Here is a 115,343-nt window from a genome sequence, read left to right as displayed (position 1 = left end):
CTGGACGCGGAACATGTCCGGGCCATCGCTCTGACCTGGGTCGACAACGCGGGTATCGTCCGGACGAAAACCGTGCCGACCGCCCGGCTGGCGCCCGCCGTCCAGCGCGGCGTCGGCATGTCACCGGTCTTCGACGTCTTCACCGCCGACGACGCCATCACCGCCTCCGCCCACCTCGGCGGCCCCGACGGCGATCTGCGGCTCTTCCCCGACCTGGAGCGGATCACCGTGCTCGCCGCGCAGCCCGGCTGGGCCTGGGCACCGGTCGACCGCTACGACCAGCTCGGTACGCCGCACCCCGCCTGCCAGCGCCAGTTCGCCCGCCGCATGGTCGAGCGCGCCGCCGACGCGGGACTCGTCCTGCGGATGGGCTTCGAGACCGAATGGGTCGTCAGCCGGGCGCCGGTGCACGGCCGGTGGCCGGACGGGGCGGCGGGCGGCGGGCGCCTCGACGGGGCCGTGGGCACCGGCGAGCCCCTGGAATACCCGTGCGTCGGCCCCGCCTACGGCATGACCCGCGTCGTCGAACTCTCCGACTACCTCCGCGACGTGGCCGAGGCGCTGGCCCTCCAGGGCGTGGAAGTGCTCCAGCTCCATCCCGAATACGCGCCCGGCCAGTTCGAGGTGTCCACCGCGCCGTCCGACCCGCTGCGCGCCGCCGACGACCTGGTCCTCGTCCGCGAGACCGTACGGGCGGTGTCGCTGCGGCACGGCCTGCGGGCCGGCTTCGCGCCGTCGGTCGTCGCCGGGCAGGTCGGCAACGGCTGCCACCTCCACCTCAGCCTGCACCGCGGCGAACGCAGCCTGCACCGCGACCCGGACGCCCGGTGGGGCCTGGACCCGGACGCCGTACGCTTCCTCGGCGGCATCCTGGAGGCGCTGCCCGCCCTGCTCGCCATCGGCTGCCCCTCGCCCGCGAGTTATCTGCGGCTGGCGCCCTCCATGTGGGTCGGCGCCTACCAGTGCTGGGGCGTGGAGAACCGGGAGGCGGCGCTGCGGCTGGTCACCGGCGCGCCCGGCGACCCGGACGGCGGACACGCCGAGGTCAAGCCGTTCGACGCCGCCGCCAACCCGTACCTGGCCGTCGGCACGGTGATCGCCGCCGGGCTGCACGGCCTGTCGGCGGGCGCCGAACTGCCGCCGCCGGTCACCGGCGACCCGGGCGTCCTGGGCGTCCGCGAACGCGCCCGGCGCGGCATCGTCCGCCTGCCCGCCTCGCTCACCGAGTCCACCGACCGGCTGGCCCGCTCCACCATCCTGGCCGAGGCCATGGGCGAGGTGCTGCACGGGGCCGTGATCGCGGTGCGCCGCGCCGAGGCCGCGCACTTCGCCGAGATGGAGCCCGCGGACATCGCCGCCGCGACCCGCTGGAGGTACTGATGACCACGGCCGCACCCGGCGGCACCGGGACCCTGGACCTGCCGCCGCTCGTCGACCAGCACTGCCACGGCGTGCTGCGCGGCGACCTGTCGGCCGCCGAATTCGAGTCGTACCTCACCGAGTCCGACCGGCCCGCCGCCGCGGGCACCACCTTCTTCGACACCCAGACGGGCTTCGCCGTACGCCGCTGGTGCCCGCCGCTGCTCGGCCTCGCGCCGCACTGCACACCCGGCGAGTACCTCGCCCGGCGGCGCGAACTGGGCACGGCCGAGGTCCGGCGCCTGCTGCTGGGCGGCACCGGCATCGGCACGTACCTGGTCGACACCGGTCTGCCCGGCGACCTCACCGGAGCCCACGAGACGGCCGAGGCGGGCGGCGGCACCGGTCACGAGATCGTCCGCCTGGAGACGCTGGCGGAACGGGTCGCCGCGGGCGTACGGGCGGCGGGGGAGCCGGGCGCGGCTGCCGAGGTGTTCACGGCCGGGCTCGCCGACGCCGTACGGGACGCGGCGCGCACCGCCGCGGGCTTCAAGTCCATCGCCGCCTACCGCCACGGCCTGGCCCTGGCCCCCGAACCGCCCACCACCGCCGACGTGGCGACCGCCGCCCGCGACTGGCTCGCCACCGGCACCCACCGGCTCACCGACCCCGTCCTCCTGCGCCACCTGCTGTGGCTCGCCACCGGCACCGGCCGCCCCCTCCAGCTCCACACCGGCTTCGGCGACCCCGACCTGCGCCTGCACCACAGCGACCCGGCCCTGCTCACCGACTTCGCCCACGCCACCGCGGGCACCGGCACCGACCTGGTGCTGCTGCACTGCTACCCGTACCACCGCCAGGCCGGCTACCTGGCCCACGCCTTCCCGCACGTGTACGCCGACGTCGGCCTGTCCCTCGGCCACACCGGCCCGCGCGCGACAGCCGTCCTGGCCGAATTCTTCGAACTCGCCCCCTTCGGCAAACTCCTCTTCTCCACCGACGCCTACGCCTTGCCGGAGCTGTACACGGTCGGCAGCGCCGCCTTCCGCACGGCACTGGAGGAGGTGCTGACCGGCTGGGTCCGCTCCGGCGCCTGGTCGGAGGCGGACGCGTGCCGGGTCGCGGCGCTGGTGGGGGAGGGCAACGCGCGGCGGGTCTACGGGCTTTCGGGAGGGTGAGGCGGGGCCCGGCGGCCGTCCGGAGCGGTGTGGAACACATCACGCAGGTAAGTGTCACACCCACGTACCGTGCTTTACTGCCCCGTGACTCCTGCCATGTCCCCCTCCATCACGAAGCCCCGTCCACCCCTGCGCTCCCGGCTCTTCGCCGACATCACGCCGCTGCGCACCTCGGTCCACTACCGCCGGCTGTGGTTCGGCAACACCGTCTCCTGGGTCGGCCAGCAGATGACCGCTCTGGCGGTCTCCCTCCAGGTGTACGACCTGACCGGCTCCACCTTCGCCGTCGGCGCGGTCGGCCTGTGCTCCCTGGTCCCGCTGATCGTCTTCGGGCTGTACGGCGGTGCCATCGCGGACACCGTCGACCGCCGCAAGCTGGGGATGTACACCGCGGTGGGCGCCACCGTGCTGTCCGTGGCGCTGGCCGCCGCCGCGCTGCTGGACGTGCGGCAGGTCTGGGTGCTCTACACGGTCGTCGCCCTCCAGGCGGTGTGCTTCGCGATGAACTCGCCCGCCCGCTCGTCGATGATCCCGCGCCTGCTGCCGCCCGAGCAGCTGCCCGCCGCCAACGCCCTCAACTCGCTGACCAGCAACCTCGGGCTGATGGGCGGGCCGATGCTGGGCGGCGTCTTCGTCGGTCTGTGGGGTTACCAGGCCGCGTACCTGATCGACGTGGTGACCTTCACCGCCGCCCTGTACGCGATGTGGCGGCTGCCCGCCATGCGCCCCGACCACGGAGACGAGGACGCGCCGCGCCGGCCCTCCGTCCTGGAGGGGCTGCGGTTCCTGGCCACCCGGCCCAACCTGCGCATGACCTTCTTCGCCGATCTCGCGGCCATGGTGCTGGCGCAGCCCCGCGCGCTGTTCCCCGCGGTCGCCGTGCTCTGGTTCGGCGGCGACGCCAAGACGGTGGGGCTGCTGGTCGCCGCGCCCGCGGTCGGCGCGGTGCTCGGCGCGCTGTTCTCCGGCTGGCTCGGTACGGTCCGCCGGCACGGCCTGGCCATCCTGGTCGCGGTCGTCGCCTGGGGAGCGGCCATCGCCTGCTTCGGCCTCACCCGCCACCTGTGGCTCGGCCTGTTCTTCCTCGCCGTGGCCGGCTGCGCCGACACCGTATCGATGGTCTTCCGCGGCACCATGCTCCAGGCCGCCGCGCCGGACCGGATGCGCGGCCGCCTCCAGGGCGTGTTCATCGTCGTGGTCGCGGGCGGCCCCCGGCTCGGCGACTTCCTGACCGGTTCGGCGGCCGACCTCACCTCACCCGCCGTGGCGGTCGTCGGCGGCGGTCTCGCCTGTGTGGTGGCGGTGCTGCTCCTGGGCCTGTGGCGGCGCGACTTCGCCCGCTACGACGCCCGCGACCCGCAGCCCTGACGAAGGTTCCGGTGCGCCGGCGGGGCGGCGCAGTATCGCGGTGGCGAGGCCCACGAAGTCCCGTATCAGGCCCGTGCAGTTGCCCTCCGGTGCCGCCAGGCAGGTGCCGACGGGCAGGGCGTCGGTGACGGTCAGGTACACGAGGTCGGGCCGGGAGTACGAGCCCGCGATGCTGAGGGGCACGAGCGCGATGCCCTGACCGGACGCGATGAGCTCGAACTTCTCCTCCAGGGAGGACGTCCGCCGCGTCCTGACGTCGAGCAGCGGCTCGCCGTCCAGATCGGCCGAGGTGAGAGCGGGACGGGCGGCCAGCGGGTGGGTCACGGGCAGGCACGCGACCTTGGTCTCGTGGCCGATGGGGACGGTGCGCAACCCGGTGTCGTCGAACGGGTGCCGGAGATAGCCGACGTGCGCGCGGCCGTCGCGCAGCGGCGCGTCCCGCTCCCACCAGCGCAGCGGGAAGACATCGATCGCGACGTGCGGGTGGCGCGCCGTGAACGCCCGGATCGCGTCCGCCACATGGAGGCCGGGCGAGAAGGCGACGACGAGCCGCTGCTCGCCCCGCCCGGCCTCGTGGACGCGCCGCAGCGCCGTGTCCACCACGGTGGTGATCCGCGGTGCCTCGTCGTACAACCGCTGCCCCGCGGGGGTCAGTTCGACGCTGCGCGTGCTCCGCGTGAACAGCGCGCAGCCCAGCTCCTGTTCGAACGCGCGGATCTGTCGGCTGAGGACCGGCTGGGCGATGAACAGCGCCTGTGCCGCCCGGCCGAAGTGCCGGTGCTCGGCCACCGCGAGGAAGTAGCGGAGCTTGCGCAGATCGAGGTCCATGCCGTGACGGTATCAATGCGGACGGAAAGGGTATTGGACGCCCGGACGGACCGTCCGAAGACTGGGTTTCCTGCTCGTCGTGCCGTACGACGCCGCTGGACCACGAACAGGAACCCCATGACCGACACCCGCAAGACCGCCCTCATCGTCGGCGCCTCCCGGACCCTGGGCCTGGGGCTCGCCGCCGCATACCTCCGCCGCGGCTGGGACGTCATCGGCACGGTCCGCGGCAGCGGGCGCACCGGCCTGCACGACCTCGCCGACACGGCCGAGGGGCGGCTGACCGTCGAGTCGCTGGAGATGACCGCTCCCGAACAGATCTCGGCCCTGCGCGACCGGCTGGCACCGCGCTCCCTCGACCTGCTCTTCGTCAACGCCGCCATCACCCGCGGCGACATACCGGTCGGCGAGGTCCCGGCGGAGATGTTCACCGAGGTCATGCTCACCAACGCGCTCGCCCCGATGCGGATCGTGGAGTGGCTGCGCCCCCTGGTCGCGCCGGACGGGACCATCGGCGTCATGTCCTCCGACCAGGGGAGCATCAGCCTGAACACGGACGGCCGACAGGACCTGTACCGGGCCAGCAAGTCCGCGCTGAACCAGCTGATGCGCTGCTACGCCGCCCGCCACGCCGGGGACCCGCGGACGCTGCTGCTCATGGACCCGGGCTGGGTGCGCACCGAACTCGGCGGCGCCGAGGCCGAACTCAGCGTGGAGGAGAGCGTTCCCGGGGTGGCGGAGACGATGGAGAGCCACCGGGGGAAGCCCGGACTCCACTTCGTGGACCACCAGGGGCAGGTCGTGCCCTGGTAGACGCGGCAGCCGCTCCGTGCCTTCGGAGCGCGGAGCGGCCGCCGGTCCGTCACCGTCCGCCGTCCGGCCAGCTCCATTCCTCGACCTCCGGCAGGTCCGTACCGTGCTCGCGGATCCAGCCGTGGTGGCGCTGCCGTACGTCCGCCATCGCCTGCCGCACCCCGGCGGCCCGCACGGCCAGCCCCGGCACCCGGTCGACCACGTCCATCACCAGCCGGTAGCGGTCCAGGTCGTTGGTGACCACCATGTCGAACGGCGTGGTCGTGGTGCCCATCTCCTTGTAGCCGCGCACGTGCAGGTTGGGGTGGACGGCGCGGCGGTAGGTGAGGCGGTGCACCAGCCACGGGTAGCCGTGGTACGCGAACACCACCGGCACGTCGTGCGGCAGCAGCGCCTCGAACTCCCGCTCCGTCAGCCCGTGCGGATGCTCCTCGTTCGGCTGGAGCCGGGTCATGTCGACCACGTTGAGGACCCGTACCGACAGCTCCGGCAGGTGGGTGCGGAGCAGTGAGGCGGCGGCCAGCGTCTCCTGCGTCGGTACGTCTCCGGCGCAGGCGAGCACCACGTCGGGCCGGGTGCCGGGCTGTTCGGTGCCCGCCCACTCCCAGATGCCCACGCCGCGCGCGCAGTGCGCCCGCGCCTGCTCGATGTCCAGCCAGTCGAAGCACGGCTGCTTGCCCGCGACCACCACATTGAGCACGTCCCGGGTACGCAGCACATGGTCGGCCACGCACAGCAGGCTGTTGGCGTCCGGCGGCAGGTAGACCCGTACGGTGTGCGGGTCCTTGTTGAGGATGTGGTCCACGAAGCCGGGGTCCTGGTGCGAGAAGCCGTTGTGGTCCTGGCGCCAGACGTGCGAGGTCAGCAGGTAGTTCAGGCCCGCGACGGGGCGCCGCCAGGGGATGGAGCGCGCCGACTGGAGCCACTTGACGTGCTGGGAGGCCATGCTCGACACGATGTGCGCGAACGCCTCGTACGAGGAGAACAGGCCGTGCCGCCCGGAGAGCACATACCCCTCCAGCCAGCCCTGGCACAGATGCTCCGAGAGCACCTCCATCACGCGTCCGTGCCGCCCCAGGTGCTCGTCGGTGGACTCGGTCCTGGCCTGCCATGTCTTGTCGGTGGCGGTGTACACGTCCTGGAGCCGGTTGGAGGCCGTCTCGTCCGGGCCGAAGAGCCGGAAGTCGCGGCGGTCGGCGGTCCGCTCCATCAGGTCGCGCAGCAGACCGCCGAGGACACGGGTCGGCTCGTGCATCTGGGTGCCGGGCTTGTCGACCGGCACCGCGTACTTCTCGGGGTCGGGCAGCGGCAGCGTACGGACGAGCCGGCCGCCGTTGGCGTGCGGGGAGGCGCCGAGCCGCCGGTCACCGCTCGGCACGCAGGCCAGCACCCGGTCCACCGGCCGGCCGTCGCCGTCGAAGAGTTCGTCCGGCGCGTACGACCGCAGCCAGCCCTCCAGCTGGCGCAGGTGGTCCGGGTTGTCCCGCACCCCGGACAGCGGCACCTGATGGGCGCGCCAGGTGCCCTCGACGGGGTTGCCGTCCACCTCGCCGGGACCGGTCCAGCCCTTGGGGGTGCGCAGCACGATCGCGGGCCAGCGGGGCCGTTCCCGGTCGCCCTCGCCGCGGGCGGCGTGCTGCGCCTGGTGGATGCGGTGCAGCGCGGTGTCCATGGCCGCGGCCATGTCCCGGTGCACCTGCGCGGGGTCCGAGCCGGTGACGAACAGCGGCTCGTGGCCGTAGCCGCGCAGCAGCGCCTCCAGCTCGTCCTCGTCCAGCCGGGCGAGGACCGTCGGGTTGGCGATCTTGTAGCCGTTCAGGTGGAGGATCGGCAGCACCGCGCCGTCGTGCCGCGGGTCCAGGAACTTGTTCGCGTGCCAGGAGGCGGCCAGCGGCCCGGTCTCCGCCTCACCGTCCCCGATCACGCAGGCCACCAGCAGGTCCGGGTTGTCCAGCGCGGCGCCGTACGCGTGCGAGAGGGAGTAGCCCAGTTCGCCGCCCTCGTGGAACGAGCCCGGCACGTTCGGCGCGGCGTGGCTGGGCACCCCGCCGGGGAACGAGAACTGCTTGAACAGCCGCGCCATCCCGGCCGCGTCCCGTCCGACGTCCGGGTTCAGCTCCCCGTACGTGCCCTCCAGCCAGGCCCCGGCGAACACCGAGGGCCCGCCGTGCCCCGGGCCCCACACGCACACCGCGTCCTGGCCGTGCGTGGCGATGAGCCGGTTGAGGTGGGTGTAGACGAGATTCAGGCCGGGGCAGGTGCCCCAGTGGCCGAGCAGCCGCGGCTTGATGTGCTCGGGCCGCAGGTCCTCGGTGAGCAGCGGGTTGCCGGTCAGATAGATCTGGCCGGCCGCGAGGTAGTTCAGCGCCCGCCAGTGGGCGTCGAGATCGAGCAGGTCGCTCTCGGTGAGCGGGGTCGGCGACTCCATCGGGGCCCTCCGTCGGGGAAAGGTGATCAGGGAGCGCCTCTCCACCGTACGGGCGGTCATGCACCGGCGCCGCCCCTACCGGCCGTACTGGCCGGTTCGGCCGTTTTCGTTACACCGAAGGGCCCCCGGTGCCGGTCCGAAGGTCCCCGGTGCCGGTCAGAGCAGGACCGGTGTCAGATCCGGGTCCTCGAAGCCCGCGTCGTCGAACGGGTAGAGCGGACGGGCGACCCGGCGATGACCCAGACGGGGCAGGTCCTGGTCCACACCGCCGGGGGTGAGGGCGAGCAGCCAGTCGGCGGCCATCTCGTACAGCTCCGGCTCCAGGTAGCCGATCTTCACCACGACGATGTCGTACGCCGCCGGGTCCAGCGGGCCGAAGTCGGCGCGGGTGTGGAACGGCGTGCGCCGCTCGGTGAGGACGGCGGTCACCCCGCCGCAGGTCACGGCGGCGCTGCGGCCGCCACCGTCGTACGCAGGGTTGCCGCGCGGGGCCCCGGGGGCGGGCGCGGCGGGGTCCCGCAGAGCGGTGACCGTGCCGGTCAGCCCGTACGGCTCGGCGTGCGGCCCGGTGCCCGCGCTGATGTGGCCGCCGACCTTCAGCGTCACCCGCGCGCCGGCCCCGGCCTCGAAGCACGCGGACACCGCCGCCGGGTCCGTGATACCGGGGTGCAACGCGGTGACCCGCCCGCTCGCCAGGTCCTCGTGCGCCAGCAGACGGCCCAGCATGTACGGGAGGTCGCCCGCGCCGCCCGCGGTCGGGTTGTCGCCGGAGTCGCTGATCAGGAACGGGCGGGCGGGGGACGCCACGGCGCGCGCTATGCAGGTGTCGGCGTCGCCGGTCGGGCCGACGAAGACGAAGTCGCGGCGCACGTCCCAGTACTCCTGGGCGAGGCTGCGGGCCTGTGCGAGCGCCAGGTCCGGGTCGTCGCCGGTCACCACCACCGCGGCCCGGCAGCGCTCCTCGTCGGCCCAGGCGTACCCCACCCACACCGCCGCGTCCACGATGCCGTCCAGCGCCTCGACCGCGGCGAGCCGCCCGTAGAGGGACTTGGCCGGCTCCAGGCGGGTGCTGGTCTTCTCGCCGGGCAGCAGCACCGGGACCTGCACCCAGGCGCGGTACGGGCGGCCCTTGCCGGACGCCAGCCGCCCGACCAGCTTGCGGGCGGCCCGCTCGCGGGTCTCCCAGGCGTCCTCGTGCGGGGCCAGCCGGTGCGCGGTGAGCAGGTCGAGGCGGTCGGCGAAGCGGCGCGAGACGTTGCCGTGCAGGTCCATGGCGGCCGAGATCAGCGCGTCGGGGCCGAGCGCGTCCCGTACGGCCTCGGTGAGATCCGCCTCGGCGTCGTCCAGGCCGGTGACGCTCATGGCGCCGTGGATGTCGAAGACCAGGCCGTCCAGCGGCCCGGCCTCCCGGATGCGCGTGACCAGTTCGGACTTGATCCGGTTGTACGTGTCCCGCTCGACGGGCCCGCCGGGCAGCGCCACCGCGTGCACCAGCGGCACCCATTCCACGTCCGTACCGAAGCCGCCCGGTCGCGTCCACGCGTAGCGGCCGAGCAGGTCGGCGCCACGGGTGACGCGGAAATCGTCGTAGACGGATCGGTGCGGGCAGAACTGGCTGGACTCGATGGCCATGCCGCCGATCGCGATGCGCATGTCGGTGGTGCACCTTTCTTCGGGGGTTACCCATGGGCTGCGGGCAGGACCGGCAGCCCGCCTTCGGTGGCCAGTTCGCGCAGTGCGGCGTGCCCGGCGCCGAGCAGGCCCGCGTCCGGGCCGCGGCTCGCGGCCACGATGGACAGCTCGCTCGTCGCCATCGGCAGACAGCGTTCGTACAGCACCCCGCGCACGGCCGCGACCAGCGGTTCCGCGGCGGAGAGCGCGCCGCCCAGCACCACGGCCTGCGGGTTGAAGAAGTTCACCACCACCCCCAGCACCGCGCCGATGTGCCGCCCGGCCTGCCGCACCAGGGTCGTGGCGTGCGGCTCGCCGTCCTCGACGAGCCGCAGGATGTCGGTGGTGGAGTCCGCCCCGATGCCCCGCTCGCGCAGCGCGGCGGCGATGGCGGCGCCGCTGGCCACGGTCTCCAGGCAGCCGATGTTCCCGCAGGAGCAGGGGCGTTCGGCGGCGGCGTCCACGCGTACGTGGCTGATGTCGCCGGCGCAGCCGCGGGCGCCCCGGTAGAGCCGGCCATGGCTGATCACGCCGGAGCCGATGCCGCGGCCCGCCTTGACCACGACCAGGTGCCGCAGGTCCGGGTGGGCGGCGCGGTGCTCGCCCAGGGCCAGGACGTTGGCGTCGTTGTCGACCAGGACCGGCAGGCCGACCCGCTCGGCGAGCCGGTCGCGCAGCTCGTAGAGATGCCAGCCGGGCATCCGGGACGGGGCGATGATCCGGCCGGACGCGGGATCGACGGGCCCGGGGAAGCCGACGCCCACCCCGCACACGGCGCGGCCCGCCGCGCGCTGCCGGGCGGCCAGCGCGGTCAGCCGCTCGGCGAGCAGACCGACGGCCGGTTCCGGGCCGGCCGTCAGGTCGAAGGCGCACTCGTCGATGTCGTAGCCGGTGCCGGTCAGGCCCACCGCGCCGGTACGGATGTGGTGACTGCCCAGGTCGGCGGCGAGCGCGACGGTGCCGCCGTCCGGGACGCGCAGCAGCCGCGGGCGGCGCCCGCCGCGCGAGGCGCCCTCGCCGGACTCGGTCAGCAGCCCGGCGTCGACCAGTTCCTGGACGCGGGCGGAGACGGTGGAGGCGGCGAGCCCCAGTTCCCGTACGAGGTCGGCGCGCGAGCGGGCGGTGCCGGCCGCGACGAGTTCGAGGACGTGCGCGGCGGAGCCGGGCTCGGTGCCGGTCATGGCGGGATCTCGGCGGTGGTCATGGCGGCGTCCTTCGCTGGGAACGTCGGATTACGGTCCCGGTCTTTCTTCGGTGGCCGAATGAAGTCGGGGAACCAAGTGGGGCCCAGTCCACACCAGTTGGCGATGTTCCGCCAGGCCCTTGACTTCTTTTCTCGGCCGTCCGTACTTTTCTCGCACTCTTCGACCGGCCGACCTCCCGGAGGCAGCATGGGCCCGCGCAGCACCTGCCGACGCGGCCCCGCCCACGCCCTGCTCGCCGCCCTGGTCGCGCTGTTGCTCGGCGCGGCCACCCTCACCGGATGCGGTCCCAAGGGCGGCGCCGTCACCAGCCTCGGCGCCACCGGCGGCATCCGCGCCGAGGGCGGTACGGCCACCATGGCGCTGCCGCCCGCCGCCACCCCCAACTGGATCTTCCCGATCGGCACGGCCGGCTACCTGGCCTCGTACAACAACGCCGTACAGGACCTGCTCTACCCGCCCCTCTACACGGCCGGGAAGAAGGGCGCGGGCCTGACCATGGACAGCCCGCGCAACCTCGCCGAGCAGCCGCGCTACAGCGACGGCAACACCACCGTCACCATCGCGCTCAAGCGGGGGTACCGCTGGTCCGACGGCACGCCCGTCACCAGCCGCGACGTGGAGTTCTGGTACGACCTGATCAAACACGACAAGGAGGAGTGGGCGGGCTATTCGCCGGGTCTGCTGCCCGACAACGTCAAGAAGTTCGAGGTGCTGGACGACCACACCTTCCGGCTGCGCCTGGACCGCGCGTACAACCCCGCCTGGTTCACCGGCAATCAGCTCCAGAATTTCACCCCGCTGCCCAAACACGCCTGGGACCCGCACGACGAGAATCCGAAAAAGGTCTTCGCGCGCCTGCTGGAACACGCCAGGAAACTCTCGGAGTTCGCCACCGACCCGCTCTGGAAAACCGTCAGCGGACCCTGGCGCATCGAGAAGTGGACCACCTCAGGGCAGGTGTCGCTGATTCCCAACCAGCAGTACAGCGGCCCGGACAAACCCCATCTCGACCGTGTCGTCCTCAAGCCCTTCACCACCGCGGACTCCGAATTCAACGTGCTGCGCGCGGGCGGCGTGGACTACGGCTACATTCCGCCGTCCGTGATGGCCCGCTCCGCGACCTTCGAAGAACTCGGCTACCGCATCGACCCGTGGGAAGGCTGGGCGATCACCTACATCGTCCTGAACTTCAACCACCCCACCGCGGGCCCGCTGCTCCGCCAGACCTATCTGCGCCGCGCCCTCCAGCACCTCATCGACCAGCGGACGATCTCCGACGTGGTCTGGCACGGCAGCGCCGAGCCCACCCGCGGCCCGGTGCCCGCCGGACAGCTCGACCGGGACCCCTTCCCGTACGACCCGAAGAAGGCGGAAGCGCTGCTCGCCGCGCACGGCTGGCAGCGCACCGGCGGACAACTGCGCTGCGCACGCCCCGGCACCGGGCCGGACCAGTGCGGCAAGGACATCCCCGCAGGTCGGCCCCTGCGTCTGGAACTGCTCTCGCAGTCCGGCTCCACCGAGACGTCCAACACCATGCAGGAGATCAAGTCCGCCATGGACAAGGCGGGCATCACCCTGGACATCCGGCAGCAGCCGCTGAACACCGTCCTGGGCACCACCGTGCCCTGCAAGAAGACGGAACCGGTGTGCTCCGCCTGGCAGCTGGGCTTCTTCGGGACGCAGGGCAGCTGGTACTTCCCGACCGTGGCCAGCGGCGAATCCCTCTTCGCCACCGGCGCGCCCTCCAACATGGGCAACTGGTCCGACCCGAAGGCCGACGAGCTGATCAAGAAGACCGAGTACTCCGACGACCCGACCGCGCTGCGCGACTACGCCCGCTACACCGCGGACCAGGTGCCCGTCCTGTGGACGCCCAACCCGGCGTACCAGGTCTCCGTCATCCGCAACGACCTGCGCGGCATCGACCAGAACCCCACGCTCAGCCTCGCGCCGCAGGACTGGTACTACGTCAAGAAGGGCGGTGCGGGCCGGTGATCCGCTTCCTGGCCAAGCGCCTCGCCCAGGCCGCCGTCGTCCTGCTGCTGGTCTCCGTCATCGTCTTCGTGCTGCTGCACCTGCTGCCCGGCGGCCCGGCCCGCGCCATCCTCGGCGTCAAGGCCACCCCCGAGGCCATCGCCCACTTCGACCACCGGCAGGGCTACGACCGTTCCCTGCCGCAGCAGTACGTGATGTACCTCGGACGGCTGCTCACCGGCGACCTCGGCGAGTCGTACAAGCTCAACCAGTCCGTCACTTCGCTGCTCGGCGAACGCCTCCCGAAGACCGCACTGCTGGCCGGACTGTCGATCGCACTCGCCGCCGTACTGGCCGTACCCCTCGGCATCCTCCAGGCCGTACGCCGCGGCAGGGCCGCCGACTACCTCCTCACCGGCGCCGCCTTCCTCGCCTACGCCACCCCGGTCTTCTTCCTCGGCCTGGTCCTCATCCTCGTCTTCAGCCAGCAGCTCCAGATCTTCCCGGCCGAGGCACCGCAGGCCGACACCGTCGGCGGCCTGCTCGCCGACGCGCCCGCGCTGGTCCTGCCGGTGGTGACCACCGCGCTCGGCATCATCGCCGCGTTCAGCCGCTACATGCGCTCGGCCGTCCTGGACAATCTCGAAGAGGACTACGTACGCACCGCGCGCGCCAAAGGCCAGTCGAACGCCCGCGTCATGGCCCGGCACGTGCTGCGCAACGCGCTGATCCCCCTCGCCACCCTCCTCGGGCTCTACCTCCCCACCCTCTTCAGCGGCCTCCTCGTCGTCGAGTCGATGTTCAACTACCCGGGCATGGGGCTGCTGTTCTGGAACGCCGCCCAGGGCTCGGACTTCCCCGTCCTGCTCGGCGTCACCCTGATCGTCGGCGTGGCCACCGTGCTCGGCTCACTGATCACCGACATCGCGTACGCCGTACTGGACCCCCGCATCAGGAGCGTGTCGTGACCGCACCCTTCATGGACGCGCCCAGCAGCAGCGGGACCGCACCGGCCGTCGATCCCGCACCCGCCGCCCCCGGACCGCTGCGCCGCACCCTCGCCGTCTTCACCCGCAACAAACTCGCCCTCACCGGCGCCGTCGTCCTGCTCGGCCTGCTGGCCCTGTGCTACCTCGGCCCGCTGCTGCACCCCACCGACCAGACGCACACCGACCTCTCGCAGGCCGGCCTGCCGCCCGGCAGCCCCGGCCACCTCCTCGGCACCACCGACCTCGGCTACGACATGCTCGGCCGGCTGATGTACGGCGGGCAGACCTCCCTCGAAGTCGGCCTCGCCGCCGGGCTGCTGGCCACCCTCTTCGGGACCGTCTACGGCGCGGTCGCGGGCTACTTCGGCGGCTGGGCGGACGCGGCCATGATGCGCGTCACCGACGCCGCGCTCGCCATCCCCGCGCTGTTCCTGCTGGTCGTGGTCGCCACCATCGTCACCCCCAGCAAGCCCGTGCTCATCCTGATCATCGCCTCGGTCGCCTGGCTGTCCCCGGCCCGCCTCATCCGCGGCGAGGCGCTCGCCCTGCGCAGCCGCGACTACGTCCACGCCATGCGCCTGATGGGCGGCGGCGGGACCCGGGCCGTCTTCCGGCACATCCTGCCCGGCGCCGTGGGCACCGTCATCGTCAACGCCACCTTCCAGGTCGCCGACGCCATCCTCTACGTCGCCTACCTCTCCTTCCTGGGCCTGTCCGTCCCACCGCCCGCCGCCGACTGGGGCTCGATGCTCTCCGCCGGCATCACCTACACCCAGGTCGGCCACTGGTGGCTGATCTTCCCGCCGGGCCTGGCCGTCGTCCTCGTCGTCGCCGCGTTCAACTTCATCGGGGACGGCCTGCGGGACGCCTTCGACGTGCGCCTCCGGAAGAGCTGAGGAAGGGCCCATGACCGCCGACCCCCTGTCCGCGACCACCCGCTCCGCGCCCGGCACCGCCGCACCGCTGCTGGCCGTCGAGGACCTGCACGTCGAGATCACCGGCCGCGGCCGCACCGTGCACGCCCTGGACGGCGTCAGCCTCGGCCTCGCCCCCGGAGAAGCCCTCGGCATCGTGGGCGAATCCGGCTGCGGCAAGACCATGACGGCGCTGTCCGTCCTCGGCCTGCTGCCGAAAGGCGGCCGGATCACCGCAGGGCGCGTCCTCTTCCAGGACGGCACCGGCAGCCCGACGGACCTCGCCGCCGCCCCCGAAGCGGTCCTGCGGCACGTACGCGGCAACACCATCGGCATGGTCTTCCAGGACCCGCTGACCTCCCTCAACCCGACCATGACCATCGGTGCCCAGGTCGCCGAACCGCTGCTGCTGCACCGGGAGACGACCCGGCGGGACGCCTGGGCGAAGGCCGAGGAGACGCTGCGGCTGGTCGGCATGCCGCAGCCCGCCGAGCGGATGAAGAACTACCCGCACCAGCTCAGCGGCGGTATGCGCCAGCGCGTCGCGATCGCCATGGCCCTGGTGTGCGAGCCCCGGCTGCTGATCGCCGACGAGCCGACCACCGCCCTCGACGTGACCACCCAGCACCAGATCCTGGAACTCGTCGACGACCTGCGCGCCCGCCTCGGCATGGCGATGATCCTGGTCACCCACGACCTCGGCGTCATCGCCAAGCGGGTGGACCGGGTCGCGGTGATGTACGGCGGCAAGGTCGCCGAAAGCGCCGGCGTACGCAGCCTGTTCGCCGCGCCGCGCCACCGGTACACCGAGGCCCTGTTCGCCGCCCTGCCCGAACGCGCCGCGGCCGAAGGCACCACCCTCGCCACCATCCCCGGCCTGCCGCCCGCCCTCCTCACCCGCCCCGCCGGCTGCCGCTTCGCGCCGCGCTGCGCTCACGCGACCGCCGAGTGCCGCACGGAGGAACCCGCCCTGGTGGGGGACTCGGACCAGCTGTACGCGTGCTTCCACCCGGCCGCCGCCGAGCCCGTGGCCGTAGCGGAGCCCGCAGCCGTCGTGAAATCCCCGCCCGACGAGCGCCCCACCGACCCCGACATCCTCCTCGACCTCGACAACGTAACCAAGCGATACACCCTGCACGCGGGGCCCTTCGCCCGCCGCAAGGGCGCGAGGGAAGTCGGCGCCGTCGCCGGGGTCAGCCTCACCGTCACCCGCGGCGAGACCTTCGGCATCGTGGGGGAGTCCGGCTGCGGCAAGTCCACCCTCGGGCGGCTGGTCGTCGGCCTGGAGCCGCCGACGGACGGCACGATCCGCTTCGCGGGCCGCGACATCGGCGCCCTGTCCCGCCGCGAACTGCGCGCTCACCGCCGCGACGTCCAGCTGATGTTCCAGGACTCCTACGCGTCCATGGACCCCCGGATGCGTGTCGGCACCATCCTGCGCGAGCCGCTGGCCATCCAGGGCATCGGCGACCGCGCCGCGCAGCAGCGGCGGGTCGCCGCCCTCCTCGACGACGTGGGCCTGCCGCGCGGCGCCGTGGACCGCTACCCGCACGAATTCTCCGGCGGCCAGCGCCAGCGCCTCGGCCTGGCCCGCGCGCTCGCCCTCTCCCCGTCCCTCGTCGTCGCCGACGAACCGGTCTCCGCGCTCGACGTGTCCGTACAGGCGCAGATCCTCAACCTCATGCGCGACCTCCGGCGCGACCGCGGGCTGACGTACCTGTTCATCTCCCACGACCTGGCGGTGGTCCGGCACCTCGCGGACACCGTCGGCGTCATGTACCTGGGAAAACTGGTGGAGACCGGCCCGGCCCGCGAGGTCTTCGAGCGGCCCCTGCACCCGTACACCCGCGGCCTGCTCGACACGGTCAACGCGCCCGATCCGACGGCCCCCGCCGCGGGCACCCCGCTGACCGGCGAGACGCCCTCGGCCGCCGCGCCGCCCTCCGGCTGCCGCTTCCGTACCCGCTGTCCGGCGGCCCGCGCCCGCTGCGCGGAGAGCGAGCCGGCACCCACCGGGCCGGCCGGGCCGGGGCACCGCGTCGCCTGCCACTTCCCCCTCGTGGCGAGCCCCGGCCCGGTCAGTAGCGGGTGATCGCCGTAGGTCCTGAGTCCGTGCCGATCGCGAGGTGCGGACGGGCCGCGGGCTTGATCCAGGACACGATGCGGGCCATCGCGCGGGCCGGTACGGACACACAGCCCGCCGTCGCCCCGCGGCCGTTGACGTGCAGGAAGATGCCCGCGCCGCGGCCGCGCACCGGACGGTGGTAGTTGAAGCCGACGACCAGCGCCCGGCTGTACTGCGTCGGATAGCCGGCCAGCCGCTCGGCCTCGTCCGCCGCGCAGTCCGACGGCCGGGGGTCCACCCACCGGTTGTACGAGGCCGAGGCGTTGTCCTGGCACCACCAGGAAGAGGCGCGCACGGGGCGGTACGGGACCGTCGTACCGGCCGGTGCCTTCGCGAGGCCGAAGGCGAACGGCAGGTCGTACAGGCCGGTGGGGGTGGTCGAGGTCCCCTGCTCGCGGGTACGGCCCTCGGCCAGCCCGTTCGCCCCGAACCGCGCGGGCGCCGTACCGACCCGGTGCCAGCGCTTGCCGTACCGCTGCCACCAGCTGACCGTGCCGGTCGTGGAGCGCAGGTCAGGGGCGCGGGCCGTGATCAGCTGACTGCCGCCGCCGGTGTCCGCCATACGGGCGGGCAGCGGACGCCAGGCCGGTGCGGAGGCGGGGGAGCGGGGTGCGGCCAGGGCGGAGGCGGGCACGGTCAGGGCGAGCGCGGTGGCGCAGACCGCGGACGCCAGGGTCCTCGCGGAGGTCATGCACGCAATGTAGGGCCACCGGGTGTGCGGGGCGCCGACCGAACCGGCCAGGCTCCCCGAAGGAACCACGGTGCGGGCGACCGGTGCGTAATCCACCGGGCGCGGGGGAGATAGACCGGCGAAACCCGGGTACCGGGGCCGGAGAACCACGTGTCGACCGACCCAGGAGGTCTGCTGTGGAGCGGCAACCGACACCGCACCGTACGCACGAACCCGGCCGGGAGCGGGAGCCCGTACCACCGACGCCCACACCGTCCCCCGGGCCCGGCGGACCCGAGCCGGGGCCCACGCCGGGCCCCGCGCCCGGACCGACGCCGGGACCGCCGGTGCCGGGCCCGCCCGACCCCGTACCGCCGCCGCCCGCGCCGCAGCCGCCGACGCCCAGCCCCGACCCCGTGCCGCGCCCGCCGGGCCCCGACCCGGTGCCGGAGCCGTCACCGGCGCCCGGACCGATTACGTAGTACCCGCCCACCACCCCACGGGAGGTGCATCCACATGGCCATCGCCACGGTCAACCCGGCCACCGGCGAGACGCTCCAGACCTTCGACGCGCTCGACGCGGACGGGATCGAGGAACGGCTCGCCCGCGCCGCGCAGACGTTCCGCAGCTACCGGACGACGTCGTTCGAGGAGCGCGGCGAACTGCTGCGCAACGCCGCCGGCCTGCTGGAGGCGGGCCAGGACGGCATCGCCCGCACCATGACCACCGAGATGGGCAAGCCGCTCGCGGCGGCCCGCGCGGAGGTCGCCAAGTGCGCGAAGGCGATGCGCTGGTACGCCGGGCACGCCGAGGAACTCCTCGCCGACGAGGTGCCCGACCCCGGCGACGTCAAGGACGCGGGCGCCACCCGCGCCTACGTCCGCTACCGGCCGCTGGGCACCGTCCTCGCCGTCATGCCGTGGAACTTCCCCCTCTGGCAGGTCGTCCGCTTCGCCGCGCCCGCGCTGATGGCCGGCAACACCTGTCTGCTCAAGCACGCCTCGAACGTGCCGCAGACCGCGCTGTACGTGGAGGACCTGCTGCGCAGGGCGGGCTTCCCCGAGGGCTGCTTCCAGACCCTGCTGGTCGGCTCCGGCGCGATCGAGGACATCCTGCGCGACCGCCGGGTCGCCGCCGCGACCCTCACCGGCAGCGAACCGGCCGGCCGCTCGGTGGCGTCGATCGCCGGCGACGAGATCAAGAAGACCGTGCTGGAGCTGGGCGGCAGCGACCCGTACATCGTGCTGCCGTCCGCCGACCTGGACGCGGCCGTACGGACCGCCGTCACCGCCCGCGTGCAGAACAACGGCCAGTCCTGCATCGCCGCCAAGCGCTTCATCGTCCACACCGACGTGTACGACGAGTTCGCGGTCCGCTTCACCGAGCGGATGGCCGGGCTGACCGTGGGCGACCCGATGGAGGAGACGACCGACGTCGGCCCGCTCTCCAGCGAACAGGGCCGCTTTGACCTGGAGGAACTGGTCGACGACGCGGTGCAGCGGGGCGCAGCCGCCCTGTGCGGCGGCAAACGCCCGGAGAAGCTGACCGCGGGCTGGTTCTACGAGCCGACCGTCCTGGCCGGAATCACCCCCGAGATGCGCATCCACCGGGAGGAGGCGTTCGGCCCGGTCGCCACGCTCTACCGCGTCAACGACCTGGACGAGGCGATCACCACCGCCAACGACACCTCGTTCGGCCTCAGCTCCAACGCCTGGACCCGCGACGAGGCCGAACAGCAACGCCTCATCCGCGACATCGAGGCAGGCGGCCTCTTCTTCAACGGCATGACCGCCTCCCATCCCGCCCTTCCCTTCGGCGGGGTCAAGCGATCCGGGTACGGCCGGGAACTCGCCGGGCACGGGATTCGGGAGTTCTGCAATGCGACGACGGTTTGGTATGGGGCGTAGCGCCTCCGAGGCAGGGGCCCGGGGCGCGGACCCGGGCCCTGCTGTGTGCGTCCCTAGCGCTTCGGCACATCCTTGATGAACACCAGACCATCACTCTCCGTCAGATGCTCCAGCCCCAGCGGCGCATACCCGAACCAGGGCGACTCGCGGGGAACGGGCGGTGTGTCGCCGAGGGCGGTGGACAGCCGGGCGAGGTTGACGAGGCAGCGGTCCTCCGGCAGCGCGTACAGCAGGCCCTCGACCGTGTCCGGCGGTGGGGCGCCCACTCCCCGGTGGTGGATGGTGCCGAGGGCCGTGGCCACGAAGGCGTAGTCCTCGCCCAGGCGGGCGTTCACGAGCGCGCCGGCGCTCCACCACTCCAGCAGCGGATGGTCCCACATGCGCATCGAGCTCTTGTGCCGCTGGAAATGGCTGTTGTGGGCGAAGGCCAGGACCGGGGCCCGCTCGGCGAGGGCGAGGAGGTTCTCGGCCATCATCGCATCCCGTATGCCCAGCAGCCGCGTCATGCGGTTCGGCGTGGTGTCGGCCATCCGGTAGTGGTAGCGCAGCAGGCCGGTGGCGGTGCGGCCGTACAGCCGCGCCCGGTCCCGGTCCTCGCGTGAGGTCGCCGCGATCAGGTGCGGCGTCTGCTCGTCCAGCACCGCCACCAGATCGTCGGCCAGCAGCCGCAGCTCCCTGGCCTCGGCCGACCGCCCCGCTGACCGGGCCGGGTCCATCATCGCGGCGGGTTCGGTCCACTGCTCGTCGGTGCCGAGCAGGCGGTCGAGGGTGTCCGCGGTGCAGGGCAGCAGGTCCTTGTCCCCGTGGGCGGCGAGGTAGCCGTGGAGGGCGAGGAGGGCCTGGCGGGGGCTCTCGGCGTGGGTGATCTCCAGCGGGCCGTCGAAACCGGCGAAGCGCAGCCGTTCGGACTGGGGGCGGCCGTCGTTGTAGTCGCGCATCCAGCGCACGAGTTCGCGGTTGGCGGTGGACGCGCCGAAGCCGTGGCTGAATCCGCGCTGCATGACCTCGTCGAGGGTGCCGGTGCCGTGGACTACGTAGTCGTCCACGATCAGGCCCAGCAAACAGTCGCTCTCGATGGTGATCGTGCGGTAGCCCTCCTGCTCGACGAGCTGCCGGAAGAGCGCGTTGCGCACTTCGAGCAGCGTGTCCTCGCCGTGGGTGGGCTCGCCCAGGGCGAGCACCCGCGGCCGGGACGGGAGCAGTCCCAGAACGGCGGCGGCGTCGAGCGGGTGAGTGGTGTCCTTGATGTCGGTGCCCGTGTCGGTTTCCATGCCCTCAACGCTATCGTTGAACCTTCGGTGGAAACTTTGCGGAGCTTCCCCCGCGATATCGTCGGCTCCATGGGACGCAACCTTCAAACGGACGATCGGCTCAGGCCGGTTGACCTGGCACGCGGGCATGGCCTGTCCACGCAGGCCGTCAGGAATTACGAGGAGGCCGGCATCCTCCCGGCCGCCGGACGCACGCCCAGCGGCTACCGCACCTACACCCCGCTGCACGCGCGGGCCCTGCGCGCGTTCCTCGCCCTGGTGCCCGGCCACGGCCACCCGACGGCGACAGCGATCATGCAGGCGGTGAACGCGGACGCGCCCGAAGAGGCGCTCCGCCTCATCGACGAGAGCCACGCCCAGCTCCTCGAAGACCGCCGCACCCTCCGGGCCGTGGAAAACGCCCTCCGCGATCTGGCACCCGCCACGGCACCCGAGCCGGCCACGGATTCAAGGACGGGCGGCACATTCGTCGGACAGCTGGCGGCCCAGCTCGGCATCCGCCCCGCCACGCTGCGCAAATGGGAGCGAGCGGGCCTGGTACGCCCGCGCCGCGACCCCCTCACCGGATACCGCGTCTACGACGAGGCCGACGTACGGGACGCCCGCCTCGCCCACCAGCTCAGACGAGGGGGCTACCTCCTGGAACAGATCGCCCCGCTGCTGGCCCAGGTACGGGCGGCCGGCGGCCTCGAACCCCTTGAAGCCACCCTGCACGACTGGCACGGCCGCCTGTCCGCCCGCGGCCGGGCGATGCTGACCGGGGCCGCCGAGCTGGACGCGTACCTGCGCGAGCGCGAATGAGCCGTCCGAGGGCCGCGCCCCTGCCCCTATTCCTCTCCCGGCAGCGCGAACTCGCACCACAACGCCTTGCCGCTGCCCCTCGGTTCCGCTCCCCAGGCATCCGAGAGGGCCTCGACCATCATCAGGCCGCGGCCCGAGGTGGCGGTTTCGCCGGGGGTGCGGCGGCGGGGCCAGCGGCTGGAGCGGTCCTCGACCTCCAGGCGGATACGGCGGCGGGCGCCGCCCGGCACACCAGGGCGGGCGGGCAGCAGCTCCACCGTGATCAGCGCCCCGCTGTCCGTGTGCGTCAGCGCGTTCGTGATGAGCTCGGTGGCGGCCACCTCGACGTCGTACGCCAGTGAGCCCGCCCGCCACTGGTCCATCGTGCGCCGCAGCATCGCCCGTACCTCCGAGGCGCCCGAAGGGTCCGCCTGGTGGACGTGCAGCCGAAAGCGCGGGGTGGTGGGGGTGGCACCGGCGGAGGGATGGCGGTGCAGGAGGACGAGGGCCATGTCGTCGGCGGACCCGGACCGTGCCCACAGCTGGTCCGAGAGCCGGTCGGCCAGGGCCTCCAGTTCGGCGGGCCCCTCCCGTACGGCGGCGGCCAGCGCGTCGATCCCGGCGGTGATGTCCTCACCGGGCGTCTCCACCAGGCCGTCCGTGCACAGCAGGAGCCGAGAGCCGGGCTCCAGGAACAGCTGCGTCTCGGGGAAGTGGTCCTGCCCGAACGCGGTCGCCAGCCCGAGCGGCAGCCCGCCGCGCACCGGGTGCCAGTTGGTGTGCCCGGCCGCGTCCCAGATCAGCGGGCCGAGATGGCCCGCCCGGGCCACGTGCAGTGCCCCCGACTCCAGGTCCGCCTGGACGTAGGTGCATGTCGCGAACCGTTCGGTCTCCAGCTCGGCGAGGAAGCGGGAGGCCCGTACGAGCACCGTCTCCGGCGCGTGCCCCTCGGTGGCGTAGGCGCGCAGGGCGATACGGAGCTGGCCCATGACCGCCGCCGCGTGCGTGTCGTGCCCCTGGACGTCACCGACCACCAGCCCGGTCCGCCCCTGGGGCAGCGGTATCACGTCGTACCAGTCGCCGCCGATGTCCCGGCCGGTGCTCGCCGCGTGGTAGCGGACGGCGACCTCGCCCCCGGCGATGTCCGGGACCAGCCGCGGCAGCATCGTGGCCTGCAAACCGGTCGCGAACTCGCGTTCCTGGTCGAAGAGCGTGGCCCGCTGGAGCGACTGGGCCACCACACCGGCCAGCGCCAGCGCCAGGTTCCGGTCCTCCGCCGTGTGCTGCTTCGGCTCGGCGTTGAACAGGCCGAGCGCCCCGACCACCCGGTCCTGCGCCACCAGCGGCAGGAAGACGGCGCTGCCGGTCGGTATGCGGTCCAGGTACGGGCGCAGCCGCGGATAGCGGGCGATCAGTTCGCCGCGCGACGACAGGAACGTGGCCCGGCGCGAGAGGGCGGCGTCCGACATCGGCAGCGTGTCGTCCAGCCGGGAGGCCATCATGTCCTCGGGGGTGGCGCCGGGCAGGCCGGTGATCGCGATCACCTCGAAGCGGTCGTTGTCGACCAGGCCGAGGATCAGCGCGTCCGCGCCGAAGCGCCGCGCCCCGCCGGTCCCGGTCAGCACCCGCGTCACGTCCGCGACCGACAGAGCCCGGGAGAGCGCTGCGGTGGTCTGCTGCACCATCACGGTCTGCCGCTGCCGGTTCTCCTGGAGGGACCGCAGCAGCACGGAGTCGGCCAGCTCCGCACCCGCCTCCCGTACGAGCCCGACGATCCGGTACAGCCGCCCGTCCTCGTCGCGCAGGAGGTGGCCCTGGGTGTGCGTCCACCGGGGCGTGCCGTCGCGGCAGTGCACGCGGAAGTACACGCCGTACGAGGGCGCCCCGTCCTGCACGGCCTGCGACACCGCCGCGTCGAGCCGGTAGCCCTCCTCGGGCGGGATACGGGCGGCCAGTGACGCGGGCCGCCCGTCGTACTCGTCCGGCCGCAGGTCGAAGACCTCCAGCCCGCACGCGTCCAGCTCCAGCGTCTCGCGGTCCAGGTCCCAGTCGAAGGTGCCGGTCTTGTTGAGGGCGAGGCGGTCGCCGAGGCCGATCGGGTCGAGAGGCGGGGGAAGACCGGCGCCGTCGGCATCCGGGCCGATATCAGTGGCCCGGAACAGCCCGCCGCCGCGGCGCGGGTCGTACCGGCTCAGGTCGTACCGCCCCGCAGAAGAAGGCGCGTCGTGGTCTCCCGTCATGCCCCGCCCCACCCCTGTGCCACCTCCGCCGACCGGAACCCGGCCACCGAAGGCGCGCCGGCCCCGGCCACCCACCGGGCAGCCAGGACCGGCGGCGCCGGGGCCACCACGCCCGCCGCTCCCGTCCGCGGCCCGCCGAAGCGGAACCATCGCAACCGGGAAGCGGCCATGGGCTCACATTAGGACGAGGGGCGGGGTTGTGCATTTTGAGGGGGGTGGTGGGGGTATGCGGAAGTGAACGGGGCGGCCGTCCGCACACCGCGCCCGCCCCGGTCTCCGGCTAGCGCGCCCCCGCAGGAGCCCCCACCGGCACCCCCGCCGTCACCGGCCGCGTGGTTCGCGTGCGGTGGGCGAGTTGTGCCTTCTTCGTTGCCACGTCGACCGTGTAGGCGTCGATCGTCATCGCGCCGGCCGACACCTTCAGCAGCATGAACCCGTGCCGGGTGAAGTCCTGCCAGGCGGCCGGGTGGGTGAAGTGGGCCTTGCCGTCGCCGGTCTTGGAGGCGGCGCCGCACACGAGCTGCCGGGTGCCGCGGGTGTGGTCGGTGGGCTCCAGGATCTGGAGGGTGTGGTCGTGGCCGGACATGATCACGTCGGCGCGGCCGCACACCACCTCCTCGTAGAGCTCCTTGAGGTGGATGCCGCTGGTGTAGTGCCCGATGACGAAGCCGTCGTAGGAACCGGCGCTGCCGTGCTTGCCGTTGTTCAGGTACGGGTGGTGGCCGAGGACGACCTTCCAGCGGGCGCGTGAGGCGCGCAGCGCGGTGTCCAGCCAGCGCCGCTGTTCGCGCATGTACGGGCCGTTCCACCGGTAGTGCGGGTCGAGCTGTACGACGGAGGAGGCGACCGGGTTGGTGTCGAGCGCGAAGAACTCGATGAGCGGGTCCTGCCGGCCGTTGCCCGCTGGGAGCGTGACGTTGTAGTAGCGGCTCGGCATGTACCAGCGGCGGGACGTGGCGGCGTAGGCGACTTCCCGGTCGCCGCGCGACGGGTCGCCGCCGCTGCCGGGCACCAGCCCGGAGCAGTCGTGGTTGCCCAGCACCATCAGCCACGGAACGTCGATGCCGGTGTTGGGCCGCTCGAACTTCTCGTCGAACTCCGAGTCGTGGTCGGACTCCGGGCCGTTCTCGTAGATGTTGTCGCCGAGGCCGACCGCCAGGCCGACGCCTTCGGCGCGGCAGATCTCCTTGGCCGCCGCGGCGACCGCGTACTGCTCCGCCTTGCCGGTGCCGGCGTCACCGGTGATCAGGACGGCGTACTCGCCGGACGGGCCGGGCGCGGACGGCAGCGGGAAGCGGTCCGGAGCGTCCGGCCGCGCTGCGGCGACCGCGCGCTGCTGCGCCCCGAAGGGCAGCGCGGCGAGCGCCGCTCCCGCCACCGCGCCGCCCAGCAGCGTCCGCCGGTGCACACCGGGTGCCGGGGCCGCGGCGTCCGGTGTGTCGTCCGGTACGGCAGCGTCGGCGAGGCCGGGCCCCGCCGTTTGCAGCCACTGGTCCTCGGTCAGGTCCGCCCGCGGCGGGATCAGCTCGCACATGGCTGGCTTTCTCTCATGGGCGGCGGGGCAACTGGTGACGGAGTGATGAACGCCGTGTGGACGTATGGAGGATGGAGGGAAGGGTAGGGCGGAGTGTGGTTCTGCGGTCGGACTTCGGGGTGGCGGTGCGGCGACCGGTCAGCGGTTCCGCCGCGCCAGTCGGCGCAGGGTCCGGCCGCAGTGGCGCGCGTACAGGCGCTGGAACATGGGGACCAGCGGTCCCGCCAGCCGCGTGTACCAGCGGCCCGGCATGCTGAAGGCCGTCATCGTGAACCACACCGCGCCGTCGGCCCGCATCTCCACCACAAACGATTCCTCACCGCGCTGCGGATGACCGGCCAGCGTGCCGTACGCGAAGCCGATGCGCTCGCTCTCGTACTCGCTCCACACCACCCGGCACGGCGCCCACAGCCGCAGCGGCCCGAGGCCCAGGGCGCATTCCACCCGGACGCCGGGCGCGGCCTCCGGGGCCGAGGCCCGCACCCGTACGCCCGCGGCGCGGTGCATCCGGAAGCCGGTGACCGCGTGCCCCGCCGCTTCGAGGACCGCGCGGCCGTGGCCGAGGTAGGTCGCCTCGTGCAGATGGCGGTATCCGCGGGGCAGCGGGTGGCGGCGGGTGGCGCCTTCCTCGGGGTAGTTGAAGGGGGCGGGGGCGGGAGTGCCGGTGGTCATGCCGGGGCCTGCTTCCTCTGGTGTGGTGGCGTTCCGGGAATGGTCATACGGGTACGGGGGCGGTCCGGTGGGACGTGGCGGGCTCGTTGCGGAGGCGGTGCCAGGCGAGCAGCGCGCACAGGGCGAAGCCCAGCGCGTTGCCGAGGCCGTGGGTGGCCGCCATCCATGCCAGTGTGGGGTGCGGGACGCCGGTTGCCTCGCCGAGCGCCCAGCTCAGGGCGAGCAGCATGGTCGCGACGAGTACGGCGGCCGAGCCGCCGAGCAGCGCCCGGGTGGTCCGGTCCGGCGCGGTCGTACGGACGTCCCGCCAGGTGACCAGGGCGACCAGCCACATGCCCGCGGTCAGGACCACCGCGCCGGCCAGTTCGGCCCAGTCGTCGATGAAGTAGCCCGCCAGGACGAGCAGGGTTCCCACCGGCACGCTGAGCGCGGCGAGCGGCCCGGCCCTGCCGGGGCGGGCGGCGCGGCAGACCAGCCCGGCCACCAGCGCGGCGGCGAACCCGGCGAAGTGGAAGTGCGGCACGGTCAGCGACAGGATCTCCAGGTCGAAGCCGAGCAGTTGGTGGCCGGAGCGCTCGGCGACCAGGGCGGTTCCGGCGACGGCGGGGGTGACGAGCGCTGTCAGTACGGCGATCTCGCCCGGGGCGAGGCTGCGGGTACGGGCCAGCCGGCGCGGCGCGTACAGGGCGAGGGTGAGGGTGGCGAGCGCGTAGGCGGCGGCGAGCACGGTGGCGGCGGCGCCGCGCGGCAGCCACAGGGAGGCGGCGCCCGCCGCCGCGGCCAGTGGCCAGCGGCGCCGCAGCCACCGCGTACCGGGTTCGCGGAGCAGCGCGAGCCCCGTCGGGACCACGACGAACATGCCCAGCATGACGATGAGGTCGACCAGTGCGGTCACGATGCCCCCAGGTGCGTTGCGGTGCGGCTCGGACCGGGTCCTTGAACGCGTTCAACCCGGCACGTAGGACAGTACGTGACGGGTTGAACGCGTTCAACAGAGGGGGTGCCGGCGGGTGCTCAGCGCACCCTGCCGTCCCACTGCCACGCCGTACGCCGCGGCAGGCCGGGGAGCGCGGTCCGGCCCGTGCACCAGAGCAGCACGTCGAACGGGCCGTGCCCGAACGGCGCTTGCGGCGCCTCGGGGAAGAGCCGGGTCAGTACGGCGGCGCACAGGGCGTCGTCCGGTGTCCAGGACGAGTTCGGGTCCAGCGCGCGGGTGACGTCGTAGGTGTGGAGGAGCAGTTCCGTGATGCCCATGGCCGCGAAACCGGCGGCGTCGGAGTGTCCCCACAGATGCCAGGCCCGCACATCGGACGGTGTGTCGCGGACCGTGGACCCGAGGAGAGAGGCCGCGATGCGCAGCCCCTCCAGGCAGGCGGGGAGGGGCGCCTGCGGGTCGAGGGAGGCGAAGAGGGTGATGTAGCGGTCGGTGGGGCGGGCGATCAGCAGGCCCGCGTATCCGGTCAGCCCGAGGGCGAGGTGGTCGAGGGTTTCCCGGCAGGTCCAATCCAGGCCGTGGGCGGGACGCGACCAGTCCTGGCCTGCCCGTTCGAGGAGGGCGTCAAGGCAGGTGTCGGTGGCGGTGGCCAGCAGGCCGGGCCAGGTGGCGGGCGGTGTGGCGACGGTGACCGGCGCCGGATCGGTCGTGGTCGTCATCGGGCGCCCGACGCCTTCCTGAGGGTTTCGATGACGCTCGCGTAGCTGCTGGAGCCGTGGCCGGCGGCGCGGGTCCGCTCCATGGCGGCCTTGAGCAGTTCGGGCAGCGCGTTGTCGACGCCGCGCGCCGCCGCGGCGTGGATCAGGTGGTCGATCGCGGCGATCTGGACGTCCACGGTGGCGTCGTCGCCCGGGTAGTGGCGGGCGTCCACCTGGGGCGCGTACGTGGTGAGGAAGCCGGTCACCGCGCTCAGCCAGCGGATGGCGACCGGGGTGAAGGCGGTGGCGGGGGTGCCCTCCGCGCCGACCAGCGCGGTGCCGTGCAGCCACCCGGTCATGGTGGCCCACATCAGGCCGAGCAGGGCCGCGTCGTACAGGGATGCCAGTCCCGGGTCGGTACCCAGGTACAGCGGGTCGCCCAGGGAGGCGAGGACCGGGCGGTGGGTGTCGAGGACCGTGCGCTCACCGCTGTAGAGGAACATCATCTCCGGGCTGCCGACGCCCGGGGGAGTGGTCATGATCGCCCCGTCGAGGTAGTGCGCGCCGTGCGACCGCGCCCACGCGGCGGCCTCCGCGGCCTGCTCCGGGGAGCCGGAGGTGAGGTTGACCAGCGTCTTGCCCGCGAGCGAGTCCGCCACCGGGTCGAGGACGGCGTGCAGGGCCGCGTAGTCCAGTACGCAGGCGATGACGAGGGGGCTCGCCGCGACCGCCTCCTCGGGCGTCGCCGCCACCGTGGCCCCGCGCTCCGCCGGCGGTCCGGCCCTGTGCGGTGAACGGTTCCACACCGTCGTCGCGTGGCCGCCCTTCAGCAGCGCGCCGGCCAGCGCCGTTCCCATCGAGCCCAGCCCCAGCACCGTCACGGCCGCGGGTTCGCTTCGCATGTGCTTCTCCTTGTACGTCCGCCGGTGTCCGCGGACCCGGCGGTTGATCACGTACGGACCACGCTCGCAGCGCGGGGCGCCCGCGACCAGTGACAGTGGTGACGGCCGGCACCAAATTCCTGCCACACCGCTGAGGTGCCTATCCTTCCGGGATGAGCGCTGGTTCCGTCGCGGTCGTCGTGACCGAGGAGATCGGGGTCCCGTCGTGGGACCTGTACGAACTGAGCATCCCCTGCACCGTCTTCGGCAAGCCGCAGCCCGATCTGGCCGACCCCTGGTACGACCTGCGGCTGTGCGGAACCGGGGAGCGGGGCGGCGCGGACGGGCCCGCGGGCGCGGCCGGGCTGGCGCTGCGCACGCCGTACGGACTCGACGATCTGGCGGGCGCGGACACGGTCATCGTCCCGTCGGTGCCCGATCCCTGCGTGGAGGAGGGCGCCCCGCTGCCGCCGGGGCTGACCGAGGCACTGCGCCGTGCCCACGACGCCGGTGCCCGCATGGTGTCCCTGTGCACCGGCGCCTTCGCGCTCGCCGAGGCCGGGCTCCTCGACGGGCGCCGCGCCACCGCCCACTGGATGCACACCGCCCAGCTCGCCGAGCGCTACCCGAAGGTGCGGGTCGACGACTCGGTGCTGTACGTGGACGACGGCGACGTGCTCACCAGCGCCGGGCTCACCGCGGGGCTCGACCTCTGCCTCCACCTGGTGCGGCGCGACCTGGGCGCGCACGTCGCCAACCAGCTGGCCCGCCGTATGGTCGTACCCGCCCACCGGCCCGGCGGCCAGGCCCAGTTCATCGACCTGTCCGTGCCCGCCGCCGACGACCAGGGCCTGGCCCCGGTCCTGGCCTGGGCCCGCGCGCACCTGGACCGGCCGCTGACCGTCGAGGACCTGGCGGAGCGGGCCGTGCTCAGCCCTCGGACGTTCTACCGGCGGCTCCAGGCCGCCACCGGCACGACCCCGCTGCAATGGCTTCTCGACCAGCGCCTGGCGCGCGCCCAGAGCCTGCTGGAGTCGACGGACCTGCCGGTCGAAAAAATCGGCGAACTCAGCGGCCTGGGCACGGCGAACAACCTGCGCCACCACTTCCTCAAGCGCGTCGGGGTCTCGCCGTCCGACTACCGGCGGGCATTTCCCCGTACGGCACCGGACGTACCGCTCGCGGGGTGAGGCGCGGGCAAGGGACCGGTGCCCCTCACGTCTCCATCGCCCCGTGCCGCCCCGCCCCCGAAGCGAAGCGCGCCGCGCCGGTCATCGCCTCTGCCAGGACGCCCTGCCCGTAACGGAGTTCCTGCGCCATGGCGGCCTCCTCGGACAGGCCCTCCTGCGCCAGGACGGAGGCGCGGTCGCTGCGCAGGCACGCCTGGGGGAAGCGGGCGACGGCGGCTGCCAGTTCCTCGGCCTCGGCTCGGGCGCGTCCCGGTGGTACCACCCGGTTGGCCAGGCCCATGTCCAGCGCCTCGGCCGCGCCCACCGGCCGCCCGGTCAGCACCATGTCCAGGGCACGGCCGGTGCCGACGATCCGGGGCAGGCGCACCGTACCGCCGTCGATCAGCGGTACGCCCCAGCGGCGGCAGAACACCCCGAAGACCGCGTCCTCCTCCACCACCCGCAGATCGCACCACAGGGCCAGCTCCAGGCCGCCCGCCACCGCGTGCCCCGCGACCGCCGCGACCACCGGTTTGTCCAGGCGCATCCGGGTGGGGCCCATCGGCCCGTCGCCGTCCGCGGCGACCCGGTTGCCGCGTTCGGTGCCGATCGCCTTGAGGTCGGCGCCCGCGCAGAACGTGCCGCCCTCGCCCCACAGGACGGCGGCGTGCGCCGTGTCGTCCGCCGCGAAGGCGCGGAAGGCGTCGGCCAGCGCGGCGGCCGTGGCGCCGTCCACCGCGTTGCGCGCCTGCGGCCGGGACAGGATGACAGTGGTCACCGGGCCGGAGCGCTCGACGCGTACGGGCCGCGTCGCCGGGGTGCCGCCGCTCATCCGGCCTCCTCCGCAGACGTCCGCCCCAGGATGGCCGTCAGGTCGGCCGCGGCGGGCAGGGTCCCGAAGGCGTGCCCCCACTCGCCGTCGAGTCGGGAGGCGCAGAACGCATCCGCGACCGCCGGGTCACTGTGCTGTACGAGCAGGGCGCCCTGGAGAGCGAGCGCCATCCGCTCCGCCAGCGAGCGGGCCGCGCGCTGCGCCTGGTCGGGGTCGCCGAGCGTGCCGAGCATCTTGCGTACCCCCGCGACGGCCGCGTCCAGCCGCCGGTCGGCGCCCGCCGCCGCGTCCACCTCCGCGAAGTACGCGTCCAGCGAGGCCGGTTCCTTGGCGAGCGCGCGCAGCACGTCCAGTGCGGCGACGTTGCCCGAGCCCTCCCAGATCGACAGCAGGGGGGCCTCGCGGTAGATGCGCGGCATGCCCGACTCCTCCACGTAGCCGTTGCCGCCCAGGCACTCCAGCGCCTCTGCCGCGTGCACGCTGCCGCGCTTGCACACCCAGTACTTGCCGACGGCCAGCGCGAGCCGGCGCAGCGCGGCCTCGCCCGCGTCCCCGGCCTGCGCCCCGTCCACGGCGGTCGCCAGCCGCATCGCCAGCGTCGTCGCCGCCTCCGACTCGATCGCCAGGTCCGCCAGCACCGCCCGCATCAGCGGCTGTTCGGCCAGCGCGCGGCCGAACGCGTGCCGGTGCGCGGTGTGGTGCAACGCCTGCCGCAGCCCGGCCCGCATTCCGGCTGCCGAGCCGATCACACAGTCCAGCCGCGTCATGTTCACCATCTCGACGATGGTGCGCACGCCGCGCCCCGGCTCACCGACCGGCCAGGCCACCGCGTCCTCGTACTCGATCTCGGAGGAGGCGTTGGAACGGTTGCCGAGCTTGTCCTTCAGACGCATCAGCCGCATACCGTTGCGGGTGCCGTCGGGCAGGACGCGTGGCAGCAGGAAGCAGCTCAGCCCCTCCGCCGTCTGCGCGAGCACCAGGAACACATCGCTCATCGGCGCGGACGTGAACCACTTGTGGCCGGTGATGCGGTACGTGCCGTCGCCCGCCGGCACCGCCCGCGTCGTATTGGCCCGGACGTCCGAGCCGCCCTGCTTCTCCGTCATCGACATGCCCGCGATCAGGCCCGACTTGGCCAGCGGGGGCCGCAGCCCGTAGTCGTACGTACGGGACGCCAGCAGCGGTTCGTACTGCGCCGCCAGGTCCGGCTGGGCGCGCAGGGCCGGTACGGCGGCGTACGTCATGGAGACGGGGCAGCCGTGCCCCGGCTCGGCCTGCGACCAGACGTAGAACTTGGCCGCGCGCACGAGATGGGCGCCGGGGCGGTCGTCCGCCCAAGGCGCGGCGTGCAGCCCGCGCTCCACCGCCACGGTCATCAGCTGGTGCCAGGCGGGGTGGAACTCCACCTCGTCGATCCGGTGCCCGAAGCGGTCGTGGGTGCGCAGCCGGGGCGGCTGCTCCTCCACCATCCGCGACTGCTCCTGCACCGCCTGCGTCCCGGCGAGCGCGCCCAGCTCCCGGACCTCCGGCTCGCCCCACCCGGCACCCGCGCGGCGCAGCGCCGCCAGGAGGGCCGGGTCGTCCGCCGCACTGAATCCGGTCAGGGGCGGGGCCTGGTTCACGACTTCATGGGTGAGGGTCATACCGGCGACGTTACAGAAGCGGAACAGGCGTGGGAAGACTGTAATGGAACGGGCTGTCATAGAGTCGGGGTCCGTGGCGGCCCGACCGGGCGCCGGACTTCGAGGGGGACACAACGTGCGGGGACGGGACCGGGCCATAGCGGCGCGCGGTGGGGACGGCGAGGCGGGTGCCGCGAGCGGACGGCGGGTGCCGCTGCTCCTGGCGGTGGCGGGCGCCGCGTATCTGCTCGACCTGGGCAGCAAGGTGGCCGTGGTCGCGGAGCTGGAGAACGGCGCCCCCGTCAAGGTGCTCGGCGACTGGCTGGAGCTGCTGGTGGAGCGCAATCCCGGCGCGGCGTTCGGCATCGGCGAGGCGGCCACCCTCCTGTTCACGGTCATCGCCGCGGCCGTCGTGGTGGTGATCGTCCGTATGGCGCGCAAGCTCTACAGCGTCCCCTGGGCGATCGCACTCGGCCTGCTGCTGGGCGGCGGACTCGGCAACCTGACCGACCGTCTCTTCCGCACCCCGGGCGACTTCCGGGGCGCGGTGGTCGACTTCCTCCACGTACGCGGCTTCAGCATCATGAACCTCGCCGACTGCGCGATCGTCTGCGGCGGCATCCTGATCGTGCTGTTCTCCTTCCTGGGGTGGGAAGTGGACAACCGGGAGAAGGCGGCGAAGGGAGAGCGCGCCGGGGCCCCGGACGGGGCGGTACGCGGCGACGCGGCCCGGTGAGGCAGGCGGCCCGTACCGGCCCGCGGGGCACCTCCTAGGATTTCGCCCGATGGACCACGACACCCCCGTACGCGACGCCGCGGCGCGGCTCGGCCTGCGGCCGCTCACCGCCCGCTCCATCGTGCTCAGCACTCTCCTCGGCCACCATCCGCCCCGCCTTCCGGCGCGTGCCCTGGTGCGGGTCGGTGAGCTGTTCGGCGTTGCCGAGGGGACGGTTCGCGTGGCGCTGTCCCGGATGGTGGCCGCGGGCGATCTTCAGCTGGGGGAGGGGACGTACGGACTCACCGCGCGGCTGCTGGAGCGTCAGGCGCGGCAGGACGAGAGCCGTGCGCCGCGCACCCGGCGCTGGGACGGTGCCTGGGAGATCGCCGTGGTCACGGCCGAAGCGCGCCCGGCGGCGGAGCGGACCGCGCTGCGCCAGGCCATGGCCGAACTGCGGCTCGCCGAACTGCGCGAAGGGACCTGGCTGCGCCCGGCCAACCTGGAGCGCACCCGTCCGGCCGTGGCCGCCCGGCAGTGCACCTGGCTCACCGGCGCCCCGGACGGCGACCCGGCGGAGCTGGTACGCGACCTGTGGGACCTGGACGGCTGGGCGGCGCGGGCGCGCGCCCTGCTGGCGGCGCTGTCCGACGCCACGTCACCGGCCGGACGCTTCACCGTCTCCGCCGCCGTACTGCGCCACCTCCTGACCGACCCGCTGCTGCCGGACACCCTGCTGCCCGCCGGCTGGCCGGGCGCCGAGCTGCGCAGCCGTTACGACGCCTTCGAGGCGGAGCTGCGCGATCTGCTGCGGCAGTACGTCACGCCCGGCAGCGCGGCCTGAGCCCGTACGCAGGTGCTCAGCGGCCCTCGAACAGGAAGTCCAGGAACAGGGTCGCCGACAGGAGCGCGGCGCTGCCCCCGGCCGTGAGCCCGTTGCGGGTCATCCGCGCGTCCAGCCGGACGAAAGCCTTGCGTCCGCGCGGGGTGCCGAAACCGCCCGACGACAGGACGTCGCGCGCGTCCATCTGCACCGACAGCAGGCCCTGCGAACCGCCCCGTTGCAGCAGGGTCGTGTCGTCGAGGGTGGACAGCAGCGCCAGCAGCGCGTCCATACGGGCCGTCACTTCGGAGGCGCCCGCCGCGCGCGACTGGCGCAGCGCGGGCAGCGCCACGCCCAGGACGTTCGGGAAGCCGGAGCGGGCCTGGCCGACGGCGCCGGGAACGCCGTAGTACTGCCGGGCACGGCCGCCCGGGGACCGGCTGGCGGCGGGGGCGCCACCGTCCGGCAGGCGCGCCAGGGTGGCCGCCGCCTCACAGGTTTCCACGTCGGAGCGGCAGTTCGTGGCGGCGGCGCCCGCCACCAGCAGGCCCACGGACCACAGCGCGCCGCGCTTGCCGGGCGCGCCCGGGCCCGCCTGGAGCGCGCGCTGCTCGCCCGCCCGGCCCAGCCGTCCGAGCTGTTCGCGCAGCCGCCGGTCCAGCGGCCGGCCCATGGCGGCCTCGGCCATGGAGGCGAAGGGGGCGTGCAGCAGCTCGGCGGCGTGCAGCGCGAGCGGGTCCGGCTTGGGGGCGAGCACCGTCTGCGCGGTGCAGGCGGCGACGGCGAGGTCGGCGAGGCGCAGCGGAAGGGGGCGGTCCGGGGAGGGGTGCGGGACCGTGTGCAGGACGGGGCGCTCATGCGCCGGCGGCACGGCGTCGCGCGCGGCCTCCGGCCGCAGCCTCCTCATGATCGACCGGCTGCGGACCGCCGAGCGGGCTGAAGAAGTAGGAGTACCCATCGGGTCGCGCTCCCTCCGTGTTACGCCATGCCCTCCCAAATCCCTCCCAAAAGAGTACGGCTTCGTCCACACGTCCGATGCTCCGCCCCCTGGTCTGTCCGGTCCGCGCCCCCGCGCCACGGACCCGGCCCACCCCGGGGCCCCTTCGGCGCCCCGCGCCCGTACTTGGCGCATCCTCCAACCCGGCTCGCATCTGCCAGGTGCATTCCCACGGAGTAATTGCAGATGAGACAGCATCTGCCATACGGTGCCGCACATGCAGTCCTACACGATCGGCCAGGCCGCACGCCTGCTCGGCGTCAGCCCCGACACGGCCCGCCGCTGGGCCGACGCCGGCCGGGTCCCCACCCACCGGGACGAAACCGGCCGCCGGCTGATCGACGGCCGCGACCTGGCCGCGTTCTCCACCGAACTCGCCAAGAACGGCGCCTCGGAGGACGACACCTCCCACACCTCGGTCCGCAACGCCTTCCCCGGCATCGTCACGGCGATCAAGCTGGGCGACGTCGCGGCGCAGGTGGAGATCCAGGCCGGCCCGCACCGGCTGGTCTCCCTCCTGACACGGGAAGCGGTGGAGGAACTCGGACTGGAGGTCGGCATGCGGGCCACCGCACGCGTGAAATCGACCAACGTCCACATCGACCGCGCCTGACGCCCGCCGCTGCCCCGCGTCACCGCCCCGCGTCCCCAAGGAGTCGATTCCGATGTCCCGCACCTCCGGCGTCACCCGGCGCCGTGCCCTCGCCGCCGCCCTGACCGTCGCCGTACTCGCCCCGCTCACCGCCGCCTGCGGGGGCGGCGACGACTCGTCCGCCGCGGACGGCGGCAAGACCACGATCAAGGTGCTCGCCGCCGCGTCCCTGACCGACGTGTTCGCCAAGGCCGCCGACGCGTACCACAAGGAACACCCCGGCACCACGGTGAAGTTCTCCTTCGCCGGCTCGCAGCAGCTCGCCGCCCAGGTCAACCAGGACTTCCCGGCCGACGCCCTGGTCACGGCGGACACCCGGACCATGGACGGCCTGAAGGGCAAGACCGCCGAGCCGCAGATCATCGCCAAGAACCGGCTGGTGATCGCCACCGCCGAGGGCAACCCCAAGCACGTCAAGGGCCTGGCCGACCTGGCCACCGCCAAGAAGCTCAAGGTCGTGCTCGCCGCGCCTGCCGTGCCCGTCGGCCGCTACAGCAAGAAGGTCCTGGACCGGCAGCACATCACGGTCCAGCCGGTCTCCCAGGAACAGGACGTACGCGGCGTCCTGAGCAAGGTCGAGCTGGGCGAGGCGGACGCCGGCATCGTCTACGCCACCGACGCGATGACCGCGCCGGACAAGGTGGACGCCGTACAGATCCCGGACGAGCAGAACGCGATCGCCGAGTACCCGGCCGCCACGCTCAAGGTCTCCCGGCACACCAAGGAGGCGGACGCCTTCGTGAAGTGGCTCGGCGGCGCCGAGGCGCAGAAGATCCTGCGCGACGCGGGCTTCCAGCAGCCGTAACGCGGCACGGACCGGCCACGCCATGATCCCCTCGAAGCCATGAAGCGCGATGTCATGAAGCGCGACGCCGTGAAGCGCGACCGGATGCCCGGCGCCGGACGCGACCGGACGCCCGCCGACGGCCGGGGCCGCACCCCCGGCACGGAGCCCGGCCGGGGACCCGGCGCCGGGCGTGCCCTCCTCCCCGGGCGCGTCCGCAAGCCCGTCCCCGGCCGGCGCGCCCCGCTGGCCCTGGCCGTGCCCGCTGTCCTGGCGGTGGCGTTCCTGCTGGTGCCCATGGCCGGCATCCTGGCCCGTACCTCCTGGGGCGAACTCGGCACCCACCTGACCTCCGACGGGGTCGTCGAAGCCCTGCGGATCTCGCTGGTCGTCTCCTGCTGGGCGCTGGGCCTGTCCCTGCTGCTCGGCGTGCCGCTCGCCTGGCTGCTGGCGCGCGTCGACTTCCCCGGCAAGGCGCTGGTGCGCTCCCTGGTGCTGCTGCCGATGGTGCTGCCGCCGACCGTCGGCGGTGTGGCGCTGCTCCTCGGGTTCGGGCGGCGGGGCCTGCTCGGCGGATGGCTGGAGAGCTGGTTCGGCGTACAGCTGCCGTTCCACACGGCGGGCGCGGTGGTCGCCGCCACCTTCGTCTCGATGCCGTTCCTGGTCATCAGCCTCGAAGGCGCGCTGGCCGGGCTGCACGCGCGGTACGAGGAGACGGCCGCCTCGCTCGGCGCCGGGCCGCTGCGCGTCTTCACCACCGTCACGCTGCCCATGGTCGCTCCCGGGCTCGCCGCCGGCGCCGCCCTGACCTGGGCGCGGGCGCTCGGCGAGTTCGGCGCGACGATCACCTTCGCGGGCAATCTGCCGGGCGTCACCCAGACCCTGCCCCTCCAGGTCTACCTGCTCCTCCAGGACAGCCCCGAGGCCGCCACCTCCGTCTCCCTGCTGCTGCTCGTCGTCGCGATGGCCGTCCTGGTCGCACTGCGCGGCCGGTGGGCGGGCGGGGGCGGCCCGGTGCGGGGGCGCACGAGCGGCGCGGTGACGCGCACGGACGCGGAGGGCGGCGGGGCGCCGGATGCCGACGGCACATGGCCGGACCACGTGACCGGCGCATCCGCGGCACCCGGCCCGTCCGCCCCCGCGGACCCGTCCGCCGCCACCACCGCGCACAACGGGGCCGCCGACGCGGACCCCACCGCCACCGACGGCCCCGGCGGCGGCGCCAGCACCGGGCGATGGCCGCTGCACGCGGACGTCACGGGCTTCAACCGGCTCACCCTCGAAGCCGCCCCAGGCACCACCATCGCCGTCGTCGGCCCCAACGGCGCGGGCAAAACCACGCTGTTGCGCGCCCTGCTCGGCCTCACGCCCCGGGCGCACGCCACGCTGACGCTCGGCGAGCGCGAGGTGACCACGCTGCCGCCGCACCGCCGCGACGTCGCCTGGGTCCCGCAGGACGGGGCGCTCTTCCCGCACCTGACGGCCCTCGGCAACACCGCGTACGGGCTGCGCGCCCACGGCACCGCCCGTGCCGAGGCCCGCCGCGAGGCCCAGCGGTGGCTGGACCGGCTCGGCGTCGGCCACCTCGCGCACCGCCGCCCCGCCCAGCTCTCCGGCGGCCAGGCCGGACGCGTCGCGCTGGCCCGCGCACTGGCCGCCCGTCCGCGTCTGCTGCTCCTCGACGAGCCGCTGGCCGCCCTCGACCAGAGCACCCGCGCGCACGTCCGGCACACCCTGCGCCGGCATCTGGCCGGCTTCGGCGGCGTCTGCCTGATGGTCACCCACGACCCGGTCGAGGCGGTCTCGCTGGCCGATCGCGTGCTGGTCCTGGAGGACGGCCGCGCCCTCCAGGACGCGGCCCCCGCCGAGGTCGCCCGGCACCCGCGCTCGCCGTGGGTGGCGCGGATGCTCGGCCGTAACGCCTGGTCCGGCACGGCCACCGCCGACGGTCTGCGGCTCGACGGGACCGGGCGGCTGGTGGCCGCCGATCCGCTGCCCGAGGGCACCGCCGCACTGGCGATCATCGGCCCGGAAGCGGTCTCCGTGCACCGCGAGCGCCCCTCCGGCAGCCCCCGCAACGTCTGGCCGGGACGGGTACGGGAGATCACCGCGCTCGGCAGCCGGCTGCGCGTCCTGGTCGCCTCGCCGCAGGTGCCCGACCTGGTCGGCGAGATCACCCCGCAGGCCGCGGCGGAACTGGGGCTGGCCGAGGACACCGAGGTCTGGGTGAGTGTGAAGGCGACCGAGGTCACGCTCGTACCGGTGTGACCCGGGCGGCACACCGCCGGTGCACCGAAACCCTCCCTGGGGACGGCGGTGGTGCACCGCCCCCGGGGCCCGTGCGCGGTGCGTGCGGACCCCCGCCGCGCGTGCCCCGGGCCCCCCGGTGCGCTCCGCGGCCACCCCCGGCTCGGACAAGCGCTCGATACGCCAGGGCAGGCCATGCGCGCCGCCGGTGAGGGTGCGCCCCTACCCGGCACGAGGGGGCGCCATGCGGCGCCGTCTGCCTCCACTCCGGCGGTGCGGGGGCAGGCCGCCCGGCGCGGGCGCTACCGCGCGCTCTGACAATGCGGACCGTGCCCGTGGTTGTCTCGTACTCGTCGAATTCATGACGGCCCGGAAAACGCATCGCACGGACCGGTGAAAACACGGGAGAAACTCCGCGGAAAAGCCGGGAAAGGCGTGCGCCGACGGAATGTCATGCATCCCCATGGCCGCCGGGAAACCGCGCGGTGAAGGACGGGAGCACATCGATGGAATATCCTCAGGGATCGGAAACGAGCGGACGCGGTGAAGTCCGGGGGCGCGGGGCCCGAGGGGCGACGGCGGCAGTGGTCCTGCTGGCCGCCGGCGCGTTGAACGTGGCGGCCGAAGGGCCGGCCGAAGCCCGCGGCGGTACCACGTGGGACCGCCTGGCCGGGTGCGAGAGCGGGGGCAACTGGCGGATCGACACCGGGAACGGCTTCTCGGGCGGGCTGCAGTTCGCCCACTCCACCTGGCGTTCCTTCGGGGGCGGCAGGTACGCCTCCCGGGCGTCGCGGGCCTCGAAGGCCCAGCAGATCAGGGTGGCGGAACGGGTGCTGGCGCGGCAGGGCTGGGGGGCCTGGCCGGCCTGCTCGTCCCGCCTGGGACTGCGCGGGTCCGGCACGCGGCACAGCGCTCCGCACGCGAGCGTCCCGCGGTCCGCGCCGCGCGCCGGTGCCCCGGCCCGCGAGCGGCTGCGGCAGCGGCACTACCGCCACGGCAGCGGGTACGGGCAGCACAAGCAGTACAAGGCCCGGCCGCACCGGAAATCCGGTGGCCAGGTCGTGGTGAACCGGGGGGACACGCTCAGCGGAATCGCGTACGCCCACGGCTGGGGCTGGCGGGAATTCTACCGGCTGAACCGCCAGGTGATCGGAGCGAATCCCAACCTGATCTACCCCGGAATGCGGCTGCACGTCCACCGGTAGAACGCCGGCTGAACGCGGTGGTTCCGCGGCACGCATTTCCTTCCCACCCTTCCGGGAATTCTCCGTGACACATTCCCGGAGCGGCGGTCCGGCTGGGGGCGGGCGGACCGCCGCGGGAAGCGGTGGGCACCGGCAGGCCGTCCGTGGCGCCGCGGACGGCCTGCGCGTCACGGGAGTACGGACCGGCTGCCGCACGGCGGCCGGTCCTCCCATGTATGTGACGCCGCAGCGTGGCCGTCGCGTTCGGCGCCGTCGGCTTCTCGCAGGCACAGGCACAGCCCCGGGCGCAGGGACTCGACGTGTGGGTGAACCCGGGGCACTCCTCGTCCGGCAAGAGTTACGTCTACGCCGGGCGGGCCGCGTTCCGCAGCGACGGGGACACCTTCGCGGTCCACGACGACGAGAAGGACGGCTACGGCGTACAGCTCTTCGTGCACGCGACGAAGAAGAACGGCGCAGGACGGGGGTGCGGGGGAGCCGGGTGCTCCCCCGCACCGCCGGTATTCCTCCCACCCCCTTGTTCCGCCCTTTCCGGGGAACCGTGCGGCTCCGGCGGTGACGGGGCATCCGCCCGGGGCATGGGCCCGGCAGTGAAGGTGCCGCGGGGCCCGGAGGTGGATGTGGAACGGACGGGGCGACAGCGACTGCCGTCGTTGACGGGGCTGCGGTTCTTCCTCGCCCTTCCGGTGCTGGTCTCGCACCTGCTCGTGGACGTGGCGCCGTTCGCCGACGCCGATGTGCACACGGCGCTGTATCCGTCGCAGACCCTCGCGGCCTGCGCGGTCAGCGGCTTCTTCGTGCTCTCCGGGTTCGTCCTCGCCTGGACCCACCGGCCGGGCGAACCGGTCCGCGCCTTCTGGCGCCGCCGCCTGTGGCGGATCGTCCCCGCCCATGTGCTCGGCTGGGCGGGCGGAGTGGCGTTCTTCGCCCTGACCTCGGTCTCCGCCCTGCCCGACGGCGTGCCCACGGACTGCGGGCCGCGCTTCGGCATGATCAGCCTGCTCCTGCTCCAGGGCTGGACTCCCGGGACGGCGCTGGACGCGTGCTTCAACTCGCCGTCGTGGTCCATCTCCTGCGAGATGTTCTTCTACGCGCTGTTCCCGCTGTTGGTCGCCGCCGCCCGCAAGATCCCCGCGGCGCGCCTCGGGCTGTGCTGGGCGGCCCTGGCCGCCGCCGTACTGACGCTGCCGCTCACGGCCCTGACGGTGGCCGCACCGGCACTCGGCCGGGGCGTCGACCTGGGCCGGGACAGCATGTGGCTCTGCTATTTCTTTCCGCCGATGCGGCTGGCGGAATTCATGCTCGGCATCATCACTGCCCGCCTGGTCGCCGCCGGCCGCTGGCCCCGGGTCCCGCGCGCTCTTCTCCTCGTCCTGCCGGCTTCGGCCGTCGGCCTGGCCCCGCTCTGCCCGCCGCCGCTCCGTTACGGAGCCCTCGGGGCGATTCCCCTGGCGCTGGTGATCGCCCACCTGGCGCTCGCCGACGGCTGCGAGACCCCGCGCCCCCTGGCCCGCCCGGCCTTCGTCGCCCTGGGCGAAGCCTCGTATGCCCTGTACATCATTCACTGGCCGCTGCTGCTGGCCTTCCGCTATCTGCTGGGCTACGAGCGCGCCTTCACGATCCCCACGAGCCTGGCGCTGGCCGCCGCCTGCGCCGTCCTGTCCCAGCTCACCGCCTTGATCGTGTACCGCTTCGTCGAGCGTCCGCTGAACCGGCGCTTCGCCCGCCGCCCCGCGCGCACGGCACCCGGCCCGGCCGGGGCCGTCGGCGGCCCGGCCCCGGAGCACGCGGGCCCCGCCGCCTGAGCCGGTCGGCCGGAAGGCCGGGTTCCCCGTACGTCCCGATGATGATCCGGTCCCTCTCGCGTAGGACCCGAGGCATACGGCATGACCAATCCGCGGAGGGATTCGCCGCACCCCCGTCGCCTCGTAGCTTCGTGATCAAGCACATGCGCGATCAGGAGGCCACGGAAGACATGTACGGCAAGGCATTCGCCCCGGAGTACCAAGGCGAGCTGGGCGCGGCCCTGAACGTGAACTCGTCCTACGAGGACGTGCTCGCCACGGCCGACCGCGCGCGGCGCGACGCCCGTACCGACCTGGAGCGCGCCCGGGCCTCGCTCGCCGTCGCCGAGGCCAACCGGCGCCTGGGGCGGGTGGACGACGCGCGTACGGCCTGGCACGAGAGCTACCGCAGCGCCCGCGCCGCCGGTGACAGCGGCGCGATGTCCTGGGCCCTGTGGAGCGGCGGCACGCTCGCCCGCCAGTGCGGCTCCCTCGCGCTGGCCCGCAGGCTGCTGGCCCATGCCGTCGCCCTCGCCGACGCGGGCGGCGACCGCCTGGCGCACGGCTACTCCCTCGCCGGGCTCGCCGAGACCGGCCGCATACAGGGCGACTACGAAGCCGTCGCCGACCTGCACGAGCAGCTGCTCGAACAGGCGCGCAGGCACGGCGAGGCCCGCCACATGGTGTGGGCGATGTCCGGCATAGCGCAGATGCACCGCAACACCGGCGACTACGCCAAGGCCCTGGAGCTGTTCGAGGAGTCCGCGCGGATCGCCGCAGACGGCGACGACGCGCGGGGCCGCGCCTGGTCGCTGCGCGGCGTGGCCGATGTCCTGTCCGTACAGGGCCACACGGAGCGGGCGCTGTCGCTGCTCACCGAGGCCGAGACGATCTGCCGCACCATGGACCTCGCGAGCGCCCTCGCCTACAACCGCAAGATGCGCGGCAACGTCCTGTTCCGGGCCGGCCGGTACGCCGAGGCGTGCGAGGTCTACGCCGGGGCGCTGCGCGAGTTCGAGGCGATGCGGGAGCCGCGCGGCACCGCCCTGTCCCGCCTCGGCCTGGTCAAGTCCCGTTCCCGGCTGGGCGGTTCGAAGGACGAGACGCTCGCCGAACTGGACGAGCTGGAGCGCGACTTCGGGCGGATCGGGCTGCGGCACGCCCGCGACATGGTCATCGCCTTCCGCGCCGAACTGCTCCCGTCGGCTTCAGGAAGTCCCGCAGCTCCGTACGGTGCCACCACGCACCGGTCTCCCGCCGTTCCCGCCACGTCGTGAACCGGTACTGGAACAGCCGGGCGCGCACCAGCGCGGGCGGCGCGTCCGGGAACGGATTGTGGCGCAGCAGCCGCAGCGTGTCGGGGTCGTTCGCCAGCAGGCGCTCCACGAACGGCCCGAACCAGCTGCGCGCATAGGCGGGGGAGAGCGCCGCGAACCACATCAGCCAGTCGAGCCGGAGGTGGTACGGCGCGTACTGGCGCGGCACGCGCCGTACGTCGCCCGGCTTGCCCCGGAACCCGTACTCCCGCCACACCGCGTCCGGCGAGGCCACCGGCGAGTCGGTGCCCTCGACCACGATCTCCCGGCGCACCCGGGTGACGCTGCCGAAGGCCCCGTAGGAGTTGACCAGGTGCAGCGGGTCGAAGGAGGTGTTCATCACCTGCTGCCGGGACAGCAGATTGCGTACGGGACGGTAGCTGCGGCAGGCGACGAAGACGGTGAGGAGCACGGTCAGCACGCCGAACCAGACCGGGGTGGCGGCGAACGCGGGCGCGTCGGCGATCCGGGAGGCGTCCACCGCGGACAGGGCCAGCACGATGGTCAGCCAGTTCAGCCAGGCGAAGTTGCCGGACAGCACGAGCCACAGCTGCGTGACGACGATGCCCAGCGCCGCCCAGGTCGCCACCGGCTGCGGGGTGAACAGCAGGACGGGCAGGCCGAGTTGCGCGACGTGGTTGGCGGCCGTCTCGACCCGGTGCAGCGGCTTGGGCAGCCGGTGGAAGAACCAGCTCAGCGGGCCCGGCATGGGCTGCGTCTCGTGGTGGTAGTACAGGCAGGTCAGATCGCGCCAGCAGTGGTCGCCGCGCATCTTGATCAGCCCGGCCCCGAATTCCACGCGGAACAGCAGCCACCGCAGCAGCCACATGACGAGCACCGGCGGCGCGATGTCGTCGTTGCCGAGGAAGACGGCCAGGAAGCCGGTCTCCAGCAGCAGGGACTCCCAGCCGAAGCCGTACCAGGTCTGTCCGACGTTGACGATGGACAGGTACATCGCCCACAGCACCGCCCACATCGCCATCGCGGCCCCGAGCGGCACGGCGTCCGCCGCCCCCGCCGCCACGGCAACGGCCAGCAGGGCACCGGCCCAGCACCACAGGGCGAAGAACCGGTCCGAGTAACGCCACTGGAACACCGACGGCGCCTTGCGGAACGGCACCCGGCGCACGAAGTCCGGCACCGGCGTCATACCGCGCTCGCCCATCAGCGCGCGGAACTGCCGCGCCGCCGCCACGAACGCCACCAGGTACAGCACGGCCAGCAGCCGCTGGAACACCAGCCGGCCCAGCCACACGTCGCTTTCCGTCAGCCAGTCCACACGACCTATCCCTAGCACCGCCGGGGCGCCCTGCCGCCGGTCCGGCGCGCGGCGCGCACGAGATGTACCGGACCGCCGCACCGTGCAGGCTGGAGGCATGCCCGAACTGCCGGAAGTCGAAGCCCTGCGGGAATTCCTCGACGCGCACGCCGTCGGCCACGTCCTGGAATGCGCCCAGCCGACCGCCGTCAACGTGCTCAAGACGTACGACCCGCCGCTGACCGCCCTCGAAGGCGGCACGGTCACGGCGGTGGAGCGGCACGGGAAGTTCCTGGACCTGAGCGTCGGCGGCCTGCACCTGGTCGTCCATCTGGCGCGCGCGGGCTGGCTGCGCTGGCAGGACGCGCTGCCGGAGGCCCCGCCGCGCCCCGGCAAGGGGCCGCTGGCCCTGCGCGTACGGCTGAGCGCCGACGGGGACGGCCCGGCGCCCGGCTTCGACCTCACCGAGGCCGGTACGCAAAAGCGCCTGGCCGTCTACTGCGTGACCGACCCCGCCGAGGTCCCCGGCATCGCCCGCCTCGGCCCCGACCCGCTCGCCGCGGACTTCACACGGGAGTCCCTGGCGGGCCTGCTCGAAGGGGAGCGGCGCCAGATCAAGGGATTCCTGCGCGACCAGAGCGTGCTGGCCGGAATCGGCAACGCCTATTCCGACGAGATCCTGCACGCCGCCCGCATGTCGCCGTTCAAGCCCGCGGCCCGTCTCGACGCCGAGGACACGGACCGGCTCTACACCGCCGTACGGGACACGCTCAGGGAAGCGGTGGAGCGGTCCCGGGGCGTGGCCGCCGGGCAGCTCAAGAAGGAGAAGAAGAGCGGGCTGCGGGTGCACGGCCGGACCGGCGAGCCGTGTCCGGTCTGCGGCGACACCGTCCGCGAGGTCTCCTTCAGCGATTCCTCGCTCCAGTACTGCCCCACGTGCCAGACCGGCGGCAAGCTGCTGGCCGACCGGCGGATGTCTCGGCTGCTGAAGTAGCGCCCACGGGGGCGGCGGGCCTCCGTCCGCCGGTTGCCGTACCGCTGACCGCGTCCCGTACGGCAAACGGGTGAACGCCGGTGGTGCGCCGGCCCGTGCCCGCCTTGGGATCTGGGGCTCCCTTCGCCCCGGCCCGGCGGAGGCGGGCGGCTCCCGGCGGAATCTAGGCATTACCCCCGACTTGCGGCCATTACCGGTAAATGTCGAGCGCGCGTCGGTCGCGGTCGTTAATCTGGTGGACGACGGACGACCTGTCTGGGAGATGCCAACACCCTTGGCCCGTCGCGGGAAGCGCCACGAACCCTGGCCGACGTCCCGGTTCGTGCGAAGGCGCCACCGCGTCGGAAGTGTCCCCTTGATGAAGGAGTGCGTGGTGGCATTGGAAAACGCGCAACGCAAACAGCCGCGGCCCAAGCGGAGCGAGCGCCCGGGCCGGATCGGGGAAGTCCGCAACCTGGAGGTCTGGGGCCGCTGTGTCCCGGTCAGAGTCGCGGGCTGCGACGACGACCCGGCCGAGCCCTACATCTTCCGCGGCATCGACTGACCGCGCCGGCCGGCGGACCTCCGCGGGCCCGGACGGCCCGCGGACACCGGCCGGCGTTCTCCCGGCGCCGCCGGGCCTCTCACGGCTGGCGGCCCAGCAGGCACAGCAGCCGGGTCAGGTCGTCCGCTCCGGGCGGTGGCGTCACGGGGTCGGCGAACATGGACGTGTCCGCGAGTGCGTCCGCGTACGGCTCGACCTCGCGCAGCGCCGCGCTCGCCAGCTCCGGCGGCAGCTGCTCGTCCGCGCCGATGGCCCGTGACAGGTCCCAGGAGTGGACCACCGCGTCCATCATCATCTGCGAGCAGTACGCCGCGGCCGAACTGGACCCCGAGGACAGGTGGACCGTCCGGTCCAGCGCACCCGGCTCGGAGAACGCCGCCACCGCGGCCACCGCCGCGCGGTCCCACGCCCCGGCCGGGTCGTCACCGAGCTGGTCGCCGTCGTAGTCGTCCCCCACCTCTTCGATCGTGGCGCCGTCCCGCACCAGGCGCGGCACCCACAGCTGCTCCACCGTCAGATGGCCGACCAGGTCGCGCACCGACCACTCGGCGCACGGCGTCGGGGCGTCCCACTGGCCGTCGCGCACCCGGTGGACCCGGCTGCCGAACAGGGCGATGGCCTCGCCGTGCCGGCGCAGCAGCACATCGTGATCACCCGTTCCGCCCGTATCGGAACCGTTCTTGTCCTTTTCGTGTTGGCTCATGCTCACCGAGGATAGGAGCGGGTACGGCGGCGACCGCGGCGCGACGCACGGTCGCGTTCACGACGGGTAGAGCGCGCCGCGCGGCACGATCTGCTGCTCCTGGCTCGGACTCGACCACAGCAGCTTCAGATGCGCCTCGCCGGTCCGCTCCGTGTGCTCGACGCGGACCGCGTGCCGGTGCCCGGCGGTCAGCGCCACGGCCGCCCGGTCGGTGCGCGGCCCGTGCGCGGTGCCGTCGTCGATGACGAGCCGGCCGTCCACCCACACCCGTACGGTGTCGTCGGAGACGGTGGTGAGGGTGTACGTCTCGCTGTAGCGCGGCCGGAGGGCGCCGGTCCAGCGGGTGGCGAAGTGGTCGGCGGGGATGCGGGCGGCCGGGGAACCGTCGAAGCGGTAGGACATGTTGAGCACCGGGTCGATGGTGGTCACCGCGGGCGGCCCGCCGAAGTCCTCGTTCGCCCAGCTCCGGGCCGTCAGCCCGGTGCCGTGCCCGGCGGGCGCGGCGGCCGGCGGCCGGACGGCGAGCCGGACGACGGTCGCTTCGGGGCCGGTGGGCGGGCCGGACGGCATGAGGTCGAAACCGTCGCCCGCCGGGGTGACGGTGATCTTCTGCTCGCTGCCCAGCACCCGGGCGGACGTGATGCGCAGCGGCGCCCTGGCGGTCAGGTGCAAGGGCTTCCCGGGCGTGGGCCAGGCGGTGACGGACGCGTACAGGGCGTCGCCCTTGCGGGAGACCGTGCCCCACGCGGGCTCGGCGACCAGCCCGGTGTGCCCGGCGCCGTACACCGCGTCGCCCCGCCCGTGCGCGGCCAGCCGGCGTCCGGTGGCCCGCAGCCGGTCCACGGACGCCTGCGGGATACGGCCGTGCCGGTCCGGGCCCACGTTCAGGAGGTAGTTGCCGCCGCGTCCGGCGACGGCGAGGAGGCTGCGCACGACGGTGGCGGTGGACTTCCAGTTGGTGTCGTACCGGGCGAACCCCCAGTGGTCGTTGAGCGTCATACAGCTCTCCCACAGCTGGCCGGCCACCGGCTCGCCGGGGATCTCCTGCTCGGGCGTGCCGTAGTCGCCGTCCACGACGCGCTTCTTGCCGACCCGGTTGTTGACGATCAGACCGGGGTCCAGGCGGTGCAGATACGCCTGGAGGCCGGCGCCGTCCCGTGGCGACCAGCGGTTGACGGGGTTGTCCGCGTCCCACTCGCCGTCGAACCACAGCAGCGCCGGGTCGTACCCGTCCACCAGCTCCTTGAGCTGCGCGTACATCCGCTTCTTGTAGCGCGGGAAGGTGGCCGGGTCCGCGAAGTCGGGGTCGTGCCAGTCCCAGATCGAGTAGTAGAAGCCGAGTTTGATGCCCGCCGCGTCGGCGGCCCGCTTCAGCTCGGCGAGGATGTCGCGGTGCGGGTCGAAGGCGGAGTGGTCGCGCAGGTTCCAGCGGTTCTGCTTCGTCGGCCACATCGCGTAGCCGTCGTGGTGCTTGGACGTGATCACGATGTAGCGCTGGCCCGCCTCCTTGGCCGTCCTGACCACCGCCTCGGCGTCGAACGCCGCGGGGTCGAAGGTGGCGGCCCGCCGCTCGTACACGTCGGTGGGGATGGCGCACTGGCGCTTGATCCACTCGGCGTTGCGGCACACCGTGCCGTCCGGACGGGTGTACTCGCCCTCCAGATTCGAGTACGCGCCGAAGTGGATGAACATGCCGAAACGGGCCTGGCGCCACCAGGACGTGCGCCCGGAGGTGAAGGGGTCGTCGACGGCGTGGTTCGTGCCCGGTCCGGCGGCCGCGGCGCGGGGCGCGGGGCCGGGCGTGCCGCCCGTTGCGGTGGCCTCGCCGGTCAGCAGGGCGCCGAGCAGTCCCAGCACCACGCCCAGCAACCCGAGGAGCCGGGCCGGTCTCGTACGGCTGCGCATCGCGTGCTCCTTTGCGGTCGGTCACCGGCCGGCCTCCGGACACCGGCCGGTCATGTGCATGCCGTTGTGTCCCCCGCATGGTGCGGCCACCGCACCGGCGCCGGAAGCCCTTCGGCGGGACAGACATCGGAGCACCGGAGGCGAACGGCTGGCTCAAACCGGACGGTTGGCGGCCATACGAAGGCCATACCTCGGATGTCGGCCCCCGGACGCCGGACGGCCACCGTCCTGCCCGCTCCCTCGCAGCCGCCCTGCCCCGTCCTCTTCCTGACGGGTTGTCAGTACTCTGGCGGCCGGGTGGAAGCGCCTGTTCAATGGGCGCGAGTCGCAATCGTCTGGAGGCTACATGGATGTCGCCGCCATGCCCCCTGCCATTCGTTGTGCCGGGGTCGAGCGCTCGTATCCGGCGTTTCGGCAGCGGTCCGCCCGTATCGCGTCGGGGCTGCGTGCGCTGGGTGTCGAGCCCGGGGAGCGTATCGCGATCGTGCTGCGGAACGAACCCGCGCACCTGGAGATCGCCGCCGGGGCAGCTTTGCTCGGTGCCTCGGCCGTCCCCGTCAACTGGCACTTCCGGCACGACGAGCTGAGCCATGTGCTCGGCGACAGCGACAGCAAGGTCGTCTTCGCGCACACCGACCTGCTGCCCGCGGTCGCCGCCGCGCTGCCCGGCCGGGCCCGCCTCATCGAGGTTCCGGTGCCCGACGGCATCGCCGCGGCCTGCGGATTCCCGTGTCCGCCGGTCACCGGCGACCATCCGCTCCTGGACACCTGGCTCGCCGGGCACCCGCCGCTCACCGAGGCCGCCGCCCGCCGCCCCTCCACCGTGATCTACAGCTCGGGAACCACCGGCCGCCCGAAAGGCGTGCTGCGCGATCCGGTCGGCCAGGAACAACTCGCCGAGTCGGTGGCGAAGTTCCTCGCATACTTCGCGGTGCGCCCCGGCGGCCGCACCCTGATCCCCGCGCCGCTGTACCACGCCTCACCCAGCCAGCACGCCGTCCTCGCCCTGGCCGGCGGCCTGGACATCACCCTGATGCCGCGCTTCGACGCCGAGGAGTTCCTGCGGCTGGTCGAGCGCCACCGGATCGAGCAGGCGCAGCTGGTGCCGACCATGTTCGTACGGCTGCTGCGGCTGCCCAAGGAGGTCCGCGAGCGCTACGACCTGTCCTCGCTCACCTCCGTCGTGCACGCCGCCGCGCCCTGTCCGCCGCACGTCAAGTACGCCATGATCGACTGGCTGGGGCCGGTACTGCGCGAGTACTACGGCGGCAGCGAAACCGGCGCCGTGACCTGGTGCGACAGCCAGGAGTGGCTGGCGCACCCCGGTACGGTCGGCCGCGCCGTGGAGACCTCGGCGGTGACGGTCCTCGGCCCCGACGGGGCACCGCTGCCCACCGGCCGCACCGGCGACGTCTATCTCAAGCCGTCCGACACCTGGCCGCAGTTCACCTACCTCGGTGACCCGGCCAAGCGCGCGGCGATGGAGGCCGAGCGGATGCCCGGCTACGTCACCATCGGCGACATCGGCCACCTCGACGCGGACGGCTACCTCTACCTCAGTGACCGCCGCAGCGACCTGGTCATCTCCGGCGGCGTCAACATCTACCCGGCCGAGATCGAGGGCTGCCTGCTCGGTCTCGACGGGGTGCGGGACGTGGCCGTCTTCGGCATCCCCGACGAGGAGTTCGGCGAGTCGCTCGCCGCCCACGTCCAGCCGGAGCCCGGTGCCGACCTCACCGCCGAGGACGTACGGGCCCAGGTCGCCGACCGGCTCGCCTCGTACAAGGTGCCCAAGGTGGTGGCCTTCGAGGAGAGCCTGCCGCGCGACGAGTCCGGCAAGCTGTTCAAGCGGCGGCTGCGCGAGCCCTACTGGGCCGGGCGGGACCGCGCGATCTGAGCGGCCCGCCCGCGCGCCCGCTCACAGCCCGCCGCGCCGCATCAGCTGCCGCACGATCACATCCTTCTGGATCTCGTTGGTCCCCTCGCCGACGATCATCAGCGGCGCGTCGCGGAAGTACCGCTCCACGTCGAACTCGGTGGAATAGCCGTACCCGCCGTGCACCCGCACCGCGTCCAGGGCGACACGCATCGCCGTCTCGGACGCGAACAGCTTCGCCATGCCCGCCTCCAGATCGGCCCGCTGCCCGCCGTCGTACGTCCGCGCCGCGTGCAGGACCAGCTGGCGCGCCGCCGACAGCGACGTGGCCATGTCCGCCAGCAGGTTGCCGACCGCCTGGTGCCGCCAGATCGGCTTGCCGAAGCTCTCCCGCTGCCGCGCGTACCGTACGGAATCCTCGAAGGCGGCCCGCCCGACGCCCACCGCCCGCGCGGCGACCTGGATCCGGCCGATCTCCAGCCCGCGCATCATCTGCCCGAACCCCTGCCCCTCCCGGCCGCCGAGCAGCGCGTCCCCCGGTACCCGGAAACCGTCGAACGCCAGCTCACAGCTCTCCACGCCCTTGTAGCCGAGCTTCGGCAGATCGCGTGAGACGGTCATCCCCGGGCCGTGCTCGGCCAGCAGGACGGACATGCCGCGGTGCGCGGGGTCGGCCGCCGGGTCGGTCTTCACCAGCAGCGCGATCAGGCCGGCCCGGCGGGCGTTGGTGATCCAGGTCTTGGCGCCCTGGACGACGTACGAGCCGTCGGCGGCGCGGCGCGCGGTGGTACGCAGCGCCTGGAGGTCCGAGCCGCCGCCCGGCTCGGTGAGCGCCATCGCGGCCCGTACCTCACCGGTGGCCAGCCGCGGCAGCCACCGCTCCCGCTGCTCCGGCGTGCCGTACCGGACGAGCAGGGAGCACACCACCGTATGGCCGCCCATGGCGCCGGCCAGGCTCATCCAGCCGCGCGCCAACTCCTCGGTGACCAGGGCGAAGCAGGGCGCGGAAACGGGGGCGGGGCCGTACGGGGCGGGCACCGCGAGCCCGAAGACACCGAGCTGCTTCATCCGCTCGACAAGCTGCTCCGGATAGCGGTTCGCATGCTCCAACTCGCGCGCCACCGGCCGTACATCGCGGTCCACGAAGTCCCGGACGACATCGACGACGGCGCGCTCCTCAGGAGAGAGCGGATCGTGACCGGACATGGTGCGGCCTCCTTCGACGGGCGGTGCTCGCGGACGTGCTTCACCTACCCGTACGGGAGCGGCTGTCCGCCGGGCCGGTCAGATGGTCGCGAGCCGCCGTACGGAAGGCCGCCACCAGGCGACTGCGGTCACCGGCGCGCGTCGCCAGGACGACATGGCTCGGCTCGGCGTCGCGCAACGGGATCGCGGCGATGTCCGGGCGCAGCCCGTGGGCACGCGGCCCGGCCGAAATAGCCACTGCCTGACCCGCGGCGACGACTTCGAACTTGTCCTCCAGGCCGTCGATCAGCGGGCCGGTGGGGGCCGGGCGCCCGTCGGGCCGGGGATCGATGCGCCAGAACGCCTCGAAGTGCGGATCGGCCCGGCGCAGCCGGGGCACGGGCTCGTCGGCGATGTCGTCGAAGGTGACGGATTCCCGGCCGGCGAGCCGGTGGTCGAGCGGCACCAGCAGCATCCGGGGCTCGTCGTACAGGACCGTCACGTCCAGCCGGCCGGTCGCGAACGGCAGCCGGCACACCAGCGCGTCCACCCGGCGGTCGAGCAGCGCGGCGCGTACGTCCTGGAGATCCACGTGGACGGTGCGCACCTCGGCGTCCGGATGCCGGCGGCGCAGCTCCCGCACCGCCGGAGTGACGAAGACGCCGGTCGTGTATCCGACGGTGATGCCGGTGGGTTCGGCGGCGGCGCGCGTGGCGGCCGCGGCCTGCGCGGCGGAGCGCAGCAGCGCCTTGGCACGGGGCAGGAAGATCTCCCCGGCCTCGGTGAGCCGGTTGCCCTGCGGGGTGCGGTCCAGCAGCCGGGCGCCCAGCTGCCGTTCGAGGTTGCGTATCTGGCGGCTCAGGGACGGCTGGGTGATGCGCAGGGCCTCGGCGGCGCGGCCGAAGTGCCGGTGCTCGGCCACGGCCGTGAAGTAGCGCACCAGGCGGAGGTCGAGGTCGGGTGCGGGCGGGGAACCGGACATGCCCGAAGCGTAACCCCGTCGCCCTCGCATCCGCCGTGTGCAGCCGCTCCGACCAGGGGTGATGCCCGAACCGTATGCCGCCATACGCAACAGGCTTTGGACTGCGGCCGGGCCGTCCGCAGACGATGGGACCACCGGCCCGGAGCGCCTCCACGCACCGCCCCCAAAGGCCGGTTCCGCACGCCATTTCATCCAAGGAGCGCAGCATGCGCGTATTCGTCACCGGAGCGACCGGGTTCATCGGAACCGCGGTGGTACGGGAACTCCTCGGCACCGGTCACACGGTCCTCGGCCTGGCCCGCTCGGACCGGGCCGTCGCGGCACTGACCGCCGCCGGCGCCGCGGTGCACCGCGGCACCCTCGACGACCCCGGCAGCCTGCGGGACGGCGCGGCCGCGGCGGACGGCGTCATCCACCTCGCCTACCACCACGACTTCTCGGACCAGGCGGCCTTCGCCGGCGCCGCCAAGCTGGACCTGAGCGCCGTCGAAGCGCTCGGAGCCGCACTCGAAGGCACCGGCAAGCCCCTCGTGATCACCTCGGGAACCCTGATGCTCGCGTCGCTCGCACCGGGCCGTACCGCAACCGAGGAGGACCTGCCCGCGCCCGGCGCGGACGGACCGCGGATGGCGTCGGAGAACACCGCCAGGTCGCTGGCGCGGCGCGGCGTGCGCACCTCGGTCGTACGGCTCGCACCGACCGTGCACGACGAGGGCGACCGGGGCTTCGTCCCGCACCTGATCGCCACCGCCCGCGAGAAGGGCGTCTCGGCGTACATCGGCGACGGCTCCAACCACTGGCCCGCCGTCCACCGGCGCGACGCCGCCCGCCTGTTCCGCCTGGCCCTGGAGTCCGCCCCGCCCGGCACGACCCTGCACGGAACAGCCGAGCAGGGCATCCCGTTCCGCGCCATAGCCGAAGCCATCGCCCACGGCCTCGGCCTGCCCACCACCACACTCGCCCCCGACGAGGCAACCACCCACTTCGGCTTCCTCGGCGCCCTGGTCCCGCTCGACAACCCCACGTCGAGCACCCTGACCAGGAAACAACTGGGCTGGGAGCCCGTACACCCCGGTCTTCTGGAGGATCTGGGGGCGGGGGACTACTTCGGGGAGGGGGCGCGGAGGGGCTGATGGGCGGGCGTGCTGCTTTCCTGTCGGTCAGCGAACCTGGTCGCCGTGCGGTCCGGCGCCTTTGATGCTGGTCGGAGTTGCGTCCGGGGTGAACGGGTGCCGGAAGGTGAAGGCGTGCGGCGCGGAGCCGTGGTCGTGGACGTGTTCCAGCCGGGAGACCCCCTCCTGCCAGGTGGGTATCGCGCCGTCGGAGACCCACCAGAGCACATAGCTCGGGTGCCCCGTCCTCTCGAACCAGTCGTGACGCCTGTTCAGCGCCGCACGGTGCAGGCCGGTGTAGATGGCGTCGAAGGCGGGGCGCAGGCCGGTCCAGAGCGAGAGGGTCGCGTCCAGGGCGGCGGTTTCCACCGTACGGCCCTTGCCGTACCAGGCCGGTACGGCGAACTCCCCCCACGCACCCCAGTCCAGGTCGAAGTGTGAGCCCCGGTCGCGGTCCGCCGGTACAGCACGGGCGAGGTACCCGGGGTGCCGGCTGATCGTCCGGTAGACGGCCTCGCCGCTCTCGCGGAGTTCGCGTGTGAGAGGTGTGGGATCGGTGATGGGAGACTTCAGGACGCCGAAGGTGTACAGCGCGAGATGAGGCATGCGTCTCTCCCTGGTTGGGGATGCCTGGTGTGGATCCTCGGGGGCTCAGCCCGAAGGAACTCCTGTGCGACCGTGGGTGATCGCCGGAGACCAGGTGAAGGTAGCTGCCTCCGCGGGCCCTGTCGAAGTTGCGTTTTCCCTGCGTACGTGGCTTCTTGGTTCAGCCCGCCTCCCCGTTCGGGACGATCTGGAGCTTGCGGCCCGTGCCCAGTTCGAACGTCTTCAGGGCCTCGGCGTACTGGTCGAGGCCGAAGCGGTGGGTGATCATCTTTTCGCAGTCGATGATGCCCTTGCCCAGCATCTCGACCGCCCGGCCGTAGGTGTGCAGGATGGCCATGCTGCCGACGATGCGGATCTCGTCGTTGTAGATCCGGAACGGGGAGAAGCGGGCCGTCTCCTGGTCGGGCGCGCAGCCGAACTGCTGGAACGTGCCGCCGCGGATGGGGCGGGTCAGGCCGTCCTCGATGGCCCGTACGCTGCCGGTGCAGTCGGTGACCACCTGCCAGCCCAGCGGGTGGTCGGCGGACAGCGCGTCCGCGCTGGTGGCGACCGCGTCGGCGCCCAGTTCGCGGGCGACCTTCAGCCGGTCCTTGTTGATGTCCACCACCGACACCGAGGCGGCGCCCGCACGCTGCGCGACCTGGAGGTAGAGGAGGCCCATCGTGCCCGCGCCGTAGATCAGGAAGTGGTCGCCCAGCTTGGGGCCGACGAGGTCGAAGCCGCGCAGGATGGTGGACAGCGGTTCGATCAGCGGGGCGTGGCGGAGGGCGACGGTCTCCGGAAGGCGGTAGCAGTTGCCGGCCGGGACCCGGACGTACTCGGCGGCGGCGCCGTCCATCGTGATGCCGATGGTGCCCCACTGCTCGCAGAGGTTGCCGTGGCCGATGGAACAGAAGTGGCACGTGCCGCAGTAGACGGCCGGGTCGGCGGCGACCGCGTCGCCCTCGGCGAAACCGGTCACGGCGGAGCCCACCGCCACCACCTCGCCGGAGAACTCGTGCCCGGGAACGACCGGGTACCGCGTCGGCCCGAACTCGCCCGCCAGCATGTGCACATCGGTGCCGCACAGCCCGGCGGCGGTGACCTTGAGAACCACGTCGCCGGGACCGGGCACCGGGTCGGGAACCTGGCTGACGGACAGTTTGTTCGGCTCCTCGATGAGGACTGCGCGCATGGTCGTGACCACCTTTCGGAGGGGAGGGGGGAGGGACGGGGCGGACGGGGTCAGGCCGTGGGCACGCCGGGGGACGTCAGGTTGCGCGACTCGACCTGCTTGATCTTCTCCACCTTGGGCGCGGAGCCGCCCCCGGCGAAGTCGGAGACCAGCCAGTGTTCCAGGCACACCAGCGCGGCCTCGACGCCCATGGTGCGGCTGCCGAAGCAGGCGATCTGCGCGTCGTTGGACTTGCGGGCGCGCTCCGCGCTGTAGCTGTCCGGGATCTGGGCGGCCCGGATGCCGGGCACCTTGTTGGCGGCGATGGCCATGCCGATGCCGGTGCCGCAGACCAGGACCGCGCGTTCGTGCTCGCCGCGCGCGACGCCGCGCGCCACCCGCTCGGCGACGTCCGGGTAGTCCTCGCCGTCCGTGGCGCTCAGGTCGGTGACCTGGTACCCGCGTTCGGTGAGGTACGCGGCCATCGCGTCCTTCATGGCGATCGCGGCGTCGTCGGCGCCGAGGGCGATGCGGTACGTGTCCTGCACGGTGAACTCCCTAGGGGCGGAGGGGAAGCGGGGCGCTGGCCGCGGCGACTTCTTCGAGGACCTGGCGCAGGTTGCCGGTGTCGTGGGCGAGGCGGCCCAGGAACAGGCCGTCCACGCTGCCGGCCAGCCGGCCGAAGGTGCCGGGCCCGGCGGTGCCGCCGTAGATCACCCGGCCGCGTACACCGTGGTCGCGCAGGCAGGTGCCGATGGCGGTGGCCACCGTGCGTACGTGCTGCGCGGGGGCCGGTTCGCGGGCGCCGATGGCCCGGACCGGTTCGTAGGCGATGATCACCTCGCTGCCGGGTCCGGTGCCGCCGAGGGCCGCCCGTACCTGGATCAGCGTCTCCTCGACGGCCCGCTCGGTACCGGCGTCGTGGCGTTCGCCGGCGCAGATGACGGGCACCAGCCCGGCCCGGGTGACGGCCCCGGCCTTGGCGGCCACGGTCGCGTCCGTCTCGCCGAAGTGCCGGCGCCGCTCGGCGTGGCCGACCTCGACGTAACGCGCGCCCGCCTCGGCGAGCATGCCCGCGGAGACCTCGCCGGTCCACGCGCCGGTCTCGGCCCAGTGCACGTCCTGGGCGCCGTACGCGATCCCCGTACCGGCCAGCAGCTCCCGGGCGTCGGCCAGGGCGGGGAAGGCCGGCAGGACGAACAGGTCGACGGGGCGGGGGAGTTCCGCGAGCGCGTCCTGGAGCGCGGCCACGTCCGCGAGCCACTTCCGGGTCGCGGCCAGGCCGAAGTAGAGCTTCAGCGATACGCCGACGACCGGGCGGCGGCCCGCTTCCGGGGGCCCGAGGGCCCCGGAGGTGCGGACCGCCGCCGGCGTCGCGTTCTCAGGGATCACGTCGTTCATGATGCTTCAAACAAAAGCACATGTGAAGTTCTCAGATCAAGGCGTTATGTTCCCCAAGTTTGCGAGATTTCTGTGATGTGTGGGAGGTGGGGTGAGGAGCGGCGTCAGGCCAGCGGCTTGGACAGGACGGCCTTGCGGTGGCTGAACGTCTCGATCGAGTACCGGCCGTGGTAGCGGCCCATCCCGCTCTCGCCGACGCCGCCGAACGGCAGGTCGGAGACGGTCAGATGGGCCACCGGCAGACCGAAGCCGAGGCCGCCCGAAGAGGTCTCGCCGGTCAGCCGCCGCCGGGTCTCGGCGGACTCCGTGAAGGCGTACAGCGCCAGCGGCTTGTCCCGGTCGTTGATGAAGCCGATCGCCGTGTCCAGGTCCCTGACCTCGACGATGGGCAGGATCGGGCCGAAGATCTCCTCGCTCATCACCGGCGCGTCGGGCGCCACCCCGCCGAGCACGGTCGGCGCGATGTACTTGCTGTCCCGGTCGTGCGTGCCGCCCACGACGGTGCGGCCCGAGCCGAGCAGGCCGGTCAGCCGGTCGAAGTGCCGCTCGTTGATGATCCGGCCGTAGTTCGGCGCGGTGGCCGGGTCGTCGCCGTAGAGCGCGGTGACGGCGCGCGCAAGGGCGGGCTCCAGGCGGGCGGCCGTCTCCGGGTCGGTCAGGACGTAGTCCGGCGCCACGCAGGTCTGGCCCGCGTTCAGGAACTTGCCGGCCACCAGCCGGGCGGCGACCGCGTCCGGGTCGGTGCCGCGGTCCACGAAGGCGGGCGACTTGCCGCCCAGCTCCAGGGTGACCGGGGTCAGGTGCTTGGCCGCCGCGTTCATCACGATGCGGCCGACGGTGCCGTTGCCCGTGTAGAAGATGTGGTCGAAACGCTGCTCCAGCAGGGCCGTCGTCTCCGGTACGGCACCCTCCACCACGGCGACCGCGTCCGTGTCCAGGAAGCGGGGCAGCAGGCGGGCCACCGCGGCGGAGGTCGCGGGCGCCAGCTCGCTGGGCTTGGCGACCACGCAGTTGCCGGACGCCAGGGCGCCGACCATCGGGGCGAGCAGCAGCTGAAGCGGGTAGTTCCAGGGCGCGATGACCAGGGCGACGCCCAGCGGGTCGTACACCGTCCATGCCTCGGCGCCGTCCAGGTGCGGCGGCACCGGCGCGGGCTCGGGCCGCAGCCACTCCTCCAGGTGGTCCAGGGTGTGGTCGATCTCCCGCAGCGTGAAGTCGATCTCGGTGCGGTACGCCTCGGCCTCACCCTTGCCCAGGTCGGCGCGCAGAGCGGCGGCGAGGTCCGGGCCGTGCTCGGTGAGCATCGCGCGCAGCTGCCGCAGCTGGCCGGTGCGCCATTCCAGGGGCTTGGTGCGGCCGGTGCGGAACGTGGCGCGCAGCCGTGCGACCACGGCGGCCGGCTGCTCGGGGGTGCTGCTGGTCATGGTGTCTCCGATGCGTACGGGGTGGAGCGGGCGAGGCGGGGTGGCGGGCGTCCCGCCCGGAGGTGATCACTTGACAAGGTCAAGCACTCATTCCATGTAAATACCAACGATTGCTGAAGTCAAGTAACCGCTCTACCCTGACCCCGTGCCCGACACCACCCCGCCCACCCCCGACGATCTCGTGGAACCGTTCGCCCGCACGGTCCGCGGCTACTACGACGACCTCGCCGCCGCCGCGCTGCGGCACGGCCTGAGCACCGCGCAGGCCCGCGCGCTCATCGCCCTGGAGGAGCCGCTGTCGATGAGCGCGCTCGCCGGGCACCTGGTCTGCGACGCCTCGAACGCGACCCGGCTCATCGCCCGCATGCAGGAGCGCGGGCTCGTACGGCGCGAGGCCGCGCCGCGGGACCGGCGGAGCAAGGTGGTCACCGCCACCGAGGAAGGCCGGGCGCTCGCCCGCCGCGTACGCGCCGACATGCACGCCGTGCACGACGCGCTCCAGGCCCTCACGCCCGGGGAGCGCACGGCCCTGCTCCCGCTGCTGGAACGCCTCGGCGCGCTCCTGGACCGATGAGGCCGCGGCAGGACACCGGCGGTGGGCCCCGGGGCGATCCCGGGGCAGCTCCAGGACGGCCCCGGAGGGTCACGACCCGCCAGGATCCCGCTAAAGTCGGATGAATACCCGCTGGTGGATGAGCCGGAGCGGGCTGTTTCGGGCTGCGCGCCCCAGGGTTCGGGGCCGCGTGCCCCAACGGTCGGGGCGCTGCCCCAAGGAAGGTACGGGGCCGGGCGCCCCACGGGTCGGGGCCGGGGAGCCCCAGGGGAGGACGTAGATCCACATGAGTCGCCGCTCCAACGGATTAGTGGCCGTCTGGGCCGAGGCGCAGCGTCAGCAGCAGCGCCGGCAGGAGGCCCAGCGGCGGGCCGGTGAACAGGCCCGCCGCGACCAGGAGCGGCAGCAGCGCGACACCGAGCGCGCCATGGCCCGGATGCAGCGCGAACGGCAGGCCGCGTACCGCCAGCAGCGCGAGGCCGACGCCCGCCGCCGTACCGAGGAACTCGAGGCCCGCATGGCCGAGCTGTCCGGCCTGCTGGCCGACGGCTGCCGGGCGCCCGCCTTCACGCCCGCCGCGCTGCGCCGCCCCGAGCACATCGAGCCGTTCGCGCCCGGCCGGCTGGCCGTACCCGTACCGATGCCCGACCCGTCCGCCTACCAGCCGCAGGGTAGCGGCTGGGGCCTCGGCGGCGGCGGTCGTCGCGCGCAGGAGGAGGCCCGCGCGCGCTACGAGCGCGACTGGCACGCCGCGCAGGCCGCCGAGGCGCAGCGGCTGCGCCAACTGGAGGACTACCGGCGGCAGTACGACCAGTGGGCCGCCGGGCAGCTGGCGGAGGTCAGGAGCCACAACGCCGCCGTCGAGGACCTGCTGAGGGGGCTGCGCGACGGCGATCCCGAAGCGGTGGTGGAGTACTTCTCCGCCGCGCTGTACGCCACCGGCCGCCCGCAGGGCTTCCCGCGCCGCGTCCGCGCCGCCTACGACCCGGCCGCGCGCCAGCTCGTACTGGACTGGGAGCTGCCCGGCTTCGACATCGTGCCCGAGGCGAAGGCGGTCCGGTACATGTACGCGGCCGACCAGGACAAGGACGTCGCCCGGCCGGTCACCCAGCGGCGCACCGCCTACCGCGACGTGCTCGCCCAGTCCGTGCTGCTCGTGCTGCACGACCTGTTCGCGGCGGACACCTCCGGCGCGCTCGACTCGGTGGCGGTCAACGGCTTCGTGGACGACGTGGACCCGGCCACCGGCCGCCCCGCGCAGATTTTCCTGGCCACCGTCTCCGCGACCCGCGCCGCCTTCGAGCAGCTGCACCTGGCGCAGGTGAGCGCGGTGGAGTGTCTGACCGACGGGCTGCGCGGGCAGCTGTCCGCGCGCCCCGACCAGCGGGCCGCGGTGCGCCCGGTGCGCCAGCCGGGCGACGTGGGCGGCGGTGTGGTCACGCACGGCGGCGAGGACGAGCCCGACCTGTTCGCGATGGACCCGATCGCCTTCGAGGGGCTGGTCGCCGAGCTGTTCCGGGCGATGGGCATGCAGGCCGTGACGACGCAGCGGTCCGGGGACGGCGGCGTGGACGTGGACGCACTCGACCCCGACCCAATCCGCGGCGGCAAGATCATCGTGCAGGTGAAGCGCTACCGCAACACGGTGCCGCCGTCGGCCGTACGGGACCTGTTCGGCACCGTGCAGTCCGAGGGCGCCAACAAGGGCGTGCTCGTCACCACGTCCCGCTTCGGCCCCGGCGCGCACGCCTTCGCCAACGGCAAACCGCTCACCCTCGTGGGCGGCCCCGAACTGGTCGACCTGCTGGCCCGCCACGGGCTGCGCGGACGCCTGGGGGATACCGCGGTCCCGGCCCAGCGGCCGGCGCCCGCCGAGGAGCGCGCCGAGCGGACGCCCGAGCCCCCGGAGGAGGACGGCGCGGCGGGCAACATCCTCGGCATGAACTGGTCCGGCAGCGTCGCCCTGGACGTCTGCGCGCTGGTCTGCCAGGGTAACCGCGTCCTGAGCGACGACCACTTCGTCTTCTACAACAACCCGCGCACCCCGGACGGCACGGTCCGCATGCTCTCCGGCTTCGCCCCCGACCGCGCCGCGATGCAGGTGGTCTTCGAGGCCCTGCCCGCCACCGCCGACCGCCTCGTCCTCGTCGCGGCCATCGACCCGGAGGCCGACCCGCACGCCGACCTGTCCGGGTTCACCGACGCGCGGATCCGTCTGGTGGACGAATCCGGCCAGGAACAAGGCCAGTTGGAGGTCTCGGACGGCCGCCCCGGCGAAACCGCGCTGGTCCTCGGCTCGTTCCGCCGCCGCGCGAACGGCGACTGGGACTTCGTCATCGGCGGCAAGGGCTACGAAGGCGGCCTGGAGGCACTGGTGCAGGAGTACGGGATCGAGGTCGCCTGAGCCTGGGGAGGGCGTCGGCCGGCTGGGACGACGCCCCTCACACCCCCGCCAACGACGCCAGCACCTCCGCCACTTCCAGCTCCTCCGCCCCGTCCGGCACGTCGCCGTGGTCGGCGCACCACAGGGCGTTCTCCACGGTGCGGGCCGCCGCCCAGGCCGACAGGCGGGCCGGGTCCTCGCCGAGGGCGTCGGCCATCAGGGCGAAGCGGTCACGCAGGACCGGGCGCGGGTCGGGGTGCTCGAAGGGGTCGTCGATCTGTTCCAGGAGGGGCCAGGGGTCGTATCCCGGGTCGCCGACCATGGGTTTGGGGTCGATGGCCAGCCACGGGCGGCGCCGGGCGGACAGGACGTTGCCGGGGTTGAAGTCGCCGTGCACGACGACCTCGCGGGTGGCGGTGGCCGGGAGTTCGCGCAGCAGGCGGGCGCCGAGCCGGACGAGCCCGGGGTCGTAGCCGGGGCGCAGCCGCGCCATGCGTTCCTCGACCGTGACGGCCCATTCGGCGCATACGTCGGCGACCCGTTCCAGTTCGCCGTCGGGTGGCGCGGGCGCGGACCACAGGCCGCGCAGCAGACCGGCGGCCAGGAGCAGCCGTTCGGCGGGCGGGAGCGGGCTGTCGTCCAGCTGCTCGCCCGGTGTGCAGCGTTCGATCAGGAGCGCGTACCGCTCCCGGTCGTGCCGTAGCAGCCGTACGGAGCCGTCGCCGTCCCACGCGCGGAGGGCCGCGGCCTCTCCGGCGGCCTCGCGGTGCGGCCAGGTCACCTTGAGCACCGCCTCGCCGCCGTCCGGCAGCTCCACGGGGGCCACCCACGAGCAGCTGCCGCCGTGCAGGGGTGCGCCGAGCCGTAGGTCCCACTCCTCCTGGAGGGCGTGGACGGTGGCGGGCAAGGTGTCCAGCCACGCGCGCCCGGAGGCGGTGCGGCCCACGGTGGCGTACACGGGGAGGTCGGCGGGGAAGAGGTCGGCGTTCGGCGGGGCTGGTCGGGCCATCCGGGCAGCGTAGCCGCGCGACGGGGGCCGGTTCTAACGGATTGTTCGCGGGAGCCGGGAGCCGGGAGCCGGGAGCCGGTGCCGCCCGCTGGGCTCCGCGCGGCATGCGAGCCGGTGCGCCTCCGGCCGGGGGATGGTGCGGGGCCACCGGAGTCTCCCGGTCGGTTAATCAGTTTATTACGGCATTTGTGCTGTTATGCGTGGGGCATGAGCCTGCACCGACCGTACGGCGCCGCCCTCCTCCTCATAGCGATGGCCGTGGGCTGCGCCGCCCCGCAGGGCCCTGGGCGGCCCGCCGCCCGGACGCCCGGGAGCCCCGGCCCCGCCGCGCCCCAGCACTCCGGCCACCGCGCCTCCGCCGGCTTCACCCTCGCCGCCTCCGGGGACGTGATCGCCTCGTACCCCTCCGTACTGGACACGGCGCGCCGGGACGCCGGGGGCGACGGCTACGACTACCGGCCCATCCTGGACGGCGTGAAACCCGTGATCGAGGGCGCCGACCTGGCGATCTGCCACCTGGAGACGCCCTTCGGGCCGGACGGCGGACCGTTCACCGGCTACCCCGCCTTCAAGGCGCCGCCCCAGGTGGCCGACGCGCTCCGGGCCACCGGCTACGACTCCTGCTCCACGGCCTCCAACCACACCCTGGACGACGGCGCCGACGGCGTCCGGCGCACCCTCGACACACTGGACCGGGCCGGGATCAAGCACGCCGGCTCCGCCCGGGACGCCGCCGAGGCCGCCCGGCCCGCGCTGCTGAAGGCGCCCGGCGGGGCGCGCGTGGCGCAGCTGTCGTACACATACGGCACCAACGGCGTCCCGCTCCCGCAGGGCAAGCCCTGGTCGGTCGACGTCATCGACGCGGACAAGATCATCGCGGACGCGCGGGCCGCCCGCCGGGCCGGTGCCGACGTCGTCGTGGTCAGCCCGCACTGGGGCACCGAGTACCAGACCGAGCCGGACGCGCAGCAGCTGAAGGTGGCCAAGGCGCTCACCGGGTCGCGCACCGGCGGCCGCCCGGACATCGACCTCGTCATCGGCACCCACGCGCACACCCCGCAGCCGTACGAGAAGCTGGCCGGTACCTGGGTCGTCTACGGCATGGGCGACCAGATCGCCGGGATCATGGAGAAGCCGCGCGGCAACTGGGGCACCATCGCGCGCTTCCGCTTCGAGCCGCCCGCGGGGGAGGGGCAGCGCTGGCGGGTCACCAAGGCCGAGTTCATCCCCCAGCTCTCCGCGAGCGGGCCGCCGCTGCGCATGCTCAACCTCGCCGCCACCCAAGGCCACGAGGACGTCCGCGCGGGCATCCGCGAGGCGGTGCTCAGCCGGGGCGCGGCGGACGCCGGACTGACGGAGGGCAGCTGAGAGCCGGTGCCCGGCCGCGGCCGGGCCCGGGAGCGTTCCGCGATGTGAAACCCTGAGTACGGCCCGCACCGGACGTGCGCACGACGGACGCGGGCGCGCCGGGCGGACGCTCCGCCCGGCGGACGGTGACGACGTGACGACGGTGCGGGACGCGGAAGGGGCGTAACGGCGGTGGGTGAGAGTGCGGCCGTACGGCCCCGCAATCCGCGGGGGCAGGGCGAGCGCCTGCGGGAGGAGCTGCTGCGCGCCACCGAGCGCCTCCTCGAAGAGGTCGGCAGCGAGGACGCGCTGTCGCTGCGCGCGGTGGCCCGCGAGGCGGGCGTCGCGGCGCCCAGCATCTACCGGCACTTCGCCGACAAGACCGAGCTGGTGTGGGCCGCGCTGGAGGTCAGCTACGAGCGGCTGACGGCGGCGATGGCCGAGGCGTCGGCCGCGGCCGGTACCGACGACCCGCTGGACCTGCTCCGCGCCCAGCTGCACGCGTACTGCCGCTACGCCGTCGACCACCCCGCCAAGTACCGCCTCCTGTACGAGACCCGGCAGACGCCCGTCGAGCCGGAGCGCCTGGCCGGGCACCCGGCCGGGCGGCTCGTGCGGGGCCTGCACGACGCGCTCACCGCCTGCGAGGCCGCCGGGTGGCGGGTGCGGGGCGCCCGCGAGGAGGCGCCGTACGTGCTGTGGGCGTCGGTGCACGGGCGGGTGATGCTGTGGCAGGTCATGCCCAGCCGCAAGGACGCCGGGCGGCTGTACCGCTTCGTGGACGAGATCCTGCACCTGCTGATGGAGCGGGCGGGCTGAGCCGGGCCGCCGACCGGGCCGGAGCCCGACCGGCGGACAACGGGCCGCGGCCCGACCGGCTACAGTTGTCCCATGCATCGTTCGTCGTGTCTGACCTGGTGGCGCTCCTCGTAGGAGCGGCCACTGTTCAGCATGACCGGGCCGTTCGGATGGACGGCCCTTTCGCGTTCCCTGGACCGGGGTGCATCCGCCGTCCTGCCGGCGGCACTCACCCACCAGGAGAAACCGTGAACCGTACGCCGTACGCCACCGCGAGCACCGTCCGCGCGGACGCCGCCCCCGCCGACGCGCTCGGCACCTCCGCCGCCCGGACCCGCAGCGCGGAGCTGGAGAAGCTGATCCGCGACGACCCCGGACGCTTCCGGGTGCTGACCGGGGACCGCCCGACCGGCCGGCTGCACCTCGGCCACTACTTCGGCACCCTCCACAACCGGGTCCGCCTCCAGGACCTCGGCGTCGAGATGATGGTGCTGATCGCCGACTACCAGGTGCTGACCGACCGGGACGTCGCCGACCGGCTGCCCCGGCACGTCGAGGACCTGGCCCTGGACTACCTCGCCGCCGGCATCGACCCGGCCCGGGCCACCGTCTTCACGCACAGCGCGGTGCCCGCGCTGAACCAGCTGCTGCTGCCGTTCCTCAGCCTGGTCTCGGTCGCCGAGCTGAACCGCAACCCCACCGTCAAGGACGAGATCGCCCACTCGCGGCAGTCCGCCGTCAGCGGCCTGATGTTCACCTACCCCGTCCACCAGGCCGCCGACATCCTCTTCTGCAAGGCGAACCTCGTCCCCGTCGGCCAGGACCAGCTCCCCCACCTGGAGGTCACCCGGACCGTCGCCCGCCGCTTCAACGACCGCTACGGCAAGGGGACCGCCGTCTTCCCCGAGCCGGAGGCCCTGCTGTCGTCCGCGCCGCTGCTGCTCGGCACCGACGGCACGAAGATGAGCAAGAGCCGCGGCAACGCCATCGCGCTGGCCGCCGGTGCCGACGAGACGGCCCGGCTGATCAAGGGCGCCAAGACCGACTCCGAGCGGCACATCACCTACGACCCTGCCGCCCGCCCCGAGGTGTCCTCCCTCGTCCTGCTGGCCGCCCTCTGCGAGGACCGCGACCCGCGGCAGGTCGCCGACGAGATCGGCCCGGCGGGCGCCGGCGCGCTGAAGAAACGCGTCACCGAGGCGGTCAACGAGCACCTGGCGCCGATCCGCGCCCGCCGGGCCGCCTACGCCCGGGACCTCGGGTACGTCCGCCAGGTGCTGCGGGAGGGCGAGGCGCGCGCCAACGCGATCGCCGACGCCACCCTCGACGAGGTGCACCGCGCCATGAACGGCCACTGCTGACGGTGTGTCCCGCCGGTGCGGTGCCGCAGGTTCGGCGGGGAAGTCCCTTGCCGGACGCTGCGCGGGCTGCCTAACGTGACGGCCGCCGGGGGGTGCGGGCTTGCGGGCGGGAGGGCCGGATGGGGCGCAAGGAGAGGCCGCTGGACCCGGACGCGGGGCCCGTGGAACGGTTCGCCGTCGACCTGCGGGAGCTGCGCCGCAAGGCCGGTCCGCTCACCTACCGGGACATGGCCAGGCGCGTGCCCTACTCGGTGGCGACGCTGTCCCGGGCGGCCTCCGGCGAGCAGCTGCCCTCGCTCGCGGTGACCCGGGCGTATGTGGAGGCGTGCGGCGGTGACGTGGAGGAATGGGCGGCGCGCTGGCACCGCCTCGCCGAGGAGACCTTCGTCCGTACGGCACAGGGCGACACGGACCGCCCCTACCAGGGACTGGCCCGCTACGAGCCCGGCGACCGGGAGAAGTTCTTCGGGCGCGACCGTCTCACCGAGGACCTGCTGCGCCTGACGGGCGGCCACCGGCTGGTGGCCGTCCTGGGCCCGTCCGGCAGCGGCAAGTCCTCCCTGCTGCGCGCCGGGCTCATCCCGCGCCTCCAGCACGCCCCCGACGACGGCCCGCGCCCGGCCGCCATCCGGACGTTCACCCCCGGCGCCCGGCCGTCCGCCACCCACCGGCAGCTGTTCGAAGCGGCCGAAGGGCCGGGCGACACCTGGCTGGTCATCGACCAGTTCGAGGAGGTGTTCACGCTCTGCCGCGACCCGGCCGAGCGCGCCCGGTTCCTCGACCTGCTGCTCGACGCCCAGGACCCCGCGCGCCGGCTGCGCGTGGTGCTGGGCCTGCGGGCCGACTTCTACGGCCACTGCCTCCAGCACCGCACCCTGGCCGAGGCGCTGCGCCACACCAGCGTGCCGGTCACCCCCATGAGCCCCGCGGAGCTGCGCGAAGCCATCGTCAAACCCGCGGCGGCGCACGGCCTCATCGTCGAGCGCGCGCTGACCGACCGGCTCATCGAGGAGACCGCCGACCAGCCCGGCGGCCTGCCGCTGCTCTCGCACGCCCTGCTGGAGACCTGGCGCCACCGCCGCGGCCGGACACTGGCCCTGGAGGTGTACGAGGCCGTCGGCGGCGTACGGGGCGCCATCGCCCGCACCGCCGAGACCCTGTACACCCAGCTCTCCCCCGAGCAGGCCCGGCTCGCCCGCTGGGCGCTGCTGCGGCTGGTCACGCCCGGCGAGGGCGCGCACGACACCCGGCGGCCCGCCGACCGCGCCGAACTGGACGCGGCGACCTCGCCGGGCATCACCGTCGTCCTCGAACGCCTCGCCAGGGCCCGCCTGATCACCCTGGACGAGGACACCGTCGACCTGGCGCACGAGGCGCTGATCACCGCCTGGCCGCGCCTGCGGTCCTGGGTGGACGCCGACCGCGACCGGCTGCGGCTGCACCGGCAGCTGACGGAGGCGGCCCGCACCTGGGAGCGGCTGGGCCGGGACGCGGGCGCGCTGTACCGGGGCACGCAGCTGACCGCGGCTCGGGAAGCCTTCGCCGACCCGGCCGACCTGACCGCCTCGGAGCGGGACTTCCTCACCGCCGGTGCCGCCGCCCGGCGCCGCGAGGCCAGACGCCGCAAGGGCGTCGTCGGCGCGGTGGCCGTCCTGGTGACGCTGACGCTGGTGGCCGGCGTACTGGCCTGGCAGCAGAGCCGGGCCGGCCGGGCGCGGCAGGTGCAGGCCGCGGCGCGCCGGATCGCGGCGGTGGCGGAGAGCCTGCGCGCCTACGAGCCGGCCAAGGCGCGCCAGCTGTCCGTCGCCGCGTGGAAGATCGCCGAAACCGCCGAGACCCGCTCGGCCCTCACCGGCGCCTGGGCCCAGCCCCTCGCCGACAGTTTCGACGTGGCCGACCGCGACGCCCTGGCGTATCTCAGCGGCGACGGGCGCACCGTGGTCACCGCGGCCCCCGGCCACATCACCACCTGGGATGTGGCCACCCGCCGGAAGGTCAGGACGCTGCCGGGCCCCGGCGAGCGGGTCATGACGGCCATCGCCGTGAGCCCGGACGCCCGGCTGGTCCTCTACCAGCTCCCGGACCGCGTGCTGGGCCTGTGGGACATCGCCGCGCGGCGCATGACCGGGCGGCTCGTGGACGCCAGGGAACAGGCGAGCGTCGAGTTCGGCCCCAGCGGCGCCCGCCTGATGATCCAGACCCCGCGCACCGTGCAGGTGTGGGACACCCGGGAGCAGCGCCTGGTCTTCGAGCGCCCGGTGGCACCGCGGCGCGGCCGGGACCGGGAGAGCGTCGCGACCATCAGCGCCGACGACCGGCTGCTGGCGGTGTGCTCCCCGCGCGGCACGATCGAGCTGTGGGACGTACCCCGCGGGAAGCGAGTGCCCGCGCCGTGGCGGGGGGAAGGCGCGGGCGATCCGTGCAGCCCCCTGAACGCCCGCTTCAGCCCCGACAGCCGGATCTTCGCGCTGGTCACCCGTGACGGCGTCCGACGGTGGGACCTGGCGGCGGGACGGGAGCTCCCGAGGATCGCCCAGTCCCCGTTGGGGGCCATCGGCTTCAGCCGGGACGGGCGGTTCCTCGTCGGCCGCAGCCCCGGCGAGGTCCTGGTGTGGCGCACCAGCCAACCGGATCACCCGGTGTTCCGGGGCGCCCTGACCGCCGACGGCCCGGCCGAGATCGTCCTCGACGGCGGCACGCTGCGCTGCCTGGCCGCGAACCAGATGCGCACCCTCGACCTCGGCGCCGCGGCCACCTCCCGGTGGGCCCCGGCGGCAGCGCAGAACGCGGCGTTCAGCCCGGACGCCCGCCTGCTGGGCCTGGTGTGGTCCCAGGGCTCCACGGCCCGGTTCGAGACGCGTGGCACCCGGTCCGGCGCGATCGTGGACCGGCCGCCAGACATGCGGCTGCCGCCCCAACCACCGCGCCGCGAGGGCCAGTTGCGGATCGAGCCGGACGAGCTGCTGTCCTTCAGTGCCGACGGCGCGCGGCTGGCGTACGGCGTCAGCGGTGACTACGCCGAGGACGGGCGCCTGGTGCCCGGCCGGGTCGCGGTGCGGGACGTACCCGGACACCGCGACCTCGCCGCCGTCCCCGGAGGCCAGGACGACAGCCCCACCGAGGGCGCCGTCCTCAGTCCGGACGGCTCCCGGCTGATCACATCGTCGGTCCGCTCCGTCCAGGTGTGGGACATCGGCGGCGGGCGGCGCGAGAAGTCCGTGACCGTCTCCGGCGGTTCGCCCATGACCGTCCGCCCCGACGGGCGGCTGCTCGTCGTCAGAGGTGAGATCGTCCGGCTGCCCGCGGGGACCGTGGCGCCGCGCCGGCTCACCCGGCAGGACACGGCGTACGCGTTCAGCCCGGCCGGGAACGCCTTCGCGGTGGGGGAGGAGACGGGTCACGTCGCGCTGTGGGACGGCGGCATCGAGCGGCGGTTCGGCCGGCTGTCCGCCTTCACCGAGAAGCAACTGCCGCGGCACGAGGCGATTTCGGCGCTGGCCTTCTCCCCGGACGGCAGGACACTCGCCGTGGCCGGCGCCTACGGCAGCCTGCAACTGTGGGACGTACCCTCCCAACAGCCGCTCGGCTCCGCCCTGCCCACACCGGGCGACAAGATCCTGTCCCTCACCTTCAACCGTGACGGCTCGGCGCTGTACGCCGCCGGCCAGCACGTCCCACTGACGAAGTACCGCATCGCGCCGGACGCCCTCGTCGCCGAGGTGTGCCGCCGGGCCGGGGGTTCGCTGTCGCGTGCGGACTGGGAGACGTACATCCCTGAGGTGGCGTATCGGGAGGTGTGCTGAGCCGGACGCCCCGGCACCCGCGTGCCCACCCCACCCCCGGCCGTCGCACCCGTGGGTTACGCATGTAAGTTTACGGGCGTTAGGTGAACGTCCGACACCGGGCGCACGCCCCTGCCCGCGTGCGTCCAAGGAGCGACATGACCCCCTCTCCCGCTTCCCCCGCCTCCGCCGCCGCGCCGGCGCTCCCCGTGCAGCCGCCGCAGGGCTGCCCGTTCGATCCGCCCGCCGAGTTCGCGCGGCTGCGCACCGAGGCGCCGCTGTCGAAGATCTCCCTGCCGGACGGCACCGAAGCCTGGCTCGCCACCCGCTACGCCGACATCCGCGCCATCCTCGGCGACACCCGCTTCAGCTCCGACACCACCCGCCCCGGCTACCCGCTCAGCGGCATGACCGGCGGCGCCACCACCGAGCACCGCGGCTTCATCCGCATGGATCCGCCCGAGCACACCCGGCTGCGCCGCATGGTCACCCGGGAGTTCATGGTCAAGCGCGTCGAGGCGATGCGCCCGGAGATCCAGCGCCTGACCGACGAACTGTGCGACGCCATGGAAAAGCGCGCCGGCCAGGACGTGGACCTCGTCGAGGCGCTGGCCCTGCCGGTGCCGTCGCTCGTCATCAGCCTGCTGCTCGGCGTCCCGTACGACGACCACGAGCTGTTCCAGCGCCTCACCGGCACCCTGCTGTCCCGTACGGTCACCCATGAGGAGCGGGAGAGCGCGCGGGCCGAACTGCGCGCCTATCTGCACCAGTTGGTGAGTGCCAAGGAGGCCGCGCCCGGCGACGACATCCTCGGCCGCCTGATCACCGAGCAGCAGGTACCGGGCGAGATCACCCACGACGACGTGGTCGCCTTCGCCGCCCTGCTGCTCATCGCGGGCCACGAGACCACCGCCAACATGATCGGCCTGAGCGCGCTGACCCTGATGCGCGACCGGGAGACCGCGGACCGGCTGCGCGCCGAGCCCGCCCTGATCCGCGGCGCCGTCGAGGAACTGCTGCGCTTCCACAGCATCATCCGCAACGGGCCGCGCCGCGCCGCCACCGAGGACATCGAGATCGGCGGGCAGCTGATCCGGGCCGGGGAGGGCATCGTGGTGGCCGTACCGTCCGCCAACCGCGACCCGGAGGTCTTCGCGGACCCCGACGCGCTCGACGTCTGCCGCCCCAACGCCCAGCACCACGTCGCCTTCGGCTACGGCATCCACCAGTGCCTCGGCCAGGCCCTGGCCCGCGTCGAGCTCCAGGTCGTCATCGGCACCCTGCTGCGCCGCTTCCCGGAGATGCGGCCCGCGGTCCCCGTGGACGAGATCCCGTTCCGCAGCGACATGGCGATCTACGGCTGCCACACCCTGCCCGTCACCTGGTGACACCCCGCCCGACCGTTCCCCTTCCTCCTCAGGAGTCTCCTGCCATGAACATCACCCTCGACGCCGACAAGTGCTGCGCCGCAGGCCAGTGCGTCCTGATCGCCCCCGAGGTCTTCGACCAGCGGGACGAGGACGGCATCGTCGTCCTCCTGGACGCCGCTCCGCCCGCCGACCAGCACGACGCGGTCCGCGAGGCCGCCGCCATCTGCCCGGCCGCGGTCATCAAGGTGGACGAGTGAGCCCCCGCCGCATCGCCGTCGTGGGCGCCTCGGCGGCGGGCCTCGCCGCCGCCGAGGCCCTGCGCCGCTTCGGCTGGACCGGCACCCTGACCCTCGTCGGCGACGAGCCCCACCCGCCGTACGACCGTCCGCCGCTGTCCAAGCAGCTCCTCCAGGGCGCCTGGCAGCCCGACAAGCTGCACCTGCGCGCCGCCGACCAGCTCGAAGCGCTCGGCCTCGACCTGCGCCTGGGCACCCGGGCGACCGGCCTGGACACCGCGACCCGCACCCTGACCCTGGACGGTGGCGAGCGGCTGGCCTGCGACGGCGTGATCGTCGCGACCGGCGTCGCGGCCCGCACCCTCCCGGCGGCCGCCGGACTCGACGGCGTGCACACGCTGCGCACCCTGGACGACGCGCTCGCCCTCAAGGAACGGCTGTCCGGTACCGGCCATCGCCTGGTCGTCGTCGGCAACGGCGTGCTGGGCTGCGAGGCCGCGGCCGTGGCCCGCGAGCTGGGGCACGAGGTCACGCTCGTCGGGCGCGAGGCGCTGCCGATGGCCCGTACGGTCGGCACGGAGATCGGCGAGCTGCTGGCGGCCGAGCACCGGGAGCGCGGCGTCCAGCTGCGCACGGCGGCCGTCGGCGGCTTCGAGGCGGACGGGGACGGGCCCGCGCGGCACGTGACCGCCGTACGCCTGGCCGACGGCACCCGCCTGCCCGCCGACACCGTGCTCATCGCCATCGGCTCGGAGCCCGCCGTCGGCTGGCTGCACGGCGACCCGGCCCTGGACACCGCCGACGGACTGCGCTGCGACGCGTACTGCGCCGCCGCACCCGGCGTCTACGCGGCCGGTGACGTGGCCCGCTGGCAGCACCCGGTACACGGCCGCGACCTGCGCGTCGAGCACCGGATGAACGCCACCGAACAGGGCATGGCCGCCGCCCGCAACCTCCTCGCCGAACTGGAGGAGACCCTGCCGGGGGACGAAGCACTGGCCCCCGCCGCGGGCCGCGAGCGCCGCCCCTTCACGCCCGTGCCGTACTTCTGGTCCGACCAGTACGGCCTGAAGATCCAGGCGTACGGCGTGCTGACCGGCGCCGACCGGTCCGAGGCGACCGTCCTGGACCCGGACACCAGAAAGGCCGTGGCCCTCTACGGGCGCGACGGCCAGGCCACCGGCGTACTGGCGATCGGGGTGCCGCCCCGCCAGGTCCGGGGCCTGCGGGCGCTGATCGCCACGCCCGCGCCCTGGGAAGAGGCGCGCGAGGGCCTGCGCAACGCCCTCGCGTAACGGCTGCCGCGGGCCCGTCCCCGCTCCCGACCCCGACCGTGGGGGCGGGCCCGCGCGTCGCCATCACACGGTGACCGATCATGGAAGGCATGACCGACTCGTACGTCCGGGTGCGCGGCGCCCGTGAGCACAACCTCCGCAACGTCGACGTGGACATCCCGAGGGACACCGTCACGGTGTTCACCGGCGTGTCCGGCAGCGGCAAGTCCTCGCTCGCCTTCGGTACGGTCTACGCCGAGGCGCAGCGTCGCTACTTCGAGTCGGTGGCTCCCTACGCGCGCCGCCTGATCCACCAGGTCGGCGCGCCGAAGGTCGAGGACATCAGCGGGCTGCCGCCCGCCGTCGCCCTGGAACAGCGGCGCTCGGCCCCCACCTCCCGCTCCTCCGTCGGCACCGTCACCACCCTCTCCAACACCCTGCGCATGCTCTTCTCGCGCGCCGGCACGTATCCGGAGGACGTGCCGGAGCGGCTGGACTCGGACGCCTTCTCCCCGAATACCGCCGCCGGCGCCTGCCCGGAGTGCCACGGTCTGGGCCGCGTCCACCGGGTCACCGAGGAGTCGCTCGTACCGGACCCGTCGCTGTCCATCCGGGACGGCGCGATCGCCGCCTGGCCCGGCGCCTGGCAGGGCAAGAACCTGCGGGATGTGCTGGCCGCGCTCGGCTACGACATCGACAAGCCGTGGCGGGACCTGCCGGCCGCCGACCGGGACTGGATCCTGTTCACCGACGAGCAGCCCGTCGTCACCGTGCACCCCGTACGGGAAGCGGGCCGTATCCACCGCCCGTACCAGGGCCAGTACCAGAGCGCCGAGCGCTACGTCCTGCACACCTTCGCCGACTCCAAGAGCGAGACGCTGCGCAAACGCGTCCAGCGGTACCTGGTCTCCGCTCACTGCCCCGCCTGCGGCGGACGGCGGCTGCGGCCGGAGGCACTGGCCGTCACCTTCGCCGGGCACGACATCGCGGAGCTGTCCGGGCTGCCGTTGAGCGGTCTCGCGCGGCTGCTGCGGCCCACGGCCGAGGCGGACGGCGAGGGGGTGGCGCCTGCTCTGGCCCGGGATCTGGTCACCCGTATCGACGTGCTCACCGAGCTGGGCCTCGGCTACCTGAGCATGGACCGCGCGGCCCCCACCCTGTCCGCCGGGGAACTCCAGCGGCTACGGCTGGCCACCCAGCTCCGCTCCGGCCTCTTCGGCGTGGTGTACGTCCTGGACGAGCCCTCGGCGGGCCTCCACCCGGCGGACACCGAAGCGCTGCTCACCGTGCTCGGCCGCCTCAAGGAAGCGGGCAACACGCTGTTCGTCGTAGAGCACGACATGGACGTGGTGCGGCAGGCGGACTGGATCGTGGACGTCGGGCCGCGGGCGGGCGAGCACGGCGGACGGGTTCTGCACAGCGGGCCCGTCGCGGACCTCGCACAGGTCGCCGAGTCCGCGACCCGGCGCTTTCTCTTCGACGACACGCGCCCGACCGCGCGCCCGCCCCGCGAGCCCTCCGGGGAGCTGGCCCTGCACGGCGTCACCCTGCACAATCTGCACTCCGTGGACGCCGCCTTCCCGCTCGGCGTCTTCACGGCCGTCACCGGCGTCTCCGGGTCCGGCAAGTCCACGCTGGTCACCCGGGTCCTCGCGGACGCCGTCGCGGACCACCTCGGTGCCGGACCGGAGGAGGACGAGGAGAGCGCCGCGCGGGCCCGGCTCGCCGGGGCCAAGGGCCTGGAGGCGGTCGACCGCCTCGTACGCGTCGACCAGAAGCCCATCGGCCGCACCCCGCGCTCCAACCTCGCCACCTACACCGGCCTCTTCGACGCCGTACGCAAGGTCTTCGCCGCCACCGACGAGGCCCGCGCCCGCGGCTACACGGCGGGCCGCTTCTCCTTCAACGTCGCGAGCGGGCGCTGCGAGACCTGCCAGGGCGAGGGCTTCGTCGCCGTCGAGCTGCTCTTCCTGCCCGGTACGTACGCGCCCTGCACCGCCTGCCACGGCGCCCGCTACAACCCGGAGACCCTGGAGATCACCTACCGCGGCCGCACCATCGCCGACGTGCTCGGTATGACGGTGGACACCGCGGCGGACTTCCTCGCCGACGTACCGGCCGCGACGCGCAGCCTGCGCACTCTCCAGGACGTGGGCCTGGGCTATCTGCGGCTGGGCCAGCCCGCCACCGAGCTGTCCGGCGGCGAGGCCCAGCGCATCAAGCTCGCCACCGAGCTCCAGCGGGCCCACCGCGGCCACACCCTCTACCTGCTGGACGAGCCCACCACCGGCCTGCACCCGGCGGACACCGAGGTGCTGCTGCGGCAGCTGCACGGGCTGGTGGACGCGGGCAACACCGTCGTGGTCGTCGAGCACGACATGGGCGTGGTCGCGGGCGCCGATCATGTGATCGACCTGGGTCCGGGCGGCGGCACGGCGGGCGGGCGCATCGTGGCCGCCGGCCCTCCGGCGGCGGTGGCGGCGTCGCCGGACAGCCGTACGGCGGCCTACCTGGCGCGGCGCCTCGCGCGCTGACCTGCGGCGGAGCGGCGGGCCGGGGCGCGGTCGGCGGCCCGGTGACAGTCGGTTAATGTACCCAGGTCAATGCAGCGACACCGACATCAAGGGGGCACCCCGTGGCAGACATCGAGGCGGCGAAGGCCGCGTTCAGCCGGTTCGACGCGGACGGCGACGGGCTGATCACCGCGGACGAGTACAAGCGGGCCATGGCGGAGATGGGCGACCCCTACGTCACCGGGCCGGTCGCCGAGGCCGTCATCGCGGCCAAGGACACCAACGCGGACGGCAAGCTCTCCTTCGAGGAGTTCTGGACCTCGCTCCAGGGCTGACCCCCGGGACGCCCCGGCGCCCCGCCCGGGCCGCACACGCGGCCGGCCACCAGGCCGGCCGCGTTTTTCGTTTCCGGGCGCCTATTGCGCCCATAGATTTCCCCGATCAATGCCTTTTCGAGGTGACCGGCGCCACTTCCTTGCGCGGCGGACCGGTAAATGGTGACGCGGGCCACAAGGCTTTCCGTGCGGGGCCCGTAAATCGGGTTTCGGGGCCATTTCAAGCGGTTTTCGCGAAGCGGCCCGCCGGGGTCCGAACGTGACGCGCAGCACGGGACTTCCGTCCCTTACGGCCCTTCTTAGTAATTCGTCACTGTGCTCTCGTGGCCCGCTCTCATGGACTGAACGGCGCCGGAGGGCCCGTGCTACGTAAAAGGGCCGTAGCCGGGGCCCGCCCAGCGACTATTGCTTTCCAATTTGGGCGTCGCTAATCATTGCTGAGGCGCCGGGTCGAAGCGTCGCGTAAATGCCCTCGGGGCGGACGCGGACAAGAACTCGGTTCTCGTGCCGCCAGTGGCTTCCTGCTCGTACCTCATGCCAATGGCTGCCGCCCGCCCATTTCAGTGATTGGAAGAGGAATCCCCGCATGCCCACTCCCACCCTGCTCCGCTCCGTCCGCGTGACCAAGACCCACAAGCTCTCCGCCGCCGTGCTGGCCGCCGCCGGTGCGACCGCGGCCCTGACGGTCCCCGCCGCGACCGCTGACGCGCACGCCGCCGCCGCGCCGGCCGCCGTCAAGAAGGTCTCCGCGAACGGTCAGCCCGCGGGTGCGAAGGCCGAGGCCGCCGAGTCCAAGGCCGGCGACGCCAAGGAGACCACGACCCTCGCCGACTCGGTGAAGATCACGGCCGTGGCCGCCCAGGGCCACACGGCCAAGGAGGCCGCCAGCCGGGCCGCCGACCGCAAGCCGGTCGAGCCCGCCAAGCCGAAGTACGCGAACAACCTGGACGGCTGGATCAAGGAATCCCTGGCCATCATGAAGGAGAAGGGCATCCCCGGCAGCTACGAGGGCCTGCACCGCAACATCATGCGCGAGTCCAGCGGTAACCCGCGCGTGGTCAACGACTGGGACATCAACGCCAAGAACGGCATCCCGTCCAAGGGCCTGCTCCAGGTGATCCAGCCGACCTTCGAGCGCTACCACGTCGAGGGCACCGCCAACGACCTGTTCGACCCGGTCGCCAACATCACCGCCGCCGCCAACTACGCCGCCCATCGCTACGGCTCCATGGACAACGTCAACTCGGCGTACTGAGCCCGATGAGCAGGCTCGCGCGACCCCCGTACCGCACCGCCCGGGACCACCCGCCCGGGCCGGGACGGCCACGGCCGCGGCCGCGGCACACGAGAGCGCCCCAGGACCACGGTCCAGGGGCGCTCCGTCGTCTGCGGGGAAGCCGTGCGCGCGGCGGCGGTCACAGCCGCCCTTCGCGGTCCTCCAGGTCGTCGATCTCCCGCTCCGCCTTCGCCAGCTCGGAGCGCCGCCGGGAGTACGCGAAGTAGATGACCAGGCCGATCAGGAACCACACCGCGAAGCGCACCCAGGTCTGCCACTCCAGGAACGTGATCAGCCAGAGCGAGAAGACCACGCCGATCGCGGGCACCACCGGCATGCCGGGTGTACGGAACGTGCGCGGCAGGTCGGGCCGCTTGTAGCGCAGCACGATCACCGAGACGCACACCACCACGAAGGCCAGCAGGATGCCGATGTTGGTCAGCTCGGCGGCCTCGCCGATCGGCAGGAAGCCCGCGATGGCGGCGGAGGCCACGCCCACGATCCAGGTCACCCGGGTCGGCACGTGCCGCCGCGGGTGGGTCTTGGCGAACCACTTCGGCAGCAGTCCGTCGCGGCTCATCGAGAACCACACCCGGGTGGCACCCAGCATGAAGGTGAACATCACCGTGAGAATGCCGATGATCGCGCCGACCGCGATCACATCGGCCAGGCTGCTCAGCCCCACCGACTTGAACGCGCTGGAGAATCCGCTCTCCGGGTCGATGTCCTTGTAGTTCTGCATGCCGGTCAGCACCAGGCAGGCCAGTACGTACAGCACCATCGAGATCAGCAGCGAGTACAGGATCGCCTTCGGCATATGGCGCTGGGCGTCCTTCGATTCCTCCGCCGCGGTGCTCATCGCGTCATAACCGAATACCGCGAAGAAGACGGTCGCGGCGCCGGTGAAGGCGCCGCTGACGCCGAAGGGGAAGAACGGTGTGTAGTTCCCGGTCCTGATGTGGAAGAAGCCGACGCCGATCACCAGCAGCACGACCAGGACCTTCAGGCCCACGACGATCGTCTCGAAGCGCGCCGCGTTCTTGATGCCCAGGGTCAGCAGATACGCGATGAGCAGGCACAGCGCCGCGGCGAACAGGTCCACCCGGTGCCCCTCACCGGTCCCCGGCGCCCCCAGCATCCAGGCGGGCAGCTCCACCCCCATTTCGCCGAGCAGGAAACTGAAATAGCCGGAGATGCCGATCGCGACCACCGCCACGATCGCCGTGTACTCCAGCAGCAGGTCCCAGCCGATGAACCAGCCCGCCAGCTCGCCGAGCACCGCGTAGCCGTAGGTGTACGCCGAGCCCGCCTTCGGGATGAGCCCGGCGAACTCCGCGTACGAGAACGCGGCCGCCGCGCTGGCCACGCCCGCCACCAGGAACGACAGCAGGACGGCGGGCCCCGCCTTGCCGTTGGCGACGGTCCCGGCGAGCGTGAAGATGCCCGCGCCGATGATGCCGCCGACGCCGATGGCCGTCAGCTGCCACAGTCCGAGCACCCGGTTGAGCTGTTCGCCCGAGCCGCCTTCCGTCTCCTGGATGAGTTCGATCGGTTTACGCCGCCACACTCCCTGCCCCGCGCGCATGCCCACACCACTTCCTCTCCGTCGTCGCCCGACGGCCGATCATCATGGCCCTTCGGGGGCGGCAGGGGAAGGAGATCCTTCGGTGCGGCGGAGTGGAACCGGGGAATCCGGGCACCCGGGGCGTGAGCACGGACAGTCGGCTCGTACACCGGCAGGCTGAAGGAGCGGTCATGACGAATCACACGTACCGGGTGACGGAGATCGTGGGCACGTCCCCGGAGGGCGTGGACGCCGCGATCCGCAACGGCGTCCAGCGGGCGGCCCAGACGCTCAGGGGCCTCGACTGGTTCGAGGTGAAAGAGGTGCGCGGCCACATCGTCGACGGGGCGATCGAGCACTTCCAGGTCGGGCTGAAGGTCGGCTTCCGGCTGGAGGACGCCGAGCAGGGCTGACGCGGGCCCGCGGCGCCCGCCCGGACCTGGGGCCGGGCGGGCGCCGTGTCGTGCCCGTACGGGGCCGCCGTCACGAGTACCGGGTGACCAGCCCCCGGCGGCGGAACGAAGCCAGCATCCGGCCCAGGAAGAACAGGGCCAGGACCAGCAGCGCGGCGGTGCCCAGCGCGGCCACGGCCAGCTCGTGCCACGGCGTGGGCCCGTCCCCGGCCAGCGCGCGCCCGGCCGCGAAGACATGGGTGGTGGGCAGGGCCTCGGCGACCGGGCGGAGCGGCGCCGGGAGAGTCGAGACCGGGTAGAACACCCCGGACAGGGGCATCACCACCGACAGCCCGCCCCAGACCAGGGCCTCGGCGCCGCTGCCGTAGCGCAGCACCAGACCCACCACCGCGAGGGCCACCGCCCAGCCGCAGAGCAGCAGCAGCGCCGCCACGGGGATCAGACCCAGGCCCAGCGTCGTCACGTCGAAGGCGTACGCGGCGAAGGCCAGCGAGGCCACGGCGAGGGTGCTGAGCGCCGTACGGACCAGGGCGAACAGCCCCACCCCGGCCAGGTACTCCCAGCCGCGCAGCGGCGTGGTGAGCAGCCCGATCACATTGCGTGACCAGGTCTCCTCCAGGAAACCGGTGGCCAGGGAGATCTGCGTCTGGTGGACCAGGTGCCACAGCACGGTGCCGCTGAGCAGGAACACCGCGAGCGTGGGACCGGTGCCCAGCTCCGCGCCGCCCGTCTGCGTACCGCCACCCGCCGCCTTCGCGGCGAACAGACCGATCGAGCCGTACAGCAGCGTGTCGACGACCGGCCAGACCAGCACGTCGAAGATCCGGTGCGGGCTGCGGCGCAGCACCAGCCAGTGGCGGCGGGCGACGGCTCGCACGCGGTGGGCGCTGGCCGCGGCCGGGCCGCGCAGGTCGGGGGCCTCCGTGGCAGTCATACGGCACCGGCTTCCGCCCGGCCCCGTCCGGCATGCTCGCGGTCCCGCTCCTCCGCCAGGTGCAGAAAGACCCCTTCCAGGTCCTGCTGCGCGAACTGCCGCGCCACCTCCTCCGGCGTGCCGTCCGCGGTCACCCGCCCGGCCGCCAGGAAGACCACCCGCTCGCACAGCCGCTCCACCTCGACCATGTCGTGGCTGGTGACCAGCAGCGCGGTGCCGTGCCGGGCACACAGGTCCAGCAGGCCGGTGCGCACCCGCAGGGCGATGTCCGGGTCCAGCGCCGCGGTGGGCTCGTCCAGGACCAGCAGCCGGGGCGTGTGCAGGGACGCCTTGGCGATGCCGACCAGGGTGCGCTGGCCGCTGGACAGCTCGGTGCCGATGGCGTTGGCCAGGTGGCCGATGCCGAAGTGCTCCAGGGCGCTCTCCACCGCCGCACGCGGGGCGCGCAGCCCGTACAGGTCCGCGTACAGCCGCAGGTACTCGTGCACCCGCAGCCGGTCGGGCAGCGGCAGATAGCCGGCCGCGAAGCCGACGCCGCGCATGGCGGCCGGCCGGCCGGCGGGCAGCCGGTGGCCCAGGACGTGCACGCTGCCGGCGTCCGCCTCGACCGCGCCCAGGCACATCAGCAGCGTGGTGGTCTTGCCCGCGCCGTTGGGGCCGAGCAGACCGACCCGCTCGCCCTCGCGCACCACCATCCGTACGCCGTCCACGGCCCGGCCCCTGCGGTACTCCTTGACCAGGTCGTGCGCCTCCAGGACGGGCGGCGGCGCGGTCATGCGACCGCCCCGGCGGACTCCGGACGGCGCACCGGCGACCACACGCGCTCGGCGCGCAGCGGCCCGCGCCGGGCCAGTACGCTCCCGTGGTCGGCGGCCAGCGGCGCGAGCTGCGAGCCGTAGCAGAGCACCACCTCCCGCTTGCGGGCCCACGCGTCGTCGTCCAGCACCAGGTCGTGCGCGACATCGAGGTCGTAACGGGTCAGCAGGTCCTGGTAGGAGAGCCCGTAGGTCGCGTCGGCGCCGAGGGCGCGGTCGGTGTCCGGGGTGCCCCACTCGGGCAGATGGCCGGTGTAGGGCAGGTCGGCGTACAGCAGCGGCAGCGGCGCGCCCAGCCCGTCCAGGACGCGCAGGGCGCGGTCGCGCACCCGCCGGTGGTCGCGCTGGTTGGTGCCGATGGGCAGGAGGACGAGCGGGAACGGCGTCGGCAGGGCGTTCAAGTAGGCGTCCAGGCCGGTCAGTTCGTCGTCATCGCCGTACGGGCCGTCGGGGTGGTCCAGGACGGCCTGCGCCACGCCGAGCAGGCCGGCGGCCCGCGCGTCCTCGGCGAGCCGGGCGCGGTGCGCCTCGGCGCCGGTGGAGAAGCCGCAGGTGCTGTCCCACCAGGAGACGGCGTGGTGGGCGGCGGGCGGGCCGCCGAAGACGGTCAGCACGGTGACCGGGGCGGGGAGCCGGGGTATCAGGCCGGCCAGGGAGAGGGCGGCGTCGTCGAAGTGCGGGGAGACGATGACGGTGCGCGGCGGGGGAGGCGTCATGCGGGTTCCTTAGTGCGGGGTTCTTGGCGGGGGCGGTGCGGTGGTGAGTACGGGGGCGAGGGCCGCGTCCCATGCGGCGTTGTCGCCCTGCCAGCGGCCGGGCGCCGCGGCGACGGTGCCCCAGGTGATGCCGGGGCCGAGCCGGTCGGCGTCCGGCGGTGCGGTGCGGCGCAGCCAGTGCAGCGCGAACCGGTGGCCGGGGTGCTCGGCCGCAATCACCGCGCGGAGCCGGCGCAGGTCGGCGGCGGTCAGCTCGTCCCAGGCGTCGTGGTGGACGTAGAGCACCCGCGCGCCGGAGCCGGCCAGCTCCCGCCAGCGCCCGGCCAGGGCGGTGAACTTGGCTCGTACGCGCGGCAGTTGCTCGTCGATGTCCCGCTGGGTGACGGGGGTGCCGGCGCCGGCAGCGGGGTGGAACTCGTGGTAGAAGCGGATGTCGCTGCCACGGTCCAGGGCACACCGGCCCTCGTCGAACGGCTCGACCAGGCCGGGGCGCAGCACATGGCGGAAGCCGCCCGCGACGGCCTCGACCACCGACTCGAAGTCGAGGTCCAGCCAGTCGAAGAAGTGGGCGCGGGTGACGCCGGTGATGCGGCGGATCTGGTACGTGGACTCGCAGTGGTAGCCGAGGCCCACGCAGTGGTCGTACATGCTGCTCGCTCCTTGTCCGCACTCGGCCACGCGGTCCCTGCCCCGGCTGGGAGGCGGGCGGCCGGTCATATGCGCAGCGGGCCGCGCCAGGTGCGGCCCGACAGGTACTCCGCCGCCGCGGTGGCGTTGGCCAGCCCGGCGCCCCGGGTGAACAGCGTCGCCGGGGCGTCGTCGGGCAGCGGCCGGGCCGGGGCCGGCCCCATGTCCACGGTGATCAGGCCCGGGCGCCGGTCCCGCAGCGCCCGCAGGACGCCGCGCTGCCAGGGGTCGCGCTCCGCGTCCCGGACGACCACCGCGAGCGCGCCGTCGTCCGGTGGCAGGCCGATCGCGGACGGCTCGGTGCCCGGCGCCACGTCGGTGGCGGAGGCCAGCGCCCCGAGGTCCCGGAGCGGGGCGTCCAGCCCCCACGGCGCCTCGCCCACCGCCAGGTTGGCCACGGTCGCCAGCCGTACGGTGTGCAGGCGGCGCCCGCCGGCCGCCCGGGGGACACCGGACACGAGCAGGGCGCGGCGGGCGGCGACCAGGCCGACGGGATCGCCGCCGGGCAGCCGCGGCTCGCAGGACGCCCCGGTGCGCCGGGCCGGGTCGGCCCAGGCCCGCAGCGACGCGACCCGGCAGGCGGCCTCCGCCACCCGCTCCAGGGTCAGCGTGCCCCGGTCCAGCGCTTCCTGGACGGCGTCGTGCACCTCGGGCAGCAGCTTCTCGCCGTCGGTCGCCCCGAGCACCACCAGGTCGGCGCCCGCGGCCAGCGCCGCGACCGCGGCACCTCCGTACCCCCAGCGCCGCACGATCGGCGCCATCTCCAGCGCATCGGTCATCACCACGCCCCGGTAGCCGAGCCGTTCGCGCAGCAGGCCGGTGACGATCCGCCGGCTCAGCGTCGCGGGCAGGCCGTCCAGGTGCGGAAGCCGGATGTGACCGGTCATCACCGCCTTGACGCCGGCCGCGATCCCGGCGCGGAACGGCGGCAGGTCCACCGCCTCCAGGGACGCGGCGTCCCGGTCGATGTCCGGCAGTTCGGAGTGCGAGTCGGTACGGGTGTCACCGTGGCCGGGGAAGTGCTTGACGGTGGCGGCCACCCCCAGCTCCTGGATTCCCGCTACGCACGCGGCGGTGTGCCGCGCCACCAGGTCCGGCCGGTCGCCGAAGGAGCGGACGCCGATGATGGGGTTGTCCGGGCGGGAGTTGACGTCCGCGCAGGGCGCCAGGCAGAGGTTGACGCCCTCGGCCCGCAGGTCGCGGGCGATCGCCGCGCCCACCTGCCGGGTGAGCGCCACGTCGTCCACGGCGCCGAGGGCGTGGTTGCCCGGGTGGACGCTGCCCCGGCGGTAGTCGAGCCGGGTCACGTCACCGCCCTCCTCGTCCAGCGCGATCAGCAGGTCCGGGCGGACCGCGCGGAGCGGCCCGGTGACCTCCTCGCGCAACGGCCCGGCGCCCGCGGGGAAGTTGGTGCCGAACAGGCCGACGCCCGCCAGTCCCTCGTCCGCCGCGCGCAGGATCCAGTCGGCGGGCGAACGGCCCGCGTAGGCGGGGAGCAGGCAGGCGTTGACCAGGGCTGTGTCGGCGCGCATGGGGGGCCTTCCGGTACGGGGGAACGGCGGCAGCCGGTGCGGAACGGGACGGCGGGCGGATGCGGCCCGGTGCAGCTCAGCCGTCGGTGCGGCGCAGCACGAGCCCGACGCTGCCGCGCTTGCTCAGGTACGCCCGGCCGCCGCAGACCGGCTCCACCCGGGGCGCGACGAGCCGGGTCTCCTCGACCGCCCGCCACACCGCGGAGGCGGCGAGCCACGGCCGCAGCCGGGTCTCCAGCGCCTCCGGCTCCAGGGCGAGGAACAGCAGGTCGGTGGGCAGATCGTCGAGGAGGGCCGGGTCCTGGCCGTAGTAGAGCATCTCGATCAGCAGGTACGCGGCCCCGGCCGGGCCGCTCTTGGCCAGCTCGGCCAGGTCCTCGGCGCCGACCCGGACGGCCGCGGTGCCGTCCTGCCCGGCGGCGAGCCGCGACCGGAAGTGCGGGTTGGGCTCGGTGGCGTACACGGAGAAGCCGTCCGCCGCGAGCCGGGCCGTCAACGCGCCCTCACAGGCGCCGACTTCCACCAGCGGCGCCCCGCCGGGCGCGCAGTGCCGCCGTACCCACGCGGCGGTCGCGTCCAGCCGCCGGGCCTCGTACGGCGATGTGGCGAACTCCCACGGGTCCACCACGGCGGCGGCCTCGTCGTCGAGGCTCGCCAGCAGCGCGAAGAGCCGTTCGCGCTCGCCGGGGTCGGCGGCGAAGAACCGTTCGGCGGCCGGGATGCGGGGCGTCTGCACCATGAACTGGGGCGACGGCGTGTCGAGCAGCGCGGCGGCCGCGGTGTTGACGAAGTCGAGTTTCGCGGCGATCTGTGCGCGGCCGAGCGGGCGGTCGAGGTCGCTGACGAACTGGAGGAAGGGGGAGTAGCCGACGGCGTGCCGCACGGTCAGCACCGTCGTGCTGCCGGACGGACCGGCGGCGTCCGCCAGTCCCGCGCAGGCGATGGCGGTGTCCCGGCCGACGCGGCCCCGGCTGCGCCGGTTGTCGGCGGGCGAGTGGGTCCACACACGGGCCGAGTGGCCGCCGGCGGCGCGGCGTACGAGATCGGCGAGGGCGTCGGGGCCGGGCGAGGCGGCGTCGTCCTCGGCGGACCGTACGTACGGTGCGAGCAGCGCGAGGCGTTCGGCGGGCGGCAGGCCGGCGGGCAGCGCGAGGATGTCGCCGCGGTCGGCGAGGACCACGGCGGCCGGACCGCCGCCGGGGTCGGGGTCGGTCAGGACGGAGAGGAAGTCGAGGACGGCGTCCTCGACCCGGAGTACGACCACGATTTCGATCATGGACCGGTCCCAGGTGCAGAGCTGGCGGGGGCGCGAAGCGGGAACCGTACGGCCGGGTGCGCCGTACGGAAGGGACCCTAACCGCCCCCACCCGCGTGGTCCAGACCAATGTGGTTGACGCTTGCATTTCGGCCGGTGCGGTGGCCGGAATCCGCTCCCCGGGGCCGGCGTGCTCCCCGGCCCCGGCTACGGAACGACCGTCACCGGCCACCGCCCGGCCTTGACCAGCCGTACCGCCACCGACCCCATGATCCGGTGCCCGGCCGACTCCGAGGCCCCCACCACCACGGCGTCCGCCGTCAGCTCGTCGGCCATCTGCACCATGCCCGAATACGGGTCGCCGCGCAGCGTGTGGAACTCCCAGCGCAGGTCGTACGTCCCCTGCACCCGCTCCGTCGCCGCGCGGATCTCCGCCATCAGCTCCTCGGCGACCTCGTTGGTGGCGTCCACGACCGGCGCGCCCATGGCCGCCCCGGCCGGCAGCACCGGCTGTACGTACACCAGGGCCAGCTTGGAGCCCTGCCGGCGGGCCAGCCCCGCCGCGTAGGCGGCGGCGCGCCACGACGAGTCCGACCCGTCGACGCCGACGACGATGACCTTGGGACCGTCCGTACCGCGCTCGAACTGCGCGGGCGTGTTCTCCTCCACACCAGGAGGTTATCGGGCACTGCCCTCCGCTTCTCCGCCGGGCCCGCGCGCCCCGGCCACTCCGGCCGGGGCGCGCGCCGCCCGGATCAGGAGCCCGCGCCGTTGCCGCGCTCCGGCAGCACCGGCCGCCAGGGCGCGAAGGCGCTCGCGTCGCGCGGCAGCATCGCCGCCAGCTCGGGGCAGTGCCGCAGAATGACCGAGTTCATCCCGCCGCGGGCGATCCAGTCCATGCCGAGCGGGGTGTACAGCTCCGGCCGGAAGTCGACGGTCAGGAACCGGTCCGACTGGATACGGCGGGTCGCCATCAGGATGAAGATCCGGAAGGCGGTGTCGCTGAAGCCGAAGCCCTCCGGCGGGTTCTCCGCGAACAGCCCCACCATCGTGTCCACCTCGTCGACATCGCGGTAGACCTCCCGCAGCCGCGCCACCGTCTCCGGATCGGAGCTGATGTCCTCGAAGCGGCGTACCCGCTGCTTGTGCAGCCCGGCGCGGAAGTCGTTGTAGCGCGGCACGCCGCGCCGCCGGGTCCGGGCGAGGTCGACCACCGACAGGTCGATGATCTCCCCGTCCCGCTCGAAGCGGGTCAGCGCCTTCGGGTAGTTGTGCAGCGTGATCGCGCCCGGGTGGGCGATGCCCAGCGAGTACAGGGTGTCGGTCAGGCCGGTCTTGCGGGCCACGCCCTCGGCCGCGACGCCCTGGATGTCGTCGAAGCCGACGGTCTCCACGCGCTGCCCGAAGCGGTGCTCGCGCAGCTCGTAGTCGTCGGGGATCAGCGGGTGCATCCGGTAGACGGTGACGAAGTCCTCGGTGAGGGAGTACGGCACCTTGTGGTGGTCCGGCAGCGTCTGCGGGATGCCGCGCAGCGCGTGCGCCTCGACGAGCCACAGCCCCAGCTTGCTCAGCCAGTTGTCGGGCGGGCCCTGCCAGTTCGTCTTCAGGCCGATGTCGATGGCCTCGGTGGCCAGGATCGCCGGGGTCCACTCCACGGTGTGGATCTTCGCGATCAGCGCCGAGACGATCAGCCGGGCGGTGTGGTACACCCGGTCCTGGCTCATCGTCGGATACTCGGCGTGCAGCGCGTCGCACAGCGCGTTGTGCTCCCGGGCGAAGAGCGTGTGCATCACGCTCAGGCCCAGCCACCAGTTCTCGTTGAAGCCGGTGAGCGGGATGCCGTTGGCGCCGACCGGCAGGTGCCCGTCCTCCAGGCGCAGCTTCGGGCCGTCCGGCTCGCGCAGCGACCGCGCGGTGGCCTCATCGCCGCCGTACACTTCCGAGCCGTCCCACCACGGCGAGGTGGTGTTGGTGAAGAGCAGCGGCGGCTCACCGGGTCGCTGTACGCCGATGTTCTCGGCGAACCGCATCACGTCCTCCGGTGGGCCGCCGGGCGTGTTGGTCCAGGCGCTGCCGGGCGGCATCGGGATCTCCACCGCCCGCTCGCCCGTCTTGTACCGCCGGTGGTTGACCCAGTCGTGCACCTGGAACTGGATCCACGCCGCCGCCAGGATGTTCAGCGAGGACGCCGGCCGGAACGCCGTACGGTGCAGCAGCTCGCGGGCGACGGTGACCGGGTTCGGCACGTCGTACAGGTCGGGCCGGTGCACCGGCGCGAGGTTGCGGCCGAAGGTCGAGCCGATCGCGCCCATCCGCGGTTCGGACAGGTCGGTGGAGGAGCCGTCGTACGTACGGGCCGTCCGCGCGCCCTCGTCCACCGTCTCCGGCACCGGCACGGCCCGCGGCGGCGCCTCGGGGACCTCCGTGTCGATGAGGTTGAACCGGCGCAGCGCCTGCCGCAGCGCGACCAGGTTCAAAAGGCTCAGGTTCAGCGGCAGCCGGTGCCACGGCACATACCGGTTGACCGCCCGGAAGGCCGCCCGCACTGGCACGCCCAGCACGGTGTTGCGCAGTGGCTCCTCCGTACGGAAGCGGGTGCCGAGCCGGTGCCCGGCGCTCGCCCGGTAGGCGGCCTTGCGCGCCCGGTTGAGATTGCCCAGCGGGCGGAACTCGTCCGTCGTGTGCCACGGGTTGAACGCCGACGCCTCCACCCGGCGGGCCGCCGCACGGGCCTCGGCGGTCGTCACGTCCTGCCGCGGAATGACCAGCCGCCCCACCGGGACCACCGGCGCGTCCGCCTCCCGCCACGACGCCGCGCCGTCCTCGACGGGCGTGTGCTTCTCGTTCACGAACCGCTGCACACACAGCTCGAACTCGACGTCGGCCAGCGCCAGCCGCCCCGCCAGCTCGTGGCGCAGCAGGTCGGGGTCGTGCCGGTCCGGGCGCGGCGCGGGGGCACCGCCCGGCGCGGGCCGCAGCTGGTAGCGGACCGGACCGGCGTCGCCCCACATGATCGCGCCCCGGCTCCAGTACGTCTCCCGCGCCAGCGAACCGACCACATGCCGGGTGGCGGCCTGCACATTGCGGCGCATCCGCGTCGCCGTACTCCAGCCCACCGCCAGCGGCAGCTTCACCAGCAGCCCGAACGCCTTCTGCACCGGGTTACGGGCCCCCGCCATCGCCTTGGCGAACGCCACGAACTCCCGCGCGTCGCGCGCGTGCGACACCGGGAAGTTGGTGGCGAGCAGATCGTGGGTCTCCTCCGCCGACACCTCCACCCGTACGGCGATGCCCCGCAGATCGGGCGCGATGTCCGGCTGCGCCGTACCGCTCGCGTTCGACAGCCGCACCACCGCCGGGTACTGCGCGCCCGGCTGCACCCACCCCGAGGCCAGCCCCGCGGGCAGCGACTCGTCGAACCGCAGCCGGGCGTTCTCCACGCCCAGCGCCGCCTTCGCGTGAAAGGCCCGCTCGACCCCGTGCGCCCCGCGCCCCCGGTTCTTCAGCTGTACCGCCATCAACTGCCGCGCCAGCTCGTCGAAGACCACCCGCTCGGCCTCCGGACTGCCGCCCTCGTACGTCTCGTACTGCGTGTGACTCACGGTGTCGGCCATGGCAGGACACCCTCCGTACGGGAGAAGAGCGCATGACGCTACTCGTCTCCTGGACGGGCGGACAGGGGGTGTTTCGGGCGGGATTGTGGATCTTCGCGGAGATCGGGTGAGCGCACTGTGGTGGGGCGGGGCACGGGCGGCTCAGGCCGGTCCGAGCGTCTCGGCCAGCAAGTGCGCCCATTCACCGATCGCCCCCGCTTGGGCGGGGTCTCGAATCAGCGAGTAGACGAATAGGGCCAGGGAGCCCAGAACGGAGACGCCGGCGGCGAAACGGTCCCCGGTATACGACCAGCTGGTGCGCTGCAAAGCCGAAGTCAACACCCGATAGCCGATGCCCGCTGCCACGACGAAGGACACGAGGGTATACAGCAGGCTCCACCACATGGAGGGGCTGGGGCGGCTCGTGTATATCACCTGGATGCTCGTCCCCACGATGAGCAGCGGTACGGGAATCAGCAAGAAGAGCAAGGCAGTGCCGAGGCCGTACAGGAAGCCACCTTCAATGCAATAATCTTCAGTGGTGTAATCCGGAGATGCATAGGGCGCATCTTCCTCGTCGTCAGAGTCCGGTTCCCGGCCCGTACCCGGACCAAAGTGGTAGTGGGTCTCGGTGATGTGCTGGTCGCGCCCCGCTTGGTAGACAGCCCCGTCGTCCGAAGCACTGCCGTACATCCGCCAGTCGCGTTCCTCATCCTCCCATGAGGGACGGCTCATCGTTCCGGAATGTATTGGTCGCGGCCTGCCTGGTAAACACGGCCGTGATCATGAACCTCGGCGTGTTGGACGACATGGGGAGGTGGCGCGGGGTTCATCGCATGAAGCATGTGCGTCAATTGACGGACTTCTTCGGCGGCGGCATGATCTGAAAGCAGGAGGGTCAATAGGCGCCCTTGCCATGTGGCATGTGCAGATGAGTCGTTCTGCGGCGTCCCTGCGGCTCCCCCGCGTGAGGCGGCGTAAGCCGCGTCGAGGTCCTGCATGCACGCTTCGACGTCGTCAGGGCGGAACCGGCGCCAGAGTGCCGCAACGCGCTCTCGTGCTTGTTGCCAGCCGTCAGTCGCCATGGCGGACACGATGGCTGTTCCTGCAGTACCTGCCAATTCAATGATGTGCGGATCCACTTGTCCCCCCCCGAGAACCTCCGCCTGCCCTGCTCCGTGGCAGTCAGCTGTTGAGCGTCGACTATAGATGTCGGCACCGGTGCCTGACTGCGCTCTGGACGAGAATCAGTCGCCGACCCACTGCGGGTGGGCGCTCACTCGACGTTCGCCGCCGGCTCCGGCGGCCACACCCCCGCCGCCAGCACGCCCAGCACATACGCCTTGGCCACCAGGGCGGTACGGCCCTGGACGCGCCAGCGGCGGGCCAGGCGGGTGAGGTGGTAGTTGACGCCGTCGACGGTGAGGCCGAGGTGGCTGCCGATGGCGGCGGTGGTGGCGCCGGAGGCGGCCAGCGCGAGGATGCGGGTCTCGACGGGGCTGGCCGCATCACGTGCCGGGGCCGCCGCGGGCGGCGTGTCGTCGTGCACGCTGAGCAGGGCCAGCAGGGCGGGCGGGGGCCCCGACGGGTCACCGACCGGATCGACCGTCAGCTCGCCCTCCCGCTCGGCGCCGTCCGTACCTGACCGCCAGCGCACCTCGACCGGGTAACGGGACCTGCGGCCCAGGCGCACCGCGTCGATCACGCGGTCTATCTGCGCCTGGGAGCGAGGCCGGAACAGGTCCAGCAGATTGCGGCCGCGCAGCTGCCCCGGGGCCGCGCCCCACTCGGCGGCCATCGCCGGATTGGCGATCAGCACCTCGCCGTACGCCGTGCACACCGCGATCGGCACGGGGATGCGGTACAGCAGGATCAGGAAGTAGTTGCGCCACGGGCCCGCCGAGCCGTCCGCCGTCGCGTCGTCCATTGCTCCTTCTCCGGTCCGGCCGCAAGAGCGGACAGCGAAAAACCACTGCACAATCATGCAGTTACCCGGCGTCGCAGGGTACCCGGGGCGGGTCACGCTTGAATCATGACCGAGACGATCCCGTTCGAAGCAGCCGACGGCGCGGTGCGCCCGTCCGAGGAGGTGCCGGTCGTCGACCTGTCGGCCACCGGCCTCAGCAGCACCCCCCTCCAGCAGGCCATGGGCCTGGCCCGCGAACACGGCCCGGTGTACCGGCGGCGGCTGCACGGCCATGAGGCACTGCTGGTGTCCTCCCTGGAACTGGTCACCGAACTGGCCGACGAGAACCGCTTCGCCAAGGGCGTCTCGGTCGCCCTGGAGAACGTCCGCGAGTTCGCCGGCGACGGCCTGTTCACCGCGTACAACGACGAACCGAACTGGGCCAAGGCGCACGACATCCTCATGCCGGCCTTCGCCCTCGGCTCGATGCGCACCTACCACCCGGCGATGCTGAAGGTCGCCCGCCGGGTGATCGGCAGCTGGGACCGGCGCGCGGCCGACGGCACACCCGTCGACGTCCCCGACGACATGACCCGGATGACGCTCGACACCATCGGCCTGGCGGGCTTCGGCTTCGACTTCGAGTCCTTCTCCCGCGCGACCATGCACCCCTTCGTCGAGGCGATGGTGCGATGCCTGGAGTGGAGCATGAAACGCCTCGGCCGGGAGCCGGACGGCGACTACACCGAGCAGGACGCCGCCTTCCGGGCCGACGCGGACTACCTCGCCTCGGTCGTGGACGAGGTCATCGCTTCCCGTACGGGCGCGGACGGCACCCCGGACGCGGAGGCGGGCGACGACCTCCTCGGCCTGATGCTCGGCGCCACCCACCCCGCCGACGGCACCACGCTCGACCTCGCCAACATCCGCAACCAGGTCATCACCTTCCTCATCGCCGGCCACGAGACGACTTCCGGCGCGCTGTCCTTCGCCCTGTACCACCTGCTCAAGGACCCGGCCGCGCTGCGCCTGGCGCAGCGCGAGGCCGACGAGCTGTGGGGCGACGAGACCGACCCCGACCCGTCCTTCGAGGACATCGGCCGGCTGCCCTACACCCGCCAGGTCCTCAACGAGGCGCTGCGCCTGTGGCCCACCGCCGCCGCCTTCACCCGCCAGGCCCGTACGGACACCCTGCTCGGCGGCCGCATCCCGCTGAAGGCGGGCCAGCTGGTCACCGTCCTGACCCCGATGCTGCACCGCGACCCGGCCTGGGGCGACAACCCGGAGCTGTTCGACCCCACGCGGTTCGCGCCGGAGGCCGAGGCGGCCCGCTCCCCGCACGCGTACAAGCCGTTCGGTACGGGTGAACGGGCCTGTATCGGGCGCCAGTTCGCGCTGCACGAGGCGACAATGCTGCTCGCCATGCTGGTGCACCGCTACCGCCTCATCGACCACAGCGACTACCGCCTGAGCATCAAGGAAACCCTGACCCTCAAGCCGGACGGCTTCACCCTCACCCTCGCCCGGCGCACCCCCGCCGACCGCGCGGGCCTGCGCGCCGCCCTCGCCGTACTGCCCGGCGGAGCCGCGGAGCCGGACGGCGCCGAGTCCGCCACGGACGACGGCCTGCCGACGCGGGTCCATCAGGACACCGCCCTGCTCCTCCTTCACGGCACCAACTACGGCACCTGCCGCGACTTTGCCGAGCGCATCGCCGACGAGGCCGCCGGCCTCGGCTTCACCACCGAGGTGGCCCCGCTGGACGCCGCGACCGGCGCGCTCCCCACGGACCGCCCGGTCGTGATCGTCACCGCGTCCTACAACGGGCAGCCGACCGATGACGCCGCGCGCTTCGTCGAGTGGCTTTCCGGTGAGGAAGCCCGGGCCGAAGGCGTCCCCTACGCCGTCCTCGGCGTCGGCGACCGCAACTGGGCCGCCACCTACCAGCGCGTGCCCACGCTCCTCGACGAGCGGCTGGCCGCCCTCGGCGCCGAGCGGCTCCTCCCGCGCGGCGAGGCCGACGCATCCGGCGACCTGAACGGCGCCGTCAAGGCGTTCACGGCCACCCTGCGCACCGAACTGCTCGTACGCTACGGCGACCCCGCGACCATCGGCGCGAGCACACCGGCCGACGCCACGGACGCGTCCTACAGCGTCCGCGAGGTCACCGGCGGCCCCCTGGATGCACTCGCCGCCCGCCACGGCCTCCAGCCGATGACCGTCACCGAGGCGCACGACCTCACCGCGACCGGCTACCCGCGCGTCAAGCGCTTCCTGCGCCTCGCCCTCCCCGAAGGCGTCACGTACCGCACCGCCGACCACGTCGCCGTGCTCCCCGCCAACGGCGCAGCGGCGGTCGAACGCGCCGCGCAGGTGCTGGGCGTATCACTGGAAACGGTCCTCGACATCCGCGCGGGCGCGGGTCGCGGCGGCCGGGACACGCTCCCCGTGGACCGCCCGCTGACGGTACGTCAGCTCCTCACCCGCCACCTTGAGCTGAACGCCCGCCCGACTGCCGCGCAACGGGCGGTGCTCGCCGACCACAACCCCTGCCCGCCCGAGCGTGCCGCCCTCCAGGCCATCCCCGACGGCGACCCGCGCACCATCCTGGACCTCATCGAGGAATACCCGGCCCTGCGCGGCGCGCTGCCCTGGCCGGTGATCCTCGACCTGTTCCCGGCCCTGCGCATCCGCCACTACTCCCTCTCCTCCTCGCCCGCCGCCGACCCCCGCCACGCCGACCTGATGGTCTCGCTGCTCCCCGGCGGCACCGGCTCCGGCCACCTGCACACACTGCGGCCCGGCGACACGGTCCTGGCCCGGGTCCAGCCCTGCCGCGAGGCGTTCCGCCTCGACCCGGCCGACCCGGCACCGGTCATCCTGGTAGCGGCCGGCACCGGCCTGGCGCCCTTCCGAGGCGCGGTCGCCGACCGCCTGGCCGCCGCCACCCAACTCGCCCCTGCCCTCCTCTACTTCGGCTGCGACGCCCCCGAAGCCGACTACCTCCACGCCGAAGAACTACAGGCCGCCGAGGCAGCCGGGGCCGTGTCCCTGCGCCCCGCGTTCAGCGCCCGCCCGGTGGACGGCTGCCGCTACGTCCAGCACCGCATCGCCGCCGAGGCGGAGGAAGTGTGGGCACTCCTGGACGCCGGAGCCCGGGTCTACGTCTGCGGCGACGGCAACCGGATGGCCCCGGGCGTACGCACCGCCTTCCGCGACCTGTACGCGGCCCGTACAGGTGCTACGGAGGAGGAGGCCGAGGTCTGGCTGCGCGAGCTCACGGCGGCCGGCCGGTATGTGGAGGATGTCTATGTGACGGGGTGAGGCGGGGCGGCCCTGAAGGGCCGTGCGGCGGGCCGGGCCACGGGGCCGGCCCGCCGTCACCTGCCGGCCCGGCCACGGTCCGGGAGAATCAGTCCAGCGGAGGCCAGGGACCGGCGAGCAGCCGCTCGGCCTCCGCGACGATCGCTTGCTCGCGTGTCCCGTCCTTGGGCGCGTCCCAGCCGTCGTACGCCTCGACCTTGTCGACAAGCGGCCGGAGCGACGCGGGCCGGGCCAGTGTGCCCCAGCCCTCGTACGTGATCACGTCACCGCCGGCCCCAGGGGCCAGACTTCCGCTCACGATCAGCCGGAGCCACCAGCGCACGAGCTCCCAGCGGGCCGCCTCGTAGGGGATGCCGGTGTCGTCCCTGGTGAGGTCCTCGGGCAGACCGATTTCGTCCAGTACCTGGTCGAAGAGCGCACCGGCGTTCTCGTGCTCGGCGCGTGGCAGACCGGCGAGCAGCGGAAGCGACTCCGTCTCGACGTCGAGGCCCAACGCCGTGATCCCCGCCTCGATCAGTTGGTGCGGGTAGTGGCGTCGGCCGATCAGGCGTTCCAGCGCCAGCATCCGCAGGTTCTCGACGGCCTCCTGGGCACTGACGGCGCAGAGGGTGTGCGGGGTGGGCAGGGCGACATCGATGCCGGGGCCGCCGTGGATGAAGTACGACCAGAAATCGACAGTCGCGTGGGCCGGGAGGCTGCTTCCCCGGCCGGTGAACTCATGCCGTATGTAGTCGGCGAGGTCGTTCCCGTAGATGATGATGTCGGTCTGGTGGACGGACAGTACGGGGTGGCCGTATTCGCCCGCTGTGCCGGGCAGGTAGCGGTGGCTGTAGACGGGAATCAGTTGCGGTACGGACCGCAACTCGGACCGCGCGATGTGCAGTGCGTCGGACATCTTCGCGGGCCTCGGACTCCAGGCGGGATGCCAGAAGCCGTTGTGCTCGACGTCGAAGAGCACACCCTCGACCGGCTGGGAGAGCCGCCAGGCCAGCTCCTCGGGATCGCCGTTGCGCCAGTCCGGCCAGCGCCGTGACCCGTGCGGGAGCCCGGCGGCGAGGAAAACCCGGTGGTCCGCCGAGAAAGTGAAGCCGAACCGTGCCTCGACCGCGTCGAGTTCCCGCTCGCTGAGGCCCGGCCCGATCTCGGCCCGGAGCGAGTGCTGAAGCTTCCTGGCGTCTTCCGGGGTCAGCGACGGGGGCAAGTGCGCGGTCATCCCGGCAGCATAGTGAAGGGCAGGACCGCGGATATCACGAGGCCGCACGAACCCGCGTCGGACGTGGAGCGGCCGGTACCGGCCCGCGCCCGGGGTCTGGCTCTGCGCACCGCACCGGCGGCATCGTGGACGGTGGCGGCGCGGTTCCGCGTGCCGCCGGGCGGCGATTCACCTGGGGAGCGCCATGACCAAAGCTCTGATCATCGGCGGTGGGATCGCGGGAGCGGTGACCGCGATGGCTCTGCAGAAGGCAGGGATCGAGGCGGAGGTTTTCGAGGCGTACGAGAGCGGGGCCGACGATGTGGGCGCGTTTCTCGTCGTGTTCGCCAACGGGCTGGAAGCGCTGCGCGCCATCGGTGCGCACGGGCCCGTCCTGGCCAACTCCTTCCCCGCCGAGCGAGTGGAGTTCCTGAGCGGCACGGGCAAGCGGCTCGGCGAGCGGCCCCTCGCAGGCACGGTGGACGAGACCGCGATGGGGCCGCGTACGCTCACCCGCGCCACCCTCTACCGCGTGCTGCACGAGGAGGCGCGACGGCGCGGCATTCCCGTACGGCACGGGAAACGGCTCGTCGCCGCCGAGACCGTCAGCGACCGCCGCGTGGTGGCCTCCTTCTCCGACGGCAGCCGCGCCGAGGGCGACCTCATGATCGGCGCGGACGGCATCCACTCGGTCGTCCGCAAGCTGATCGACCCCGCGGCGCCCCGCCCCCGCTACACCGGCCAGAACACCGTCTGCGGCTACACCCGCGACATCAAACCGCCGTCCGCGCCCGACACCTACACCATGATCTACGGCCGGCGGGCCTTCTTCGGCTGCACGGCGGCGCCGGACGGCGAGGTGTGGTGGTTCGCCAACGCACCGGGCCCCGAACGCTCCCGCCGCGACCTGGCCGCCGTCACCGCCGACCAGTGGCGACAGCGGCTCCTCGCGCTCCTCGCCGCCGACCACACCCCGGCCGCCGCCGTCGTCCGCGCCACCGGCGAGCACATCATCGCCTCGCACGCCTACGACCTGGCCGTCACCCCGCGGTGGTACTCCGACACCATGGTGATCATCGGCGACGCGGCCCACGCGGCGGCCCCGAACGCCGCACAAGGTGCCTCGATGGCCATCGAGGACAGCATCGTCCTGGCCAAGTGCCTGCGCGACCAGCACGAACCCCGACGCGCCTTCGCCGCGTACGAGGAACTGCGCCGCGCCCGCGTGGAGCGCGTGGTGGCACACAGCGCACGCATGACCCGCCGGTCGGCGCCGGGTGCGATACGACGGCTGGTGCGCGACGTGATGCTGCCGCGCAGCGTCGGGCGTGGGGGAGATGGTGCGGATGACTGGCTTACCGGGTATCGCGTGGAGTGGTGAGGTGGATGACCGGTGGATCGGTACGGCGCGTCGGGCATGACGTGAACGGCGATCCGGTGCAAGAGCCCCGTGCAGGGCACTACCGCTCCTCCGCCCCCCGCAGATTCACCACCACCAGCGCAACTCCCGCCAACACCACATTCCGCGCCGCCGCATCCAGCCCGTTCCATGTCTTCGACTGCCACATCGCGAACCATTCCCCGCCGATCGCCATGAACCCGGCCCCGAAAAGCAGCAGCACCATGAGGAGCCCGATGGTGCTCCAGCGTCGCGCCCCCGTAAGCCCGGTGCTCCCGCGCAGTTGCCGTGTCCACAGCACCGTCCCCGCGATCAGCACCAGCGCCGTGGCCGTCTCCCACGCGATGATCAGGACGTAGGCGATGTTCTGGAGTGTGCGCGACTCGATGGCACGCCACATCAGGTCCGGGTCCTTGAAGGTGGTGTCCATGGCCAGGACGTGCTGGACGAACGCCTGGTTGGTGCCGAAGTCGGTGATGTTGCCGAAGGCGACGAGCGCTATGTAGAGCGCGACCGTGCCGGTGAGCACGGCCGCCGCGAGGGGCAGGGGCTGGAACGGTCTGACGGCGGGCATCCTCGGCCTCCTGGCCTGCGGTGGAGGGGTGACTCCACGCACTGTACGGGGGCCGTCAACCGCCCGGCACCTCCGCCGCAGCCACCATCACCGTCCGCGCCGGGACCGTGCACACGTCGCCCGTCTTCAGTGTGGCGGAGGCCGACGGCGCGCCGTCCGCCGCCGTGGTGTCCAGCACCACCTCGTACACCGCCCCGGCCCGCCCCGGCACCGGGAAGTCCACCGCGTCCGCACCCGAGTTGAGCAGCGCCAGGATGTCGGTGTCCGGTTCCGCGGCGCGGTCCCCGGCGAGGAGGAAGGCCAGGAAGCGGGTGGCCGGGTCCTGCCAGCGCGCCGCACTCATCGGTTGGCCGTCGCGGTCGTACCAGGCGATGTCGGGAGGGTTGCCGGTGCCGGTGAGGAAGGTGGTGCGCTGGAGGACGGGGTGCGCGCGCTGGAGGGCGACGGCTCGGCGTACGAAGTCGGTGAGGGGGGTGGGGACCGACCAGTCGTACCAGCTTGTCGGGTTGTCCTGGCAGTAGGCGTTGTTGTTGCCGTTCTGCGTACGGGCCAGTTCGTCGCCGCCGTACAGCATTGTGCAGCCCTGGGACAGGAGGAGCGTCGCGAGGATGTTGCGGCGCTGGCGTTCGCGAATGGAGTTGATGGCGGGGTCCTTTGTCGGGCCCTCGACGCCGTAGTTCGCCGAGCGGTTGTCGTCCGTGCCGTCCCGGTTCTGCTCGCCGTTGGCCTCGTTGTGTTTGCGCGCGTAGGTGACCAGGTCGGTCAGGGTCATGCCGTCGTGGCAGGTGGCGAAGTTGATGGAGGCGTCGGGGCCGCGCCGCTCGGGGGCGTACAGGTCGGACGAGCCGGCGATCCGGCTCGCCAGGTCGCCGACGGCGGGGCGGCCCCGCCAGAAGTCGCGCACGGTGTCGCGGTAGCGGTCGTTCCACTCGTTCCAGCCGGGCGGGAAGCGGCCCACCTGGTAGCTGTCGGGCGCGCCCACGTCCCAGGGTTCGGCGATCAGTTTGACGCGGCCCACGACCGGGTCCTGGTAGAGCAGGTCGAAGAAGGCGGCGAGGCGGTCGACGTAGCCGTACTGGCGGGCCAGGGTGGCGGCCAGGTCGAAGCGGAAGCCGTCCACGTGCATCTCGGTGACCCAGTGGCGCAGCGAGTCCATGATCAGGCGCAGGACCTCGGGGCGGCCGGCGTTGAGCGTGTTGCGGGTGCCGGTGGTGTCGAGGTAGCGGGACGGGTCGGCGGGGTCCAGCCGGTAGTAGATCTCGTTGGCCAGGCCGCGGAAGCACAGGGTCGGGTCGTCCGGCGGGCCCTCGGCGGTGTGGTTGTAGACGACGTCGAGGATGACTTCGAGCCCGGCGGAGTGGAGGGCTTTCACCATGCGCTTGAAGTCGGTGATCTGGCCGCCTTCGTGGCCCGCCGAGCTGTACGCGGCGTGCGGCGCGAAGAAGCCGATGGTGGCGTAGCCCCAGTAGTTGGTCAGGTCGCGGTCGAGGAGGAAGGGCTCGGGGAGGAACTGGTGCACCGGCATCAGTTCGACGGCGGTGACGCCCAGGCGGGTCAGGTGCGCGGTCACGGCGGGGTGGGCCAGGCCCGCGTAGGTGCCCCGGAGGGCGGGAGGGACTTCGGGGTGCTGTGCCGTCAGGCCCTTGACGTGCGTCTCGTACAGGATGGTCCGTGACCACGGGTGGCGCGGCGGCCGGTCGTCGCCCCAGTCGTACGCCGGGTCGGCGACGAGGGGCAGGAGCGTGCGTGTTCCCGTCGGTTTCAGCACCTTCGCGTACGGGTCGAGCAGCAGCCGGGTCGGGTCGAAGCGCAGGCCGCGGCCGGGGGCGAACGGGCCGTGCGCGCGGTAGCCGTACGCCTGGCCCGGCCGTACGCCCGGTACGTACGTGTGCCAGATGTCGCAGTCCACCGCCATCGGAACCCGTCGTTCCCCGCCCTCGTCGAGCAGGCACAGCTCGACGGAACCGCCGTACGCGCCCGCCGAGGAGTACACGGCGAAGGAGGTGCCGGAGCCGTCCCAGTGGGCGCCGAGGCGGTAGGGATCACCGGGCACGGGAGTGGCGGGCATCAGTCGTAACCGCCGAACATGAACAGGGACGCGCGCTGGTCCGCCGGGTTCATCAGTCCGTGCAGGTTGCCGCCCTTGAGGAGGGCGAGATGGCCGGCGGGCAGCCGCCGTACCTCGAAGGAGCGCACCCGGCTGCCGGAGTCGGCCCAGTCGCCGACCACCATCAGCGCGTCGCCCTCCAGCATCAGGAAGACCTCCTGGTTGTCGCGGTGCCGGTGCAGGCCGATGCCGCAGGCCGGGTCCAGGACGTGCAGGTCCATGTAGGTGACGGCGAGGAAGGGTTCCACGTCGCCGCTCGCGTGGCCCTTGCGGCCGAACGCGTCGAGGTTGTACGGCTCCAGGCTCCGCCGCAGGTCGTCGCTGCCCGCCCAGCGGCCGTACTCGCTGAAGAGCGTGCGGTATTCGAGGAAGCCGACGCCGCCGTGCGGGTTGGGGCTGGTGCCGACGCCGAGGTAGTTGTCCCAGCCGCGGACCTTCATCTCGAAGCCCAGGCGTACCGAGCCGGAGGGCGGGTCGGCGGAGCCGGCGCCGTCGGGGCTGGCGGTCCAGCGCAGGTCGATGGAGCAGGGGAGTACGGGGTGCATGGCGTGCCGCGGGGCGACCAGGCGCAGGTCCTGGTTGGTCATCTGGTCGCGGAGGAAGTCCTGGCCCAGGCCGGTGACGATGTCGGGGCGGGGCTGGAGGAGCCCGGAGTCCAGGGCCGACTGGCCACGGGGGCCCAGCAGGTCGCGCAGGCCGTCGCCGACCCGGCCCCACAGTTCGATGGTGTAGAAGTCGGTTTCCTCGTCGTACGGGACTCGGACCGGCACCGGCCGGCTGCCCTGGACGGAAAGCACGCAGCCGATGGCGTCGCCGAGCCGGCCCGCCTCGCGCCACAGCGCCGAGTCCGGGCCGCCCCGGTAGGACAGCTGGAGGAACGGGCCGCGCCAGTCGCCGATCTCGGCCCAGCCGCGCACCGCCCGGGTGTCGGCCAGGGTGAAGTCGCGGACGTTCTGCTTCTGGAAGTCGTTCTTGTCGTCCTGCTGCTCCGGGTCCAGCTGGTCCTGGTTGGGGGAGGTCGGCCCGTACAGCTGGAGGGTGCGCAGCGGGAACAGGTGCTGGAGCGAGGCGGGTTCGTACTGTTCACGCTCGGCGGCGAACCGGGTGCGCTCGACCAGGCCCAGCAGCTTCAGCAGCGGGTTGGCCTCCGCGTAGTCCGGGGGCTTGACCGGGTCGACGCGGAAGACCGAGTCGGTGTGCACGATCTTGGGCATCGCGGGACCGCCTCAGGTGGTGTGGTAGAGGAATGCGACGAACTTCAGCGGCTCGGTACCGGGGTTGCGGATGCCGTGCACGCCGCCGCTCTTGGTGTACAGGACGCTGCCCGGTTTGACCGGCAGCTCCCGGCACTTGACCGGTCCGATGCCGAAGGCCGGCCGCTCGACCAGCGGGTAGGCGGCGGTCGTCGGGTCGTCGCCGTCGCTCATGTACGCGGTGCCGGTGCCGGAGACGACGTAGTACAGCTCCTCCGAGCCGATGTGCCGGTGGGTTCCCTCCACCGCGCCGGGCGGCACCGTCACCTCGTGGAAGAACACCAGGTCGCTGCCCAGTTCGCGCTGGAACAGCCAGCGCATCTGCACGATGTTGTCGTCCCGGCGGTCCGGGTTGCCCTCGTCGGTCATGGCGTTGCGGTAGTTGACCGGGGCCAGCTGCCCGGCGTCGGGGATGAAGAAGCCGCGCTGGAAGTCGAGGAGGTAGTTGCTGTCGGCGACGGTGTTGCGGGGGTCGCTGGGCTCCTGGGTGCGGGGTTCCTGGTGGGAGCGGAGGTAGGCGTTGTCCCACTGCGGGTTGCCCAGCCGCTGGCCCGTCGGGTACAGCACGCCGTCCTCGCGGAACGCCATCGCCACCTCGGAGACCGAGCCGAGCAGCGGCGACAGTTGCGGTACACGGGTGATGGGCGCGTTACGGCCCATCAGGGGCAGCACCCGGTGGTCGTGGGCGGTGCCGTCCGGCGGCTCCAGCGTCTCCCAGATCTCCGCGGCGTAGGCGCCGATCACCGGGTCCCAGTGCAGGGTGACGATGGCCTCGGCGGAGTCCGCCGGGTCCTCGCCGGTGACCTTCAGCCACGCCTTCGTACGGGGCCCCAGGCGCCGGTTGAACTCCCTGGCCTGCTCCACGAGGCGGATGCCGGAGTACTCGATGCGCAGCATCGGGCACAGCTTGGTGCCGCCGAGGAAGACGTCGCCCTTGATGGCGGTGCCGTCGGCGGAGCCGCGTACCTCGGCGACGTAGTAGCGGTAGCGGGAGGATCGGGTGGCGTTGAGGTAGCGGGCGTGGTAGATGCGGTCGGGGTAGAAGACGACGCGGAAGATCTCGTTCTCGGGGTGGGTGAAGACGTCGTCGAAGCGGCTGTCCATGTCACGTCCTCCCGACCCTGTCGAGCAGCACGTCGCCGACGCGGAAGGAGTTCGCCTCGATGGTCAGCGTCGGGTTGGCGCTGCCCGAGGTCGGCATGAACGCCCCGTCGGTGACGTAGAGGTTGTCGAAGTTCCAGGCCCGGCAGTCGGGGTCGAGGACGGAGTCCGTGGCGTCCGTGCCGAACCGGGCGCCGCCCAGTACGTGGTTGGCGATCCGTACGACCGACCCGCCCACCGACCCCGAGCTGACGTCGCGCACGTCGCCGCCGCGCACCAGGATCTGCCGGCACTGCTCGGCGAGGGTGTCCATCAGCGCCCGGTCGTGCGGGTGCCAGGTCTTGATGATGTACGCGACCGGGCGGCCCCACTTGTCGGTCACGCTGGGGTGCAGCTCGATGCGGTTCTCCCGCTGCGGCACCTGGTTGGCCATGAACGCCACGGACAGGCGCCGCCCGAAGCTGTCCTCCAGGTAGTCCTCGAAGCCGTTGCCGACGATGCCGGTGTCGTAGAGGTAGCCCTTCCACATGCTGTCCATGTCCATCGCGTGCCAGGTGCGGGCGAGGGAGAGCGGCAGGGCGCCGTCGGAGGTGTTGTTGTAGATCACGCCGCCCGCCCACAGGCCCTGGGAGCGGAACCACTCGGGGCGCGCGCAGTGGTCGGTGGCCCAGTCCGAGTCCAGCGTCCTGGACTTGTCGGCACGCTCGGGGACGATGCACTGGGCGCCGCCGAAGCAGTGGGTCAGGAAGTAGCGGCCCAGGAGGCCGTTGGCGTTGACGCGCTTGTCGAAGGCCGGGTCGAGCAGGCCGGAGAGCTGCAGCAGCCGTACGGACTCGATCGCCGAGCAGGCCACGACGACGGTCCCGGCGGTGATCGTACGGGGCCGGCCGCCCGGGTCGCGGTAGTGCACCTTGGTCACGCGCGGCCCGTCCGCCTCCAGGTGGGTGACGGTGCAGTTGGCCCGCAGGTCCAGGCCGCCGCTGCCGTTCCCCTCGCGCAGCGGCGCCAGCAGCGACACCCAGACGTTGGATTTCAGGCCCAGCGGGTCGCCGTAGCGGTTGACGAACGCCGTCTTGATGCTGTCCGCGTCGGCGGGCACCGTACGGCCGCTGGGCGGGTGGTCGCGGGTGATGACCGCGAGCGGGGTGCGGTAGCGGCGCATGCCGAGCGCGTCCATCCCGGCGGCGGCGTAGGCGCTGATCGGGTTGGGGTCGAGCGGCGGCTGGTAGCGGTCCGCGGAGGGGACCTTGGCCTGGCCCTCCCAGGTGCCGTTGATGCCGACCAGCTCCTCGGCCCTGGTGTAGTACGGCTCCAGCGCGGCGTAGTCCAGCGGCCAGTCGCGGGCCTCTCGGCGCACCTCGCCGCCCGGGTCGTCGCGCAGGTCGCTCCGCGACGCGTTCAGGGTGGCCAGCCGCAGGTCCTCGGGGGTGAAGCGGGGCGACACCCCGCCGTACAACTGCGTTCCGCCGCCGACTACTTGGGCCGTGTAGCCCTCGATGGTGACCCGGTCCCGGCCGTCGCTGTCGCGGTAGACGTGCGGCTCGTCGTTCAGGTCCGGCTCCACATGGCTGGAGTAGAACGACTCGCCGGTGTTGGCCACGCCCTGGACGGTGATGCGCTTCTCCGAACCGGTGGCGAAGCACTCGTCCCGCTTGAAGTCCGACAGGCCCCCGGGGCTCTGCGCCTGGGTGCGCAGCAGCGGCCCCTTCTCCAGGACGACCACCCGGTGGCCCGCCCGTACCAGTGTGCGGGTGAGCGGTGCGCCGCCCGCGCCACTGCCGATGACGACGACCGTGGCACTCTCCCCGTCCATGGCCTCCCCCGCTCAGCCGCGGTAGTCGGTGTTGTGGCCCAGCGGGGACTCCAGCGCCCGCCGCCAGTCGAAGAGCGTGGCGTCCCGCGCGTCCCGGAACCGGCTCTCCAGGTACATCCAGCCCGCCGCGCCGGAATTCCCGCCGTGTTTCGGGTGGACGAACGCGCCGGTCATCGCATGCCGGCGCAGAAGCAGCAGGAAGTACCGGGGACTTCCGTAGCGGGAGTAGTCCCAGCCGTCCACCTTCTCGGTTTCCATCTGCCGGTAGAGATCCGCGAACATTTCCGGGGGCGCGGTCGCCGGATCGAGCCCGCCGAAGCGGGACCGCAGGATTTCGCCGATGATTTTGAGGCAGGTGTGGTAATCGTCGGCGTTGTGCTGTTCCTGGCGGGCGATCAGTTTGTCGATGTAGTTGACCGTGCCCACCTCGTCGTTCAGCTGATAGGCCAGCGGGAATTCCTCGTCCCGGCCCGCCCGGTCCAGCGACTCGTACACCCCGCGGATGAACCGCCGGTTCTCGTCGAGCCGGAAGGGCAGCAGATGGCGCACCAGCCGGCCCAGCAGATCGCGCTCGGCACGGCCGAGCGACAGCGGCACGGTGCAGGCGTCGGTGAAGAAGCGGGACCACGGCTCGCCGTTGTCCAGGACGGCGCGCTGCGGGTTGACCGGGTCGAGCACATACGCCCCGTCCACCGCGAACTTGTACGTGTGCACCTGCCCCTTGGGCACCCGCACGGTGACGGCCCAGAAGCCGGTCGGCTCGCCCGCGAAGACCAGCGGACGCAAGGGGACCGGCGAGTGCAGCGGTCCGAACGTGCCCAGTACGGCCACCGAGGAAGGCGCGGTGCGGCGGCCGTCGTAGACGAAGGTGACGTCGTTGTACGGATACGAGGCGGCTGCCGACGCCCCGTCCCAGTGCGCGTCCACGACCGGGAAGCGCCACGCCTCGCAGATCGCCGCGCGGTCGTCGCCGGGCGGGTACTGCCCGAAATCATGGCGCGCGTCCCGGCTCTCCCTGGCGAGGTATTTGGTGCAGTGATTCAGTACGTACTGATCGTCCTTCTCGATGACCTCGGTCTTCACCGCGCACCCCCGGGAACGTCGTGCGGCGCCAGTGCCATTGAACGTATTGCGCGCGCCGGGGGTTGTCCACGCCGAGGACGGACGCCGTATCGTGCCCCTTATGCGTGCCGCTTGGTACGAGAAAAGGGGACCGGCGCGAAAGGTGTTCCGGGTGGGGGAACTGCCCACTCCCGAGCCGGGCCCCGGTGAACTGCGCATCCGGCTGGCGTTCTCCGGGATCAATCCGGGGGACGTGAAGAAACGGCAGATCCGGCCGGCCGCCGCCCCGCCCGGATTCCCCCTGATCGTGCCGCACAGCGACGGCGCGGGGGTGGTGGACGCGGTCGGTGACGGGGTGTCCGCCGCCTGGGTGGGCCGCCGCGCCTGGTGCTCGTACGCGCAGAGCTACCGGCCGCAGGGCACCGCCGCCCAGTACACCGTCGTCCCCGAGGGCTGCGTCGGCGCCCTGCCCGACAGCGTGTCCGCCGAGCAGGGCGCCTGCCTGGGCATCCCCGGCATCACCGCGCACCGCGCGCTGTTCGCGGACGGCCCGGTGACCGGACGGACGGTGGTGGTGGCGGGCGCGCTCGGCAGCGTCGGCCGCGCGGCGGCCGTCCTGGCACGCCGGGCCGGTGCCCTGGTGGTCGGCACGGTCACACGCCCGGACCAGCTCGACGAGTTGCGGGAGCTGGGGGTGGACCGGGCGGCGTGCCGGGGCACCCCGGAAGCGGCGGGTACGGAAGCGGGACCGGCGGGCACCGGCCGGGACCGTGCGGATACCGGTTCGGAGTGGGAGGACACCGGCCCGCTGTGGTGGGACACCGGATCGGACCGGGCCCAGGACGGCGCGGACGTCCTCGACGCCGTACTGGCCCTGACCGGCGGCCGCGGCGCCGACCGCATCGTCGAGGTCGCCTTCGACGCCGACGCCGGCCTCGACGCGCGGCTGCTCGCACCCGGCGGCACCATCGCCGCCTACGCGACCGGCGCACCCGCCCCCGCGCTGCCCTTCTGGCCGCTGGCCTTCAAGAACGCGACCGTACGGCTGCTGGGCTACGACGACTTCCCCCGCGAGGCGGTGCGCCTGGCCGTACCGGACATCACGGCGGCGGCCGCCGCGTCCGCGCTGCGCTACCCGATAGCGGCCGTCCACCCGCTCGACGCCATCGCCGCCGCCCACGAAGCCGTCGAGCACCCGAGCACACCGGGCCGCGTGCTGCTCGCGCTGCCCGACTGAACGGCCCCGTACCCGCCGTCCGGGCGGTGACCGGTACCGCGCGGGTGGGCCGGACGGCGTACATACCCGCGCGGAATGCGGGCACCCGGGCCGATCAGGGCAGGACCCCGAGGTGAGAGGAGACGCAGATGGTGGCGGAGAGCCGTAACGGGCGACGGCCGCGTGTGGTGATCGTGGGGGCGGGCTTCGCCGGGTACGAGTGCGCCCGCACGCTCGCCAAGAAGGCCCGCGGCGCCGCTGAGATCGTGCTGGTCAACCCCAACGACTACTTCCTCTATCTGCCGCTGCTGCCCGAGGTCTCGGCCGGGATCCTGGAGCCGCGCCGGGTGTCGGTGTCGCTGACCGGCACGCTGCCCGGCGTCCGGCTGGTCCTCGGCCAGGTCGGCGGCGTGGACCTCGCGGGCCGCCGCGTCGAGTACACCGACCCGGAGGGCCGCACCGGCTCGCTCGGCTACGACCGCCTCGTGCTGACCGTCGGCAGCGTCAACAAGCTGCTGCCCATCCCGGGCGTCGCCGAGCACGCGCACGGCTTCCGCGGCATGCCGGAGGCGCTGTACCTGCGCGACCACATGACCCGCCAGATCGAGCTGGCGGGCGCCGCCGAGGACCCCGCCGAACGGGCCGCCCGCATGACCTTCGTCGTGGTCGGCGCGGGCTACACCGGCACCGAGGTCGCCGCGCACGGCGTGACCTTCACCCGGTCGCTGGCGCGCCACAACGCCGGGCTGCGCGGCGAGCCGCAGCCCCGCTGGATCCTGCTGGACCTCGCCGACCGGGTGCTCCCGGAGCTGGACGAACGGCTGTCGCGCACCGCGCACCGGGTGCTCACCAAGCGGGGCGTCGAGATCCGTACCAAGACCTCCGTCAAGGAGGCCACCTCCGACGGGGTGCTGCTGGACGACGGCACGTCGGTCGACACCCGCTCGCTGATCTGGTGCGTCGGCGTACGGCCCGACCCGCTGGTGGAGTCGCTGGGCCTGCCCACCGAACGCGGCCGGCTGTGCGTGGACGAGTTCCTCGCCGTGCCCGGCCACCCCGAGGTGCTCGCCTGCGGTGACGCCGCCGCCGTACCGGACCTGACCCGGCCGGGCCAGACGACGCCGATGACCGCCCAGCACGCACAGCGCCAGGGCAAGGTCGCGGCCCACAACGTCGCCGCCTCCTACGGGCAGGGCGAGCCCCGCGCCTACAAGCACCACGACCTGGGCTTCATGGTCGACCTCGGCGGGGTGCAGGCCGCCGCCAACCCGCTGCACGTCCCGCTGTCCGGGCCGGTGGCCAACGTGGTGACCCGCGGCTACCACCTGATGGCGATGCCCGGCAACCGCGTCCGGGTCGCCGCCGACTGGCTGCTGGACGCGGCGCTGCCGCGCCAGGGCGTCCAGCTCGGCCTGGTGCGCTCCTGGTCCGTGCCGCTGGACACGGCGGCGCCCGAACTGGCCCGGATACCGGCGGACGGACGCGCGGGGGAGCGCACGACGGCGCACGACACGCCCGAAGAACCCCGAAAAGCGGAAGGAAGCTGATGACCAAGCAGAACGACCCGGGTGCGGACACCGCCCGGTACGAGCGGCTGCGCGAGCTGGGGCAACAACTGCGCGTCGACTCCGTGCGCGCCGCCGACGCGGCCGGCTCCGGCCACCCGACCTCCTCGATGTCCGCGGCCGACCTGGCCGCGGTGCTGCTGAGCGAGCATCTGCGCTACGACTTCGCCGACCCCGAGAACCCCGGCAACGACCACCTCATCTTCTCCAAGGGGCACGCCTCGCCCCTGGTGTACTCGATGGGCAAGGCGGCCGGGGCGCTCACCGACGAGCAGCTGCTGACCTTCCGCAAGAACGGCAGCCTGCTGGAGGGGCACCCCACCCCGCGCATCCCGTGGGTGGACGTGGCCACCGGCTCGCTCGGCCAGGGCCTGCCCATCGGCGTCGGCCTCGCGCTGGCCGGCCGCGACCTGGACCGCGTCCCGTACCGCGTATGGGTGCTGTGCGGCGACAGCGAGATGGCCGAGGGCTCGATGTGGGAGGCGTTCGAGCACGCCGGGTACGAGAAGCTGGCCAACCTCACCGCGATCATCGACGTGAACCGGCTCGGCCAGCGCGGACCCACCCGGCACGGCTGGGACCTGGACGCCTACGCGCGCCGTATCCGGGCCTTCGACTGGCACACCGTCGAGGTGGACGGCCACGACGTGGAGGCCGTGGACCGCGCGTACGCCGAGGCGGTGGCCACCACCGACAAGCCCACCGCGATCATCGCGAAGACGCGCAAGGGCCAGGGCGTGCGCGAGGTGGCCGACCTGGAAGGCAAGCACGGCAAGCCGCTGAAGGACGCGGCCGAGGCGATCGAGGAGCTGGGCGGCGCCCGCGGTCTGCACGTGGACGTCCACCCGCCGCGGGACGCGGCGTCGCGGCTGCGGTCCGGTGGCGGCGAGCCCGAGCTGCCGGACTACAAGGTCGGCGACGCGGTCGCCACCCGCAACGCCTTCGGCGAGGCGCTCGCCGCGCTCGGCGCCGTCCGCGGCGACGTGGTCGCGCTGGACGGCGAGGTCGGCGACTCCACCCGCGCCGCCTTCTTCGCCGACGCGCACGGCGACCGGTACTTCGAGTGCTACATCGCCGAGCAGCAGATGGTGGCCGCCGCGGTCGGCATGCAGGTACGCGGCTGGGTGCCGTACGCCACCACCTTCGCCGCCTTCCTCAGCCGCGCCTACGACTTCGTGCGGATGGCCGCCGTCAGCCGGGCCGACCTCAACCTCGTCGGGTCGCACGCGGGCGTCGCCATCGGCGAGGACGGGCCGTCGCAGATGGGCCTGGAGGACCTGGCCGCGTTCCGCGCGGTGCACGGCAGCACCGTGCTGTACCCGTGCGACGCCAACCAGACGGCCCGGCTGACCGCCGCCATGGCCGGCGAGCGCGGCATCCGCTATCTGCGCACGTCCCGGGGCGAGAGCCCGGTCATCTACGGGCCGGGGGAGGACTTCCCGATCGGCGGCAGCAAGACGCTGCGCGCGACACCCGAGGACCGGGTCACCATCGTGGCCGCGGGCATCACCGTCCACGAGGCGCTGGCCGCCGCCGACACCCTGGCCGGCGAGGGCGTGTCCGCCCGCGTCATCGACCTGTACTCCCTCAAGCCGGTGGACCTGCCCACGCTGCGGGAGGCCGCCGAGGTCACCGGGCGGATCATCACCGTCGAGGACCACCACCCCGAGGGCGGCCTCGGCGACGCGGTGCTGGACGCCTTCACCGACGGCCACCCGGTGCCGCGCCTGGCCCGGCTCGCGGTGCGCACCATGCCCGGCTCCGCGTCGCCGGAGGAGCAGCTGCGGGCGGCCGGGATCGACGCGCAGGCGATCGCGGCGACGGCCCGGGGGATGCTCACGGAAACGCCGTAAGCACGCGGACGTACGGATCTGCCGGTGGCCCCGGACCCCACGACGGTCCCGGGGCCACCGGCCGTTCACCCGGCCTTGCGGATCTCCTCCGCGCCCTTCTTGTCGAGCGCCGCGCGCACCAGGGCCGCCGCGAGCACGGCGGGGTCCGTCTTCCCGGCGGCCTTGAGCAGCGCGTCGGGGGAGGACGGCAGGCCGACGCGTTCGGCGCCCTGCATGGCCTTGGGGTCCAGGTGCGGCGCGAGGTCCGTCCAGACGGCCTGGGCCTCCCGCAGGAAGATGTCCGTCCCGGCGGGCCCGAGGCCGGGGACCTCGCGCAGCAGCGAGCGCAGCCGGCCGGTGTCGCCGTCCGCCGCGTCCCGCATCCGGCGCAGGTCGCCGCCGTACTTGTCGAGCAACAGCTCGGCGCCGTAGCCGAGTTGGGTCGCGGTGCGTTCGTCGTAGCGGCGGTATCCGCCCTCGCCGAGGGCGTCCACCCGTTGCTGCCAGGTGGCGTCCTTCATGCGCCGCGCGGTCCGCATCCCGGCCTTGGACAGCGCACGGCTCGCGGCCACCGCGATGTTGGCCTGGATGCGGGCGCTGAGCAGGCACGAGAGCACCAGCAGCTGGTACAGCGGCTGCGGTGTGTCCTTGATCCGGATGCCGGCCTCGTCGGCGTAGGTCCGGCCGTAGGTGTCCAGAAGGGCCTTGACCCGGGCGCGGTCGCTGCTGCTCATGACCGGCCCCCGGGCGTCGTGTCGTCGAGTGGTGTATCCACGGTGTCCACGATGCCGTACATATCCCCCACATCCTGGTTTGCTGGCTCGGCACGGCGATTCCCGGCCCGCGTACCCACCCGGTGGACGGACCATCCGTCAACTCCCGTACGCTGCTGCCTCGACCGGAGGGGCTGGTGATTCCGGAGCCACCAGGGGCAGCCGGGAGGCCAGCGGAACGAAAGCGGGGGCACATGAGCAGCAGAACACGGTGCGCGGGAACGGCCGCGGTCGCGGCGGCGGTGGTCGTGGCGCTGGCGGGCCCGGCCGGCGCGGCGCAGCCCGCCGGATCGTACGGCGCGACCACGTCCGTCGGCGTCCACAACGCCTACGAGAAGGCCAAGTACCCGTATCTCGCGGACGCGTTGGACTCCGGCGCGAGCCTGATCGAACTGGATGTGTGGAGCAACGCGCTGGGCAAGTCCTGGCGGGTCTCGCACAGCAACCCGTTCGGCAACAACAGCAACTGCGTGAACGCCGCCACCGCGGGCGAGCTGCGCACGAAGAAGCGCGACCAGGACCTCGGCGGCTGCCTCGCCGACATGAAGGCGTGGCACGACGCCAACCCCGGCCACCGGCCGGTCACGGTCAAGGTCGAGATGAAGGACGGCTTCAACGACAAGGGCGGCCGGGGCCCGGCGGCCTTCGACGCGCTGGTCCGCTCCCGGCTCGGCGACGCGGTGTACGGGCCCGGCGATCTGGCCGCCGGCCACCGCGACCTCGACGAGGCCGTACAGGCGAACGGCTGGCCCACCCGCTCCGCGCTGAACGGCAAGTTCCTCTTCGAGCTGATACCCGGCACGGTCGAGGAGGGCAACCCGCTCGACAAGCTGTGGACCGACCGCGAGTACGCCACCCACCTGAAGAACCTCGCCGCCCAGGGCAAGCTGAACCAGGCCACCGCCTTCCCCGCGGTGCACGGCGCGGCGGCGGGCGACCCGCGCACCCGCTACACCGAGACCGCGCTGCGCCCCTGGTTCGTGGTCTTCGACGGCGACGCCGCCACGTACCTGAAGAACGGCATCGACACCGCCTGGTACGACAAGCGGCACTACCTGCTGATCATGACCGACGCGCACAAGGTGACCCCGGTCATCGACGGCACCAAGCCCACCGAGACCGAGGCGCTGGCCCGCGTCAACCAGCTCGCCGCCGCCCACGGCAGCATCGTGACCGCCGACTGGTACCCGCTGCCGAAGGTCCTCAAGACCGTGGTGCCGCGCGGGAAGTAGGCGTACGCCTCAGGCGCCGTCCGTCGTGGCGCGCCGGTACAGGGCGGCGATGTCCGGGCCGAACCAGCTGCTGTACGACGTCTCGTCGTCGCCGCCCTCGTCCAGGCCGCCGATCACCCCGGTCACCGTGCCCAGGCCGGTGACCGGGTCGACGGCGGTGAGCATCGGGCCGCCGCTGGTGCCGTTGGGGAAACCGGCACAGTCGAAGCGCAGCTGGCCGGGAACGGCGGTGGCGGTGTTCCGGCAGCTCACCGGCGTCTCACGGTCGTCGGGATAGCCGACGGTCCGCGTCGGCAGGCCGCCGGGCGGCGAGAAGCGGATCCGCTCGGCGCCGGTCAGATCCTCGACGCGCTGCCCGGCGGGGCCGGAGCCGCGCGGGCGGCGCACCCGCAGGAACGCCACATCGTGGTCCTCGTCGCGCCCGTCGGCCCAGCGCGGATCGACGACGATGCGGGACGGCACCCACACGCCGTACGGCACGACCCCGTCGTGATAGCCCGGCGCGAAGACCAGGTTCGTACGGAAACCGCCGTCGTAGACGCAGTGCGCCGCCGTGACGACCAGGTCACGCGTCGCGGAGTGCACCACGCTCGCGGTGCAGTGGTGGTCGGCGTCGCCGTCGTCGCCGGGGGAGAAGAGCGGGCCGATCGGGGCGGACACCGCCGTCGGGGCAGCCTCAAGGGGCCGGGAGACGGCCGGTTCGGCCGGCTTCCCGCGTACGGCCGTGTCCTGGCCCGCCGTCGTACGGGCGGCGGCGCGCGGCGGTGCGGGGCGCTCGGTGTACGGGCCGGACAGCAGCGCATCGGCCGCCGCGTCCCCGTCGGCGGCCTGCTCGGCGTACGAGCCCGTGAGAGGATCGCCGGACGCCAGATACCCGCCGTGCGCGAAGGCCCGTACGGCCAGGACCGTGCCGGCGCAGGTCAGGCCGAGCGCGGCGCAGAGGGCCAGGGCGGTGGCGCGGCGGGTGTGGGGTGCGGTCGGGGCCGGTGGCCCTGTGGCGCCGTCACGCTCGGTCGTACTCACCAGCAGATCATACGGTTCCGGGGCGGGGCTTCTTCCGGGAGCCGGGGCCGGGGCCGGGGCCGGAGCCCTTCTCCCGGCACCGCCCTCCCACGGTTCAGGCGCCCAGCGCCCCCATCAGCATCGGCCATGACGCCACCAGCTCGCGCTCCCAGTAGGGCCAGCTGTGCCCGCCCTTCGAGGCGCACACGGTCGCCGGGATGCCCAGCTGCGCCAGCTTGGCGCGCACCTGCTGGTTCATGCCGTACACGGCACGTTCGACGGGGTCCTGCGTGCCGTGTACGGGCGGGTCGGTGCAGCGGGCGGGCGACGGGGCGGGCGGGGTGCCGCCGCTGCCCCAGGACCAGCCGGGCCCGCCGTCGGTCGTCCCGTCGCCGTACGACAGATACAGCGGGGTCCCGCGCAGCGACGCCGCCTGCTCCAGCGGGCTGTTGCGCTTCCACAGCCATTGCTGCCGCAGATCGGCCGGGTCATCGGTGTCGAACGGGTAGCCCGGCTCGCCCCAGACGCGCTTCCAGTCGGCGAGGCAGGCCAGCGCGCCCAGCTTGACGCCGTCCGGGCCGGACAGGCCGCCGTCGGTGGACCGGTACAGAGGGTTGACGGCGCCGCTGTACGAGGCGGCCGCGCGGAACATTCCGGGGCGCGCCGCGGTGAACTTCAGCGCGCCCAGCCCGCCCATCGACAGTCCCGCGACGGCGCGTGCCGTGCCCGCGCGGTAGTCGCGCTCCAGCAGCGGCCGCACCTCGTCCAGCAAGTACGTCTCCCAGGCCGGGGAGCCCCAGGCGCCGTAGTTGTACCAGTCGCTGTAACTGCTGCACCCACTGGTCTCCGGCATGACCACGAGCACGTCGCGGTCGGCGGCCAGCTGCTCGACGTGGGTGTTGGCCGTCCAGTCCCGGTGATTGCCGCCACCGCCGTGCAGCAGCCACAGCACCGGCCACGTACGGGAAGCGCTCTTCGACCAGCCCTTCGGCAGCAGCAGCCGGACCCACTTGACCGGCGCGTCGGTCTCGGGCGACGAGATCCCGAGGTCGAGCATGCGGTCGCCGACCGGCACCTCCGCGACGACGCGCGCCGGATTACGGGTCCGTTCGTGGGCCGGACCGCCTGCCGCGTGCGCGGACACGCCCGTGGCCGGGACGCTGAGCAGCGGCAGCAACAGGGCGAGCACCAGGCCCGCCCAGCTCGCGCGGCGCGGCCGGGGAACGCGGGGGAGCCGTCGCAGCTGCATGATCACCCTCCCGTGTTGTGCCGGATCAGCGTCTCGGCCAGGCCGTGTTTGTTGGGGAAGTCCATCGGGACGATGCCCAGCCCCGTCCAGCCGCGCGCCTCGCCACCGTCCAGCAAGCTCTTCACCTCCGGGTTGAGCCGGTCCGCGTTGGAGCGCGGCGGCAGCAGGGCCGCGGTGCTCACATAGTTCACGAACAGCTTGCCGGGCTCCCTGACGGCCTTGCGGAACTGCCCCTCGACCAGCGGGTATTTACGCAGCGGCTCGGCCATGTAGTCGTCCTGGATGTCGAAGACCCGCGGGTCGGCGTAGCGCACACCCGGCAGCCCGTCCGAGTCGGCGAGCAGCACGACCTTGCCGCGGGCCTGCCCGAGCGAGGGCAGCGTGCCGTCCAGCCGGAACAGCGGGCGCCAGCCCTTGCCGTCCAGGTAGATGTCGAAGATCCGCCGGAACTCCGCCGCGCTCTCCTCGGAATACTCCTGCTTGACCCGCATCAGCACGGTCTCCGACGGATGCGCCTGGAGGAACGCCCGGCACGCCACCAGCACGTCGCCGAACATCAGGTTCTGGTAGAACGCGCCGTGGTGGATGGCGAAGACCGAGTCGATGGCCCGGCAGCGTACGTCCAGAAAGCGGATACCGCTGTCCAACTGCTCGGCGATGGTGGTGTTCTGGCAGGCCACCCAGGGACCGCCGTGGCGCGCCCCGGAGTCATGGGTGCCCGGGATGGAGAGCCGCTGTATCGGTGTGCTGTCCGGGAGGGCCGACATCCAGTCCTGTACGGGGACGGAAGCGGCGGACCGGGGGCGTGCCGCGGTACGTCCGGCGGGCATGGCTGTCGCGGCGGCCTGCCCGCTCCCGGCCCCCACCAGCACCCCCGCGGCCGACACCGCTGCCGCGCCCTTCAGAAACCCCCGCCGGTCCATGCGCCCACCCGGTCCTCTCCGCCGCTTCGCCGTCCTCGCGCGAACAGATGATCGCAGCATCGAAGCACAGGACGGACACGGTGAACAGGGTGATGGAGGGTATGCGGCGCCAACTTACGTGCTGAACAAGGGCGTTACGCGGCTCAGTCGTCCGGCGGCCGCTCGCGGGGCGGCGGTGTGAGACCGGGCCAGCGGCCGAGCATCCGGGCGCGCATCGCCCCGGCGAGACGGCTCAGGCCGCCCAGATCGTCGCGGTCCGCGGTGAGCCGGGCGACGACACCGAGCCGGTACGCGAGCCGCTGCCGCGCCGTGACCGTGCCCCACTCCCAGTCCTCGTCGGGCAGCCGGGCGAGATGGTCGGTGCCCCCGCGGTGGGCGCGCTGCACCAGCGCGTCGCCCCTGATCAGCCAGCCCGCGCACGCGTCGACCAGGTCGCCGGGCGGCGTGCTGCCGGTCGCCGCCTCCCACTCCCTCCCGTACGCGGCCTCCGCCTCGCGCAGCAGCGGCTCGGGCGTGGCCGTGACGCACCAGCAGGTCGGGAAGCCGACGCGCAGATAGGCGAGTTCGGTGAGGCCGTTGCCCAGGCAGGACTGCTCGAAGTCGATGAACCGGATGCCGTCCGGCGCGTGCAGGTCGTTTCCGGGGCATGGGTCGCCGTGCAGCAGGGCCCGGCCAGGGGCGGAGCCGAGCCGGTGCAGCAGGGCCGCCAGCTCGGCATCCGCCTCGTCCGGGACTGGAACCGCGAGGCGATCGGCGAGGGCGAGAAAGGAGTCGATGTCCGCGGGGGCCGGGCCCGGCCAGGCGGGCAGCGGCGGTGGCGTTCCGTCGGCCGGTACGGAAGCGGTGGCCGCGTGCAGCCGCGCGAGCGCCGCCGCGTACCCGACCACCCAGTCCGGCGCGGGCCGCCGGTGGTCCACCTGCTCCAGCACCAGGACGCGCGCGGCCGGATCCGTGCCGAGCAGACGCGGTACGACGGGCGGCGTCACCCGCGAGGCCAGCCGCAGCGCGGCGACCTCACGGGTGTACCGCTCGTCCGCGTCCGCGCCGTCAACGGCCTGCTTGACCACCGCGGGCGTGCCGCGCAGCTCGACCCGCCACACACGGGAGCGCGGACTGCTGCTCAGCCGCACCGCGTTGCGGGCCGGGCCGAGGCGGTCCCGCAGAACGTCCGTGAACGGCAGGTCCGGCGACCTGCCCGCGTGGTGCGGCTCCGACGACATGCGCGCATGGTCGCACGGGGAGTTCCCGGACGTCGCGGCAATTACCTCCCGTACGCCGGTGCTTCTACAGCCACGGCTGTCTCACAACCGCGGGAAGAGATCCGTGAAGGGATCCGCGGACGCCGAGATGCCGCGGCTGAACGGTGCGTCGAAGTCCCAGACCAGGAAGAGCAGGAAGGCGATCAGCGCGCTGAAGAGGGCGGCCATCAGCAGCTCGCGGCCCGACCGGCGGATCTGGAGCGTGAAGATCAGCCCGATGGTGATCGCGGCACCGGTGATCAGCCCGAACCAGACCACCGGCGGCAGCGTCGGCTCGATGCTGTCCGCCCGGGTGTTACGGGCGCTGTCGGCCGCCGCGACCTGGTCGAGCAGCGGCTGGTAGGACTGGCTCTCGTAGTCGTCGCGCGGCCGGTAGTCGGTCACGGAGGCGCGCACCTTGTCCAGCAGCTCGCCGCCCCGGTCGGTGACCTGCCCCTGCTCGGCCATGGCCGGCCACTCCTTGTGGACGACATAGGAGACATAGGCGTCCACGTCCGCGCGGATGTGCTCCCGCGCGCTCTCCGGGTAGACCCGTACCCGCTCGCTGACCTCGTGCAGGGCCTGCGCCTCGGCCCGTACGGAGTCCTCGGCCGCGCCCCTGGCCTCCCAGACCCCGGCGATGGCCAGGCCCAGCACGATCGCGTACACCACCCCCACCATCATCACCATGTACTCGATGACGTCGGGCGTCTCGGACGGGTCGTCGTCCTCGCCGATCCGGCGCTGCCTGAGGACCGTGATGGTCAGCACGACCGCGCAGACCGCGGCCATCGCGATGGTCAGTACCAGCCATTCCGACATGAAGGTGGCCTCCTACGAGGAACGGCGCCCGGCGGAACCGGACGAGCTGGACGAACGGGGGCGCAGCACGGCGGCCGCCAGCACCGCGGGCGCGGTGAGCAGCAGCATGGTCGTGACGACCGAACGGCTGTTGTGCTTCTTGTGGGCGGACGGGACGTACTTGCGGGGCAGTGCCACCGACGGCGTCGTGGACGGGGTGGGGCGCGGTGACGTGGGCCGGGTGGCCGGTGGCGGCGCGGGAGCCGCGGATTTGCTGGGCGTGGGGCGGGGTGGTGGGTGTGTCGG

94 protein-coding genes (1 of these 94 running past the window's edge) are annotated in these 115,343 nt (G+C 73.2%); 43 read left to right on the top strand and 51 right to left on the bottom strand.

Annotated elements, in window-relative coordinates; translation table 11 throughout:
* The 3 genes from ADK86_RS26000 to ADK86_RS25990 form a co-directional block, all read left to right on the top strand.
* Positions 1–1,380: the 3' portion of a glutamine synthetase family protein gene (locus ADK86_RS26000; RefSeq protein ID WP_053698767.1), read on the top strand. 54 nt of this gene lie to the left of the window's left edge; 1,380 of the gene's 1,434 nt are visible here — the last part of the coding sequence; its start codon lies beyond the left edge, outside the window; the stop codon is at positions 1,378–1,380.
* Positions 1,380–2,537: an amidohydrolase family protein gene (locus tag ADK86_RS25995; RefSeq protein ID WP_053698766.1), complete on the top strand. Its 1,158-nt coding sequence runs from the start codon at positions 1,380–1,382 to the stop codon at positions 2,535–2,537. Before ADK86_RS26000 ends, ADK86_RS25995 begins: the two co-directional genes overlap by 1 nt.
* Positions 2,538–2,633: 96 nt before the next feature.
* Positions 2,634–3,905, top strand: coding sequence for an MFS transporter (locus tag ADK86_RS25990; RefSeq protein ID WP_053698765.1), 1,272 nt, complete (start codon positions 2,634–2,636; stop codon positions 3,903–3,905).
* Here the strand turns inward: ADK86_RS25990 and ADK86_RS41340 are convergent.
* Positions 3,792–4,733 carry a LysR family transcriptional regulator gene (locus ADK86_RS41340; protein ID WP_078952270.1) on the bottom strand — a complete coding sequence of 314 codons (942 nt, stop codon included), beginning with the start codon at positions 4,731–4,733 and terminating at the stop codon, positions 3,792–3,794. The genes ADK86_RS25990 and ADK86_RS41340 overlap by 114 nt on opposite strands.
* A gap of 117 nt (positions 4,734–4,850) precedes the next feature.
* Here ADK86_RS41340 and ADK86_RS25985 point away from each other — a divergent pair, with 117 nt between their 5' ends.
* Entirely contained in the window at positions 4,851–5,546 is a 696-nt protein-coding gene (locus ADK86_RS25985; RefSeq protein WP_053698764.1) for an SDR family oxidoreductase, read from the top strand.
* A 49-nt stretch (positions 5,547–5,595) separates the two neighbouring features.
* Here ADK86_RS25985 and ADK86_RS25980 read toward each other — a convergent pair whose 3' ends face one another.
* The 3 genes from ADK86_RS25980 to ADK86_RS25970 form a co-directional block, all read right to left on the bottom strand.
* Complete coding sequence (locus ADK86_RS25980) at positions 5,596–7,974, bottom strand: phosphoketolase (RefSeq protein ID WP_053698763.1); 2,379 nt, start codon at positions 7,972–7,974, stop codon at positions 5,596–5,598.
* Between the two features lie 156 nt (positions 7,975–8,130).
* Positions 8,131–9,627: a M81 family metallopeptidase gene (locus ADK86_RS25975; RefSeq protein WP_053698762.1), complete on the bottom strand. Its 1,497-nt coding sequence runs from the start codon at positions 9,625–9,627 to the stop codon at positions 8,131–8,133.
* 26 nt (positions 9,628–9,653) lie between these two features.
* Entirely contained in the window at positions 9,654–10,826 is a 1,173-nt protein-coding gene (locus ADK86_RS25970; RefSeq protein ID WP_053698761.1) for an ROK family transcriptional regulator, read from the bottom strand.
* 210 nt (positions 10,827–11,036) lie between these two features.
* On the opposite strand from ADK86_RS25970, the gene ADK86_RS25965 reads away from it, so the two are divergent.
* From ADK86_RS25965 to ADK86_RS25950, 4 genes are read left to right on the top strand one after another with little or no spacing between them, the layout of a single operon-like run.
* Positions 11,037–12,845 carry a peptide ABC transporter substrate-binding protein gene (locus tag ADK86_RS25965; protein WP_053698760.1) on the top strand — a complete coding sequence of 603 codons (1,809 nt, stop codon included), beginning with the start codon at positions 11,037–11,039 and terminating at the stop codon, positions 12,843–12,845.
* Entirely contained in the window at positions 12,842–13,792 is a 951-nt protein-coding gene (locus ADK86_RS25960; RefSeq protein WP_053698759.1) for an ABC transporter permease, read from the top strand. The genes ADK86_RS25965 and ADK86_RS25960 overlap by 4 nt, the downstream gene beginning before the upstream one ends.
* An 11-nt stretch (positions 13,793–13,803) precedes the next feature.
* Entirely contained in the window at positions 13,804–14,709 is a 906-nt protein-coding gene (locus ADK86_RS25955) for an ABC transporter permease (protein ID WP_053698786.1), read from the top strand.
* A gap of 10 nt (positions 14,710–14,719) precedes the next feature.
* On the top strand, positions 14,720–16,819 hold the full coding sequence (locus ADK86_RS25950) for an ABC transporter ATP-binding protein (RefSeq protein WP_053698758.1): 2,100 nt from the start codon (positions 14,720–14,722) through the stop codon (positions 16,817–16,819).
* On the opposite strand, the gene ADK86_RS25945 is transcribed toward ADK86_RS25950, so the two are convergent.
* Positions 16,806–17,543: a L,D-transpeptidase family protein gene (locus ADK86_RS25945; RefSeq protein WP_107088554.1), complete on the bottom strand. Its 738-nt coding sequence runs from the start codon at positions 17,541–17,543 to the stop codon at positions 16,806–16,808. The genes ADK86_RS25950 and ADK86_RS25945 overlap by 14 nt on opposite strands.
* A 495-nt stretch (positions 17,544–18,038) precedes the next feature.
* On the opposite strand from ADK86_RS25945, the gene ADK86_RS25940 reads away from it, so the two are divergent.
* On the top strand, positions 18,039–19,430 hold the full coding sequence (locus ADK86_RS25940; protein WP_053698757.1) for an NADP-dependent succinic semialdehyde dehydrogenase: 1,392 nt from the start codon (positions 18,039–18,041) through the stop codon (positions 19,428–19,430).
* A gap of 53 nt (positions 19,431–19,483) precedes the next feature.
* On the opposite strand, the gene ADK86_RS25935 is transcribed toward ADK86_RS25940, so the two are convergent.
* Entirely contained in the window at positions 19,484–20,701 is a 1,218-nt protein-coding gene (locus ADK86_RS25935; protein ID WP_053698756.1) for an erythromycin esterase family protein, read from the bottom strand.
* 69 nt (positions 20,702–20,770) lie between these two features.
* Between ADK86_RS25935 and ADK86_RS25930 the strand changes: the two genes are divergently transcribed.
* Entirely contained in the window at positions 20,771–21,502 is a 732-nt protein-coding gene (locus ADK86_RS25930) for a TioE family transcriptional regulator (protein ID WP_053698755.1), read from the top strand.
* Between the two features lie 26 nt (positions 21,503–21,528).
* On the opposite strand, the gene ADK86_RS25925 is transcribed toward ADK86_RS25930, so the two are convergent.
* From ADK86_RS25925 to ADK86_RS25900, 6 genes are all read right to left on the bottom strand, one after another.
* Positions 21,529–23,721: a SpoIIE family protein phosphatase gene (locus ADK86_RS25925; protein ID WP_078952269.1), complete on the bottom strand. Its 2,193-nt coding sequence runs from the start codon at positions 23,719–23,721 to the stop codon at positions 21,529–21,531.
* Positions 23,722–24,001: 280 nt separating this feature from the next.
* Positions 24,002–25,255, bottom strand: coding sequence for a metallophosphoesterase (locus ADK86_RS25920; protein ID WP_053698754.1), 1,254 nt, complete (start codon positions 25,253–25,255; stop codon positions 24,002–24,004).
* 138 nt (positions 25,256–25,393) lie between these two features.
* Complete coding sequence (locus tag ADK86_RS25915; protein WP_053698753.1) at positions 25,394–25,927, bottom strand: DUF1990 family protein; 534 nt, start codon at positions 25,925–25,927, stop codon at positions 25,394–25,396.
* Positions 25,928–25,970: 43 nt separating this feature from the next.
* Positions 25,971–26,822, bottom strand: a complete 852-nt coding sequence (locus ADK86_RS25910) for a YndJ family protein (protein WP_053698752.1) — start codon at positions 26,820–26,822, stop codon at positions 25,971–25,973.
* A 119-nt stretch (positions 26,823–26,941) separates the two neighbouring features.
* A complete protein-coding gene (locus ADK86_RS25905; protein WP_053698751.1) occupies positions 26,942–27,580 on the bottom strand; it encodes a maleylpyruvate isomerase N-terminal domain-containing protein in 639 nt (212 codons plus the stop codon).
* The gene (locus ADK86_RS25900) at positions 27,577–28,461 is read right to left on the bottom strand and encodes an NAD(P)-dependent oxidoreductase (RefSeq protein ID WP_053698750.1); all 885 of its coding nucleotides are present in this window, start codon (positions 28,459–28,461) and stop codon (positions 27,577–27,579) included. Before ADK86_RS25900 ends, ADK86_RS25905 begins: the two co-directional genes overlap by 4 nt.
* Positions 28,462–28,613: 152 nt before the next feature.
* Here ADK86_RS25900 and ADK86_RS25895 point away from each other — a divergent pair, with 152 nt between their 5' ends.
* Positions 28,614–29,630, top strand: coding sequence for a GlxA family transcriptional regulator (locus ADK86_RS25895; RefSeq protein ID WP_053698749.1), 1,017 nt, complete (start codon positions 28,614–28,616; stop codon positions 29,628–29,630).
* A gap of 25 nt (positions 29,631–29,655) precedes the next feature.
* Here the strand turns inward: ADK86_RS25895 and ADK86_RS25890 are convergent, their stop codons facing one another.
* Together ADK86_RS25890 and ADK86_RS25885 are read right to left on the bottom strand one after the other, a co-directional pair.
* Positions 29,656–30,441, bottom strand: a complete 786-nt coding sequence (locus ADK86_RS25890) for a crotonase/enoyl-CoA hydratase family protein (protein ID WP_053698748.1) — start codon at positions 30,439–30,441, stop codon at positions 29,656–29,658.
* On the bottom strand, positions 30,438–32,084 hold the full coding sequence (locus tag ADK86_RS25885; protein ID WP_053698747.1) for an acyl-CoA dehydrogenase family protein: 1,647 nt from the start codon (positions 32,082–32,084) through the stop codon (positions 30,438–30,440). Before ADK86_RS25885 ends, ADK86_RS25890 begins: the two co-directional genes overlap by 4 nt.
* Before the next feature lie 136 nt (positions 32,085–32,220).
* Here ADK86_RS25885 and lspA point away from each other — a divergent pair, with 136 nt between their 5' ends.
* A complete protein-coding gene (gene lspA, locus ADK86_RS25880) occupies positions 32,221–32,799 on the top strand; it encodes a signal peptidase II (protein WP_053698783.1) in 579 nt (192 codons plus the stop codon).
* A 49-nt stretch (positions 32,800–32,848) separates the two neighbouring features.
* Positions 32,849–33,622, top strand: a complete 774-nt coding sequence (locus tag ADK86_RS25875; RefSeq protein ID WP_053698746.1) for a PaaX family transcriptional regulator C-terminal domain-containing protein — start codon at positions 32,849–32,851, stop codon at positions 33,620–33,622.
* 16 nt (positions 33,623–33,638) lie between these two features.
* Here ADK86_RS25875 and ADK86_RS25870 read toward each other — a convergent pair whose 3' ends face one another.
* Positions 33,639–34,508 (bottom strand): triphosphoribosyl-dephospho-CoA synthase, encoded by an 870-nt coding sequence (locus tag ADK86_RS25870; RefSeq protein WP_159393957.1) that lies wholly within the window; start codon positions 34,506–34,508, stop codon positions 33,639–33,641.
* A gap of 307 nt (positions 34,509–34,815) precedes the next feature.
* On the opposite strand from ADK86_RS25870, the gene ADK86_RS25865 reads away from it, so the two are divergent.
* From ADK86_RS25865 to ADK86_RS25840, 6 genes are all read left to right on the top strand, one after another.
* The gene (locus tag ADK86_RS25865) at positions 34,816–35,211 is read left to right on the top strand and encodes a TOBE domain-containing protein (protein ID WP_053698782.1); all 396 of its coding nucleotides are present in this window, start codon (positions 34,816–34,818) and stop codon (positions 35,209–35,211) included.
* A gap of 52 nt (positions 35,212–35,263) precedes the next feature.
* A complete protein-coding gene (gene modA, locus ADK86_RS25860) occupies positions 35,264–36,055 on the top strand; it encodes a molybdate ABC transporter substrate-binding protein (protein ID WP_053698744.1) in 792 nt (263 codons plus the stop codon).
* Between the two features lie 39 nt (positions 36,056–36,094).
* Positions 36,095–38,302, top strand: coding sequence for an ABC transporter permease (locus ADK86_RS25855; RefSeq protein ID WP_234346033.1), 2,208 nt, complete (start codon positions 36,095–36,097; stop codon positions 38,300–38,302).
* Positions 38,303–38,865: 563 nt separating this feature from the next.
* Entirely contained in the window at positions 38,866–39,486 is a 621-nt protein-coding gene (locus tag ADK86_RS25850; protein WP_234346032.1) for a transglycosylase family protein, read from the top strand.
* A gap of 230 nt (positions 39,487–39,716) precedes the next feature.
* Complete coding sequence (locus ADK86_RS25845; protein ID WP_053698742.1) at positions 39,717–41,291, top strand: acyltransferase family protein; 1,575 nt, start codon at positions 39,717–39,719, stop codon at positions 41,289–41,291.
* A gap of 170 nt (positions 41,292–41,461) precedes the next feature.
* Positions 41,462–42,547 (top strand): tetratricopeptide repeat protein, encoded by a 1,086-nt coding sequence (locus ADK86_RS25840; RefSeq protein WP_053698780.1) that lies wholly within the window; start codon positions 41,462–41,464, stop codon positions 42,545–42,547.
* Here the strand turns inward: ADK86_RS25840 and ADK86_RS25835 are convergent.
* Positions 42,444–43,865: a lipase maturation factor family protein gene (locus tag ADK86_RS25835; protein WP_053698741.1), complete on the bottom strand. Its 1,422-nt coding sequence runs from the start codon at positions 43,863–43,865 to the stop codon at positions 42,444–42,446. The genes ADK86_RS25840 and ADK86_RS25835 overlap by 104 nt on opposite strands.
* Before the next feature lie 97 nt (positions 43,866–43,962).
* Between ADK86_RS25835 and ADK86_RS25830 the strand changes: the two genes are divergently transcribed.
* Together ADK86_RS25830 and ADK86_RS43315 are read left to right on the top strand one after the other, a co-directional pair.
* Positions 43,963–44,838 (top strand): Fpg/Nei family DNA glycosylase, encoded by an 876-nt coding sequence (locus tag ADK86_RS25830; protein WP_053698740.1) that lies wholly within the window; start codon positions 43,963–43,965, stop codon positions 44,836–44,838.
* Between the two features lie 373 nt (positions 44,839–45,211).
* On the top strand, positions 45,212–45,382 hold the full coding sequence (locus tag ADK86_RS43315; protein ID WP_156100324.1) for a hypothetical protein: 171 nt from the start codon (positions 45,212–45,214) through the stop codon (positions 45,380–45,382).
* A 79-nt stretch (positions 45,383–45,461) separates the two neighbouring features.
* Here the strand turns inward: ADK86_RS43315 and ADK86_RS25820 are convergent, their stop codons facing one another.
* Together ADK86_RS25820 and ADK86_RS25815 are read right to left on the bottom strand one after the other, a co-directional pair.
* Positions 45,462–46,085: a TIGR03086 family metal-binding protein gene (locus tag ADK86_RS25820; protein WP_199834469.1), complete on the bottom strand. Its 624-nt coding sequence runs from the start codon at positions 46,083–46,085 to the stop codon at positions 45,462–45,464.
* 57 nt (positions 46,086–46,142) lie between these two features.
* A complete protein-coding gene (locus tag ADK86_RS25815; RefSeq protein ID WP_053698738.1) occupies positions 46,143–47,990 on the bottom strand; it encodes an alpha-L-fucosidase in 1,848 nt (615 codons plus the stop codon).
* Positions 47,991–48,336: 346 nt separating this feature from the next.
* On the opposite strand from ADK86_RS25815, the gene ADK86_RS25810 reads away from it, so the two are divergent.
* Positions 48,337–49,887: an AMP-binding protein gene (locus ADK86_RS25810; protein ID WP_053698737.1), complete on the top strand. Its 1,551-nt coding sequence runs from the start codon at positions 48,337–48,339 to the stop codon at positions 49,885–49,887.
* 21 nt (positions 49,888–49,908) lie between these two features.
* On the opposite strand, the gene ADK86_RS25805 is transcribed toward ADK86_RS25810, so the two are convergent.
* Both ADK86_RS25805 and ADK86_RS25800 read right to left on the bottom strand, forming a co-directional pair.
* Positions 49,909–51,072 (bottom strand): acyl-CoA dehydrogenase family protein, encoded by a 1,164-nt coding sequence (locus tag ADK86_RS25805; protein WP_053698736.1) that lies wholly within the window; start codon positions 51,070–51,072, stop codon positions 49,909–49,911.
* A 40-nt stretch (positions 51,073–51,112) separates the two neighbouring features.
* Positions 51,113–52,033: a LysR family transcriptional regulator gene (locus ADK86_RS25800; RefSeq protein ID WP_053698735.1), complete on the bottom strand. Its 921-nt coding sequence runs from the start codon at positions 52,031–52,033 to the stop codon at positions 51,113–51,115.
* Between the two features lie 206 nt (positions 52,034–52,239).
* Between ADK86_RS25800 and ADK86_RS25795 the strand changes: the two genes are divergently transcribed.
* A complete protein-coding gene (locus tag ADK86_RS25795; protein ID WP_053698734.1) occupies positions 52,240–53,166 on the top strand; it encodes an SDR family oxidoreductase in 927 nt (308 codons plus the stop codon).
* A 27-nt stretch (positions 53,167–53,193) separates the two neighbouring features.
* On the opposite strand, the gene ADK86_RS25790 is transcribed toward ADK86_RS25795, so the two are convergent.
* The 5 genes from ADK86_RS25790 to ADK86_RS25770 all read right to left on the bottom strand — a co-directional run bounded on the left by ADK86_RS25790 (position 53,194) and on the right by ADK86_RS25770 (position 57,729).
* Entirely contained in the window at positions 53,194–53,751 is a 558-nt protein-coding gene (locus ADK86_RS25790; protein ID WP_053698733.1) for a DUF3291 domain-containing protein, read from the bottom strand.
* 160 nt (positions 53,752–53,911) lie between these two features.
* Complete coding sequence (locus ADK86_RS25785; RefSeq protein WP_053698732.1) at positions 53,912–54,925, bottom strand: zinc-dependent alcohol dehydrogenase family protein; 1,014 nt, start codon at positions 54,923–54,925, stop codon at positions 53,912–53,914.
* 50 nt (positions 54,926–54,975) lie between these two features.
* On the bottom strand, positions 54,976–55,452 hold the full coding sequence (locus ADK86_RS25780; RefSeq protein ID WP_078952268.1) for an RpiB/LacA/LacB family sugar-phosphate isomerase: 477 nt from the start codon (positions 55,450–55,452) through the stop codon (positions 54,976–54,978).
* Between the two features lie 10 nt (positions 55,453–55,462).
* A complete protein-coding gene (locus ADK86_RS25775) occupies positions 55,463–56,296 on the bottom strand; it encodes a triose-phosphate isomerase family protein (protein WP_234346031.1) in 834 nt (277 codons plus the stop codon).
* A gap of 113 nt (positions 56,297–56,409) precedes the next feature.
* Complete coding sequence (locus ADK86_RS25770; protein WP_053698730.1) at positions 56,410–57,729, bottom strand: aldehyde dehydrogenase family protein; 1,320 nt, start codon at positions 57,727–57,729, stop codon at positions 56,410–56,412.
* Positions 57,730–57,874: 145 nt separating this feature from the next.
* Between ADK86_RS25770 and ADK86_RS25765 the strand changes: the two genes are divergently transcribed.
* Together ADK86_RS25765 and ADK86_RS25760 are read left to right on the top strand one after the other, a co-directional pair.
* On the top strand, positions 57,875–58,303 hold the full coding sequence (locus ADK86_RS25765; protein ID WP_053698729.1) for a MarR family winged helix-turn-helix transcriptional regulator: 429 nt from the start codon (positions 57,875–57,877) through the stop codon (positions 58,301–58,303).
* 265 nt (positions 58,304–58,568) lie between these two features.
* Positions 58,569–60,686, top strand: coding sequence for a restriction endonuclease (locus ADK86_RS25760; protein WP_053698728.1), 2,118 nt, complete (start codon positions 58,569–58,571; stop codon positions 60,684–60,686).
* Between the two features lie 37 nt (positions 60,687–60,723).
* On the opposite strand, the gene ADK86_RS25755 is transcribed toward ADK86_RS25760, so the two are convergent.
* On the bottom strand, positions 60,724–61,674 hold the full coding sequence (locus tag ADK86_RS25755) for an aminoglycoside phosphotransferase family protein (protein ID WP_053698727.1): 951 nt from the start codon (positions 61,672–61,674) through the stop codon (positions 60,724–60,726).
* 207 nt (positions 61,675–61,881) lie between these two features.
* On the opposite strand from ADK86_RS25755, the gene ADK86_RS25750 reads away from it, so the two are divergent.
* The 10 genes from ADK86_RS25750 to ADK86_RS25705 all read left to right on the top strand — a co-directional run bounded on the left by ADK86_RS25750 (position 61,882) and on the right by ADK86_RS25705 (position 75,945).
* A complete protein-coding gene (locus ADK86_RS25750; protein WP_053698726.1) occupies positions 61,882–63,042 on the top strand; it encodes a CapA family protein in 1,161 nt (386 codons plus the stop codon).
* Positions 63,043–63,213: 171 nt separating this feature from the next.
* The gene (locus ADK86_RS25745; RefSeq protein ID WP_030597340.1) at positions 63,214–63,840 is read left to right on the top strand and encodes a TetR/AcrR family transcriptional regulator; all 627 of its coding nucleotides are present in this window, start codon (positions 63,214–63,216) and stop codon (positions 63,838–63,840) included.
* 227 nt (positions 63,841–64,067) lie between these two features.
* Positions 64,068–65,180, top strand: a complete 1,113-nt coding sequence (trpS, locus tag ADK86_RS25740; RefSeq protein WP_053698725.1) for a tryptophan--tRNA ligase — start codon at positions 64,068–64,070, stop codon at positions 65,178–65,180.
* A gap of 119 nt (positions 65,181–65,299) precedes the next feature.
* A complete protein-coding gene (locus tag ADK86_RS25735; RefSeq protein ID WP_053698724.1) occupies positions 65,300–68,983 on the top strand; it encodes a hypothetical protein in 3,684 nt (1,227 codons plus the stop codon).
* 137 nt (positions 68,984–69,120) lie between these two features.
* Positions 69,121–70,350: a cytochrome P450 gene (locus ADK86_RS25730; protein ID WP_053698723.1), complete on the top strand. Its 1,230-nt coding sequence runs from the start codon at positions 69,121–69,123 to the stop codon at positions 70,348–70,350.
* A 44-nt stretch (positions 70,351–70,394) separates the two neighbouring features.
* Positions 70,395–70,589 (top strand): ferredoxin, encoded by a 195-nt coding sequence (locus ADK86_RS25725; protein ID WP_003982798.1) that lies wholly within the window; start codon positions 70,395–70,397, stop codon positions 70,587–70,589.
* On the top strand, positions 70,586–71,863 hold the full coding sequence (locus ADK86_RS25720; RefSeq protein WP_053698722.1) for an NAD(P)/FAD-dependent oxidoreductase: 1,278 nt from the start codon (positions 70,586–70,588) through the stop codon (positions 71,861–71,863). The genes ADK86_RS25725 and ADK86_RS25720 overlap by 4 nt, the downstream gene beginning before the upstream one ends.
* An 89-nt stretch (positions 71,864–71,952) precedes the next feature.
* Entirely contained in the window at positions 71,953–74,376 is a 2,424-nt protein-coding gene (uvrA, locus tag ADK86_RS25715) for an excinuclease ABC subunit UvrA (protein WP_107088556.1), read from the top strand.
* Positions 74,377–74,477: 101 nt separating this feature from the next.
* The gene (locus ADK86_RS25710) at positions 74,478–74,690 is read left to right on the top strand and encodes an EF-hand domain-containing protein (protein ID WP_003982801.1); all 213 of its coding nucleotides are present in this window, start codon (positions 74,478–74,480) and stop codon (positions 74,688–74,690) included.
* A 586-nt stretch (positions 74,691–75,276) separates the two neighbouring features.
* Positions 75,277–75,945: a transglycosylase SLT domain-containing protein gene (locus ADK86_RS25705; protein WP_053698720.1), complete on the top strand. Its 669-nt coding sequence runs from the start codon at positions 75,277–75,279 to the stop codon at positions 75,943–75,945.
* A gap of 160 nt (positions 75,946–76,105) precedes the next feature.
* Here ADK86_RS25705 and ADK86_RS25700 read toward each other — a convergent pair whose 3' ends face one another.
* Complete coding sequence (locus ADK86_RS25700) at positions 76,106–77,551, bottom strand: amino acid permease (RefSeq protein ID WP_053698778.1); 1,446 nt, start codon at positions 77,549–77,551, stop codon at positions 76,106–76,108.
* A gap of 170 nt (positions 77,552–77,721) precedes the next feature.
* Here ADK86_RS25700 and ADK86_RS25695 point away from each other — a divergent pair, with 170 nt between their 5' ends.
* Positions 77,722–77,943 (top strand): dodecin, encoded by a 222-nt coding sequence (locus ADK86_RS25695; protein ID WP_030597355.1) that lies wholly within the window; start codon positions 77,722–77,724, stop codon positions 77,941–77,943.
* A gap of 70 nt (positions 77,944–78,013) precedes the next feature.
* On the opposite strand, the gene ADK86_RS25690 is transcribed toward ADK86_RS25695, so the two are convergent.
* The 11 genes from ADK86_RS25690 to ADK86_RS25645 all read right to left on the bottom strand — a co-directional run bounded on the left by ADK86_RS25690 (position 78,014) and on the right by ADK86_RS25645 (position 89,402).
* A complete protein-coding gene (locus ADK86_RS25690) occupies positions 78,014–78,877 on the bottom strand; it encodes an ABC transporter permease (RefSeq protein ID WP_053698719.1) in 864 nt (287 codons plus the stop codon).
* Positions 78,874–79,653, bottom strand: coding sequence for an ABC transporter ATP-binding protein (locus ADK86_RS25685; RefSeq protein WP_053698718.1), 780 nt, complete (start codon positions 79,651–79,653; stop codon positions 78,874–78,876). Before ADK86_RS25685 ends, ADK86_RS25690 begins: the two co-directional genes overlap by 4 nt.
* Positions 79,650–80,408, bottom strand: coding sequence for a PIG-L deacetylase family protein (locus ADK86_RS25680; RefSeq protein ID WP_053698717.1), 759 nt, complete (start codon positions 80,406–80,408; stop codon positions 79,650–79,652). Before ADK86_RS25680 ends, ADK86_RS25685 begins: the two co-directional genes overlap by 4 nt.
* 9 nt (positions 80,409–80,417) lie before the next feature.
* Positions 80,418–81,056, bottom strand: coding sequence for a DUF1796 family putative cysteine peptidase (locus ADK86_RS25675; RefSeq protein ID WP_053698716.1), 639 nt, complete (start codon positions 81,054–81,056; stop codon positions 80,418–80,420).
* 65 nt (positions 81,057–81,121) lie between these two features.
* Positions 81,122–82,627, bottom strand: coding sequence for a glycoside hydrolase family 3 protein (locus ADK86_RS25670; protein ID WP_053698715.1), 1,506 nt, complete (start codon positions 82,625–82,627; stop codon positions 81,122–81,124).
* A 76-nt stretch (positions 82,628–82,703) separates the two neighbouring features.
* The gene (locus tag ADK86_RS25665) at positions 82,704–83,903 is read right to left on the bottom strand and encodes an SAM-dependent methyltransferase (RefSeq protein ID WP_053698714.1); all 1,200 of its coding nucleotides are present in this window, start codon (positions 83,901–83,903) and stop codon (positions 82,704–82,706) included.
* A 186-nt stretch (positions 83,904–84,089) separates the two neighbouring features.
* Positions 84,090–84,551, bottom strand: a complete 462-nt coding sequence (locus ADK86_RS25660; protein WP_030597372.1) for a universal stress protein — start codon at positions 84,549–84,551, stop codon at positions 84,090–84,092.
* An 86-nt stretch (positions 84,552–84,637) separates the two neighbouring features.
* A complete protein-coding gene (locus tag ADK86_RS25655) occupies positions 84,638–87,496 on the bottom strand; it encodes a peroxidase family protein (RefSeq protein WP_053698713.1) in 2,859 nt (952 codons plus the stop codon).
* A gap of 141 nt (positions 87,497–87,637) precedes the next feature.
* Positions 87,638–88,210 carry a YrzE family protein gene (locus ADK86_RS25650; protein WP_159393956.1) on the bottom strand — a complete coding sequence of 191 codons (573 nt, stop codon included), beginning with the start codon at positions 88,208–88,210 and terminating at the stop codon, positions 87,638–87,640.
* Positions 88,207–88,617, bottom strand: a complete 411-nt coding sequence (locus ADK86_RS43310; protein ID WP_159393955.1) for a hypothetical protein — start codon at positions 88,615–88,617, stop codon at positions 88,207–88,209. The genes ADK86_RS25650 and ADK86_RS43310 overlap by 4 nt, the downstream gene beginning before the upstream one ends.
* Positions 88,618–88,751: 134 nt before the next feature.
* The gene (locus ADK86_RS25645) at positions 88,752–89,402 is read right to left on the bottom strand and encodes a helix-turn-helix transcriptional regulator (RefSeq protein WP_053698711.1); all 651 of its coding nucleotides are present in this window, start codon (positions 89,400–89,402) and stop codon (positions 88,752–88,754) included.
* Positions 89,403–89,507: 105 nt separating this feature from the next.
* Between ADK86_RS25645 and ADK86_RS25640 the strand changes: the two genes are divergently transcribed.
* Positions 89,508–92,705 carry a cytochrome P450 gene (locus tag ADK86_RS25640; protein WP_053698710.1) on the top strand — a complete coding sequence of 1,066 codons (3,198 nt, stop codon included), beginning with the start codon at positions 89,508–89,510 and terminating at the stop codon, positions 92,703–92,705.
* A gap of 88 nt (positions 92,706–92,793) precedes the next feature.
* Here ADK86_RS25640 and ADK86_RS25635 read toward each other — a convergent pair whose 3' ends face one another.
* Positions 92,794–93,918: a hypothetical protein gene (locus ADK86_RS25635; RefSeq protein WP_053698709.1), complete on the bottom strand. Its 1,125-nt coding sequence runs from the start codon at positions 93,916–93,918 to the stop codon at positions 92,794–92,796.
* 184 nt (positions 93,919–94,102) lie between these two features.
* Here ADK86_RS25635 and ADK86_RS25630 point away from each other — a divergent pair, with 184 nt between their 5' ends.
* Positions 94,103–95,278: an FAD-dependent monooxygenase gene (locus tag ADK86_RS25630; RefSeq protein WP_053698708.1), complete on the top strand. Its 1,176-nt coding sequence runs from the start codon at positions 94,103–94,105 to the stop codon at positions 95,276–95,278.
* A 79-nt stretch (positions 95,279–95,357) separates the two neighbouring features.
* On the opposite strand, the gene ADK86_RS25625 is transcribed toward ADK86_RS25630, so the two are convergent.
* From ADK86_RS25625 to ADK86_RS25600, 6 genes are read right to left on the bottom strand one after another with little or no spacing between them, the layout of a single operon-like run.
* Positions 95,358–95,870 (bottom strand): DUF2165 domain-containing protein, encoded by a 513-nt coding sequence (locus ADK86_RS25625; RefSeq protein ID WP_053698707.1) that lies wholly within the window; start codon positions 95,868–95,870, stop codon positions 95,358–95,360.
* Between the two features lie 55 nt (positions 95,871–95,925).
* Complete coding sequence (gene glgX, locus ADK86_RS25620; RefSeq protein WP_053698706.1) at positions 95,926–97,938, bottom strand: glycogen debranching protein GlgX; 2,013 nt, start codon at positions 97,936–97,938, stop codon at positions 95,926–95,928.
* On the bottom strand, positions 97,938–99,191 hold the full coding sequence (locus ADK86_RS25615) for a hypothetical protein (protein WP_053698705.1): 1,254 nt from the start codon (positions 99,189–99,191) through the stop codon (positions 97,938–97,940). Before ADK86_RS25615 ends, glgX begins: the two co-directional genes overlap by 1 nt.
* 12 nt (positions 99,192–99,203) lie before the next feature.
* On the bottom strand, positions 99,204–100,334 hold the full coding sequence (locus ADK86_RS25610; protein WP_053698704.1) for a cupin domain-containing protein: 1,131 nt from the start codon (positions 100,332–100,334) through the stop codon (positions 99,204–99,206).
* 1 nt (position 100,335) lies between these two features.
* Positions 100,336–102,144: a GMC oxidoreductase gene (locus ADK86_RS25605; protein ID WP_053698703.1), complete on the bottom strand. Its 1,809-nt coding sequence runs from the start codon at positions 102,142–102,144 to the stop codon at positions 100,336–100,338.
* A 12-nt stretch (positions 102,145–102,156) separates the two neighbouring features.
* The gene (locus ADK86_RS25600; protein WP_053698702.1) at positions 102,157–103,227 is read right to left on the bottom strand and encodes a gluconate 2-dehydrogenase subunit 3 family protein; all 1,071 of its coding nucleotides are present in this window, start codon (positions 103,225–103,227) and stop codon (positions 102,157–102,159) included.
* A gap of 151 nt (positions 103,228–103,378) precedes the next feature.
* Between ADK86_RS25600 and ADK86_RS25595 the strand changes: the two genes are divergently transcribed.
* From ADK86_RS25595 to ADK86_RS25585, 3 genes are all read left to right on the top strand, one after another.
* Positions 103,379–104,443, top strand: coding sequence for an alcohol dehydrogenase catalytic domain-containing protein (locus ADK86_RS25595; protein WP_063789088.1), 1,065 nt, complete (start codon positions 103,379–103,381; stop codon positions 104,441–104,443).
* A gap of 128 nt (positions 104,444–104,571) precedes the next feature.
* Complete coding sequence (locus ADK86_RS25590) at positions 104,572–105,969, top strand: NAD(P)/FAD-dependent oxidoreductase (protein ID WP_053698700.1); 1,398 nt, start codon at positions 104,572–104,574, stop codon at positions 105,967–105,969.
* Positions 105,969–107,840, top strand: coding sequence for a transketolase (locus tag ADK86_RS25585; protein WP_053698699.1), 1,872 nt, complete (start codon positions 105,969–105,971; stop codon positions 107,838–107,840). Before ADK86_RS25590 ends, ADK86_RS25585 begins: the two co-directional genes overlap by 1 nt.
* Before the next feature lie 65 nt (positions 107,841–107,905).
* On the opposite strand, the gene ADK86_RS25580 is transcribed toward ADK86_RS25585, so the two are convergent.
* A complete protein-coding gene (locus tag ADK86_RS25580) occupies positions 107,906–108,553 on the bottom strand; it encodes a hypothetical protein (RefSeq protein ID WP_053698698.1) in 648 nt (215 codons plus the stop codon).
* A gap of 233 nt (positions 108,554–108,786) precedes the next feature.
* On the opposite strand from ADK86_RS25580, the gene ADK86_RS25575 reads away from it, so the two are divergent.
* The gene (locus ADK86_RS25575) at positions 108,787–109,824 is read left to right on the top strand and encodes a phosphatidylinositol-specific phospholipase C domain-containing protein (protein ID WP_053698697.1); all 1,038 of its coding nucleotides are present in this window, start codon (positions 108,787–108,789) and stop codon (positions 109,822–109,824) included.
* Positions 109,825–109,833: 9 nt separating this feature from the next.
* On the opposite strand, the gene ADK86_RS25570 is transcribed toward ADK86_RS25575, so the two are convergent.
* The 5 genes from ADK86_RS25570 to ADK86_RS25550 form a co-directional block, all read right to left on the bottom strand.
* Entirely contained in the window at positions 109,834–110,847 is a 1,014-nt protein-coding gene (locus tag ADK86_RS25570; RefSeq protein WP_324611417.1) for a trypsin-like serine peptidase, read from the bottom strand.
* Positions 110,848–110,941: 94 nt separating this feature from the next.
* Positions 110,942–112,075, bottom strand: a complete 1,134-nt coding sequence (locus ADK86_RS25565; protein WP_053698695.1) for an alpha/beta hydrolase — start codon at positions 112,073–112,075, stop codon at positions 110,942–110,944.
* 2 nt (positions 112,076–112,077) lie between these two features.
* Positions 112,078–112,998, bottom strand: a complete 921-nt coding sequence (locus ADK86_RS25560; protein ID WP_053698694.1) for a phosphatidylinositol-specific phospholipase C — start codon at positions 112,996–112,998, stop codon at positions 112,078–112,080.
* A 143-nt stretch (positions 112,999–113,141) separates the two neighbouring features.
* Entirely contained in the window at positions 113,142–114,218 is a 1,077-nt protein-coding gene (locus ADK86_RS25555; protein ID WP_053698693.1) for a phosphotransferase family protein, read from the bottom strand.
* An 81-nt stretch (positions 114,219–114,299) separates the two neighbouring features.
* Positions 114,300–115,058: a DUF4239 domain-containing protein gene (locus ADK86_RS25550; protein ID WP_053698692.1), complete on the bottom strand. Its 759-nt coding sequence runs from the start codon at positions 115,056–115,058 to the stop codon at positions 114,300–114,302.
* Here ADK86_RS25550 and ADK86_RS44760 point away from each other — a divergent pair.
* On the top strand, positions 115,057–115,343 hold a 287-nt coding region (locus ADK86_RS44760), incomplete at its 3' end, for a hypothetical protein (RefSeq protein WP_234346030.1). The two genes, ADK86_RS25550 and ADK86_RS44760, sit on opposite strands and share 2 nt — an antisense overlap.

Origin of the sequence: Streptomyces sp. NRRL F-5755, from assembly GCF_001279365.1 — a bacterium.
Classification (GTDB): Bacteria; Actinomycetota; Actinomycetes; order Streptomycetales; family Streptomycetaceae; genus Streptomyces; species Streptomyces rimosus.
Note: the sequence above shows the minus strand (reverse complement) of the source record. Positions and strands in the feature narration are given on the sequence as shown.

What these genes read in the sequence shown, in the direction of transcription:
- ADK86_RS25995 (WP_053698766.1), top strand. Translation starts at nt 1,380, where the DNA reads ATGACCACGGCCGCACCCGGCGGCACCGGGACCCTGGACCTGCCGCCG.
- ADK86_RS25990 (WP_053698765.1), top strand. Translation starts at nt 2,634, where the DNA reads ATGTCCCCCTCCATCACGAAGCCCCGTCCACCCCTGCGCTCCCGGCTC.
- ADK86_RS41340 (WP_078952270.1), bottom strand. Translation starts at nt 4,733, where the DNA reads ATGGACCTCGATCTGCGCAAGCTCCGCTACTTCCTCGCGGTGGCCGAG.
- ADK86_RS25985 (WP_053698764.1), top strand. Translation starts at nt 4,851, where the DNA reads ATGACCGACACCCGCAAGACCGCCCTCATCGTCGGCGCCTCCCGGACC.
- ADK86_RS25980 (WP_053698763.1), bottom strand. Translation starts at nt 7,974, where the DNA reads ATGGAGTCGCCGACCCCGCTCACCGAGAGCGACCTGCTCGATCTCGAC.
- ADK86_RS25975 (WP_053698762.1), bottom strand. Translation starts at nt 9,627, where the DNA reads ATGCGCATCGCGATCGGCGGCATGGCCATCGAGTCCAGCCAGTTCTGC.
- ADK86_RS25970 (WP_053698761.1), bottom strand. Translation starts at nt 10,826, where the DNA reads ATGACCGGCACCGAGCCCGGCTCCGCCGCGCACGTCCTCGAACTCGTC.
- ADK86_RS25965 (WP_053698760.1), top strand. Translation starts at nt 11,037, where the DNA reads ATGGGCCCGCGCAGCACCTGCCGACGCGGCCCCGCCCACGCCCTGCTC.
- ADK86_RS25955 (WP_053698786.1), top strand. Translation starts at nt 13,804, where the DNA reads ATGGACGCGCCCAGCAGCAGCGGGACCGCACCGGCCGTCGATCCCGCA.
- ADK86_RS25950 (WP_053698758.1), top strand. Translation starts at nt 14,720, where the DNA reads ATGACCGCCGACCCCCTGTCCGCGACCACCCGCTCCGCGCCCGGCACC.
- ADK86_RS25945 (WP_107088554.1), bottom strand. Translation starts at nt 17,543, where the DNA reads ATGACCTCCGCGAGGACCCTGGCGTCCGCGGTCTGCGCCACCGCGCTC.
- ADK86_RS25940 (WP_053698757.1), top strand. Translation starts at nt 18,039, where the DNA reads ATGGCCATCGCCACGGTCAACCCGGCCACCGGCGAGACGCTCCAGACC.
- ADK86_RS25935 (WP_053698756.1), bottom strand. Translation starts at nt 20,701, where the DNA reads ATGGAAACCGACACGGGCACCGACATCAAGGACACCACTCACCCGCTC.
- ADK86_RS25930 (WP_053698755.1), top strand. Translation starts at nt 20,771, where the DNA reads ATGGGACGCAACCTTCAAACGGACGATCGGCTCAGGCCGGTTGACCTG.
- ADK86_RS25925 (WP_078952269.1), bottom strand. Translation starts at nt 23,721, where the DNA reads ATGACGGGAGACCACGACGCGCCTTCTTCTGCGGGGCGGTACGACCTG.
- ADK86_RS25920 (WP_053698754.1), bottom strand. Translation starts at nt 25,255, where the DNA reads ATGTGCGAGCTGATCCCGCCGCGGGCGGACCTGACCGAGGACCAGTGG.
- ADK86_RS25915 (WP_053698753.1), bottom strand. Translation starts at nt 25,927, where the DNA reads ATGACCACCGGCACTCCCGCCCCCGCCCCCTTCAACTACCCCGAGGAA.
- ADK86_RS25905 (WP_053698751.1), bottom strand. Translation starts at nt 27,580, where the DNA reads ATGACGACCACGACCGATCCGGCGCCGGTCACCGTCGCCACACCGCCC.
- ADK86_RS25900 (WP_053698750.1), bottom strand. Translation starts at nt 28,461, where the DNA reads ATGCGAAGCGAACCCGCGGCCGTGACGGTGCTGGGGCTGGGCTCGATG.
- ADK86_RS25895 (WP_053698749.1), top strand. Translation starts at nt 28,614, where the DNA reads ATGAGCGCTGGTTCCGTCGCGGTCGTCGTGACCGAGGAGATCGGGGTC.
- ADK86_RS25890 (WP_053698748.1), bottom strand. Translation starts at nt 30,441, where the DNA reads ATGAGCGGCGGCACCCCGGCGACGCGGCCCGTACGCGTCGAGCGCTCC.
- ADK86_RS25885 (WP_053698747.1), bottom strand. Translation starts at nt 32,084, where the DNA reads ATGACCCTCACCCATGAAGTCGTGAACCAGGCCCCGCCCCTGACCGGA.
- ADK86_RS25875 (WP_053698746.1), top strand. Translation starts at nt 32,849, where the DNA reads ATGGACCACGACACCCCCGTACGCGACGCCGCGGCGCGGCTCGGCCTG.
- ADK86_RS25870 (WP_159393957.1), bottom strand. Translation starts at nt 34,508, where the DNA reads ATGAGGAGGCTGCGGCCGGAGGCCGCGCGCGACGCCGTGCCGCCGGCG.
- ADK86_RS25865 (WP_053698782.1), top strand. Translation starts at nt 34,816, where the DNA reads ATGCAGTCCTACACGATCGGCCAGGCCGCACGCCTGCTCGGCGTCAGC.
- modA (WP_053698744.1), top strand. Translation starts at nt 35,264, where the DNA reads ATGTCCCGCACCTCCGGCGTCACCCGGCGCCGTGCCCTCGCCGCCGCC.
- ADK86_RS25855 (WP_234346033.1), top strand. Translation starts at nt 36,095, where the DNA reads ATGAAGCGCGATGTCATGAAGCGCGACGCCGTGAAGCGCGACCGGATG.
- ADK86_RS25840 (WP_053698780.1), top strand. Translation starts at nt 41,462, where the DNA reads ATGTACGGCAAGGCATTCGCCCCGGAGTACCAAGGCGAGCTGGGCGCG.
- ADK86_RS25830 (WP_053698740.1), top strand. Translation starts at nt 43,963, where the DNA reads ATGCCCGAACTGCCGGAAGTCGAAGCCCTGCGGGAATTCCTCGACGCG.
- ADK86_RS25820 (WP_199834469.1), bottom strand. Translation starts at nt 46,085, where the DNA reads ATGAGCCAACACGAAAAGGACAAGAACGGTTCCGATACGGGCGGAACG.
- ADK86_RS25815 (WP_053698738.1), bottom strand. Translation starts at nt 47,990, where the DNA reads ATGCGCAGCCGTACGAGACCGGCCCGGCTCCTCGGGTTGCTGGGCGTG.
- ADK86_RS25810 (WP_053698737.1), top strand. Translation starts at nt 48,337, where the DNA reads ATGGATGTCGCCGCCATGCCCCCTGCCATTCGTTGTGCCGGGGTCGAG.
- ADK86_RS25805 (WP_053698736.1), bottom strand. Translation starts at nt 51,072, where the DNA reads ATGTCCGGTCACGATCCGCTCTCTCCTGAGGAGCGCGCCGTCGTCGAT.
- ADK86_RS25800 (WP_053698735.1), bottom strand. Translation starts at nt 52,033, where the DNA reads ATGTCCGGTTCCCCGCCCGCACCCGACCTCGACCTCCGCCTGGTGCGC.
- ADK86_RS25795 (WP_053698734.1), top strand. Translation starts at nt 52,240, where the DNA reads ATGCGCGTATTCGTCACCGGAGCGACCGGGTTCATCGGAACCGCGGTG.
- ADK86_RS25790 (WP_053698733.1), bottom strand. Translation starts at nt 53,751, where the DNA reads ATGCCTCATCTCGCGCTGTACACCTTCGGCGTCCTGAAGTCTCCCATC.
- ADK86_RS25785 (WP_053698732.1), bottom strand. Translation starts at nt 54,925, where the DNA reads ATGCGCGCAGTCCTCATCGAGGAGCCGAACAAACTGTCCGTCAGCCAG.
- ADK86_RS25770 (WP_053698730.1), bottom strand. Translation starts at nt 57,729, where the DNA reads ATGACCAGCAGCACCCCCGAGCAGCCGGCCGCCGTGGTCGCACGGCTG.
- ADK86_RS25760 (WP_053698728.1), top strand. Translation starts at nt 58,569, where the DNA reads ATGAGTCGCCGCTCCAACGGATTAGTGGCCGTCTGGGCCGAGGCGCAG.
- ADK86_RS25755 (WP_053698727.1), bottom strand. Translation starts at nt 61,674, where the DNA reads ATGGCCCGACCAGCCCCGCCGAACGCCGACCTCTTCCCCGCCGACCTC.
- ADK86_RS25750 (WP_053698726.1), top strand. Translation starts at nt 61,882, where the DNA reads ATGAGCCTGCACCGACCGTACGGCGCCGCCCTCCTCCTCATAGCGATG.
- ADK86_RS25735 (WP_053698724.1), top strand. Translation starts at nt 65,300, where the DNA reads ATGGGGCGCAAGGAGAGGCCGCTGGACCCGGACGCGGGGCCCGTGGAA.
- ADK86_RS25730 (WP_053698723.1), top strand. Translation starts at nt 69,121, where the DNA reads ATGACCCCCTCTCCCGCTTCCCCCGCCTCCGCCGCCGCGCCGGCGCTC.
- ADK86_RS25725 (WP_003982798.1), top strand. Translation starts at nt 70,395, where the DNA reads ATGAACATCACCCTCGACGCCGACAAGTGCTGCGCCGCAGGCCAGTGC.
- uvrA (WP_107088556.1), top strand. Translation starts at nt 71,953, where the DNA reads ATGACCGACTCGTACGTCCGGGTGCGCGGCGCCCGTGAGCACAACCTC.
- ADK86_RS25705 (WP_053698720.1), top strand. Translation starts at nt 75,277, where the DNA reads ATGCCCACTCCCACCCTGCTCCGCTCCGTCCGCGTGACCAAGACCCAC.
- ADK86_RS25700 (WP_053698778.1), bottom strand. Translation starts at nt 77,551, where the DNA reads ATGCGCGCGGGGCAGGGAGTGTGGCGGCGTAAACCGATCGAACTCATC.
- ADK86_RS25695 (WP_030597355.1), top strand. Translation starts at nt 77,722, where the DNA reads ATGACGAATCACACGTACCGGGTGACGGAGATCGTGGGCACGTCCCCG.
- ADK86_RS25690 (WP_053698719.1), bottom strand. Translation starts at nt 78,877, where the DNA reads ATGACTGCCACGGAGGCCCCCGACCTGCGCGGCCCGGCCGCGGCCAGC.
- ADK86_RS25685 (WP_053698718.1), bottom strand. Translation starts at nt 79,653, where the DNA reads ATGACCGCGCCGCCGCCCGTCCTGGAGGCGCACGACCTGGTCAAGGAG.
- ADK86_RS25680 (WP_053698717.1), bottom strand. Translation starts at nt 80,408, where the DNA reads ATGACGCCTCCCCCGCCGCGCACCGTCATCGTCTCCCCGCACTTCGAC.
- ADK86_RS25675 (WP_053698716.1), bottom strand. Translation starts at nt 81,056, where the DNA reads ATGTACGACCACTGCGTGGGCCTCGGCTACCACTGCGAGTCCACGTAC.
- ADK86_RS25670 (WP_053698715.1), bottom strand. Translation starts at nt 82,627, where the DNA reads ATGCGCGCCGACACAGCCCTGGTCAACGCCTGCCTGCTCCCCGCCTAC.
- ADK86_RS25665 (WP_053698714.1), bottom strand. Translation starts at nt 83,903, where the DNA reads ATGATCGAAATCGTGGTCGTACTCCGGGTCGAGGACGCCGTCCTCGAC.
- ADK86_RS25655 (WP_053698713.1), bottom strand. Translation starts at nt 87,496, where the DNA reads ATGGCCGACACCGTGAGTCACACGCAGTACGAGACGTACGAGGGCGGC.
- ADK86_RS25650 (WP_159393956.1), bottom strand. Translation starts at nt 88,210, where the DNA reads ATGAGCCGTCCCTCATGGGAGGATGAGGAACGCGACTGGCGGATGTAC.
- ADK86_RS25645 (WP_053698711.1), bottom strand. Translation starts at nt 89,402, where the DNA reads ATGGACGACGCGACGGCGGACGGCTCGGCGGGCCCGTGGCGCAACTAC.
- ADK86_RS25640 (WP_053698710.1), top strand. Translation starts at nt 89,508, where the DNA reads ATGACCGAGACGATCCCGTTCGAAGCAGCCGACGGCGCGGTGCGCCCG.
- ADK86_RS25635 (WP_053698709.1), bottom strand. Translation starts at nt 93,918, where the DNA reads ATGACCGCGCACTTGCCCCCGTCGCTGACCCCGGAAGACGCCAGGAAG.
- ADK86_RS25630 (WP_053698708.1), top strand. Translation starts at nt 94,103, where the DNA reads ATGACCAAAGCTCTGATCATCGGCGGTGGGATCGCGGGAGCGGTGACC.
- ADK86_RS25625 (WP_053698707.1), bottom strand. Translation starts at nt 95,870, where the DNA reads ATGCCCGCCGTCAGACCGTTCCAGCCCCTGCCCCTCGCGGCGGCCGTG.
- glgX (WP_053698706.1), bottom strand. Translation starts at nt 97,938, where the DNA reads ATGCCCGCCACTCCCGTGCCCGGTGATCCCTACCGCCTCGGCGCCCAC.
- ADK86_RS25615 (WP_053698705.1), bottom strand. Translation starts at nt 99,191, where the DNA reads ATGCCCAAGATCGTGCACACCGACTCGGTCTTCCGCGTCGACCCGGTC.
- ADK86_RS25610 (WP_053698704.1), bottom strand. Translation starts at nt 100,334, where the DNA reads ATGGACAGCCGCTTCGACGACGTCTTCACCCACCCCGAGAACGAGATC.
- ADK86_RS25605 (WP_053698703.1), bottom strand. Translation starts at nt 102,144, where the DNA reads ATGGACGGGGAGAGTGCCACGGTCGTCGTCATCGGCAGTGGCGCGGGC.
- ADK86_RS25590 (WP_053698700.1), top strand. Translation starts at nt 104,572, where the DNA reads ATGGTGGCGGAGAGCCGTAACGGGCGACGGCCGCGTGTGGTGATCGTG.
- ADK86_RS25585 (WP_053698699.1), top strand. Translation starts at nt 105,969, where the DNA reads ATGACCAAGCAGAACGACCCGGGTGCGGACACCGCCCGGTACGAGCGG.
- ADK86_RS25580 (WP_053698698.1), bottom strand. Translation starts at nt 108,553, where the DNA reads ATGAGCAGCAGCGACCGCGCCCGGGTCAAGGCCCTTCTGGACACCTAC.
- ADK86_RS25575 (WP_053698697.1), top strand. Translation starts at nt 108,787, where the DNA reads ATGAGCAGCAGAACACGGTGCGCGGGAACGGCCGCGGTCGCGGCGGCG.
- ADK86_RS25565 (WP_053698695.1), bottom strand. Translation starts at nt 112,075, where the DNA reads ATGCAGCTGCGACGGCTCCCCCGCGTTCCCCGGCCGCGCCGCGCGAGC.
- ADK86_RS25560 (WP_053698694.1), bottom strand. Translation starts at nt 112,998, where the DNA reads ATGGACCGGCGGGGGTTTCTGAAGGGCGCGGCAGCGGTGTCGGCCGCG.
- ADK86_RS25555 (WP_053698693.1), bottom strand. Translation starts at nt 114,218, where the DNA reads ATGTCGTCGGAGCCGCACCACGCGGGCAGGTCGCCGGACCTGCCGTTC.
- ADK86_RS25550 (WP_053698692.1), bottom strand. Translation starts at nt 115,058, where the DNA reads ATGTCGGAATGGCTGGTACTGACCATCGCGATGGCCGCGGTCTGCGCG.